The 93789-nt window shown below is 43.7% G+C and carries 72 protein-coding genes and 1 tRNA gene; 26 read left to right on the top strand and 47 right to left on the bottom strand.

Going from position 1 to position 93789, the window contains the following annotated elements; translation table 11 throughout:
* Positions 1–307: 307 nt before the first annotated feature.
* On the bottom strand, positions 308–1198 hold the full coding sequence (locus tag AC07NA_RS24530) for a helix-turn-helix domain-containing protein (protein WP_345210732.1): 891 nt from the start codon (positions 1196–1198) through the stop codon (positions 308–310).
* Between the two features lie 82 nt (positions 1199–1280).
* Positions 1281–2099 carry an SDR family NAD(P)-dependent oxidoreductase gene (locus tag AC07NA_RS24535; protein ID WP_494900546.1) on the bottom strand — a complete coding sequence of 273 codons (819 nt, stop codon included), beginning with the start codon at positions 2097–2099 and terminating at the stop codon, positions 1281–1283.
* Positions 2100–2400: 301 nt separating this feature from the next.
* Between AC07NA_RS24535 and AC07NA_RS24540 the strand changes: the two genes are divergently transcribed.
* The 3 genes from AC07NA_RS24540 to AC07NA_RS24550 all read left to right on the top strand — a co-directional run bounded on the left by AC07NA_RS24540 (position 2401) and on the right by AC07NA_RS24550 (position 7582).
* Positions 2401–4098, top strand: a complete 1698-nt coding sequence (locus tag AC07NA_RS24540; protein ID WP_494900548.1) for a GH39 family glycosyl hydrolase — start codon at positions 2401–2403, stop codon at positions 4096–4098.
* A gap of 23 nt (positions 4099–4121) precedes the next feature.
* Positions 4122–4967, top strand: coding sequence for a glycoside hydrolase family 16 protein (locus tag AC07NA_RS24545; protein ID WP_494900550.1), 846 nt, complete (start codon positions 4122–4124; stop codon positions 4965–4967).
* Between the two features lie 227 nt (positions 4968–5194).
* Positions 5195–7582, top strand: a complete 2388-nt coding sequence (locus tag AC07NA_RS24550; protein ID WP_494900552.1) for a TonB-dependent siderophore receptor — start codon at positions 5195–5197, stop codon at positions 7580–7582.
* A 115-nt stretch (positions 7583–7697) separates the two neighbouring features.
* Here AC07NA_RS24550 and AC07NA_RS24555 read toward each other — a convergent pair whose 3' ends face one another.
* From AC07NA_RS24555 to AC07NA_RS24565, 3 genes are all read right to left on the bottom strand, one after another.
* Entirely contained in the window at positions 7698–9185 is a 1488-nt protein-coding gene (locus AC07NA_RS24555; RefSeq protein WP_494900553.1) for a RagB/SusD family nutrient uptake outer membrane protein, read from the bottom strand.
* A gap of 16 nt (positions 9186–9201) precedes the next feature.
* The gene (locus tag AC07NA_RS24560) at positions 9202–12588 is read right to left on the bottom strand and encodes a TonB-dependent receptor (RefSeq protein ID WP_494900555.1); all 3387 of its coding nucleotides are present in this window, start codon (positions 12586–12588) and stop codon (positions 9202–9204) included.
* Positions 12589–12725: 137 nt separating this feature from the next.
* On the bottom strand, positions 12726–13880 hold the full coding sequence (locus AC07NA_RS24565) for a FecR family protein (RefSeq protein WP_494900557.1): 1155 nt from the start codon (positions 13878–13880) through the stop codon (positions 12726–12728).
* Between the two features lie 147 nt (positions 13881–14027).
* On the opposite strand from AC07NA_RS24565, the gene AC07NA_RS24570 reads away from it, so the two are divergent.
* On the top strand, positions 14028–14618 hold the full coding sequence (locus AC07NA_RS24570) for an RNA polymerase sigma factor (RefSeq protein ID WP_494900559.1): 591 nt from the start codon (positions 14028–14030) through the stop codon (positions 14616–14618).
* 60 nt (positions 14619–14678) lie between these two features.
* On the opposite strand, the gene AC07NA_RS24575 is transcribed toward AC07NA_RS24570, so the two are convergent.
* The 4 genes from AC07NA_RS24575 to AC07NA_RS24590 all read right to left on the bottom strand — a co-directional run bounded on the left by AC07NA_RS24575 (position 14679) and on the right by AC07NA_RS24590 (position 19492).
* A complete protein-coding gene (locus AC07NA_RS24575) occupies positions 14679–15746 on the bottom strand; it encodes a DNA polymerase beta superfamily protein (RefSeq protein WP_494900561.1) in 1068 nt (355 codons plus the stop codon).
* Positions 15743–16498: a nucleotidyltransferase domain-containing protein gene (locus AC07NA_RS24580; protein ID WP_494900563.1), complete on the bottom strand. Its 756-nt coding sequence runs from the start codon at positions 16496–16498 to the stop codon at positions 15743–15745. Before AC07NA_RS24580 ends, AC07NA_RS24575 begins: the two co-directional genes overlap by 4 nt.
* 728 nt (positions 16499–17226) lie before the next feature.
* Positions 17227–18810 carry a TROVE domain-containing protein gene (locus AC07NA_RS24585; RefSeq protein ID WP_494900565.1) on the bottom strand — a complete coding sequence of 528 codons (1584 nt, stop codon included), beginning with the start codon at positions 18808–18810 and terminating at the stop codon, positions 17227–17229.
* 496 nt (positions 18811–19306) lie between these two features.
* A complete protein-coding gene (locus AC07NA_RS24590) occupies positions 19307–19492 on the bottom strand; it encodes a hypothetical protein (protein WP_345210419.1) in 186 nt (61 codons plus the stop codon).
* 315 nt (positions 19493–19807) lie between these two features.
* On the opposite strand from AC07NA_RS24590, the gene AC07NA_RS24595 reads away from it, so the two are divergent.
* From AC07NA_RS24595 to AC07NA_RS24605, 3 genes are all read left to right on the top strand, one after another.
* Entirely contained in the window at positions 19808–20266 is a 459-nt protein-coding gene (locus AC07NA_RS24595) for a hypothetical protein (RefSeq protein WP_494900567.1), read from the top strand.
* 555 nt (positions 20267–20821) lie between these two features.
* Positions 20822–22708, top strand: coding sequence for a phospholipase D-like domain-containing protein (locus AC07NA_RS24600; protein ID WP_494900569.1), 1887 nt, complete (start codon positions 20822–20824; stop codon positions 22706–22708).
* A 9-nt stretch (positions 22709–22717) separates the two neighbouring features.
* A complete protein-coding gene (locus AC07NA_RS24605) occupies positions 22718–23602 on the top strand; it encodes a hypothetical protein (RefSeq protein WP_494900571.1) in 885 nt (294 codons plus the stop codon).
* 191 nt (positions 23603–23793) lie between these two features.
* On the opposite strand, the gene AC07NA_RS24610 is transcribed toward AC07NA_RS24605, so the two are convergent.
* Both AC07NA_RS24610 and AC07NA_RS24615 read right to left on the bottom strand, forming a co-directional pair.
* On the bottom strand, positions 23794–24240 hold the full coding sequence (locus AC07NA_RS24610) for a hypothetical protein (RefSeq protein WP_494900573.1): 447 nt from the start codon (positions 24238–24240) through the stop codon (positions 23794–23796).
* Between the two features lie 28 nt (positions 24241–24268).
* Positions 24269–25771 (bottom strand): RtcB family protein, encoded by a 1503-nt coding sequence (locus tag AC07NA_RS24615; RefSeq protein WP_494900575.1) that lies wholly within the window; start codon positions 25769–25771, stop codon positions 24269–24271.
* Positions 25772–26130: 359 nt separating this feature from the next.
* Between AC07NA_RS24615 and AC07NA_RS24620 the strand changes: the two genes are divergently transcribed.
* A complete protein-coding gene (locus tag AC07NA_RS24620) occupies positions 26131–27177 on the top strand; it encodes a helix-turn-helix transcriptional regulator (protein WP_494900577.1) in 1047 nt (348 codons plus the stop codon).
* A gap of 59 nt (positions 27178–27236) precedes the next feature.
* Here AC07NA_RS24620 and AC07NA_RS24625 read toward each other — a convergent pair.
* The 11 genes from AC07NA_RS24625 to AC07NA_RS24675 all read right to left on the bottom strand — a co-directional run bounded on the left by AC07NA_RS24625 (position 27237) and on the right by AC07NA_RS24675 (position 46252).
* Positions 27237–27310: transfer RNA gene (locus AC07NA_RS24625), tRNA-Ala, on the bottom strand.
* A gap of 122 nt (positions 27311–27432) precedes the next feature.
* On the bottom strand, positions 27433–28251 hold the full coding sequence (locus AC07NA_RS24630) for a tyrosine-protein phosphatase (RefSeq protein WP_494900579.1): 819 nt from the start codon (positions 28249–28251) through the stop codon (positions 27433–27435).
* Positions 28252–28312: 61 nt separating this feature from the next.
* The gene (locus tag AC07NA_RS24635) at positions 28313–29899 is read right to left on the bottom strand and encodes a SusD/RagB family nutrient-binding outer membrane lipoprotein (protein WP_494900581.1); all 1587 of its coding nucleotides are present in this window, start codon (positions 29897–29899) and stop codon (positions 28313–28315) included.
* 30 nt (positions 29900–29929) lie between these two features.
* Positions 29930–33301, bottom strand: coding sequence for a SusC/RagA family TonB-linked outer membrane protein (locus AC07NA_RS24640; protein WP_494900583.1), 3372 nt, complete (start codon positions 33299–33301; stop codon positions 29930–29932).
* Between the two features lie 698 nt (positions 33302–33999).
* On the bottom strand, positions 34000–35088 hold the full coding sequence (locus AC07NA_RS24645; RefSeq protein ID WP_494900585.1) for a hypothetical protein: 1089 nt from the start codon (positions 35086–35088) through the stop codon (positions 34000–34002).
* An 88-nt stretch (positions 35089–35176) separates the two neighbouring features.
* Positions 35177–36496: a beta-helix domain-containing protein gene (locus tag AC07NA_RS24650; protein WP_494900587.1), complete on the bottom strand. Its 1320-nt coding sequence runs from the start codon at positions 36494–36496 to the stop codon at positions 35177–35179.
* 338 nt (positions 36497–36834) lie between these two features.
* Positions 36835–40059 (bottom strand): TonB-dependent receptor, encoded by a 3225-nt coding sequence (locus AC07NA_RS24655; protein WP_494900589.1) that lies wholly within the window; start codon positions 40057–40059, stop codon positions 36835–36837.
* Between the two features lie 149 nt (positions 40060–40208).
* Positions 40209–41237 (bottom strand): FecR family protein, encoded by a 1029-nt coding sequence (locus AC07NA_RS24660; RefSeq protein ID WP_494900591.1) that lies wholly within the window; start codon positions 41235–41237, stop codon positions 40209–40211.
* A gap of 327 nt (positions 41238–41564) precedes the next feature.
* Positions 41565–42176, bottom strand: coding sequence for a sigma-70 family RNA polymerase sigma factor (locus AC07NA_RS24665; protein WP_494900593.1), 612 nt, complete (start codon positions 42174–42176; stop codon positions 41565–41567).
* 81 nt (positions 42177–42257) lie between these two features.
* The gene (locus tag AC07NA_RS24670) at positions 42258–43658 is read right to left on the bottom strand and encodes a S41 family peptidase (protein WP_494900595.1); all 1401 of its coding nucleotides are present in this window, start codon (positions 43656–43658) and stop codon (positions 42258–42260) included.
* A gap of 173 nt (positions 43659–43831) precedes the next feature.
* On the bottom strand, positions 43832–46252 hold the full coding sequence (locus AC07NA_RS24675; RefSeq protein WP_494900596.1) for an ABC transporter permease: 2421 nt from the start codon (positions 46250–46252) through the stop codon (positions 43832–43834).
* A 1014-nt stretch (positions 46253–47266) separates the two neighbouring features.
* Between AC07NA_RS24675 and AC07NA_RS24680 the strand changes: the two genes are divergently transcribed.
* Genes AC07NA_RS24680 through AC07NA_RS24690 form a run of 3 tightly spaced genes read left to right on the top strand, consistent with a single transcriptional unit; the run spans position 47267 to position 47823 of the window.
* On the top strand, positions 47267–47452 hold the full coding sequence (locus AC07NA_RS24680; RefSeq protein WP_494900597.1) for a hypothetical protein: 186 nt from the start codon (positions 47267–47269) through the stop codon (positions 47450–47452).
* Positions 47453–47476: 24 nt separating this feature from the next.
* Complete coding sequence (locus AC07NA_RS24685; RefSeq protein ID WP_345210722.1) at positions 47477–47629, top strand: hypothetical protein; 153 nt, start codon at positions 47477–47479, stop codon at positions 47627–47629.
* Positions 47630–47661: 32 nt separating this feature from the next.
* Positions 47662–47823: a hypothetical protein gene (locus AC07NA_RS24690; protein ID WP_345210721.1), complete on the top strand. Its 162-nt coding sequence runs from the start codon at positions 47662–47664 to the stop codon at positions 47821–47823.
* A 285-nt stretch (positions 47824–48108) separates the two neighbouring features.
* On the opposite strand, the gene AC07NA_RS24695 is transcribed toward AC07NA_RS24690, so the two are convergent.
* Positions 48109–51588: a glycosyl hydrolase gene (locus AC07NA_RS24695; protein WP_494900598.1), complete on the bottom strand. Its 3480-nt coding sequence runs from the start codon at positions 51586–51588 to the stop codon at positions 48109–48111.
* Positions 51589–51686: 98 nt separating this feature from the next.
* Complete coding sequence (gene lpxB, locus AC07NA_RS24700; RefSeq protein WP_494900600.1) at positions 51687–52820, bottom strand: lipid-A-disaccharide synthase; 1134 nt, start codon at positions 52818–52820, stop codon at positions 51687–51689.
* 101 nt (positions 52821–52921) lie between these two features.
* Between lpxB and AC07NA_RS24705 the strand changes: the two genes are divergently transcribed.
* A complete protein-coding gene (locus AC07NA_RS24705; RefSeq protein ID WP_494900601.1) occupies positions 52922–53380 on the top strand; it encodes a DUF7684 family protein in 459 nt (152 codons plus the stop codon).
* Here AC07NA_RS24705 and surE read toward each other — a convergent pair.
* Entirely contained in the window at positions 53377–54150 is a 774-nt protein-coding gene (gene surE / locus AC07NA_RS24710; RefSeq protein WP_494900602.1) for a 5'/3'-nucleotidase SurE, read from the bottom strand. The genes AC07NA_RS24705 and surE overlap by 4 nt on opposite strands.
* A gap of 89 nt (positions 54151–54239) precedes the next feature.
* On the bottom strand, positions 54240–54425 hold the full coding sequence (locus tag AC07NA_RS24715) for a CsbD family protein (protein ID WP_345210716.1): 186 nt from the start codon (positions 54423–54425) through the stop codon (positions 54240–54242).
* A gap of 232 nt (positions 54426–54657) precedes the next feature.
* Between AC07NA_RS24715 and AC07NA_RS24720 the strand changes: the two genes are divergently transcribed.
* Positions 54658–55023 carry a helix-turn-helix domain-containing protein gene (locus AC07NA_RS24720; protein WP_494900604.1) on the top strand — a complete coding sequence of 122 codons (366 nt, stop codon included), beginning with the start codon at positions 54658–54660 and terminating at the stop codon, positions 55021–55023.
* A gap of 583 nt (positions 55024–55606) precedes the next feature.
* Here the strand turns inward: AC07NA_RS24720 and acs are convergent.
* A complete protein-coding gene (gene acs, locus AC07NA_RS24725; protein ID WP_494900605.1) occupies positions 55607–57508 on the bottom strand; it encodes an acetate--CoA ligase in 1902 nt (633 codons plus the stop codon).
* Between the two features lie 222 nt (positions 57509–57730).
* Here acs and rpmB point away from each other — a divergent pair, with 222 nt between their 5' ends.
* From rpmB to AC07NA_RS24760, 7 genes are all read left to right on the top strand, one after another.
* Positions 57731–57964: a 50S ribosomal protein L28 gene (rpmB, locus tag AC07NA_RS24730; protein ID WP_345214331.1), complete on the top strand. Its 234-nt coding sequence runs from the start codon at positions 57731–57733 to the stop codon at positions 57962–57964.
* A gap of 84 nt (positions 57965–58048) precedes the next feature.
* Positions 58049–58231: a 50S ribosomal protein L33 gene (rpmG, locus tag AC07NA_RS24735; RefSeq protein WP_345214332.1), complete on the top strand. Its 183-nt coding sequence runs from the start codon at positions 58049–58051 to the stop codon at positions 58229–58231.
* Positions 58232–58303: 72 nt separating this feature from the next.
* Positions 58304–58465: a DUF4295 domain-containing protein gene (locus tag AC07NA_RS24740; RefSeq protein ID WP_345214333.1), complete on the top strand. Its 162-nt coding sequence runs from the start codon at positions 58304–58306 to the stop codon at positions 58463–58465.
* Positions 58466–58669: 204 nt separating this feature from the next.
* Entirely contained in the window at positions 58670–59635 is a 966-nt protein-coding gene (ftsY, locus tag AC07NA_RS24745; protein ID WP_494900606.1) for a signal recognition particle-docking protein FtsY, read from the top strand.
* A gap of 110 nt (positions 59636–59745) precedes the next feature.
* Entirely contained in the window at positions 59746–61080 is a 1335-nt protein-coding gene (rimO, locus tag AC07NA_RS24750; RefSeq protein ID WP_494900608.1) for a 30S ribosomal protein S12 methylthiotransferase RimO, read from the top strand.
* A 45-nt stretch (positions 61081–61125) separates the two neighbouring features.
* Positions 61126–62727, top strand: a complete 1602-nt coding sequence (gene bshC / locus AC07NA_RS24755; RefSeq protein ID WP_494900609.1) for a bacillithiol biosynthesis cysteine-adding enzyme BshC — start codon at positions 61126–61128, stop codon at positions 62725–62727.
* A 2-nt stretch (positions 62728–62729) separates the two neighbouring features.
* The gene (locus tag AC07NA_RS24760; protein WP_494900610.1) at positions 62730–63266 is read left to right on the top strand and encodes an RBBP9/YdeN family alpha/beta hydrolase; all 537 of its coding nucleotides are present in this window, start codon (positions 62730–62732) and stop codon (positions 63264–63266) included.
* Between the two features lie 33 nt (positions 63267–63299).
* On the opposite strand, the gene AC07NA_RS24765 is transcribed toward AC07NA_RS24760, so the two are convergent.
* The 6 genes from AC07NA_RS24765 to AC07NA_RS24790 form a co-directional block, all read right to left on the bottom strand.
* Positions 63300–63620, bottom strand: coding sequence for a DUF6686 family protein (locus tag AC07NA_RS24765; protein ID WP_494900612.1), 321 nt, complete (start codon positions 63618–63620; stop codon positions 63300–63302).
* 813 nt (positions 63621–64433) lie between these two features.
* Positions 64434–65528 (bottom strand): signal peptidase I, encoded by a 1095-nt coding sequence (gene lepB, locus AC07NA_RS24770; RefSeq protein WP_494900613.1) that lies wholly within the window; start codon positions 65526–65528, stop codon positions 64434–64436.
* Between the two features lie 23 nt (positions 65529–65551).
* Positions 65552–66298 carry a 4-hydroxy-tetrahydrodipicolinate reductase gene (gene dapB / locus AC07NA_RS24775; RefSeq protein WP_494900615.1) on the bottom strand — a complete coding sequence of 249 codons (747 nt, stop codon included), beginning with the start codon at positions 66296–66298 and terminating at the stop codon, positions 65552–65554.
* Positions 66299–66342: 44 nt separating this feature from the next.
* Positions 66343–67059: a DUF5683 domain-containing protein gene (locus AC07NA_RS24780; RefSeq protein WP_494900617.1), complete on the bottom strand. Its 717-nt coding sequence runs from the start codon at positions 67057–67059 to the stop codon at positions 66343–66345.
* A gap of 2 nt (positions 67060–67061) precedes the next feature.
* Entirely contained in the window at positions 67062–67970 is a 909-nt protein-coding gene (locus AC07NA_RS24785; RefSeq protein WP_494900619.1) for a ParB/RepB/Spo0J family partition protein, read from the bottom strand.
* A gap of 3 nt (positions 67971–67973) precedes the next feature.
* The gene (locus AC07NA_RS24790) at positions 67974–68777 is read right to left on the bottom strand and encodes a ParA family protein (RefSeq protein ID WP_494900621.1); all 804 of its coding nucleotides are present in this window, start codon (positions 68775–68777) and stop codon (positions 67974–67976) included.
* 285 nt (positions 68778–69062) lie between these two features.
* Here AC07NA_RS24790 and AC07NA_RS24795 point away from each other — a divergent pair, with 285 nt between their 5' ends.
* Entirely contained in the window at positions 69063–69584 is a 522-nt protein-coding gene (locus AC07NA_RS24795; RefSeq protein WP_494900623.1) for an NADPH-dependent FMN reductase, read from the top strand.
* Here the strand turns inward: AC07NA_RS24795 and AC07NA_RS24800 are convergent.
* From AC07NA_RS24800 to AC07NA_RS24810, 3 genes are all read right to left on the bottom strand, one after another.
* A complete protein-coding gene (locus AC07NA_RS24800; RefSeq protein WP_494900625.1) occupies positions 69581–71539 on the bottom strand; it encodes a T9SS type B sorting domain-containing protein in 1959 nt (652 codons plus the stop codon). The genes AC07NA_RS24795 and AC07NA_RS24800 overlap by 4 nt on opposite strands.
* Positions 71540–71635: 96 nt before the next feature.
* Entirely contained in the window at positions 71636–73558 is a 1923-nt protein-coding gene (locus AC07NA_RS24805) for a T9SS type B sorting domain-containing protein (RefSeq protein WP_494900627.1), read from the bottom strand.
* Between the two features lie 558 nt (positions 73559–74116).
* Positions 74117–76063: a T9SS type B sorting domain-containing protein gene (locus tag AC07NA_RS24810; protein WP_494900655.1), complete on the bottom strand. Its 1947-nt coding sequence runs from the start codon at positions 76061–76063 to the stop codon at positions 74117–74119.
* A gap of 151 nt (positions 76064–76214) precedes the next feature.
* On the opposite strand from AC07NA_RS24810, the gene AC07NA_RS24815 reads away from it, so the two are divergent.
* Both AC07NA_RS24815 and AC07NA_RS24820 read left to right on the top strand, forming a co-directional pair.
* Positions 76215–77537, top strand: a complete 1323-nt coding sequence (locus AC07NA_RS24815) for a PQQ-dependent sugar dehydrogenase (protein WP_494900629.1) — start codon at positions 76215–76217, stop codon at positions 77535–77537.
* Between the two features lie 71 nt (positions 77538–77608).
* Complete coding sequence (locus tag AC07NA_RS24820; protein ID WP_494900631.1) at positions 77609–79678, top strand: TonB-dependent receptor; 2070 nt, start codon at positions 77609–77611, stop codon at positions 79676–79678.
* Positions 79679–80232: 554 nt separating this feature from the next.
* On the opposite strand, the gene AC07NA_RS24825 is transcribed toward AC07NA_RS24820, so the two are convergent.
* A complete protein-coding gene (locus AC07NA_RS24825; RefSeq protein WP_494900633.1) occupies positions 80233–81159 on the bottom strand; it encodes a cobalamin-binding protein in 927 nt (308 codons plus the stop codon).
* A gap of 121 nt (positions 81160–81280) precedes the next feature.
* On the opposite strand from AC07NA_RS24825, the gene AC07NA_RS24830 reads away from it, so the two are divergent.
* Positions 81281–81904, top strand: coding sequence for a LysE family translocator (locus AC07NA_RS24830; protein WP_494900635.1), 624 nt, complete (start codon positions 81281–81283; stop codon positions 81902–81904).
* On the opposite strand, the gene AC07NA_RS24835 is transcribed toward AC07NA_RS24830, so the two are convergent.
* From AC07NA_RS24835 to AC07NA_RS24860, 6 genes are all read right to left on the bottom strand, one after another.
* On the bottom strand, positions 81894–82970 hold the full coding sequence (locus AC07NA_RS24835) for a DUF2157 domain-containing protein (RefSeq protein ID WP_494900637.1): 1077 nt from the start codon (positions 82968–82970) through the stop codon (positions 81894–81896). The two genes, AC07NA_RS24830 and AC07NA_RS24835, sit on opposite strands and share 11 nt — an antisense overlap.
* A 362-nt stretch (positions 82971–83332) precedes the next feature.
* Positions 83333–84262 (bottom strand): bifunctional riboflavin kinase/FAD synthetase, encoded by a 930-nt coding sequence (locus tag AC07NA_RS24840; protein WP_494900639.1) that lies wholly within the window; start codon positions 84260–84262, stop codon positions 83333–83335.
* 361 nt (positions 84263–84623) lie between these two features.
* Positions 84624–85337, bottom strand: coding sequence for a tRNA pseudouridine(55) synthase TruB (gene truB / locus AC07NA_RS24845; protein WP_494900641.1), 714 nt, complete (start codon positions 85335–85337; stop codon positions 84624–84626).
* A 75-nt stretch (positions 85338–85412) separates the two neighbouring features.
* On the bottom strand, positions 85413–86207 hold the full coding sequence (locus AC07NA_RS24850; protein ID WP_345214329.1) for an undecaprenyl-diphosphate phosphatase: 795 nt from the start codon (positions 86205–86207) through the stop codon (positions 85413–85415).
* Complete coding sequence (locus AC07NA_RS24855) at positions 86207–86482, bottom strand: DUF3098 domain-containing protein (RefSeq protein WP_345214307.1); 276 nt, start codon at positions 86480–86482, stop codon at positions 86207–86209. Before AC07NA_RS24855 ends, AC07NA_RS24850 begins: the two co-directional genes overlap by 1 nt.
* Before the next feature lie 94 nt (positions 86483–86576).
* Complete coding sequence (locus tag AC07NA_RS24860) at positions 86577–87455, bottom strand: cell division protein FtsX (RefSeq protein ID WP_494900643.1); 879 nt, start codon at positions 87453–87455, stop codon at positions 86577–86579.
* Positions 87456–87700: 245 nt separating this feature from the next.
* Between AC07NA_RS24860 and AC07NA_RS24865 the strand changes: the two genes are divergently transcribed.
* Positions 87701–87904 (top strand): hypothetical protein, encoded by a 204-nt coding sequence (locus AC07NA_RS24865; RefSeq protein ID WP_494900645.1) that lies wholly within the window; start codon positions 87701–87703, stop codon positions 87902–87904.
* Between the two features lie 618 nt (positions 87905–88522).
* Here the strand turns inward: AC07NA_RS24865 and AC07NA_RS24870 are convergent.
* Positions 88523–89389: an alpha/beta fold hydrolase gene (locus tag AC07NA_RS24870; protein WP_494900647.1), complete on the bottom strand. Its 867-nt coding sequence runs from the start codon at positions 89387–89389 to the stop codon at positions 88523–88525.
* Between the two features lie 164 nt (positions 89390–89553).
* Here AC07NA_RS24870 and AC07NA_RS24875 point away from each other — a divergent pair, with 164 nt between their 5' ends.
* On the top strand, positions 89554–91371 hold the full coding sequence (locus AC07NA_RS24875) for a DEAD/DEAH box helicase (protein ID WP_494900649.1): 1818 nt from the start codon (positions 89554–89556) through the stop codon (positions 91369–91371).
* A gap of 79 nt (positions 91372–91450) precedes the next feature.
* On the opposite strand, the gene AC07NA_RS24880 is transcribed toward AC07NA_RS24875, so the two are convergent.
* The 3 genes from AC07NA_RS24880 to AC07NA_RS24890 form a co-directional block, all read right to left on the bottom strand.
* Complete coding sequence (locus AC07NA_RS24880; RefSeq protein ID WP_494900651.1) at positions 91451–91768, bottom strand: hypothetical protein; 318 nt, start codon at positions 91766–91768, stop codon at positions 91451–91453.
* 131 nt (positions 91769–91899) lie between these two features.
* Entirely contained in the window at positions 91900–92190 is a 291-nt protein-coding gene (locus AC07NA_RS24885) for a hypothetical protein (RefSeq protein WP_345214313.1), read from the bottom strand.
* A 29-nt stretch (positions 92191–92219) separates the two neighbouring features.
* Positions 92220–93227, bottom strand: coding sequence for an NAD(P)H-dependent glycerol-3-phosphate dehydrogenase (locus tag AC07NA_RS24890; protein ID WP_494900653.1), 1008 nt, complete (start codon positions 93225–93227; stop codon positions 92220–92222).
* Between the last annotated feature and the right edge of the window lie 562 nt (positions 93228–93789).

Here is a 93789-nt window from a genome sequence, read left to right on the forward strand (position 1 = left end):
CATTTCAACAATAGTAATTAGCCTTAAAAGATATTAATAAGACCAAAGGCAGGGCAAAGGCCCCGTGCGGCAAAGAAGCCTTTTGCTGGACTTGCGTTTTTGCTACTTTTGGGGCACAGCCAAAAGTAGTAGCCCCTGCGGCAATGAGCAGACGAACGTTGATTACAGCACAAGCTTAGCCTACGTAGGGATTGCTTCGTTCCTCGCAATGACGCGATTTATACAGAAAGCTAAAACGCGACGGGATTGCTTCGTGCCTTGTAGCGATGACGATAGCGTTTAACACGAGCTTCTAAAACTATAAAAATCAGTTCAACTGCTGCTTCTTAAACTGCACAGGACTCACACCTACTTCCTGTTTAAACAGCCGCGAGAAGTACGACATATTTTCAAAACCAAGGTAATAAGCTATTTCCGCTACAGATTGATCGGCACTTCTTAGCAAGTTCTTGGCTTCGGAGATCAGGAAGATATGGATAAGCTCGATTGCTGTTTTGCCGGTTTCCTGCTTAAGTAAATCACTCAAATATCGCGGCGAAATGTTTAATTGATCGGCCATCATATTTACCGAGGGCAGGCCTTTAAGCTGTAATTGATCTTGCTTAAAGTATTTAGTAAGCACATCATTAAACCGCGATACAGTTTTGCCCGAAAGATCGGTACGGTTAATAAACTGCCTTTTGTAAAAGCGCTGCGCGTATTTAAGCATGGTGCCAATGTTGGTCAGCATCAGTTCGCGACTAAACTCGTCCTGGTTGTTTTCGTATTCGGTTTGCAGCGCGTTGTATATGCCCCAAACTATCTGTTCCTCTTTTGGCGACAGGTGCAGCGCCTCATTGGTTTCGTAATCAAAATAATGGTAATCCTTTATTTCGTTATGCAGCGTATGCCCGTTCAAAAAGTCTTCGTGAAAAAAGATCAGGAAGCCGTTCTCTTCAAAATGCAAGTCCTTCATCTCAATAACCTGGCGCGGTTTCACAAACAGCATGTAACCACTTTCGTGGTCGTACTTGGTACGGCCATATTTAATAATGCCCGATTTAAGCTTTTTAAAACCCACCATATAAAAATCGGTGGTAAACTCACGGTCGCCCAGCGAACAGGTATTGTTACAATGATACAGGCTGATCAGCGGGTGCTCCGGCGGCGTAAAACCGTTCTCACGGTGCAGCTCTATCAAACTTTTATAATGCTTCATCTGCTTAAAATTAAAATACATCGCACTCCTGCTAATGTAGGCAGGAATGCGATGCGAATTATTGTACTATTGTAATATTTACTTAGTGACCGTGGGCCGCGGCTGATACCTCTTTCCACTCATCCCACGATGCCAAACGGCTTTCATAAAGCGCCTTAACAGCCGGGTAAGCTATTTTACCCAATAGTAAACGCAATGGAGGATTAGGGCTGTCAACAATTTTCAGCACAGGCGCAATAGTAGCCTCGGGTTTACCCCAGGTATCTGGCGTAGCGCCTTCCATAAAGGCCTTTTTAATTGGCGCGTAAGTTTCGGTAGCCTCTGTTTGAAAAGCTGACGCACCCGACCAATCAGTTGAAAATCCGTTAGGCTCAATAAGCGTAATGTTGATCCCGAAATCTTTCACTTCTTGTGATAATGTTTCGCTCAAACCTTCTACCGCGAATTTTGAGGCGTTGTACAAGCCAAGCACCGGCAGTGTAGCCAAACCTAAAAAGCTTGATACCTGTATAATGTGACCGCTTTTTTGCGCACGCATAATTGGCAGCACCGCCTGCGTTAACCAAAGTAACCCGAAAAAGTTAGTTTCCATTTGGGCACGGGCCTGCTCCTCTGTTGTTTCTTCAATAGCTCCGAAAAGGCCATAACCCGCGTTGTTAATAAGCACATCTATGCGGCCAAAATGTTCGTTTACTTTGTTCACCGCGGCAAAGCCGGCTTCACGGTCGTTAACATCTAATTGAATAGGCAATACGGCATCGCCGTATTTTTCAACCAGGTCGTTCAGCGTATCTAAATTTCTGGCAGTGGCAGCTACTTTATCGCCGCGTTGTAATAAGGCCTCAGCCCATAGTTTACCGAAACCTCTGGAAGCACCGGTAATTAAAATTATTTTTGACATTTTTTTTGTGTTTTAATTTACATCACAAAATTATATCGCGGCGGGCTGCATAATTTATACAAAAGTGGGTATTACTGACACAAATTCACGTGAGCTATGCTATTCCGTCTACTCATTATCAATAGGATAACATCGTCATACTTTCTTTACACAATATATTAACCGGGGCTATTGCAGGGCGTTATTTAATTGTTATTTTTACAATTATAAACTTTCTAAGCGACCGTCATTTATCCGTTTTAAAAAGCAGATCAATAGCGGCTTAACATTCATCAGGGTATTTATTATTAATAGTATTACTATGCAGTTTTTGAAAGCGATTTCATTATCCATTGTGTTTGCATTGTTGTTCAGCTGCGCGCATGCACAGTCGGGCAGTGCACAACCGGCTACTATATCAGTCGACCTGAACAGTAAAACAGGTACCATGTACCCGTTTTGGGCATGGTTTGGGCATGATGAGCCTAATTACACCTACATGAAAGATGGCCGGAAACTGCTAACCGAACTATCAAAGCTTAGCCCTACCCCGGTGTATATGCGGGTGCATAACCTGCTCACCAGCGGAGATGGCAAAGCTGCGCTGAAATGGGGATCAACCAACGCTTATACCGAAGATGCCAATGGCAAGCCCATATACAACTGGCATATTGTGGATAGCATTTTTGATGCTTACATACAACGGGGCATGAAACCGTACGCGCAAATTGGATTTATGCCCGAGGCGCTGTCAACCCACCCTACCCCATACCGCCATTACTGGAAACCCGGCGACAACTATAACGATGTGTATACCGGCTGGACGTATCCGCCAAAAGATTATAATAAATGGGAAGAACTGGTTTACCAATGGGTGAAACACTCGGTGAGCCGTTATGGCAAAAAAGAGGTGGAAAGTTGGTATTGGGAAGTATGGAACGAGCCTAACATTGGCTACTGGAAAGGCACCATGCAGGAGTTTTTTAAACTGTATGATTATGCCGCCCATGGACTAAAACGCGCCTTGCCCACCGCCCGTATTGGCGGTCCCGAAATTGCAGGGGGCTCAAGTCCGGGCGGGATGAAGTTTTTGCGGGCATTTATTAAACATTGTATTGCAGATACCAATTACGCTACCGGCAAAGTGGGCACACCGCTGGAAGTAATATCATTTCATGCCAAGGGGCAGCCCCGTTTAAAAGACGCGCACGTGCGCATGAACATGGGCACGCAGCTGAAAGACATTGCCGAAGGCTTTAAAATTGTGGCTTCATACCCGCAAACTAAAAACCTGCCAATAGTAATTGGCGAATCGGACCCGGAAGGTTGCGCGGCCTGCGGTATGTTTACCAACCCCGAGAATGCTTACCGCAACGGCACCATGTATTCGAGCTATACAGCGGCATCCTTCGCACGTAAATATTTACTGGCTGATTCGTTGCAGGTCAATTTATTGGGAGCGGTATCATGGTCGTTCGAGTTTGAAGACCAGCCCTGGTTTTTCGGGTTCCGCGATTTGGCTACCAATGGTGTGGATAAACCAGTGCTCAACGTTTTCCGGATGCTGGGCATGATGACCGGCGACCGTATAAAGGCAGAAAGCAAACGCATGTACAGCGTAAACCAAATTATTGATTCGGGTGTGCGGGCTGTTAATACCGACATCGGGGCGTTAGCATCTAAAGACAAGAATTCGGCAGGTATAATGGTTTGGAACTACCACGACGATGATATACAAACGGATGGCGAACCTATAGAAATTACAGTAAAAGGCCTCCCCCAAAAAACGATAAAAATCACCCAGTACAGGATAGATCAAACACACAGCAACTCCTACGAAGCATGGAAAAAGATGGGGTCGCCCAAAGAACCATCTGCTGCCCAAATTATTGAATTGGAAAAGGCAGGTCAGTTACAAACCATCGGCGAAGTTGAAAACAGGAAAGCAACTAATGGCAACTTAGCTATCAAAATCACACTGCCACGGCAAGGCGTATCCTTAATAAAATTAAGCTGGTAAATCTGTTTTATATTATTACCAAAATGAAAACACCGACCTTTCTCATCTGCATACTGCTTACCCTTTACGTAGGATCAGCTCATGCACAAGCCGCTAAAGATACCTTTGCCCGCGATGGCTATAAACTGATATGGGCAGATGAATTTAACAAAACCGGCGCGCCCGACAGCGCCAACTGGCAATTTGAAAATGGCTTTGTACGCAATAACGAAACGCAATGGTACCAACCACAAAACGCTTTCTGTAAAAATGGCCTATTGGTTATAGAAGCCCGAAAAGAGAGCCGACCTAACCCCGATTATGTACCCAACAGCACCAACTGGAAAACCAACCGGCAGCTGATCACTTATACATCGGCCAGTTTAAATACTAATGGCAAGCACCATTGGCAATATGGCCGGTTTGTGATGCGCGCCAAAATAGAAACCGATGCAGGCTTGTGGCCCGCCTTTTGGACGCTGGGTATTGATAAGCCCTGGCCATCAAACGGCGAGATAGACATTATGGAATATTACCGCGATATGCTGCTGGCCAATATTGCCTGCGGCACCGGTACCCAATGGAAAGCGAAGTGGTATAGCAACAGCAAACCGCTTGAAAGCTTCGGCCCTAACTGGAACAAGAAATTCCATATTTGGCGTATGGACTGGGATGAAACCGCGATCAGTTTGTATGTTGACGATCAGCTATTAAACCGTGTACAACTCAAAGACCTTGTAAATACCGATGGAAGCAACTTTAACCCTTTCAAGCAGCCGCATTACATACTACTAAACCTCGCCATCGGCGGCGATAATGGCGGTGATCCGTCGGATACCACCTTCCCGCGGCGATATGAAATAGATTATGTGAGGGTTTATCAGAAGTAATTGTTCCTACGCTAACAGCACATGTTTTGCAAGAAATCAAGCATTTTCAGCTAAACACGAATTCACTCATACAACCTAAGGCTATATCAGCAAGTGCTTGCTTCTATAAAAAAGCCGCAAAACAATCCCATTTCATACATTTCACTATTTATACTAAATCTAAATAAAGTTTGGTGAGGATGTTTTTTTCGTGTTTCTTTGCATTATTTAGAATAATTCAAAATTGCATGAAAAAACTCCTTACTCTTATTATTTGCATCGTACTCGGCTATAGCACCTTTGCCCAACAGCAAAATGGTACTGTTAGTGGCGAGGTAACCACCCGCGAAGGTAGCGCGGCCCCTTATGTAACCGTTGGTGTAAAAGGCTCTGCCGATGGTACACTAACTAACGACAAAGGCCACTTCCGCTTAACAAGGTTAAAACCGGGTACTTACATTATTAGTGTAAGCGCGGTAAACCTAACGCCGCAAGAGCAGCAGGTTACTGTTACCGCAGGTAAAAACACCGAACTTAATTTCATTCTGGATATCAATACCTCGCAATTACAGGAAGTAATAGTTAACTCGCACAGCAACCGCATCAAAATGGATAACCCATCGCAATCATTACGCTTGCAGGAGCCATTGATAGAGATACCGCAAAACATACAGGTAGTATCTACCCAGGCGCTTAAAGAGCAGCAGATCATCAGCTTAAGCGATGGTCTTATCCGTAACGTGAGCGGCGCCGTACGTTTAGAGCACTGGGGCGATCTGTATACCAACATCAATATGCGCGGTTCGCAAATCCAGGCTTTCCGTAATGGCTTTAACGTAGTGAGCTCTTTTTGGGGACCACTTACCGAAGATATGAGCTTTGTTGACCATATCGAGTTTGTGAAAGGTCCATCGGGTTTCATGCTTTCAAATGGCGACCCGAGCGGTTTATACAATGTGGTTACCAAAAAACCTACAGGCGAAACTAAAGGTGAGGTTAGTTTTACAACAGGCAGCTTTAACCTTTACCGCGCTACTGCAGATCTTGATGGCAAGCTGAGCAAGAATGGTAAATTACTATATCGCTTAAATCTGGCAGCACAAAAAAAGAAATCTTTCCGTGCCAACGAGTTTAACGATCGTTACAGCGTTGCCCCGGTGCTATCATACCAGGTTGATGATAAAACCAAAATTACCGCCGAATACATTTATCAACGCGCCAATACTTCTGACGTTGGTTCATACTATGTGTTCAGCCCTAAAGGTTATGCTGCCTTACCGCGCAATTTTTCTCCCCTCCCTCCTGATTTACCCACTACTAAAATTAACGATCATAGCTTTACCCTTAATATGCAAAACCAGTTAAGCAGCAACTGGAAACTTACAACACAAGCTGCTTATTATAACTACCATCAGGATGGTACCTCAATGTGGGCCGATACTGTTGCACCTGATGGCCGGTATATACGCAATGCCGGTATATGGGAGGCTAAAAGCACCATGAAATTGGGTCAGATATTTGTTAACGGTAAGGTTACTACCGGTTTTATTACACACAAAATTTTGGCAGGTGTTGATGCTGCAAATAAAAAATACGCTGCCGACTATGCCCAAACTTTCGCTTTAGATACTGAGGATCAAATGTTCGATCCGCAAAACCCTAACAATGGTATACCATCAAACGGTTACCCGGTATATGATCGCAGTCAGGATCTAAACACCAGGGCCGCGGCTGGTTTTGGTATTATTGATTCGAAATATTCAAGTTTATATATACAGGATGAACTTGGCTTTTTGGATAATAAACTACGCCTTACACTTGCAGGCCGTTATACCTATGTTAAACAAGCCAGCTTTGGCTCAGAAGATGAGGCCAAACATTTTACCCCGCGTGTGGGCCTAAGCTATTCTATTAACGAGCAAACATCTGTTTACGGTTTGTACGATCAGGCATTTGTGCCTCAATCCGGCAAGTTAAGAACCGGTACCGTAAAACCGTTAACCGGTAGCAATATTGAGTTTGGTGTTAAGAAAGATTGGGCCGATGGTAAATGGAATACTACCGTATCGGTTTATAGCATCACCAAAAATAACGAACTTACCAGCGACCCTACCGCGGGCCCTAACGAAGGCCTGAGCATTGTTTTCGGTAAAAAAAGAGCAAAAGGTATAGAGTTTGACCTTCGCGGCGAATTATTGCCGGGCTTAGATCTTACCGCTAACTACGCCCTAACCGATTCAAGAATAATTGAAGTGGCACCGGGTGTAACAGAAAGCACCGGCATGAAAAAAGGCGATATCGTACCTGCTTATGCAAAACATGTTGCCAATGCATGGTTAACCTATAAACTGCGTAACGGTGTATTAAAAAATTCAGGAATCGCGGGTGGTTTTACTTATTATGGTGATCGTCATACTAATGATACTTTCATTGCAGGTCAGCAAAAATTGCCTACGTACTTTAAACTTGATGGTGGTTTATTTTGGGATAATGGCAAGATCAGGGTAGCAGGTAATGTTTTCAACATTTTGGATAAATACCTTTACAGCGGTTCGTACTATACCTACCTATCATCATACTACTATCAGGCAGAAGCCCCAAGAAACTTCCGCTTATCAGTTAATTACAGATTTTAGTACTTAGATATTAATACCAAAACAGCCCCGGCCTTACAAGGTTCGGGGCTGTTTTATTTATACGCGAATGGTATCTTGTTAGTCACGCAACCATCTGCATCAATTATACATGGTTTTAATATCCGTCGTTTTGTTTCAGTTCGGGTACATTACGGTCTATTTCCACTTGTGGCAATGGCCAAAAATCAAAGTTATCCTTGTAAATGGTTTTGATGGTTGGTGTTAAAGGGTTTTGCACAAAGCCATTAAGCTTTTGCTTAGCCAAACCCCAGCGGCGCAGGTCAAAATAACGCTGACCTTCCAGGGCAAATTCCACACGACGCTCATGCATTATGCGTTCGCGCATTTGCTGTTGCGACAAGCCGGCAGGTAAGGCCGGCATATTTACATCGGGCCTTGCGCGTACTTCGTTCACCTGCTGATAAACACTCGCATCAGGCCCAACGGCTTCGTTCTGTGCTTCGGCATACATCAGCTTAATATCCGCGTAGCGCAGCCAAACATAATCCTGATCATCCTGCATACCGGGCTGCGGGTTAACATTTTTAGGGTCGAGCCATTTCTTAGCCGGATAGAAACCCTGAGTCCAATTGTTTACACCGGGAGTGCCCACTGTATTCGGATATGGCCATCCATCCTGCGCAGGGGTATCGCCGGGGAAAAAGAAGGTCATCTTTTTGCGCGGATCGTTCGCCTCGTATTCGTTTACCATATCCTGCGTACCCTGCAAATCTTTATAACCATTGCCTATAATAGCTATAGTTATCGGGAAAGAATGCGCCGCGGCAGGCAGTTTAAACTGAATGGAGAACATGATCTCGGGACTGGTAGTTTGATCGGGCTTATAAAAATTGGCCGAATAAGTACTGTTTAACGAGAAAAGGCCCTTATCAATAATAGCCTTAGCTAATGCTGCCGCTTCGGCATACTTTTTCTCGAACAATAAAGCCCGCACCTTAATACCCTGCGCCGACGCCCTTACCGCGTGGCCGGTGTTGAACTTGGTATCGGGCAAGGCGGCAATAGCTTTATCCAGATCATCCTGTACCAGCTTTAACACATCGGCACGCGGCGATTTGGTTACATGCTGCTTAAAGTCGATAGTAGCCGGATCGGCTGTTATGATGGGCACATTGCCATAAGTTTGCGCCAGCATAAAGTAATAAAACGCGCGTAAAAAGTAGGCTTCGCCTTTATATTGAGCGAGTTTTTCCCCGGTCAGCACCTTATCTACATTAACTAAAAATGAGTTGGCGGCGGCGATGCCTATGTACGAGGTAAGGTACAGGCTCTGGTCACTTGAGGTTGGAAATCCGCCGATGGTAGATGTTAAACCCGCTATTAATGATTGCTGCGCGCTGCCCTGGTTATTTTGACTGTAGGAGTTATCGCTAAAATTATCGTACCACATTGGCGCGTAAGCGGTTATTTGTCCGTTTTGGGCGTAAAGGGTGGTATATAAGCCGGTAAGGGCAAAATCGGCATCGGCAGGTGTTTGCCAAAAAATGCTTGTGGGCAGCTTTGAGGGCGGCAATACATCTAATTTTTTGCACGATGTTAAGGCAACCAGCGCTACTAAAAATATTTTTATGCTTGTTTTCATTTTCTTTTAGTTTGAATTAGAATTGAACAGATGCGCCAAAAGTGAAAGTGCGGTTTTGCGGGTAGTTAGCAAAGCCATACCAGGCATCGGGCTTATTGTTTATATCCTGCCGCTCAGGGTCGGTACCTTGTTTAAGCGGGGTGAATAACAAGAGGTTATCAACCGAACTAAACACCCGCACGGCTTTAACACCTTTTATAGTACCTGCCGGGAAGGTATAACCAACCTGCAAATTTTTGATGCGCATAAAACTGGCATTATACAAATGGTAGGTTGATTGCGTGTTGGTAATTTTTGGATAGCCATAAAAACCCATATATATTTTAGGCATAGTGGCCGATGGATTTTCGGGCGTCCACCTGTTCAGCCAATCGGTAGTGGGCATGGCACCCTGCGCAAACGGATCTACACCCCACTTATACAGGTACAGTTTATTACCGTACGAGCCATACAGCTGCATACTGGCATCAAAATTACCCCAGGTAGCCCCCATGGTGTAAGAGTACTCGAACTTAGGGTACTGGCCTTCAACAATACTGCGGTCGTTAGCGTTTACTACGCCATCGCCGTTAACATCCTTATACCTGATATCGCCCGGAGTTGGCGCGCCACCCAGCGATGACTGATCGGGAGCGGAATCAATTTCGGCCTGGTTTTGAAAAATACCCTCCATGGTTTGCAGGTAGAACGAGTTGATAGGATAGCCGTTACGCATAATGGTTTGCCCATCGGGCCCGCCAACCTCATCGGCACCGAATGATACCAGTTTATTACGGTATGCCTGCACATTCAGCTGCGCGTAATAGCTGAATTTGGCGGTCGGCTTATCCTGCCAGCGCAGGCTAAACTCTAAACCCTTATTACTTACCGCGCCATTATTTACTATAGGGGCGGCAACACCCAGGGCCTGCGGCACTTGTGAACGCCGCAGAATATCGTAGGTGTATTTGTTAAACCAATCAAAAGTAAAGTTCAGTTTATTATTGAGGGCGGTAAAGTCTACACCAATATCCGTCATACGGGTGGTTTCCCAGGTAAGGTTAGGGTCAACCAGCGCGCCGGGTGTAAAGCCTGTTGCTATATTGCCCGCGAAGGCGTAGTTACCCTGGTTGTTAAAAGATTGGTAAGGATATGGCGAGCTGGCACCATCAATAGAGATATTGATATTTTGGTTACCCAGGCGGCCCCATGATCCGCGTAATTTAAGGTCGTTGATCCAGCTTACATCTTTTAAAAAGTTCTCTTTTGAAACGCGCCATCCTGCCGAAACCGACTGATACAAACCCCAACGGTTGCTGCTTGGCAGGCGCGATGTACCATCATACCGTAAGCTGGCGCCTAACAGGTATTTATCATCAAAAGCATAATTGGCACTGCCGTAGTATGAGCGTATTACCCACAGGGCGCTTGTGCCCGAGTTGGTTTGGCCATCGGTTGAGCCGGCATTAAGTTCTTGCAGTAAATTGGTTGGGTAGCCTCTGCGGTAAGCATTCACAAAATCGCTGTTATCAACCTCCTGCTGCGCGCCACCCAATACGGTGATATCGTGCTTGCCAAAAACCTTATGGTAATTTAACTGGCTATAAATGGTGGAGTGTGTAGCCTCATTCTGGTTAACATACATGCCGGGGTCGCCAACATCGCCATTGCGGGCAAACGACAGGTCGCTGTAAAAATATATAGGTATTACCGGCCTGAAGGTTTTGCTTTTATCGAGCTGAAAGCTCATACCGGCGCGGTTCTCCCATTTTAAGCCATCTAATATATCTACATCTAACGAAATGTTGCCCTGGCCGTAATAATTGGGATTGTGCGTACGTATGGTTGACGTTAATACCGGGTTCTTGTTACCCAGTTCCCTGTCGTAAGCCTTGTTGATCCACAAACCATCGGCTGTGCGGGCAGGGTAAAGCGGCGATTGTGAAAGTGTTGAAATATAAAGGTCGGTACTGTTCACGTACGGATAATACCTGTCGCCGTAACGCACCTGTATATTGGTACCCAGTGTAATACGCTTATGTACTTTGGAGCTTAAACCCAAGTCAACAGTATACTTTTTATAATCAAAACCCAGCATACTGCCCGGCTGGTTAACATAGCCTAAACCCAGGCTATAGGTAGTTTTATCGCTGCCACCGCTTAGGTTTAAATAGTGATTTTGTACTACGGCTGTTTTAAACATATCGTTCAGCCAATCGTGGTTAGGGTATTTTACCCTGTCGGTAGCATTACGGTAAAGCTCTATCTGGCTATCTTCATATACTTTGGCATTGCCCGAGTTTACCATGGCCTCGTTCAGCAATTCCATATAAGTGGCCGAGTTGGTAATGAGTTTTGGCAAACGGGTGGCCGAAGCAAAACCTACGCTGTAATTATAAGTAAGCGCAAAGCTGCCTGCCTTACCCTTTTTGGTTTTTATAACCAGCACACCATTTGCACCCCGCGAGCCATATATAGCAGCGGCGGCAGCATCTTTAAGTACCGTGGCCGACTCGATATCGTTAGGGTTAATAACTGCCAGGCTGCCCGGTAAACCATCAACAATTACCAGCGGATTATTGCCTGCATCGCTAAAGGTACCTATACCGCGTATGCGTAATTGCACGTTCTCGTTACCCGGTTCGCCGGAGTTTTGAATTACCGATACGCCGGGCAACTGGCCCTGTAATAGCGAGGTAGCATCAGTAGCCACACGTTTTGTAAGCTCCTCGCCTTTTACACTTACAATGGCGCTGGTTAGGGTATGCTTGCTTTGTGTGCTGTAACCGGTAACCACTACCTCGGTAAGCGCCTGCTTATCTTCTAAAAGGGTTACGTTAACTACCGTTTTGCCATCAATAGCGATCTCCTGTTTGGCATAACCCACAAAGCTGAACACCAGCACACCCGCGCCATCGGGCACGTTAAGGCTGAAAGATCCGTCGGCAAGGGTGGTAGTACCCGTGGTAGTGCCTTTAAGCGTAATATTTACGCCCGGCATAGGCTGGCCCTTATCATCCACCACCTTACCTTTTACCGTTACCGCAACTTGCTGGGCAACGGGTTTATATTTTATGGTGATCGTTTTTTTGTTGAGCACGTAGGTAAAAGGCTGCTCGGTAAAAATTTCTTCGAGAGCCTCTTTAATACTCACGTTTTTTAGTGACAACGATACAGGCCCGGCCATTTTTATGAGCTGCGCGCTGTACAAAAAATCGTACCCGCTTTGCTGCTGCAGCGTAAAAAGCACGTCTTCAAGCGGCGCTTTCTTTACGTCGAGGTTTATTTTTTGCGCGTACGAGGCGGCACTGACCTGGAGTATAGTTACCATGATCAGTATGCAGGTTAACTTCATAATACGGATAAATTTGATCCAGGCATGGTTATGCCACCTGAACGCAGGTTCAGTAAATATTTTATACATTTGAATGTTAGGTTTAATTTACAATTGGGTTCTCACAAAAAAATTCAATGTAGGTTACCTTACTCAGCCTCGGCTGAAAATCAGGGGCGGTGCAACGCTCCTGATTTGTTTTACAGATAACCGTTAAGTGCGTATCATCACGTCATAACAATTATCCTCCTTCCTTCAATTTTAAAGTGAATTAATCCGGTTAGTTCAAGGCCGTTCAACAACTCAATGATGTCTTTATTTTTTGAGTAGGTACCGCCAAAGGTTTTACCCTCCATGTTGCCGTGAAACTCCACCTCTACATCGTACCAGCGGCTCACCTGCTTCATTATATCTTTTATATTATCATTCCGGAAAACGAAATAGCCCAGTTTCCAGGCTATTACCTGGTTAATATTCACTTTCTTTTTACTAATGCCGTCTATACCCGCCGTTCCCTGTTCGCCCGGTATCAGCAACGCAGGTTCGCCCGCGCCGGTTAAGCGTACCGAGCCTTCCAGCAATGTGGTTTTCATATCACTCTCATAAGCGTTTACATTAAAATGCGTACCAAGTACATTTACATCGGCCTTATCGGTATGTACAATAAAGGGGTGCTTTTTATCTTTTGCAACTTCAAAATAGGCCTCACCCTTTAACGTTACTTTGCGCAAGGCACCGGTGAATGCCACCGGGTAGGTTAATGACGATTCGGAGTTGAGCCAAACATTGGTACCATCGGGTAATGTAACGGTATATTGCCCGCCGCGCGGGATGCTTATGGTATTTAAAGCATTAGGGTCAACCTGCGTATTTGCTTCGCCGGTCGAATAAGTTAACTGCCCGTTCTTTAATTTTTTAATAGATGTACCGCCTGCCTTCGCCACTAAACCGTTGGCTGTTTTATCGAGTATAATAGTGCGGCCATTGGCCAGGGTAAGTACCGCGGTATTGGTACCCGGTTTAATAGGTTTAAGGGCCGGTTTTGCTATGTTATTGGCAACCTGTTGCGCCTGCCGACTATTCTTTCTAACGATACCCAAACCTGCTGCCAGCAATACAACCGCCGCCGCTGCCCACCACCATTTTAGCTTAACCACACGTGCCGGTTTAACATCTGTCTTGTTTGGGTCGCTACCCGCGGTTTCAACTATGCGGTTATAAATGCGGCCTCGTGTTTCCTTATCGGCAGCTGATGGACGCGTTTCGGTTTCGTGCCGCATTTTAAACTTGTCCTGGTGCTGCATCAGGGCCTCTTCCTCTTGCGGCGTGCATTGGCCGGCAAGATATTTTTCATACAGTAATATGTATTGTTCGGGTGTCATAAAATAGGTTTTGGGGAGGCTTTAACTATAAAGTGTAGTATAATTACTCCCAACACACATATTTTTAAATATTTTTTTTCTGCTGAAACTATATGTACATTAGGCCATTGTTTTTGATAAACGTCCCTATTTTTATCAACCAATTATATGACCAATCATCTTACTGATAATGAATTATGGGAAGCCGTAATGGCCGATAATTCCAGGGCCTTTGTGGTGCTGTACAATAGGTATTGGAAAAAACTATATAAAACCACCGCGTACTATTTAAAAGACGAAGCTGCCGCCGAAGAAATAACCCATGATGTTTTTGTGGCCCTTTGGGAAAAGCGCGCCACCCGCCAAATAGATAACTTTGAAAAATATATACAGGCTACGGCCCGTTACCAGGTATACAAACATTTAAAGGCCGCCAAAATAAGAGTGGTTGAATATTTAGAGCAGTTTACCGAAACCGAAAACCTGACTACCTATAACACCGCCGACAATAAACTGGGCTATGAAGACCTGGAAACCGAACTGGCCCAGGTACTGAAAGAACTGCCGCGCCGCTGCCAGGAAATTTTTTGGCTAAGCCGGGTAAATAACCTCAGTAACCAGGAAATAGCCGAAAAGCTGAACATATCAAAACGCACGGTTGAAAACCAAATCACCTCGGCATTACGATTTTTGAGGGTATCGTATCCGCAACTGAGCGTACTCATTGTTATCGGGTATTTTACGCAGCATGGGTTTTAAGTAAAATTGGCATCCTATCGAGACTTTGTTGCAGTACAGATAAACAGTTAAGATTTAGCGTTAATCTATATAAAATCTTTCGCGTATGTCCACCAAAATGGTTTCTGCTATTTGAGCATCCGGTTTATCGGGCAAAGTACATTTTTCATACATCTCTTTTATCCGTTCCATTTTGTCTTCAACCATTTGCATCAGGTAATCAAACTCAAATTCGCCGTTACGTATTTTTAACAGAAAATCGCGATCCTCACGCTTTACTATTACCTGCCGGTACAATGCTATTTCTTCGGCCATATTTAACAGCCGAAAAGTGTGCATCATGTTTTTAGCATCGTAGCTTTTACCGTGCGATAGCGTATTCCGGTACCGCAGTTCATTCCTGTTATCCTCCCATTCGCGGTACTCTTTGTACTCGCGGCAGTAAACAGAATAGCTCTCCTTATTGAAATTCATTACGGCCATATGTTCCAAATTTTTAGGCACCGAACTTAACTGCACGTCATCGGCATCAGGGCCTGAAATAATGCCCTTAAACCGGCCTTCTGTTAATTGCTTTTGATGATATAACAGGTACACATTTCTGAAATGATCTAAGCTTACCAGCCCGCATTCTTCCTGGTTAAAGCCACATTCATTCAACCATTCGGTTAGCGGGATACTGCCATTGTTATGTACCACAAAACAGAAATCCAATACCGATTTACGTTCAGCATTCAGCGGCTTGTTGATCTTTTTGTTTAAGCCACGCGCTTTTTTTATTTGTGTTTGGGCATACCCGGCAAAAGTATCCAAGCATAGTTTTGATAAATAGTCTTCAGGCTTTATCAACTCCATTAATGGGTGCCGATATAATACATGCGCTTTAGGCGTACTCAACAACTCCAGTATGTTGGGGTTATTTTTGGTGAGTAATTCCAAAAAACGGCCTGTCTCAAAGTATACCTCATCATTGGTCGCATTCGCTATCTGATCTTGCCGCTCAAAACCGTATAGTTGTTTTTGAGGCATGATAAAGATCCCTTTCTTATCCACATCAGAACCGGTTATATTAAGATTATACGCTGTGCTGCCGCTGATGCAATCCAGTAATATCAAATCTTTTTGCTGCTTTAACTGCTCGTAAGTCATGGCCGGATGTATTTTCTGAAGATATTATTTAATTCATCGGGTTGCTTTCTTTCTGCCGGCAGTGTAGCTATACGCTCTTTGCATCCATTAAGTGTAGCCGTTAACCAATTGTTGAGTAGCTGCACAGGTGCTATCAATGCTTTTTCATCGGCTATTTTCTTCTTTTCCAGCAGCTCATCAATAGCTTGCTGAACGGTATTATCGCTTATCATAACCCTTAACTTTTCAAACTCCATTGACGGCACTGATTGTTTCTCCACTATCCACAGGCAGGCCAGTGCCGGGCGCAGGGCATAAAAGTAGCGTTTCAGCTTTACCTGTTCCGTTTGCAGATCATCCTTCAGCGTATTGTGCGCCATTGACAGATAATGGTTAGCACCGGAACGTAACGAAAAATATTCAGCCATCAGCTTACGCAGATCATCGGCAAAACCGTAATCATCGCGGTATATTATTGGCGATTGCAGCCATTCGTATAATGTACTGTTTGATTTCAGGAACAACTGTAACGTTTTTTTAAGATCCCAGCCGCCTATATCCAATACCTCGTTTACAGGCAGGCCAACATTGTCGGGCAGATCTGTTATGCCCAAATAATTGTTCATTGGGCGGGCATATATAAAGCGCACATCAAAATCACTATCGGGCGAGGCAAAGCCCCAGGCCCTGCTACCCGATTCGCAGGCGTACAGTATAGTTATATTTTCGGCCTGCTCCAGTTCGAGTAGTTTTTGTAATATTATTTCGTTCATAATAAATGGTATTATAACAAAATGAAAAAGCAATGATCGGCCTGTGTCTTTCAGGATTCGAACCTGCCCGCTTACGCGGTTTCACCAGCGAAGTATCACAAACCTACGGCATCTTTCATTAAGTATCTGTTAAAAAAGGGCAATAAACAACCGGTGATCTTTTTGCTAAACTACTAACGAAATTAATCGCCGGTTGGGGTTGAACCAACGTCTTTCTGCCTTGTGGCAGCATGTTCTAACCGATGTATCACACAGTTTACGGCACCTTTTTAAGGTTTAGGTATTTGTACGTTTAAAAGAAGAGCGACAGGCGCAAGAGGCTTTTGTTAAAAACGTGACGGGTTTCGAAGTAACTCCCGCTAACGGCATCTTCTTTATTCTTTAATATTTTAATTTAAAAAAGAAGGGTAAAAAGCAATAAGTCAATCTGCACTGTGCTCTATCCAGTTGAGCTACCCTTACGGGGACGGATTCGAACCGCCAACCCCAGTGTCCCTAATCGAAGTAAGACTTATTTACGACACCTTCTTTTATATTTTTACAAGGAGCAACAAGCGAACGCGGGATATTTGTGAGGAGTTGAACCCCATACAGTTACACTGTGCTGACCGCAGCGTTTTCAATTTGGTGCGAAGTAACCCGTTTCTACGGCATCCTTATATGCTTTAGTAAGCTGAAGGCAGAAAGCATAAAGCTTTTTGCTTTATGCTTTCCGCTTTCAGCTCAAATTATACTTCTATTTCATTAATAGCGTCCAGTGCCGAGTCGCCGTTTTCTATGGCGGCTAACACCTCAAAAACCTTATCGCTCCAGCCGGCTATCAGGTATACATCATTGCGCAATACTTGCAATGGCGCTTGCCCGTAGCCCTGCAAATCAAACAGGTAGAGTCTCGCGTTTGGCGATACCTCGGCCTTGTAGCGTAACCATAAGGTTTGTATATCGTCGGCAGTGTTGTTGCTGTTCCATAACTGGGCATCGGTAAACATAAATACCTTATCCATTTTTGCACGGCGCGTTAAAATATCCCTGATAACCAGGTAGCCATTGGTGCTGTAACCTACCTCGCCCTCGCGGCGATAAAACTCCTGTACGTTACCTAATATGTTGTTACGCGGTACAATTATGGTTTTCCATTTATCGCCAAACATACCTACCTCCACATTTTTGCAGCGGCTTTGCAACAGCATAGCCAGCATGAGGCCAACATCGTACAGCAAGATCTTGCTTTTGGCCGATACCGGTTTTTGCATCGATCCCGAAACATCGCACGCCAACAGCACACGGGTTTCGTGGTTAAAACCTTTAATATTGGCAGCACTGGCCTGCACAGCTTTTTCCAAAGCAGTCAGCATTTCGCCGGTGTAACCATTGCTGCTACCGTTTATTAAATTGGTTAGCTTGTTAACCAATTTTTGAGCAGACGTTTTAGCTGCCACAGGGTTTACCAGCTCGCGGTAAGCCGCCAGGTAACGAAACGGAAACTGCTTAGCCCTGGCCACCTCATCGGCATTAGCTATGCTGGCACATACCTTTTCAAAATGGGCATAGCTTACACCTGCCTGCTGTATGTTGCGCAGGTTACGCAGCAAGGCCATATAACCCAGCTTGCCGCTGTCTATCAACTCTTCCCACTTAGCGCGAAACGCTTCGGCCTTAGCCTCTTCGCTGTCAAAATTCAGCTGCCCCAATGCCGATAGTTCGGTTTCCCAGGTATAAGGCGTTTGCAGGTGGTTATTAGCTATTTTGTTAAACAGCACTTGCTGCAATTCGTCCTTTGCCTTTGGGTGCACCAAAAACAAGGCATCGCGCAGTTTAATGGCGCCATCGCGGTTATATTTACCAAACTGGTACTCATCAAAGCGGTTAAAGGCAGCCTGCAAACCCTTTTGCAATTGCTTGCTTAAGCGGTTCAGCTTTTTAGTGCCGGCACGCTTGTTCAGTAACTCGTAGCAGGCCAATAGCTCGGTAATTTCATCGGCACGACCGATTACGCCATCGGTAACCCGGGCAACCAGGTTATCGCCCGAGTGCAGCGCGGCCAATTCAGTAACCAACACCAGCGGTACCGAACGCATATACATCTTTGTACGGGCATACACCGCCAGCTTGCCCACAAAATCGGGCTTGCACTCATATATCAATTTGCGCAGACGGCTTAAACGCGCCTCGTCTTTTTCGTAAAAGGAATCGTTTAAGCTCCAGGTAACCACGGCGGTGTACAGCTCCATTTCGGGCGATAGCGTAAACGCTTTATCACCAGCGTGGTTGATTATCTGGCTTTTAAATTTGCTTAACAGGTTGAATTTCATTGTGAACCTCCTTTTTTCTTTATTGTTGATACAAAGATTACGAGGCACTGCGCAGTGTATTTGCGCAGATGAAATTATTTTGAATTATTTTTCCGGTTTTATAAAATGGATGGCATTTTCAGCTGTATATCTTTTGGCTGGCAATAGCGAATCGCATAGCTAACTCACCCGGTCTACGCTCCGCTGGACCACCCTCTCTACTTCGTAAAGAGGGCATAAGGAATAAAATATAAGGCTCTATTTTAAAGATTGCGTAAAAGCGATACCGAACGAAACAATGTCGAGAGGTGCGTAGAAATAATAGAAAATTTAGTAGTTAGCCTCTTGAGTTAGTGGCTATACGCCTTAACGTAGATGTTCATTAGCCAAAGCAATGAAACAGGCATATCAGGTCGGTACACAATTGTACGCAACAAAAAACCTTCTTTGCACAGCAGAGAAGGTGTTAGGGCGAAGCAAAGACCGGATGAGTTAAATTACAGCAGACACCTTGTAACTATTCAAACTGCAATTCCCATTTATTTTCGCCGCCGTCAACAACGCGAAAAATGCGCTTTTCGGCAGTAGCGTCACTGTCCGATGATTTTATAAGCACTACTTCATGATCGTGAAACTCCTCTGTTTGAGGTACCATTATGGCGGTTAAAGTATGAGGATCGCCGGGAACTGTTAAAGTTTTCATAGCATTTCAGGTTTAATTAATGTGTTAACAATGCAGGTGAAAATAAGTTTCGGTGGGTTTGGTTGATATTCGGCAGGTAAAGTTTAAATTAATTAAAAGACACACGCGGCACGCGTGCGCCGGCGATATTCAACAGGCAAGGCTTTTAAGCGGCGCGGTGATAACACCGACCGCAGGCTGAATTAATTAACATACACACGCGGCACGCGTGCGCCAGCCGGGAGATAATACTGTATGCAAGCTGAATATATAAACTTAAAGAAATGACTATTAGAACATTCATTGATTTCTATAACTTTAAAAAAGCAATCAAAGATGTTTGGTAAAAACAAGGAATTTATAAAAGTACCGGCATGGTATTATCCTACAGGAATAGTTTTAACAATCGTCATATTTATTGGCGCTATCATAATATCAAACCTGAGGTCGAGTGATTATAAGCCAATAATTGGTGATGAAATAATAAATCTGATCACCTTAACAGGAAATGAAGATTTTGGAGGTGGATTACGTGGAGCCGTTTTTTATAAGCCCAAAAGATTTATATATGAAGGTGTTCTGATAAGCATAGCTTGTCAGGATAAAAAAGATTTCGACAAGTTTGAAATTAATCCCGGCACTTTAACTTTTATCGATCACAACAACCTGAAATATAAGTTATCTGACCTGCGTTACCCCTTTCAAATTTTTAAAGGAAAAGATAGTATTATACATATTCAGAAAGGTAGCTGTAAGTTAAATTTCAAACTAACAGAATTTGAGGGCAATAAATGACCAACCTTAATTGCATTCATTTAAAATGAGTACTCGCTTCTAATTTTCAGGGCGTATCCCTACGGGCCGGGCTATACGTTCATACTGCGCAATGCCTTAGGCGCTTGGCCGGTATCCACTTCTATCCCTTACGCGAAAGTTTTAGATTGTGCAGGTGGCGAGACAGGGTGCCAATGATGCAGTGTGTTGATAAAAAAATGCAATTTTAAATGGTCACACTCGACACACGTGCGGCAAATAGAGGCTGAGTTTTTGCTTATTAATTTTTTTTTAATATTTTTAGTAAATCTAAATCTCACAATGCTCAACCTTAATATTAAGCAGTTAAATTTTTCTAAACGGTTATACCTAATTAAGAAGCCCCTCAAAGTATTTCGTTCATGCTTTATGAATATTCTTTGTTTTATGCCAGTGCTTTTATTTCCTTCACTTTTATCTAATTATTTTCTGACATAATTCTCATAATAAAACCGCTATATCATCAAGTTTGCCAAAAACGATGCTCGGTTGCAGTGAGCATCTCCGATATAAATAAAGATTGTAATATAAATAAACATGAATGACATCCTTACAAATGGCTCGGAAATTAAACAAAGAATTGTTTCTGAAGTAAATAATGCTAAACAATATATATACATTGCCATGGCTTGGTTTACTGATAGAGATATTGCGAATGCCATCATTACAGCGAAAAACAGGAATGTGATTGTCGACATTATCCTTTCTTCAAATGCTCAAAATGAAACTGTAAAGCAAATGTTCATTGATGCAAACATAAATGTTCACGCTTTTGAAACAGGCGATGAAAGGGGTCTAATGCATCATAAATTCTGTCTTATTGACAATAGAATAACAATCAATGGTTCTTACAATTATTCCTATAATGCAAGTAATAACAATGTTGAAAATATTCACGTATCAGATGATTCTACAACACATAGACAGTTTTTTGCTGAATTTGATCGATTAAAATATAATATTGATAACAACATACCTTTAAATACTACAACCCAGCCACCAAAAATCTTGGAACAAATTGAAACAGTAGACCCAGTTGATTCTTTTTCTCAGCAATTACATAACCTTGTTTATTTATCGGCACAAATTGACACTGAAGAATATAAAATTAAAGGCTATGAAAAGTCCAAGGAAAGTTTAGGAAGTGTCCCAATATTTAAAGCTGAATATAATAACATAAAGGAACAAATTGGGCTTTATGCCATAGACGATAGTTTAGGCAGTAAAAAAAACGTGTTAGCATCTAACATTAATATTGCTTTTGAAAGTAAAAAAGCCAATTTGGATATAGACAAGCAAAATCAAATCAATGAAATTAAAAGTTCCAATGAAATAGAAAAACGACATCTAAACGACAAGATTTCGGGATTTAAGTTAGAAAAATCTGTTTTTGAATCAGGCAATCAAAACACAGGTGTAAAAGGTTTGCTTCAAATCAATAAAGAAATTGAAATCAACAAGCTTGAAAAAAGAAATCTGGAGCAATCTTTTATCATACAACCATTTGCTACAATAGGAACAATTTTTCTCTCCATATTTTTAGCGGTATGTCTTTTTTACCTTTCAATCTTTTTTGCTTCCGCCTTGTACAAAGTATTCTTCGAGGGAGACATCATTCGTACATCGTTAGCTACAGGTGATACTCCAAAACTACCACAGCTTGTTGATGCAAACGCAATCATTAAGATTTTCAAACAGCAGGGTACTTTGTTTGGTGTTATTTCAGGTCTTATTTTTTTATTTCCGTTAGCATTAACCAATATGAAAGTGTTGACAAGCGACAAAAGGGTAATCAATGCATGTTTTTGGGTAGGATTGTTATTATTTGATATTTTAGTTTCCGCCATGGTTGCAATTAATACAAATAAAATTGAATCTCTGTTAAAAGGACAAGAACCAACAATGCAACTTTGGGAGGTTGTAAAACAAGGTGAATTTTACTTAATTTTCGTTTTTGGGATGTTACCTCTGTTTATAACTCATTACTTAGTCGATTATATAATAGATGCTTACCGAAAATCTCGAAAAGAAATAGTTGATGCTGAAAAGGCACGGAAATTACAAGTTCTCGAAGAGGATTCGATTGAATTAAATGCTAATAAGGATGCGCTCAATTCTCAGATAAATGCAACAGACGATAAAATAAACCAGGCTAATGATAAAATTCTAAACTTTGAGATAGAAATAAACAATCAACTTAATCAAATTGAAACTAAATATGCTGAACTAAATAGACGCACCAAAACTATATTTGATGAATATAATGCAAAAATAACAAGTGGTAAAATATTTACTGATGTAGTTCTTATTAGCATAATTTCTGCGTATAAAACTGGATTCATCGAATATCTGCCAAAATTTTACGCGGCAGAAGAAGTAGCTAATAGAGTTGTGGAAATTGAGTTAGCGATCATTAACAATTAAGACGAGTAAATGAAGAAAATCCTAATCGCTTTTTTAGCAGTAATTAGTATGGCTTCTTGCGGGCCGGAAATCCAAAATAAGCATTTGATTTATCAAAATATAATAATCATTTCCGATTTGTCTAATCGTATCGAAAATAAACGATTCCCTCAAAAAGACATTGCAGAAATCCATAAAATAGTTCAGTATTTCAAAAACGAATGTGTTAAACCGGGTGAAAAAATTGGAGATAAATCAAGCATTTCCTTTTCTACGTTTTCGGAAAAAAGCCTAATTAAAATTGATTTGGACACGATGAAAAATTTAGGAGACAAGCAAAGTTTTATAAATTCAACAGGGAAATATAAAACCCGCGGATTAGAGAATAAACTCGTAGATTTTGAGGATTCTGTAAAATCTGTTTATAATAAAATATCAAATCCTGGTTTAGATTTAATAAGCTTACTTACAGAGAAAATTGAAAATGAAGATATTCTAAAAGAAGACAAGGTTAAACCGGACGGAATTGACACGACTTACATTAATTTTGATAATCACATTTATATTTTCACAGATGGGTATTTAGAGTACAACTCTTTCGACAAACACCGAAATAGTCAATATTACTTTGGTCTTCCAGAGATAGATAAAGTTCGAAAATACTGTGTAACCAATAGCGTGAACATTGCTACTGCACTTGAAAAAGATAAGTCATTGGGTTTGCCAAATTCTAAAAACAAAAAAAATCAATACATAAATCTTCATATTTTGGAGACCCACGAACGAGACAAAGATACGAGGTTTCAAACCTACAAAAATCCTCAAGGTTTGAGAGACAACGAAATCATTGAAGCAGTTTGGACAAAATGGGCAAAGGAAAGCGGCTTTAAGAGTATTGAATGGAAAAAATATTGATATAATCTATTCCTACGCTGGCGCACGCCTGTGGCGTGTGTCTTCTCTCCCCATTCGCACCACCCGTTTATTCCAACAGCCCCCTGCGTTAAGGATTGAAGTGGATACCGGCCAATGCGCCCAAGGCCTGCGGGCGTATGAACGTAAAGCCTGACCCGAGGTACGAGGGGAACGCCCATGCATTCCCCTCATCAATCCTCCGGTTTCTCCATTGCATCGGCCCGGGTAAACCTGATATACTCGCGCTCCACCAGTTCAAAGTAGTTAGCTTCGAGGGTGCAGTGGCCAGGGTTTATGATACGGGCATGTTCGGGAGGATAGGCCCAGTCGCCATCCCAGCAGCAGTAATACTCTACATCGGCGGTAAGTGTTAACTCGTTCAGCAAATTGAGCAACGCTTGCGGCGAGGCCTTGCAATCCTGCCATTCGGGATCGTTAAACATATCGGAGTGAAACTCAAAATAGCACGAACAACCGGATGATGAACCTAAATAATACACATACGGCAAAGTGAATTTTTGTCGCAGATTAGTAAGTGCGTCGTCATCCGGCGTTTCTAAATTGAGCACCGTTACACCCGCAACGTACGCGGTAGTTGGTTGCGGAACGGCGGTAGCTATAAATACTGCATAACACATATTATTTACTTTATTGTTCAATACACCATCAATCCTCTGGTTTCTCCCTCGCGTCGGCCATGCGCACTATTCTTGGTTCAAATTTGGCCAGTACTTCTACCAGATCTGTTTGGGCGGCCATTACGGTATGGATGTCTTTGTAAGCCATTGGGGCTTCGTCCATATCGCTGCCCATGAGGGTGATGCGCTTATCAATAAGATTGGCGGCAATGGCGGCTTTGTCTAACGTTTTAAATGCAGCGCTTCGACTCATGGCCCTGCCCGCCCCGTGGCTTGCCGAATTAATTGACGCGGCATCGCCCTTACCGCGCACCAAAAAGCCGGGGGTACTCATGCTGCCGGGAATAATACCCAACACACCTTCGCCGGCCGGGGTGGCGCCCTTGCGGTGTACCATTACTTCGGTACCATCGGCCAGTTGCTCTTTCCAGGCAAAGTTGTGATGGTTCTCTATACGGGTGATCGGGTTAATGCCTAATGCACGGGCAATTTTGTTGTGTATTTCGTGGTGGTTGGCGCTGGCGTATTCACCGGCAAGGTTCATGGCTATCCAGTATTCCTGCCCTTCATCTTTATCCAAATCTAACCATGCCAAATGTTTGGCTTCGGCAGGGAGTTTGGTTTTGGAGATGGCAATTTTACTGTAATAGTCGGCCACGGCCCCGCCAAATCCGCGCGAACCCGAGTGTGAAAGCAATGCCAGGTACCTGCCTGCCGGGATGCCGGTTAAGGCACCTTCGGCAATGGTTAACTCGCCCCACTCCACAAAGTGGTTACCTGTGCCGCTGGTACCCAACTGCGCGTAAGCCCTGTCTTTCAACGTGCGGATCAGCTTGGTTTCGCCCCATGTTTTGCTATCAAACAATGAACTATCGAAGTATGATTTGGTAGTGCACCCTACCCCGAAATAGGTATTATCAACCAGTATTTCTTTCAATTTATCGGTTTCGGTATCTACGGCTTCGGCGGGTATATCAAACACGCTTAAACACATACGGCAGGCAATATCCACCCCAACAGCAAACGGAATTATCGTATTGGCCGTAGTAGCCAGCACCCCGCCAATAGGCAGACCATAACCCTGGTGCGCATCGGGCATCAGCGCCCCGGCAACGGCAATGGGTAACTGTATAGCGGTACGCATTTGCGCTAAAGCCCCTACCTCAATATGCTCCAATCCCCACACCGGGAAATCTACTATCTCTTCTTTCAGCTTAAAGTTGCTGCGTTGCTGCTTAACAAACTTGCCTTCTTTACGCAGGGCTATTACATCTTCGGCCAAGTTTTTAAACTTGCCACCTTTTTTAAGAGCGTAAGGTATAGGGTCGTTAATAAGGGCCTCTAAATTGGCCAGTATTTCGGCCTTGGGCATTACGCAGTGTTTTAGCAAACCATTGGCCACACGGCTAAAATTCACCAGTATATCAATTTCATTAATACCCAGCGCGTTTAATTCGCCGTTGCTTACTTTTTCTTTTTGCACCCCTGCTCCCTGAACGACGGCCGATGGGTTTGTATTTTGCTTTCTCATAAACGTGAGCTTGTAATTTAACAATTTAATAAGTCGCCGGGCCAAAACCCCTCGCCCGGTATTGAGCGAGGGGCGTTTGTGAACAGGTTTAGCCTTTCGACACTACAAAGAGAAACACCAACTACGCAGCGTATTTGCGCAGTTGAAAATAATTTGTAATCTTTAATCAGAATTTACTGGATTTTAGGATTTTCAGAATGTAATTTGTCTGGAACCGGAATTTATTGAATTTTAGAATTTACAGAATGCATGGTGATGATTAGCCTCTTTGTAATTCAGCAAATTCTTTAATCCTGTAAATTCTGATCATATGATTCAGGCAATTCTTTAATTCTATAAATTTTGGTTCAGACAACCTTATGCCCGTTAACCGCAACGCCCTTATCCGCTACCGCACTATAGACCAGTGCCTGCAAAACCGACACAAGAAATGGACGCTGGACGATCTTATTGATGCTTGCAGCGATGCTATCTACGAGTACCAGGGTATTGATACCGGCGTTAGCAGGCGAACCGTGCAGGCCGATATGGAGATGATGCGCAGCAACAAGCTGGGTTACGAAGCGCCTATTGTGGTGGTTGATAAAAAGTATTACACCTACAGCGATAAAAATTATAGTATAACCAATAGTCCGCTAAACCAGCAGGACATGCAGGTGCTGGGCGAAGTATCGGACTTACTGAAACAATTTAAGGGCTTCAGCCACTTTACCGACCTCAACGAGATGGTTAGTAAGCTGGAAGACAAGATATATACCCAAAAAACACAAAGCGCGCCGGTAATTGATTTTGAAAAGAACGATAACCTGAAAGGCCTGGAATGGATAGAGGTGATACGCAAGTATATTGTTGCCAGGAAAACCATGTGCGTAACCTACCAATCGTTCAGGGCACGCGAAGCCAGCACGTTTTGTTTTAGCGGATACCTGCTCAAAGAGTACCGTAACCGCTGGTTTGTATTGGGGGTATCGCACCAGCGCTATAAGCCCTTGCTTAATTTGGCGCTTGACAGGATACAAACCATCACCGCGCACGACGATGATTACATAGAAAATACCACTATAGATTTTTCAACCTACTATAACGATGTGATAGGCGTAACCAAATCACCCGGTCAGCGCGATGTAGAAGTAGTGTTTTGGATAGATGCCAAAAATGCCCCCTATGTAATAACCAAGCCCCTGCATCATACGCAAAAGCTGTTAAGTGAAAATGAAACAGGCAAAATATTCAGCATCCGTGTAATTATGAATTTTGAATTAGAGCGTGAGCTATTAGGCTTCGGCGCGAAGCTCCGTGTACTTGGCCCAAGGATATTGGTGAAACAAATTAAAAAGCAATTGCAAGAAACACTGGAAAGTTACAAAGCGCGGGAAGAGAAAGACGACATCAGCGCGGATAATTAATGATAAGCCGTAAAAAAAGGCTTTTAGATTTAACATCTAAAAGCCTGATTATTGGGGAGTGGAGAATATCGGAGTCGAACCGATGACCTCTTGCATGCCATGCAAGCGCTCTAGCCAGCTGAGCTAATCCCCCGTTCGGGTCGCAAATATATCATAAGTTCACAAATAATTAAAGCCGAATCTTAAATATTTTAAATAAGCGCTTATGTATATCAGGATCAGCTTTAGCGGCCGGCTACTTCTTTCCGTTTTATACTATTCTAAGTACTTGCTTTTTAAAACGGTTAGTTGTTTATCATCCAACTTTAATTGATTCTTCAAAAAGTTATCTACCGAACCATACTTTTTATTGATAGCCGCAAACGTTGCATCAAGGTATTCCTTTTTTGCACTTTGCATAGATACAGCAACACTCGGATCAATATGCATTGCCGACATGGCTTTTACACTACGTGCGTTATCTGCCTGGCGATAATAATCTGTAGCAACATAATCGGCAACAATAGTTTTGTAGGGTACACCAAGGCTGTATAAAAACAAAGCTGCTGCAATGCCTGTACGGTCTTTACCCGCCGTGCAATGAAACAGTAAACTTTGATCGTCCGGAACCAATAAAAGCTTATTAAAGAACGGCGTGTATCTATCTGCAAGGTAATTGGTGTTGCTATAAAAATTGATCATTACCGAGTCGCCGTTTACATTAGGCGCCATCATTATTTTACGCATCTTAATATTGATGCTATCGCTACCGGCAGGGCACAAAACATAATCAACCCCCGGGTTAAGCTTATCGGGCGCATCCTGTGCTTCTTCGTGTCCGCGCAGATCAACATCATAAGTAATTTTCCTGGCAGTCAGCACAGCAAGGTCGGCTTCGCTTAGTTTGCTTATATCGGCACTGCGGTAAACCTTACCCCACTTAACCGTTTTGCCGCTTTTTGTTTTGTAGCCGCCCAGGTCTCTGAAGTTGGCAGCTCCATTAAGTATTACGTGGCGTTTGGCGCTGTCTGCCACCTGTGCAAATACGGTTGTAGCACAGGCTACTATCACTAATAATAAAAAGGCCTTTTTCATACTGTATCAATTAAAAAACAGGGCTTGTTTTGGCAAGCCCTGTTTACATTTATAAAATAAATTATTTTGTTAACCAGGTATCCTGAGTTACGCTTTCGGTACCACCAAATTGGCTTTTAACCGAGGTTTGGTAGTTGGCGCTGTTGTTATTGATCTCGTCTAAAGGATACAACCAGCGTCTTGGCAATTTAGCGCCGGTATTTATACCTACACCACCTTCGCTAAATGCAGGTAAACCTGTTCTGCGATGATTCATAAAAGCTTCCCAGCCAGAGTTCATGAAGAAGGCTATGTATTTTTGCTGAAGTATTTGTGCAAGCGCTGTAGTTGAGTTTCCAACATTATAGGCCACGTTATTAAGAAACGCCGCGTTATCTGTGTTAACCGTGCCCAAGATTTTACCACCTACGTCAGAAACGCTTACGGTAGCAGTTGCATTACTTGTGTTAAGGCCAAAGTTAGCGAATGATGCGCTAATACCTTTATCATACCATGATTTGGCATCAGTTGCAGTAAGTGAAGGTACCCAGCCCCTGTTAACAGCTTCAGCAATGTTAAAGCACATTTCAGGATAACCAATAAATATAAAAGGCTCGGCAGTTGCACCAACGTTACTACCAAAATAACGGGCACCGTTAAAACCGGAGTAATTACCGCCTGTATTTAGCAGGGTTGCTAATGCTGTACCAGGATCTGCACCAACATAACTACTAAATGAAGCGATGTTACCACCGGTGACAGGTGTTGCTATTAAATAAGTACGGGGGTCTTGTGTTGATGTTGTAATATCCAACACGGTTTTGCTCACGTTCTGGAAATTATTATAAGAGTTGTTACCTGATGCAAACGGCGGGTATAGGTTAGAAGCAACAAACTTGTAAACCATATTATCGCTATTCGCTGTCATGATAGGATAAGTTGTTGAGTTACCAACAATTGACGCAAACTGGGTTTTAACATTAAGATCGGCATTGTCATCAGCTCTTTTGCTTAGGCTGATTAAAACCCTTAAACGATACGTATTTATTAGTTTTCTCCATTGCAGGTTGGTAAAGCCAAAAATGTCGCCTTTATCAAATACCACACCCGGTTGGGCATTGGTGGTTGCATTCATAATGGAATTGGCATCTTCAAGCAGAGCCAGGGAGTTTTTGTAAACATCCTTTTGCGAGTCAAACACCGGTAAAGGGAATTTAATAAAGTCACCGGCCTGGCTCATTGGGATATCACCCACACGCTGAGAAAGCCATATAGCAGAATATGCACGAAAGAATTTTGCTACAGCAAGATACTTACTGTTAGCGCCAAATTGCGCCTGCGCCTGTACCTCTAACTGAATGGCATATTTCAATATCTCGTAGCTATGGCCACTGTAACTCCAGCTATCTTCGTTGTTACCCCAATATTTATCATAGTTTGAAACCTGCATCTGGCCTGCTTTGTAAGCAATGAAATTGCTGCTGTTAAACGGCATCTCATCGGGCCTTATAAGGTTGGCAGTAATGTGGTTAAGGATAAGAGAAACCGGCACAACAGAGTTAGCGTTACCTGCGTTTGGGTTATCCGTAATATTGCCCTTTTGGCAGCCCGATACAAAAAGTACGAGCAGCAAACAAGCAGCATATATTTTAAAGGTTATATTTTTCATTTGAATACTATTAATCGTTACACACATTTTTTAGAAAGTCAGGTTAAGGTTAAAGCCGAACCTGCGGAAGGTTGAACTTTGCAGCGCGCCGGTTGAAGCTGTTCCTGAAACACTATTGTCAGAAGAGTTATAACCTGAAGCATATTGGTCAATATCAAAATCCTTACGTTTTGCAAAGTATAGCAGGTTACGCCCCACTAATGATATTGTAGCTGCTTTGATACCCGCTTTTTGCAGGAACGTTTTATTGAACGTGTAACCAATAGTTGCTTCGCGTAGCTTAGCGTATGATCTGCTGATCATGAAAGACTCGTCAATGGCTTTAATATTTCCGTTTAAATAACCCTGAACTGTGATCGCTTTAGTGTTTGGTGCAAACGTTAATTCATCTAAGTTTGCAATAACGCCGTTCTCATATCTCGGGGTTCCGCTTACTATAACCACACCTTGCCCAAGCTCATTACCTATTAAAGCCGGAGTAGGTGCCTGCGTTCCGGTTTTGGTTGATTGCCACTCAGCTAAACGTGCAGCACCGATAACACCTTGTACGGTTGACAGATCAGTACCACCCTGGCGCGCAGCGTAATAATTATAATCATAAATTACACCACCAATACGGCCGTCAAACTGGAAACTTAAGCTCCAGTTTTTGTATGAGAAACGGTTATTGATACCAAAAGAAAAATCAGGATTTAAGTGACCTAATAAACCTGTAGTTTGGGTATTGCTACCGGTTGCCTTTAACAAAGCACCAGATGCATCATATACAACATTACCGCTACCATCTCTCAGGTATTTTGTACCGTATATTTCATCAGTCCTGTCACCAACTTTAAAGTTGTGGTTTTGGATAGACAGGTATTCTCTGTCAACCACAAGGTCAGTTAAGGTTTCTTTGTAGGTTGAATAGTTTAGGTTGATATCCCATGAAAATCCATTAGGATTTCTGAACGGAGAACCGTTTAAGGCAATTTCATAACCTGCACGCTTGGTTTTAATGGCGTTATAATTAGCAGCAGTACTTGCAGTTGACGGGGCAACAGGTAACGCAAATATTTGCGGACCATTATCAGTAGTGAAATAAGTTGCATCTAACCCTAAGCGGTTATTAAGGAACTTAATGTCAAAACCAGTTTCGTAAGATATACGTTTTTCCGCTTTCAGGTTTGGATTTGCAAGCGTATTTGAGTAAGCAACAGATGGTGTATTGTTATAGTAAGTAACTGAGCTTACTGTATTTTGGTTAGTATAACTTGGACCATCATAAGAAGTATATAACTCGGTACCATAACCTAATAAAGCATTTGATCCGATAGTGTTACCGGTATTTTGCAAATAAGCCGAACCTATATTTGCTTGTGTTAAGCCTGCTTCTACCATTGCTGCAGAACCTCTTACTTTTAAGAAGCTGATCGCTTTAGGCAACTCAACATAATCTGAAATTGCCGAAGCAATTGCTACCGATGGGTAAAAATAGCCTCTGTTGCCTTTTGTAAAAGTTGACAGGTTATCGTAACGGCCGGTTGTATTGATATTAAAATACTTGTCATAACCAATATCAAACGAGTAAAAAGCACTGTATATCTGCATTTTTGAAGTCCAGGTATAGGTTTGTGCCGGTTGCGTAGAATTTGATAATGTGTAAACGTTAGGTAATGCCAACGCGCGGGTAGTACCATAGAACGAATCATACTTAAATAAGCGCTGATTGGCACCCAATAAGCCCGATAAAGACCATTTACCAAACGTTTTGTTGTAGTTTAACTGCAAATCGGTATTGTTTTCAAATAACTTGCGGTCATCCTGGCGATAGTCACCATACCAACCAAAGTAATACCATGAGGTGTAGGCATTTAAGTTAGCTGATGAAGGCACCTTCTCTGTACGTTGCTGGTTCCAGGTAGTAATTTGTGAACGCAATGAAACACTAAGGTCATCAGTTATTTTATAGTTCAATTTTAAATAACCGTAAATGTCGGTTTTATCATGGCCGCGTAACCATTTGTCGGCCATAAAGTATGGGTTATTTAAACGGCCATACTCTTGCGCATACTGTACAAGGCCGGGTACACCCTGCGGGCCTTTATAATAATCTTTAAGATCACGAACATCATAATCAGCAGAACCATATACTTTAAACATATATATGTAGCTGTTAGGGCCGTAGCTAACATCGGGGATGTTTGGCGTATATTGCTTATTATAGTTTAAATTACCCTCTACAGTTAATTTTGGTGTAATGTTATAGCTTGCACCAAGGTTAAAGTTATCAGAGTGCAGTTGCGTGTTTGGCATAACACCTTTTTGGTACATGTGCGTGTAAGACATCCTTAACGCGTAATTTTGACCAGAAGCAGCAACCGCGATGTTATTAGTTGATATTAAACCGGTTTGTATAAAGTTATCCCAGTTATTTTTACCGCGTGCTAACCATGGGGTTGGCGTTCTAACACCTGTAACAGGATCATACGGGCTATCATACTGGCGTAATAACTGGCCTTCAAAACGAGGGCCGTACTCACCTAAACGGTTAGCATTATCATATAATACATCGCCTGTAGGTATATAAGGGTTGCTATTGTCTTTAGCCTGGTACTCGTAGTGGTAACCGTTACCGCGGCCATACTCTGTTTGAGGTTGCGGGGCAGCAATTAAACCACGCTCAAATAGGGTACTGCTGTTAAAGTTAACTTCCCAGCCTTTTGCATCTTTTGTGCCTTTTTTAGTGGTGATAACAATAGCACCGTTTATACCGCGTGTACCGTAAAGTGCCGCAGCGTTAGGGCCTTTCAAAATAGTGTAGCTATCAATATCATCAGGGCTGATGTTCCAGGTATCGGAGTTTACCGGTGAACCGTCAACCACGAAAAGTAAATCTTTACTACCGCGTAAAACCAGCGTTGGGCGGCCCAGCATTTCAGCATTAGAACCAACTGATAAACCCGCAACTTTACCTGCAAGGCTGTTGATCGGGTTAGGGTCGCGGGCTTTAACAAGGTCTGATCCTTTAATTTCCTGAACCGAATAACCTAACTTACGTACTTCCTTTTTAATTCCGTAAGCAGTAACAACAACCTCTGATAACGCTTTGGAGTCATTTTTCATTTGGATAGAGATATTGGTTTCGGTACCAATTACCACTTCCTGGGTTACAAGCCCAACTGATTTGAAAACCAAAACCTGCCCACGTGCTGCCGAAAGCGTAAAGCGGCCTTCATTACCGGTGGTGGTTCCAAATGTTGTACCTTTTATCTGTACGGTTACAGCCGGGAGGGGCTGATTTTGCTCATCGATAATGATACCTCTGATGGGTACATTCTGAGCATACAAAAGCTGTGGAATAACAAGCGTTATTACAGCTAATATTGCCACGTATCGCAATTTTAGTAAAAATATTTTCATGTATTTAAATTTTTACACGAAAGTATTTTAGCGATGTTAAGGATTTGCGTACAAGAGATATCCTGTATTTTAATTGATTGTTATCTTTACACTAAATGTTTATTTAATAAAATTTAAACCTTTAAAAATTGTTAATATTTCAATTATTTGAAAAAAGCCGTTGTTAAATTTAAGAGCAGATCTAATCAAATTCTAATATCAGCCGGTAGCAAATTATGGTGGCATTTTTAAAACATTGCCAAATTATACTTGTCTCCGCGGTATTATTAAAATTCTCACAAAAACATCATTGCTAACGGTTCATAATATCAATATGGCTCTAATCCGGTTTTAATGAAAATTTGATGCATTTAGGATAACAATTTCTTAATGAGAACCAAAAACTTAACATTCGATTTTAGGTTTTACAGGTATTTATCGAACATCCTATACGTTATGCATGGCAACAATGTATGGGTGTTGAAAGATTAAATTTTGCCACTTCGAACGAGGTACGAGGAGAAACCTTCTGCTTTGGGCAAGTAGCAGGCATGCCCTTATGAAGAAGATCTCTCACTGCGTTTCGAGATGACAAACAGTCTTTCCAACACCTGTAGGCTACAATGCGCATCCAGCCGTCGTTTGGTTGTGATATACACCATCAAAAATTCTCTTATCTAATATATTTTCACTACAAAATCATTTTCAAAGCCAAATTATCAGTCAAAATATTGAGACAGATCATTTATACCTGCGCCAAAAGCGTTAACAAAATTATAATCTGGAGGAAAAGAGTCTAAGGTCCAAAAATCGTCAATGAGCCAAATCTTTGATTTTCCCGCTTCAAATGTAATTTGTCCGCTATATCGCCCATCGTTTGGCTGTATCTCCGACCCAAAACCGCCGCTGCTGGCATCATAGGGTTGAATATTGGTTCCTTTTTTATAAATCACAATTCGATAATCATAATCGGTGGCATTGGGTAATGGTGGTAATTCGAAGGAAGTGAACGAGCCATCAGCCGGCATGGTAAACCTGATCTCCGGATTGGGTTTCGAATAAACATCAGTTCTGAAATTGTATGTATAAAAAACGATATCTACCTGCCCTCCCAAAAACATATCCGGAACTGCAGTTTTAAATTGCGCGGTTACCGCCATGTTGGCCGTGTTAACGGGCGGGTTAAGCTGTACATTATCGGCAATGCCGGTACCATCATAAAAAAACCTTAATGATTGTTCGGCAGGTAAAGCATTGATGTCCTTGGCAAGCAAAATAGCTGTTTCACCTTTTCTGCGTACCGTTATTTCACGGGCTGTACCTTCATCTATACCAAATGTAATGATATTGTTTATTTTGGCCTCTCCTGTAGCTATCACTTTCCCGTCAAGCAAAAATTCCAGTTCGCCGCTGGCCGCGTAGCCCTTTATAAGGTAGCTTACCGATTTATTGTAAACTTTGCTGCCGTCATAAAATACATAAGCGGCCTGGTTAAAGGGAGCCTCATGTATAGTACGGGTTTCCAAAATTTCGCCCGATACCTTTTTCCTGATCCTGAGCTCGGCATTTTGGCCTGCAACATTAAGTTTTGCGCTAAAATTAAACTGCTTGCCGTTGTCAGCAACACCGGTAGCGATCACGCTATCCTTGTAAACAAATTCCAGATCTTCGGTAGTGCTTCCAATAATTGCTAATGAAACAACCTTAGGCTGTTCGGCATTTGGCGTAAGGGGTTCTTGCTTCTTACAGGAACTGATGATCACTGATAAAAAGAGAATGGTAAAAAAAGTATATAATTTATAATTCATATATAGTTCGGTTTCATTTTAAAAACCATGATACCAGCCGGGGCCGGTATCATGGTTCATTAATATTTTACGTTTTTAAACAGAAGGATTAATAAGCAAATCTTGCCCAGTTATCAGTCCATTTTGGCGTAGCAGTAACTGCACCACGCAATGGAGATCCTGTACCTAAGAAATCAAAGCCTGGAGTGTTAAAGAATGGCTGAGTTATAGTAAAAGGATTAGCAGGTGAACCTGTTGCTGTTGTATTACCGGCAATTGCAGGTGATGTAGCAGCAGTAAAACCATGAATGCTGTTAGCACCAATAGATGAAGTTCCGGCAAGCGGGTCAATAACGATACCTGTAGGATAGCCGGTGATAATAGAATTTGATAATTGTATTTCACCACCTCTGCGAACAAAAATACCGTATTTGTAATCGGCAGGAGAGCCTGTAATACGGCCGCCGCTAATAGTAAAATTACTAAGAACAGGGCGTGTTTTTGGAGTTAACGTATATGGAGAAGTTGCGTTGTTATCAACTTCCATACCGTTTGAATCGCTATTACCACCGCTTTGGCTGTGTGTAGAAAGGGTATCACCAATAGCAAGTGCCCTGGTGATAGTACCAGTGTAACCGGCATCAAAATCGTACTGATCATCATCGTTACCAAGAGCTACAAGGAAAGACGCGTTTACTTTACCACCGAAGATCTCGAAACCGTCATCAAGACCATAAGATGTTTGTACGTGATCCACAGCGGTACCTGAACCAACACCACCTAAAGTAAGGCCATTTACTTCGATATTTTCGGCTAATTTATAACCGGCATACTCAATACGTACATATTTAAAGCTTTGGGTACGGCCTACATTACCGGCAGTAGTTGAACTACCGTAATGGAATTTTGGATCATTAGGCAAGCCTTCAATTAATGCGTCGCCACCGGCAGTATTGATCTGGGCATCACCCAGGATGATAACACCACCAAAATCACCAGGATGACCAACAGTAGCATTATTACCATCTAACAGGTAACGGCTTGTAAATATAATAGGTTTGTTAGGAGTACCAACAGCGCTGATAGTGCCATCTTTAGCAATTACCAATACACCGTTCGCTGAACCGGCAACGTTTACGGTTGATTTGATATAAGTACCTGAATCAATGGTTAACGTAGCGTTATTTCTAACAGTAATAATGCCGCTCAGTTCATAAATGTTGTTAGCTGTCCAGTGCGCGTTAGCAGTAATATCTGCGGTTACAGGCACTACGGTTAACCCTGTAGTTGAATAATCTGCTGCAGCTGTGCTACGATTTTTGAAACTATCGGCACCACTGTTTAAGTCTTTTTTGCAGGAAGAAAGAGAAACTGCTGCAATTGCGATCACTGCAACGGCGTTCATTGAAAATTTTATTGTTTTTAACATAGTATTAGAGTTTGCGGCAGGAAAATTGGTAGTCCCTACCTATGTAAAATAATTTTTTCCACAATTTTTTATATCTTTGCAAGTAGTCAAAAAATGCTGACTAAGAGCGATCTGTGTTATGCCCTGGGCACAACACGGCGTTATCTATATAATATTCGGGTTAGTTCCTGATCACCGGTGAGTTCACTCAAATCGGTTTTTATTTAAACGAAGGGTGCGCTTCAAACAGCCCTTCGTTTTTTTATTTCCGCTGGTTCAGGAAACCATCTTTAAGGTTTCCTCCTTTCTCTCTTTAAAAATGATTTAACTTCTATTTCTACATTCATGATGTATTCTTTTTAAAAATTCCAGGTTAATGAAGTACTGAAGGTGCGTCCGAACTTTTGTTTGAAAGTTTCCCTGTCTCCATCTTCGTATTTATTACTAAAGCCGGGTTTAAGCCTGTACGAATTGCTTATATCACCTGTGCCACCCTCATAATCCGGATTGCTTTCGTAGCTACCCGTATTCAGGTAAAAAGCAGAGGCCGAGTTTAGCAGGTTTCCCGCATTAAGCTTAATCTCCAACCGTTTCTTCATCAACCTGTAGCTGATTTGCGCATCCAATAGCTCACGGGGTTTTTCAAACTCCACATCTATTGGCAATGCGCCTACTATGTATGTTTTGTAACCGGTTTTATTATATGCCAGATTTAATCCTAACTGTTCGCCGGTGTATTGAATTCCAAAATTGATGAGGTAAGGTGTTTGCCCGTACATAGGGCGGGTTTGGTTACTTGGTGCTAATAAAGGGGGGCTGTCCGGATCGGGGTTCTTTACAAGGTAAGTGCTTCGTACTTTAGATTTTTGCAGGGTGAGATTGCCATAAATAACTAAACTCTTTAAAATTGAGTTATCATAAATGAAACTTAAGTTTTTGCGCAGCTCCAATTCGAGCCCATATACTTTGGCCCACTCAGAACTTCTCAGGTAATATGAGGGTGAGCCATTTGCTTGTGTATTAATGGAAAGCTCGGCCGGTTTATCAAATTTTTTGTAAAACCCGCCAATTGATATAATCTCTCCCAAATCAGGAAACCATTCGGTTTTAAAATCCCAGCTGTTAATTCTCGTACTGAACAAACCTTCGTTTCCGTACTGCGCGCCGAGATAGGGGCTGTAACGCCAAAATTGACTGTTATCCATAAGTTCCGGACGAACAACACTGCTGGAAAAAGCCGCGCGCACGTTAACACGATCAGTTGGGATAAAGGTTAAGTTAGCTGAGGGCAGCCATTGCCAGCGAGGGTCGGGCTTAATGCTGAAAACGGTCAGTCGCTCGTTAACACCATTCTGAATCTCGGTATACTTGTAATACTCACCACGAATACCCCAAACCAAGCGCAAGTTCTCTAACAAACGGCTATCAAACATAACATAGCCGGCATGTGTACGGCTTTTGCCTCTATAAGCATCAAGCCAATAAGGAGATACAGTGTACTGAAAACGGTTAGCACCTATATTTTCAGGTTTTATCATATCACCGATAGGGATATAATTAAGAGAATCAGGCAACTCCGGCCCTGCCGTTAAAGCAGCGATCTGCCAATCGAATGATGCGTTTTTCCGATTGCCAAAATAGCCGGTTTTTACAGTGCTGCGAATGCCAGCAAGCGTAAAAGGTACGGTAGCCGATAAATTCCATGAATAATGCTGTTCCTTATTATGGTAATGGTGCCGGGATATAGGCTCTATCCTTGGTTCTGTATTGCTGCCTGCGCGATAAAAATAGGTATATTCTTTTCCTAATAACCTAACGGTTTGTTCAGCAATGCCTAAATCCTTCTCTTCGCGGTTAACGCTGGTTCGTGCCGCATCCCATTCTATTTTCACCTTCCCTAACTGGTGTTGGCCGCTCAATTTATTTTGCAGCAGATCTGTAAATGTAGGATCATCCACTTCCTGAATACGGGTAGGAGGAACTCCAACATTGCTACCCTGAGGCGCATCATCAGTATACCCAATCATCCTCACGAAAGTATTATCGAACATGCGTGTATAGGTATTTCGAAAACTGAACCTGTTCTTACCCAATTGGAAACCCGCGTTCAGCAATCCGCCAAAGGTGGTATTAAAGCCATAGGTTTTACCTGTGTTATTGGTAGAGCCTTCATCCCAGCTGCTAAGTCTTCTCTGGCCGTCTATAATATTAATATTTTGTGTGTTACGATAGCTAAGGGAGCCGGTGAAGCCAAATTTATTATTGCTGGATGTATCTAACCGTAACAGGCGGCCAATAGTAAACTGATAATTTTGTGATGGCGCTGTTTTGGTACGGTATACCGTAAAATTATCATTGGTAAACCTCCTGCTTTGCGCGTCGATCACCTCACGTGTCGCGCCTTCGGTATGTACCAAACCTTTAGGATAGTCGCGCCTGCCATCATCAAAACCGAGGTAATCATATTTGCCCCGTTTGCGGCTTAAAAATTCTTTCCCGGTACTTTGGTCGTTATAGGATGCCCCGGCAGTAAAACTCATAAAGTTTTCATTGGGTATATCTTTGGTATTGATTTGAACGAGGCCGCCACCGAAACTGGCATTCATATCCGGGGTAACGGTTTTACTTACCACCACATTATCCACCAGATTAGAGGGAATAAGGTCGAATGAGAAATTCCGGCTTTGCGCCTCGGTGCTTGGCAATACCGTACCATCAAGCATAGCCGAATTATAACGTTCGCCAATACCGCGAACCAGTATAAACTTGTTATCAACAGAGCTTACCCCGCTGATGCGCTTCAGGCTCTCCCCAATATTCTTATCCGGTGTTCTTGCAATCTGTTCGGCACTTATTCCGTTGCTTACTTCAGCGGCATTTTTTTGGCGAGCCAGCAGGCCCTCTGTAGATGCTTTCCGGTAACTTGCGGTAACAACTACTTCACTCAGTCCCCTGGTATCCGGTTTCATAGCAACATCTAACGGGGTGCTTTTGCCTTCCAGCACAACTACGCCGGTTATGCGCTGGGTTTGAAATGAAATGTAGCTGATTTCTAAAGTATAGGTTCCGGGCTCTATGCTTAAAATGTAGCCCCCATCGGCACCCGATTGGGTACCGGCACCGTTCTCCACAACTTTTATGGTAGCTCCCGGCAGTGTTTCCCCTTTTTCATCCAGTATCCTTCCGGCAATTTTACCGGGTTTTACAGCATCGGGCAGTTTATATAATATAACGGTGTTCGCATCTGCAAACCTGAAACCTACGCGTGTGTTCAGCAAAAGTTTCTTTAACACATCCTGCAGCGATGCGTCTTTAACATCGAGGCTAACTTTTTGCCTGGAATTAAATATGGTTTTATCGTAGTTGATAACGCAGGCGGCTTTATCCTGCAAAACGGTGATACCTTCGGGTATAGTTACAGCATTTAATTTAAGGCTGATCTTCTTTTCGTTGTTCTGGTTAACGGCCGAATACGAATACAGCGACTGTAATAAGATAAGGGGCAACAGGCAAAACATCAGGACAGCCTTGCGGCTTTCAGGAAAAAAATATTTGGGTATAGTTAAGTAAAAACCTATTTTCATAGATTTATTATGTTTTTTAATTTTCACGAGTTAAAAACAATTTTTATTGGCCGCCTTGTTGACGCAGGGCGGTTTTTTTGTGACCGATTCATATGTATGTTTCCTATGCCAATTGAAATATCATTGACACGCTTTTAGTAATTAACTAATCATTTACTTGCCTCCCCCCATACCGTAATTAGTGTATCCCTGTTTATATTGTAGTGAATTTGCCCGCCGCTCATCATTTTCACCTGCTCCATTACCTCTTTTATATTTTTCTGATTAAATGTAGCGTTGAACAGGCGTTTATTGGTAAGTCCCGACGGCTTAATATCAAATCGCACGTTGTAATACCTTTCCAGTTTACTGAGCATGGTAAGCAAGCCGGCATCCCTGAAAACGAAACGGTTGGCTGTCCAGCTATTGATATCATCCTTTCTTGTTTCATTAACTATGTAGTGCCGGCTTCGAAGTGTATAATCCAGTTTCATGCCTGGTGTAAGCAGCGAGAGGCTTTTTAGAACGCCTTTATTAATTTCAGAAACGCGCACCTTTCCGGTACGAACCGCTACACTGAATGTTCTGTCGGACGAGTACGCGCTTATATTAAATGATGTACCTAACACCCTCGTTTGCATGTTTCCTGAATGCACAATAAAAGGGCTGAGGGTATCGCGTTTCACTTCAAAAAAGCCTTCCCCCTCCAGGTTGATATTACGGTTGTGCCCCTTTACAAAAAGAGAAGGCCAGGTAATTTTAGAGGAAGGGCCAAGATAAACGACAGTACCATCAGAAAGAACAACCTTCAATTTCTCGCCCTGCCCGGTACTCCTGCTAAATACCTCAATAGTTTGTACTGGCTTGATCTGATTTTTTTGATAACTATACCAGCTGAGCGCAGCCGTACAAACAACAATTATGGAAGCCGCGTATTTCCATAAGCGAAAACGACGGGTTTTGGTTTGCTCCCGCTCTTCCGACCGGGCTATAATTTCTTCGAACTCCCTATCAATTTCAAATGAATCTTCGCGAATGGCTGGCTCATTGGCCCAGGCTTCTTCAATCAAATCAGAAAACTGTTCATCATCGTTATCGTGGCTGCTTAAATAACGTAATACTTCCTCTTCCTGTTGGCGGCTCGCTTTGCCCTCCAGGTAGAGTTTAAACAGTTTTTTTAATTCGTCGTTATTATTCACTATCTCTTTATCTATTAATATATCGCGTATATATGTAGTAAGATTGAAACCGCCGATATACCCATCCTATATTTTTAATAATCTACAACTACCTGTATTACAATACAATAATTTAAAAATATATGATTAGCCATAGCACAGGTTACATTAACGATACAGGATTGTTAAACACGGATATTACAGAGGGTCCACTGAAAGGACGTTTGGGGTAGTTAAGAAAACAGCGGTCATATCCCGGGGGGTAAATGACTTTTACTAAAAATCGCCATTAAACAAAAATTGTCCTTACGGACAATAGCTTTTACTCAGGATAATCAGAAAGGGAACCTATACAAAGTCGGGGAGAAACAGATGCAACAACAGCATTGCCGACAATGCGGTTTCAGGGGATAAGTGCATAAAATAACGGCGGATATGGCGGGTAGATTTTGTGATTTGATTGTTAACCGTTTTTTTGGAAAGGTGCATGTGTTGTGAGATCTGCCTGTGCGACCATCCGTTATCACGGCTCAGGAGATAAATAATTCTGGCTTGTTTAGGCAATGTTTCAATTGCCTGGGTAAATATCTCACTGCATTCTTTAAAATTCATATAATTATCCGTCGAGCACCAATCAGCCTCTTCCTGAAACTCCTTTTCTATGTAAGAAAGCAGCCTGGCCTTACGTTTTAATGAATCAAGAAACCGGCTCCGTACCATTACGAAAAGTAAAACTTCGGGCGCTTTTTCTGGATTTATCTTAGCCCTGTTTTCCCATAAATTAACGAATACTTCCTGAGCAAGCTCCTTAGCTTCCTGCTGATCCCGAAGAAACCGGTAAGCAAAACCAGTTACTTTATTTCTTGTACGGTAATAAAGTTCATGAAAGGCAGCACTATTCCCGGAACGGACCAAATCCAGGATCTGTTCGTTGGTATAAGTTTTAAATTCGTGTTTCATGGGTGATGAAGGTTATACGCCGGAAAGTTACCAGCCCAATATTAACTATCTGTTAAATATTCAAGATTATTAAGATACCGGTTACCTGTGTGTGGTTACTGTACTACGCTCTGCAACATGTTTCCGGGTATCGGCTAATACGGCACTTATAGCCAGTTTCTTCATTCCGGTTCTTGACATATCCGGGTTAATTACCTTGCCAACGCCCGTAATGCGGGCCAGAGCCGCTTTTAACAAAGGGTCTTCTATATCTCCGAACGGCAGCAATGGCAATACACTCAGTTCGTCTACGCTGATATCGGGCTTAATGCCCGCACTATACCCCCCGTTACCGGAAGCATTGTATAATTTGTATACGATGGGGTGCATCTCCCAATCTACCACTTTTGGTTTACGCTCGTCAAATATCCTGAATGATGCTTCATCTTTACCCCTTGTGGTTTCGCCAACTAACACAACCTCTATATAAGGCTTCAGGTTATTAATGATCACTTCTGCCGCAGATGCCGTAGCCCCGGTTCCGAGAATGTACACTTTATTTAACCCAAGGCTATTCTGCAGCATGGCGTTGAAGTTAACAGTACCGTCAAAAGTAGCGGCACTGCCTATAGATTCTGTTCTTGTACCTCCGTTTTTATTGCCTTTATAAATTATAAATGGCTTATCATACGGCAGCCCGGCAACCAGGGCGCAAAGCCCCGCCGATTCGGCAACCTGCCCGCCGTAATTATAGCGCAGATCCAGCACCAGTTCAGAAACGCCTGCACCTTTAAACCCGGCAAATATGTTGCTTAAAACGCCGGCGAGGCCCGTATTAAAATCCTGAAAGTACAGATAACCTACTTTTTTTCCGTGGGTTTCAATGATCTTACTCAATACCCGCTGATCCAGTATAGCTCCCCGGCTGATCTCCACAGCGCGCGTCTCTTTCCATGTGTTGTTACTTATTTCGGCAAGCCCTAATGTGAAATGATCGTTATTTAAAATATCCTGCTGCAAGTCTGCCGCGTTTGTCGCCGTCAAAAGCTGTCCGTTAATTCTACGAATATAATCGCCCCGCTTCAGGCCTGCTCTTGATGCGGGAGATTCATCGAGGATCATCTTAATTATCCCGATCACTTCTCCGGTAGTTTGTTCAATAACGGTACTGTAGTCAAATCCGAAGTTTTTGTTATTGGGCGCGGAGGTTGACTGATCATTCGGAATATTGATAAAAGAGAACCGGTCGGCCGGGTTGCGTACAGCATTAAAAAAAGCCTGTGGTTTAACACTTATATCCGGTTTGGACGGGAGCGATTCGTTCCAGTAATAATAACGCTTCAAACTATCCAGTATCCAGGTATTGATATTTTCATTTGTCCCCGATGGGTATTCGGGCCTGTTATTTTCATCTTTTTTACAGGATGATTGACCCCAAATAAAAATGACCGATCCTGTTACTGCTAAGAAAAGCTTTTTGAAATTATTTGAACTGTGCCACATAATAAGTTTCGATTAGGTAAAGGCGCAATCAAAACTATGTTACTATTATTAAGATACAGTTAATTTTCCGTACAATAATCAATTAAGTTTCCCAACGAGAAAACAAGACTGGTTAGCGTACCATCAGCAAGTGTGAGTAACTCAATTAATAGCTGTAGTTATTATATAGCTAACTACTCGCTTCTTAAACTTTTAACCGGGTTGGCCAGCGCCGCTTTTATGGATTGATAGCTTATGGTTGCAAAAGCTATAATTACAGCCGTAACCCCGGCCATTGCTAACACCCACCATTGTATATTAATACGGAAAGCGAAATCGAGCAGCCACTTGTTCATGGCATACCAGGCAATTGGCAGCGCAATTAAGGCGGCGATAAAAACGAGTTTCAAAAAATCTTTAGATAGTTCGGTTACTATTTGCTGTATACTCGCGCCAAGCACTTTACGCACGCCTATTTCTTTAACCCTTTGCGAAATGGTAAATGCCGACAAGCCAAATAAGCCCAAACAGGCGATAAATATGGCGATGCACGAAAATATGGTGAACAGGTTGCCCTGCTGCTGCTCGGTATGGTAAAGTTTTTGAAAGCGTTCATCCAAAAAAGTATACTCAAAAGGTTTTTCGGGTTGGTACTTTCTCCACATTGTTTCAATAGCATTTAAACCGCCTTTTACATTATGACCGTCAATTTTTATAGAAAGCCGACTGTAGTTATTTTTGGCAAAAACAGGCATACGCATTAAAAGCGGTACAATATCCTGGTGCAGCGATTCGAAATGGAAATCAGCCGTTACACCGATCACCTTTCCGGTTACGCCACCATAAATAATATCGCGGCCAATAGCATTTTCGGGTGTTTTCCATCCTAATACCTTAACAGCAGCCGTATTGATCACGTAATTATTACTATCAGTGCCGAAGGTGTGGTTGAAGTTGCGCCCCGCGGCCATTTTTATGCCGTAGGCAGGTATAAAGCCATCATCGGCATTAAGATATTTGATAGATGCTTTAACCGGCAGTTCTTTACCACCTGCCGAAACAGACACACCCTGATCGTCAAGCAACCTTCCCGATGGCAGGCGCGACGACCGCCCGAGTTCTTTCACCGATGGATTTTTTAGCAGATCGGCCTTAAACGCGTCGTAATCATTCGCCGGGATTTCGCCAATGGTAACAATATGATCTTTGTTTATCCCGAGCGATTTACTTTGCATATACCGCAGTTGCTGAAAAACAATAGTGGTAGCTACTATTAATATAATAGAGATGGAAAATTGTGTAACCACTAATACCTTGCGGAAAGAGATACCGCCGCCGCCAATTTTCAAGATCCCCTTTAAAACCTTTAAAGGATTAAACGACGACATGAAGATGGCCGGATATATGCCGCTCACTATACCTATTATAAAAGGCATTATCAAAATGGGTATCAATATAACAGGTTGAGCTAAGGCATTGATGGATAAACCCAGCTCCGATGCCTTATTAATTACGGGCAACAACAAAGCTGTTAAAACCAGGGCAAGTATTAAGGATACATAGGTAATCAACACTGATTCACCCAGAAACTGCATGATGATCTCTTTTTGCTGCGCGCCGATAACTTTCCTGATGCCTATTTCTTTAGCCCTTAAGGCAGAGCGCGCGGTAGAAAGGTTCATGTAGTTAATACAGGCGATCAGCAGGATAAACAGCGCGATGGCCGAAAAGATGTAAACCCTGGTAATATCGCCATTGTCTTCCACTTCAGTATCCAGGTGCGAGCGGAGGTGAATATCCAGGAATGGCTGCAAACTTATTTTGGTCCAGCTTGAGGGCTTGTTGGCATCGCCTTGCGACGACATGTATTTGTCTAAAAAAGCGGGGAATTGTGCCTGCACATGGGCTACATTATAATCAGGCGGAAACAGCAGGTAAGTAAAAAAAGAGTTGTTCCCCCAGTTGGTTTCTAACCCCTTTCTGCCATAAACTGTACTATCGTTAAGCGTATTGAATGACATGAGCATCTGCGGGTGCATTTGCGAATTGGCCGGGAAGGCTTTGTAAACACCGGTAACTTTAAAGTTAAACTGGTTTTCAAAACGGATCTCTTTATTGATCGGGTCTTCATTGCCAAAGTATTTGCGGGCAAGGTCTTCGGTTAGCATTACGCAAAACGGATCGGCAAGTGCCGTTTTGGGGTTGCCTTTTACAGTTTTCAACGTAAAAAAGTCGAAAAAGTTCTCTTCGGCAAAGCAAGCACCCCTTTCGGTAAACAATTTATCCTTATAACGCAGGGTAACGCCGCTATTAGAGTATACACGCGTTGTTTTTTGAATATCCGGAAATTCATTTTTAAGCAGCGGCCCAAATGGCGGCGCTACCGACCCCAGGTTTAAGTTTACAACACCGTTTGCACTGTTAAAGCTGCGCGTTACACGATATATATTGGGCGCGTTGACATTGAACTTATCATAGCTTACCTCATTTATAATATAGGTGAGTATCAGCAAACAGCAGGTAAGCCCTACCGTTAGGCCAAAAATGTTTATAAACGAAATAAACTTATGCCTGCTGATATTGCGTATAGCACTGCGTAAATAATTCTTTATCATAACGATAGCTGGTTCATTGAAAAATTAAAACTCCGGGGCTATTAACAACACTAAAAGGCATGCCACCTACTTAAATATATGTAAATCAATAAATTAATTCAATTTATTAAGATGTGGGTGTCCGCAGATGTAACAGCAGGTGTTCGGTTATGATACAGTTGCACAATGAATTGCGATTAGCCCGGATGTAACAGTTATAAAAAAAGTTGATGTGTTTCGTGTTTATTTGGCCTGAAATTAAGCGGTTACAAAAACCCTATAAATAAGTAAAGCCCCTGATGGGCAGGGGCCTTTACTAACCAATTATAAACCTAAATTATGAGAAGACTACTTTATGTGGTTGATTCGATGTTTTTGTTTCATCATTTTCAACAGTGTAAAGGTAACACTAAGATGAACAGTTTGCAAATGTTTTTTCAAATATTTTTAAATTATTTTATCGAAGCTTATTTTAATGACAATCATATTATCAATATGTTACGAATATCACAATTTTGATACCTTTTTAGCTAAATCAATTAATTAAACGCCTGTTTTTGTTAAAAATTATAAATTAATAAAAATTAGCCTCAAAATTCTATTTGCCACAGTTAGTTTTAACAGAAAACACTAAAAAATTTAACAAAACAGATATTTTCTATAAAAATTCGCTTCAATTTTACTTCAAAATCGCTTCAAGTTGTACCGGGCGGCTTTATTAACAAAAACATCACTTAACATTTACTTAACATTTCAAATCCGTCACTCTCGGGTGTTAAAAGCACTCATCCCGCTATTTTCTTCCTGATTTGGATACAATAGGCCGATTGTCATCCGAAAAACATCAATTTGACTACTACAGCGAACAGGTGTATCACAATTTTGTACATCGCTTGTCCTAAAAAGAATTTACATTTCAACCAATGCGGCTTTTTGAAGCTTAATTTTCAGATAAATTAAGTTTACGAGCATCTATTTTATCAAACTTTAAATTTTTGGCATTGAATTGGAATAGTACTTATCAAATGCAACGTTATGGTTATCGCGAAAAAAGAAGCAGCAGACGAGGGTGAACAAACATGGGAGAATCCTCAAAATCCGGAGAAGCCATCAGATGCCCGGGACGAAGAACAGATACTGAGGCAATATAAAGAGGCTAAACGAAGGAAAGACAACCTGACTGACGAAGAAGACAACAACGAACAAGAAACTAACAACTGACAAAAACATAAAAATATTTATACTATGAAAACCTACAAAAAACCATCAGTAAGCAAATTAGTTGCACGTTTTGATAACGAACTGAAAAACATTTTAATGAACGATCTGAAAGCTATTAAAGCCGCGAAAGATCAACTTTTAAATAAAATTTCGGCTGATCGTTTGTCGGCTGCTTAGTAACATATTTTCAACCATCACAACATCTACCTATGAAAAGCAATAAAATACCTGCAACAAGCAAATTAGTTGCAAAGTTCGACCAGCAATTAATGGATATTTTAAGAGAAGATCTGAGGTCTTTTAAAGCTAAAAATCAGTTTTTAGGCATCAACAAACAGGAAGCTGCCAAGCACCGCTTATCAGCCGCCTGACCATCATATACATCTACCTACTATAAAGCATCTACCTACAAAGCTTTACATCAACACCTATGAAAACGCAGAGAAGCTGTCTCAAAAGTAAAATCGCAAGCGAAAGCACAATATAAAATTTGGCGATCGTACTAAAAGCACTTCTTACAAACACAAAACGGGTGATTTTCAAATCGAAAATCACCCGTTTTGATTTATAAAACGACTCAAAATTTAATCTGGCCACGTTTGTCAAAAAACGAATTTTGATACAGCCTCGTTTTAATTATTGATCATGTGAAATAACTACAGTTTTACCCGCTGATAGCTTCTTATCATTACAGGGCCTAATAACCCTGATAATTGTAATTTTGACTTAGCATCCCAATGTCTGTAGGCGGCAAAAGTGACCCGCTTAGAATCGCGGGCTACGGTACTATCGGTTAACCAGGCAGGCCAGGCCGATGGCGGGCCATCTCCCCAACTGATATCATCAGGCAGTTGGGCATCGCCTATTAAGCGATTTATCCAAAGGTTGGTAACGCGTATCTCCAATTCGTTATCGCCTGCTTTTACGGCGTGGGTGATATCTACTCTGAAAGGAGCTTTCCAAAGTACGCCCAGGTTCCGGCCGTTCAGGGTAACTTCGGCCATTACGCGCACACTACCCAAATCGAGTTCTAACATGTTGCCTTTACCTATCATCGCATCAGAAAGGTTCACATGCTTTTTATAGACCGCTGTACCTGAATAGTACTTGATGCCATCTATGTCAGACTTTGTCCACGACATCAGACCGGGAAACATAACCGATGCCGGGGCTCCCATCTTTTTGTCAAAGCCAACCTCCCAAGGGCCAGTCAGAACAAAAGGCTCAGGGATGTTTTTTACATTAACGTTTTTAGAGATACCTGTCGCCGACTTATAAGTTACCGTACCGGCATAAGGTGTGATCAGCAGGGGTATCTTATTTTCGCTCAGCATTTTGGGCTGCGGGATATCCTGTTCCAGGTGCGCGATGTTGCCCTGCGGAATGGCAACATCGCGCGGGTCTTCTTCTGTAGTGTAGCTCAGTCTCAATTCCCTGTCGATACCGGGTGTTGGCGCAGCATCAAATAATACATCCGTCACTTTAAATATCAACTGGCCGGAATTGATCAGCGCGTTCACTTTATCTGCCACATCGTAAACCGGATATTTAGGTGGTACTCCTTTAAACTCTTTAGTAAACTTACCATACAAAGCCCTGATGAGCTTGAACGTCTTACCCTCGAATTTAAGATCGTGCTGCTGACCTTCTACTAAGCTAAGCGTGTGCCGCCGTCCATCCAACTCATAATCCATGCGCAACTCCTTTACCGATCCGGGTGCAGGATCGGCAGGAAGCAAATTATTAACCGCCGCTATATATACTCCCTCTGGCTTCACCGCTTTGTTGATAACATCGGTCACATCGCCCATACCATCAGGCAGGAAAGTGCCATACTCAGCCCTAACAATCTTCAGATCAGCAAGTGGTTGGGCTTTGGGATATTGCAGGTCGCTTTTCACCCGGCTGATTTGTGGCAACGCGCTGCCTTTACTGAATATTACGAACACACTGCCATTAGGATCCAGTGATACAGGCACATCGATAGTTCCATTGGCCCCTTTATTCCAAACCAACACATCCTCCACTTTGCCTGTGGATGAATCCCATAGCGATGGTTGCCTGCCCGATACTCTGAAGCTTAAAGTAACAGCACGCTGCTCGGTTTTTGGGTTCGATACAAAGTAGATATCCTCTGTAGCGGTACGCCGATGGATGTATTTGATATCGGCACCTGCTCGTCCGGCCGAAAAGTCGGGAGCAAGGCGCAGCCTTGATAAGGCTTTACCTACTGATAGATCGGCAGATATTTTGGCCGGCCAAAGCTGACCTATGAGTTGCTTTACCTGAGCATCGTTATTGGGATAACCTACCAAACCTGGTGAGCGCAATGGTTTAGCGCCAATAATGGTAGCACCACCCAAAGCCAGTTCCTTTAGCTTACGCAGCAATTCGGGCGTGGCCCATTTGCTTTCAGGTAGTACCAGCATGCTGTAGGTATGGCCGTACGCGTCGTATATCTTGCCGTTCCCGGCTTTTAATTTAGCTAACTGATCCGGGCCGATCTGATCATAATCGTAGCCCAGGGCTTTGATATCCGGACGCAACATGGCATCATTGGGCGAGGCTTCACCGGTGAATACCAATACATCGGCAAAGCTCTTACCGGCCTGCAACAAGTATTGCGAACGGGCAAGGTAATCCATGTAGGTCTTGCTCTGCTCCCACCAGGTATTATGCCGATTCATATCCAAACCGTATTGGTGGAAGGTCATACCCGGAGCGAATTCCCAGGGTTGATGCGTGTAGGTGTGAAAGATGAAGCGATTAACCCCCTCTGTCCAAACCCGATCACCCGAGGGTTTAAGCGTGGCCGGATGATTTACCCAGCCGCCTAAGCTGGTGAACGATTCGGTACCAACGATATTAAGGCCGCTTACGTGGGCTATAGATGCTGCCAATTTAGGCGACTCAATATACTCATTCCTGCCGATCCAAAACTCACCCATCACGATATCGCTTTTGGCACCAACTTTTAGTGCCTCGAACGGACCGCCATAAGGCTCGGTAGAGAATTTCATCCCCACCTTATGGCACAGATCAGCAAAATGGCCCCAATAGTTTTTGGCCATCAGATCGCTGATGGTTTTACGGTAATCATACAGGAAACGCTCGGACACCTCGCCGCTTTGCACGTAAAAGCCGGCAAGAGTTGGCAGGTAAGGTATAAGGTCATAAGCATTTCTCTTACGAAATTCGGCAGCAAAACCCGGCGTCCAGTTGCCGCAGCCAACTTCATAGCTATCTATCAAACAGTTGTTTACTGTAGTGCCAACCAGCGGACCAAGCTTATCAATGATCGGTTTAATGCCATCTGTCCAGTACGCATCCATGGCCACGCTGCTCATTTTATCTACCTCTAAACCAAGGCCGCCTTTTGGCGCAGGGCGGTTTTGCGCCCCGGTGCTGGTATGTCCAAATCTGAGAACCGTCCAATCACCGGCAGGCGCATCCCAATCCAGCGTGCCATCAGTAGCCATTTTGGCGCTCAGATCTAAAACCTTTGTTTTATCTATTACCGATGCACGATCGATCACTTTATCATCAGGATACAAATGCGTAAGAAATTGATCGCCCGACAGCGTTTTTAATCCTAATTTATCTATCAGCACATTACCCTTTGGGGTAGGGAAGGCGATCAACGCTATATCCTTATAGTAATTGAACCTGGCTGTTGGCTGCGTTAGTTTAAAGTGAAAGTGGCTCCCTCCCTTTATGCGCGACTGCGAGTAAACCACCGTTTGCATAGACTGCTCCGGTTTAACCCATGGCCCACCGCTTGATGACCAGCCGGGACCGTTATGAAAGGCCAACTCCATACCCAGGCGCTTGGCTTCATCGCCTGCAAACTTTATCATGTCCAGCCATTCAGGGCTAAGATATGTGTATGGCCCGTCGGGATAACCCTGACCAACGTTAAAGATCTGCGCCTCTTGAATACCTACACGCTTCATGGCCTCCAGATCGGCGGTGATACCCTTTTTAGATATATTGCCATCTATCCAATGCCACCAGGTGCGGGCCTTAGCGGCCGACGGCGGGTTATTGAAGCCATTTTTTAAAATAGTTTGCGCTTGCGATGCGGCAGATAATAACAAGAGCAGGTATAGAAGAGATGATCTAAGGATACGCGTCATAATTGGTTATTGGTTTGGCCAATTTAGCCAAAATACCATAGTCAACCATCCCCGACTGTCTTGTGATAACAGGGGATACTCCACGCAAAGGGGCTGCCTCAAAGGGACTGCCTCTTGTTATTTTTAATGGTGCTATATTTTACAATTAAGGCGGCTGTTTTATCCGAAGCTCCGGGCGTACCCATCTTTTCATCAAGCACGTCATAATCGGCCAGCATATTTTGCCGGTATGTGGCATCGTTTATCATTCGGCTCAACTCTTCGCCTATCTTTTGGGGTGTACAGTCTTGCTGAATGAGTTCTTTTACCACCAGCTTATCCATAATAAGGTTCACCAGCGATATGTATTTTATTTTGATTACCATACGGCCTATGCCAATGGTAATGGCATTGCCCTTATATACCACCACCTGGGGTACATCAAACAAAGCGGTTTCTAAAGTTGCCGTGCCCGATGCTACAACAGCTGCCTCAGCATGGCTCAGCAGATCATAAGTAGCGCCAAAAACTACCGGGATATCATTGCCATTCAGGTATGGTTGATAATAATCAACCGTGAATGATGGGGCACCTGCAATAACTAACTGATGATGAGGAAATTTATCTTTCAGGGCTATCATATCCGGCAACAGGTAATTGATCTCCTGCTTACGGCTGCCCGGTAACAAGGCTATTATTTTTTTCCCGTTAAGGTGATGCCGGGTTAAAAAGTCGGCAGCAGGGTTAAATGCCGATACGGCATCTAATAATGGGTTGCCCACATAATCAACCTCCATGCCCCAGCTTTTATAAAAATCGACCTCGAAAGGCAGTATGCAAAACAGATGATCTACTACGCGTTTGATCTTCAATACCCGTTTTTGGTTCCAGGCCCAAACCTTGGGCGATATGTAGTAGCACACTAAAAGATTATTCTTTTTTGCAAACCCGGCTATTTTGAGGTTAAAGCCCGGGAAATCTATCAGCACCAAAACATCCGGCTGGTAAGCCAAAATATCCTGCTTGCACTGCTTCATGTTTTTGAGGATGGAACGCAAATTCATCACCACCTCTACAAAACCCATATAGGCCATTTCGGCATAATGCTTTACCAGTGTACCGCCTTCGGCCTGCATCAGGTCGCCGCCAAAATAGCGAAACTCTGCTTGCGGGTCGCGCTGTTTAAGCGACTTCATGAGGTTAGCCCCGTGAAGGTCGCCCGATGCTTCACCGACTACAAGGTAATATTTCATACAGATGGATTAATTAGCATGCCCTCAAAAGTACAAGCTTAGCGTTATTATAAAATAAATTAATATCAATTAACCGCCGTTTAACTATTTTAGCCTTTAGCATGATTGAATTAGGAAACCTAAACAACCGTCAAATAATTTATCAACCGTATAGCATAAACGGCGATTGGATAAACGCCCTGCCACTTAACGATTGGCTGATGTTTATTATTACAGATAACCTGAGCAATGAAGAACTCTTTGAAATTGCCGATCAGTTAATAGACAAAAAAGCCTGCTACCTGTGCTGCACCGGCATGCAGGGCGAAGATTTCCATGATATTGTTGACAATAACCTCGTTCTGCGAAACATAGAGAACAACCAGTCGGCTTTTGACGTGGTGACCACCTGGCACGAGAATATCGAGAACGGCTTTTGGTATTCCATATTCGCTGCCATACCCGACCATCCGGTGAGTACCGTTTTCTGTTTAGATGCCAGCCTCACCAATTTTCAATCGGCGTTGCAACACCTCGTAACACAATTTGGCGAGGGTTATTTACCTGCCGACGAATCTTAGTCGTTAAACTTCCAGCCGTTCAATATGGGTATGGCGTGATGCGCCGTCATATCAAACTGAACAGGCACTACCGAAACGTAATTATTATCGAGCGCCCAAACATCGGTATCCTCACCATTATCATTGGTTTGGAACACCCCGGTTAACCAATAATAAGGGCGGTTATGCGGGTCCATTCTACGGTCGAACTCTTCGGCCCATTTGGCATTAGCCTGGCGGCAAATCTTTATTCCTTTCAAATCATTCCCTGCCGGGAAGTTTACATTCAGTAACGTAGCTACCGGCAAACCGTGCTCCAGTACCTGCAAAGCAATTTCCTTTACGTATTTAATGCAGGGTTTAAAGTTGGCTTCCTGTGTAAAATCATCTAACGAATAACCTATTGAAGGGATGCTCTCGATAGCACCCTCCACCGCTGCCGACATAGTGCCGGAATACAATACGTTGATGGAATTATTTAGCCCGTGATTGATACCCGAAACACACAGATCGGGCTTTTGGCCTTTAAAAACCAAGTTAACGGCAAGTTTCACACAGTCGACCGGGGTACCCGAGCACTTGTACATTTCAATGCCTTCGTACAAATCTACCTTATCAAACCTTAGCGGCTTGCCAATAGTAATGGCATGCCCCATCCCCGATTGCGGACTATCCGGCGCTACTACCACTACCCTGCCGATATCGGCCATGGCTTCTATCAGTGCTTTTATGCCGGGGGCGGTTATTCCGTCGTCGTTTACAACAAGTATGGTGGGTTTTGCTTTGCTCATGCGGCAAAATTACTAATAATAGGGCTTGGTGTAGCCCTTAAAAAGTAAAGCCCCGGTAAAAAACCGGGGCTTTACTTTTATGATATTGATTATAAGCTATTGATCCAGTTTACCAGATCTTCGCGGCTTTTGCCCAGCTTTTGCTGTAAGCGGCCAAGCGTTTCGTCGTCTTTACCTTCTTCGTGTTTCAAATCGTCATCGGTTAAATCACCGTATGCCTGTTTAATTTTTCCTTTCAGCTCATTCCAGCCGCCTTTTATTTCTAACTTATCCATGATGTTTTTTTATTTAGATGTATATAGATAACAGACGGCGATAAGTTTGGTTTGAGAAAGTAGCATAAACACAGGATCATAATTTTATTACCGCTCCCGCTATAATCTACGCTCTTACCCTCCTACAGCTTCAAAACTTTAAATGTCGGGGTAATGTCGGCTATAATACAGCTTCATTTTTTGTACATTGGTTATGTTAATTATAACATTGCTCCAGAATTTTTACATAGCCATGCAACAACCAACCTTAGGCAAAAAGATTGTGAAACTTAGAAAAGCTAAGGGCTTAACACAGGAAGAACTTGTAGAAAAATGCAACTTAAGCGTACGTACCCTGCAACGGATAGAAGCCGGGGAAGTAACGCCAAGGAGCTATACGATAAAGTTGATCTTTACAGCTCTTGGTCATGATGTTTACAATACATCGCCGGGATGGACAATTGGTGAAACAAGGGATACGATTCGCGATAGTATCTTAAAATTCTATCATTTCATAACCGATCTGTTTAATCTAAAAACCAACGCAATGAAAAAATTAACAATCTTGTCTGTCTTCTTTTCAATCCTTTGTGCCATTGTATTTTCGGCATGCCTTTGAAGCCGTTGGAGGGCCGGGCTACGCGCAGTACATGGATGGAAAAATAGGAACCTTTAAATATAAACTTACAGATTCGCTATTGTACCTAAAAGGAAATGGTTATGATGAAGTTTGGAAGAAGGTGAAATAAAACATTTTTAAAGCATTGACAACTTTTAAAAAGTTGTCAATGCTTATCATGTTTATGTATATCTCTTATTGTCATGCTGAGCGTAGCGAAGGATCTATCACTTACTGATTTCTTCGTTAGGAATGTTTCTGCTATTATTATCGTCAGTGGATCTTCTTTTTTCTTTTCTCTCAAAAGAAAAAAGAACCAAAAAAGATACTGAGCGTAGCGACCTCATGAACGCTTTAAAAAAACAAACAACAGTGAATAACGTCGCGGCTGCGCAAGGAACTTTGAATGTTTGTGTGTGGGCAGGGCTTGTGCTACCCGTTCCTTACGATGCCGCATTTTTTCGGTTATTAAGAGGCAGTGCGTTTGCATGGCGTTGAATAGGCAAGCATTGACAACTTTTTAAAAGTTGTCAATGCTAAAACGAAACTATCTTGTCTCCTGATTCTCTATTCTTGACTCTACTTACAGAGCTCCTGCCTTAATTTCATCTACCACAGCAGGGTCAAGTAAAGTTGAGGTATCGCCCAGGTTGGTGGTATCGCCTTCGGCAATCTTCCTTAATATGCGGCGCATAATTTTGCCCGAACGTGTTTTTGGCAAGCCTGTTACAAACTGAATTTTATCCGGTTTGGCTATCGGGCCTATAATACGCGATACCGTCATGATGATATCCTTGCGGGTAAGTTCTTCGTCGCCATGTTTATCCGGACTAACTACGTAAGCATATACGCCCTGACCTTTAATATCATGCGGGTAACCAACCACTGCCGATTCAACCACACTGCTGTGCATATTAATGGCATTTTCTACCTCGGCAGTACCAATACGGTGACCGGATACGTTCAGCACGTCATCCACACGGCCGGTAATGCGGTAATAACCGTCGTTGTCGCGCAGGCAGCCGTCGCCGGTAAAATATTGGTTTTCGTAAGTAGCAAAATAAGTAGTTCGGCAGCGCTCGTGATCGCCGTAAGTGGTGCGTAGCATACCCGGCCACGGGAACTTGATACACAGGTTTCCGCTTACGCCATTACCTTCAATTTCAATGCCGTTCTCGTCAACCAATACAGGTTGCACGCCCGGCAGCGGCAAGGTAGCGTAGCCCGGTTTGGTTGGGGTAACGCCCGCTATAGGCGATATCATAATACCGCCGGTTTCAGTTTGCCACCAGGTATCAACAATAGGGCATTTATTTTTGCCTATGTTATCATCAAACCAGTGCCAGGCTTCTTCATTAATAGGCTCGCCTACCGAACCTAATTTTTTAAGCGTGCTCAAATCCTTATTATTCACCTGATCGAGCCCGAAGCTCATTAGCGAACGAATAGCGGTTGGCGCGGTGTACAGGATATTTACTTTATGCTTATCAACAATCTCCCAGAAACGACCGCAATCCGGCCAGGTAGGGATGCCCTCAAACATCACCGTGGTTGCCCCTTGCGATAGCGGACCGTAAACTATGTAAGAATGACCGGTGATCCAGCCGATATCAGCCGTACAAAAATAAACCTCGCCGCGCTCGTATTGAAAAACGTTGGCAAAGGTATAGCCCGCGTAAACCATATAACCACCGCAGGTATGTACCACCCCCTTAGGCTTACCGGTTGAGCCCGATGTATACAAAATGAACAGCATATCTTCAGCGTCCATTTCTTCGGCAGGGCAATCGGGGTTGCCTTGAGTTTCTACCTTTTTAATTTCGTCTTCCCACCAAACATCGCGGCCTTTTATCATCGATACCGGCGTATGGCTGCGGGTAAGTACAATTACTTTTTTAACAGTTGGGCATTGTACCAGGGCATCATCTATTACACTCTTCAGCGGAATTTCTTTCGGCCCACGCTGGCTGCCGTCGGTAGTAATTACCAGGGCGCAGGTGGCATCATTTATCCTATCGGCAATTGACTGGGCCGAAAACCCGCCGAATACCACCGAATGGATGGCGCCGATACGGGCGCAGGCCAATACGGCAATAGCCAGCTCGGGTACCATCGGCATATAAATACAAATACGGTCGCCTTTTTTAGCGCCGTTGTTTTTAAGCACATTGGCAAACTGGCAAACTTTATCGTGCAGTTGTTTATAGGTAAGCACGCGGTGATCCTCATGCGGATCATTAGGCTCCCATACAATGGCAGGCACATCGCCATGTTTTTCGAGGTGGCGGTCGAGGCAGTTTTCGGTAATGTTCAGCTTGGCGCCATCAAACCATTTAATACTTGGCTCTCTGAAATTCCACTGCAAAACATTGTCCCATTTCTTTTTCCATTGAAAATTATCGGCAATGCCGGCCCAAAATTCTTCGGGTTTTTCAACGCTTTGTTTATAAACTTGCTGGTACTGTTCAAATGATGTTATCTTCATCAAAGTAATTTTTGTTAGTATAATTGGTAAAATACAGGCTGTGATAAATAAAAATTGGCCTCAAATAATCAGTTTATGCCTCCTAAAATACAGTTTTTAACCACTGTGGTTTTACATAATGAAAAGATTTTCAATTTTTTTGCTCATGGTATTGTCTATTTCACTAAAAAACCTGATATTTGCACTCCTCATTAAATCGAGGAAGTAATAAATAGATTTGTCATGTCAAGAATTTGTGATTTAACAGGAAAAGGATACATGAACGGTAATAGTGTTTCAAACTCAAACGCTAAGACTAAACGTAAATTTTATCCTAACTTAAAACTAAAGAAGTTTTATATCCCTGAAGAAGATAAATGGATAACCTTAAAGGTATCTACTTCAGCAGTTAAAACTATCAGCAAGAACGGTATAACTGCTTGTATCAATAAATTTGTAAAAAAGGGATACATTTAATAGATAGTTGAAATATACGGATTATAAGATGCATGTAATTGCGCCTTGTAGTTTGTAATATACAACTTACAACATAAAAAAATTATGGCTAAGAAAGGTAACAGAGTTCAGGTTATACTTGAGTGTACTGAACATAAAGGAAGCGGCCTGCCAGGCATGTCTCGCTACATTACTACCAAGAACAAGAAAAACACAACTGAAAGGTTAGAGTTAAAGAAATTTAACCCTGTACTTAGAAAAGTAACTGTTCATAAAGAAATTAAATAATAACTGTTGCTATTGCAGTTTGCGGTTTTAATTAACTGTATAATCACAATCACAACTTTACAATATTAGATTATGGCAAAGAAAGTAGTTGCAACCCTGAAAACAGGTAAAGGCAAAGAATATTCAAAAGTGATCACCGCTGTTAAATCACCAAAAACAGGTGCTTACACTTTCAAAGAACTGATTGTGCACAACGATCACGTTAAGGACGCTATTAACGACGCTAAAGCTTAATAATAGTTCGTTCCGTTACAAAAATACCGAAGCCGTCTTGTATCACAACGAGAGGGCTTTTTTTGTTGAGCCCGATCTTGCATGGTATACAAACAAGCAGCTATGCGGCCACGTTGTTTATTTTATGACGTGTACAAGCATATTACCTGTTTGCATATCGGTACATTTGCATTAAGCACATTATACATCTGCATATTATAGTTTATGGGATTATTTGATTTCTTTAAGAAAAAAGAGAACACCGAGCAGGAGCAGCAAGCACTTGATACCGGTCTTGAAAAAACGAAAGACAGTTTTTTTTCGAAGATAACCAAAGCCATTGCCGGTAAATCAACCGTTGATGACGATGTGCTTGATGAACTGGAAGAGGTACTGGTAACATCAGACGTTGGCGTAACCACTACCCTCAAAATTATTGAGCGTATACAAGAGCGTGTTGCCCGCGATAAATATGTAAGCACTACCGAGCTTAACGGTTTGCTGCGCGATGAAATTCAAAAGCTGCTTGCCGAAAACAACAGCAACGATTTCAACAATTTTGAATACGGCAGCCACAAGCCTTATGTAATAATGGTAGTGGGTGTAAATGGTGTGGGTAAAACCACCACCATTGGTAAACTGGCGCATAAGCTTAAGCAAGCAGGCAACAAGGTAGTGTTAGGCGCGGCCGATACCTTCCGCGCGGCGGCGGTTGACCAGATACAGCTTTGGGGCGAACGTGTGGGTGTAAAAGTGGTAGCACAGCCCATGGGCAGCGACCCGGCATCGGTAGCTTTTGATACCCTGCGTTCGGCAGTGGCCAATGGCGATGATGTGGCTATTATTGATACCGCAGGCCGTTTACACAATAAAGTAGGCCTGATGAACGAGCTTACCAAAATTAAAAATGTGATGCAAAAGGTAGTACCCGGCGCACCGCACGAAATTTTGCTGGTGCTTGACGCTTCAACCGGCCAAAACGCCATTGAGCAATGCAAGCAGTTTACCGAAGCTACAGCGGTTAATGCCCTGGCGCTAACCAAGCTCGATGGCACAGCCAAAGGCGGTGTGGTAATAGGTATATCAGATCAGTTTAAGATCCCGGTAAAATACATAGGTGTAGGCGAAGGTGTGGATCATTTACAGCTTTTCGACAGGAAAGCGTTTGTGGATTCGTTATTTAAAGACTAAATTAAGATAACAATATAAAGAGCGTCATTGCGAGGAACGAAGCAATCTTTACGAGTGTTTATAACATAGTTTAGAGATTGCTTCGTTCCTCGCAATGACGGGGTTGAGGTATGAGGACAAAAGAAATTAACCAGGTAAAAAAGATTGCAAAACCGCGTGTGAACGTGGTTACTTTGGGCTGCTCAAAAAACATCTACGATTCGGAGATTTTGATGGGCCAGCTGAAGGGCAATAGCTTTGATGTTGTGCACGAGGCTGATAAAGTGGGTAAGGATGATATCATCGTAATTAACACCTGTGGTTTTATTGATAATGCCAAGCAGGAATCTATCGATACGATTTTACAATACAGCCAGCTGAAAGAAGAGGGCAAGGTAGGTAAGGTTATCGTAACAGGTTGCTTGTCTGAAAGGTACAAACCCGAACTGGAAGCCGAAATTACCAATGTTGATGCCTACTTCGGCACTAACGATCTGCAAAATATATTACACAGCGTTGGCGCTAATTACCGCCACGAACTGATCGGCGAGCGTTTGCTCACTACACCTTCGCACTTTGCTTACTTTAAAATTGCCGAAGGCTGTAACCGTCCGTGTTCGTTTTGCGCTATTCCGTTAATGCGGGGCAAGCACCTTTCGCAACCTATTGATCAATTGGTAAACAATGCCAAAAACCTGGTTAAGAACGGCACTAAAGAACTGATACTGATAGCGCAGGACCTTACCTATTACGGACTGGACCTGTACGGTAAACGTAACCTGGATGAATTGATTCGCCGCTTGAGCGATGTGAATGGCGTGGAATGGATCAGGTTGCAATACGCTTATCCTTCCGGGTTCCCGATGGAGGTGCTGGATGTGATGAACGAGCGCGAGAACGTTTGCAAATACCTGGATATGCCATTGCAGCACATCAGCGATGACATGCTGAAATCAATGCGCCGTGGTATCACCAAACAAAAAACAATCGACCTGGTAGATGCTATCCGCGATAAAGTGCCAAACATCGCTTTGCGTACTACGCTGATCACCGGTTACCCGGGCGAAACCGAGCAGGATTTTGAAGAGATGCAGCAATGGGTAGAAGATACCCGTTTTGATCGATTAGGCTGCTTCACTTACTCTCACGAAGAAAAAACGCATGCCCATTCACTGGTGGATGATGTACCTGAAGAGGTAAAACAAGAACGCGCCGATGCCATAATGGAAATACAACAGGGTATCTCTTTTGATAAGAACCAGGAGAAAATTGGCAATACTTATAAAGTACTGGTTGATAAAAAAGATGGCGATTACTTTGTTGGCCGTACCGAATATGATTCGCCCGAGGTAGATAACGAGGTGCTGATTAATGCCGCACTTGACTATGCAACTGTTGGCAGCTTTGTAAACGTGAAAATTGACAAAGCAGAGGACTTTGATCTTTATGGACGGATTGTAAAATAATTTTAAGTTGCTGAACTTTTGGCCTAATGCTTTACATTTGGGGCAATGGATGCTAACTGTATCAGCTATAAGGATACCGGGTATTTTTCCCAAACCGTTATTGATTACCTGGATGACGCACCGGAACTGAGGGCTTTTTACAGCCACAGGCCGGACATGAAAGGCTTTGAGGCTTTGCTGCAAAACAAAAAAGTAGCAGCAAATCGCGATGTTTTGGCACAGGTACTGCACGATCAATATTTTAAAGGTGCCGAGCCTACTACCCAATATTCGGGTTTGGTGCAGCAAAATATTGAACTGCTAAAACAAGCCGACACTTACACTATTACAACCGGTCACCAGCTTAATATTTTCGCGGGGCCGTTGTATTTCCTTTATAAAATAGTTACCGCCATTAAACTGGCGCGTCAGCTAAAAACCCAGTTCCCCGATAAAGATTTTGTACCGGTATACTGGATGGCCTCTGAAGACCATGACTTTGCCGAAATAAATTACACCAACATCGGCGGTAAAAAGGTACACTGGTGGTACGAGGCATCGGGTGCTACAGGGCGTATTAATCCCGATACTATTCGCCAGGCGCTTAACCAGTACAAAGGCGTTTTAGGCATGGAGGGCAATGCTCCGGAACTCGCCGAGATTGTAGAAACTACCTATACCAAGTTTGATAAACTGGCAGATGCTACCCGCTATTTGGTAGACGCCTTGTTTGGTCAGTATGGCTTGGTGATCATCGATGCCGACGATCATCGTTTTAAAGAGCACTTCGCCCCTATCATCGAGCGTGATATTATCGAGCAAAACAGCTTTAAAAACATTACCGAAACCAATGCCAAACTGCATCAGTTAGGTGTGCATATACAGGTTAATCCGCGGGAGATCAATTTCTTTTACCTGCTGGATGGCTTGCGCGAGCGTATCGTATTTGAGAACGACAGCTACAATGTGCTCAATACCGAGATCAGCTTTACCGAAGCAGAACTGAAACAGGAAATCGGCACTTATCCCGAAAGGTTTAGCCCGAACGTGGTGATACGCCCACTGTACCAGGAATGTATTTTACCAAACATTGCCTACGTAGGCGGTGGCGCCGAAGTGGTGTACTGGCTGGAGTTGAAATCGAATTTCGACCTGTATAATGTTGATTTCCCTATCCTGATCTTGCGCAACTCCGGCCTGGTGATCCCTAAAGATTACGCGGCCAAAATAAAACGCATGGAGATCAAACCGGCCGATCTGTTTAAAACTACCGACGAGATCAAAAACCTGTGGGTAAAAAAGAACAGTCAGCATAACCTTACCTTAAAAGAAGAATGGCGCGAACTGCAAGCCGTTTTCGAAAAGATAAAGTTAAGGGCTTATAAAATAGACAGCACCCTTGCCCCCTCTGCCGAGGCGGTGAAAGCTCGTTTAGAGCACGCCATCGGCAACCTCGAAAAGAAACTGGTACGGGCTGAAAAGAAGAACTATCCAACCCGGTTAGAGCAAATTGAGCAGATAAAAGCTGCCCTGTTCCCTAAAGATAGCTTGCAGGAACGCAGTGAGAACTTCGGTTTGTTCTATGTAAAATGGGGACAATCATTCATTGATGAACTGATAGATAATTTTGAACCACTCGATTTTAAGTTCACCGTGTTATCCGAATAACGATGGCGTTTAAATCAAGCATCCTCATTGTACCCGGCTTAGGCAATTCAGGTCCGCAGCATTGGCAAAGCATCTGGCAACAGCAATATAATTTCGCCCGTGTAGAACAGCAGGATTGGGAAACACCCGTTCGCACCGATTGGGTAGAAACGCTTAACAATGCCGTAAGCCAGCACAATCCTCAAGATGTGATACTGGTAGGCCATAGCTTAGCCTGCACCACCATAGCCTATTGGGCACAAAAGTTCAACATTAAAATAAAGGGCGCTTTACTGGTAGCTCCAAGCGATACAGAAGCAGATACCTACCCTGTCGGTACCACAGGTTTTTCGCCTGTCCCCCTAATTAAGCTGCCATTCAAATCAATAGTAGTAACCAGCACCGATGATTATTATGTAAATTTTGAACGGGCTATGCTCTTCGCCGATGCCTGGGGAAGCGAGCTGATAAACATTGGCGAAGCCGGCCACATCAACGTAAGCTCCGGGTTTGGCGATTGGGAATATGGAATAGAACTATTAAAGCGATTGGATCAATAAGCAGATCAGCCTATTGTTAAAATAATACCTGATTTACTTATCAATCAGCATATAAACCTCGCGCATGTAGAGGGCTTCATCCATGGCATGCCTGAAGCTGTGCCACTCATCAACACTAAAGGTAAAATTGATATCGCGGTTGGGTGTGCGTAATATAATGCGTTCGGTACCGTCGGGGAAAGGATAGGTTAGTTCTTCATAATCTACCTCTTCGGTAAAATTACGGAAGGCCTCAAACTGGTCGTACTCAAAGCTTAGCATCAGGTTATGATGCCATATATAAATCACCGAGCAACATTTGCAATAACTTATTACCGCCGAAGCTTTTTTAGTTAAAACTATCGTTTCGCACATAATATTTATTTAGACCAATTATAAATAACAAAGATATTATCTATTTTTATAATTCAAAGGGATTTGTAAGAAATTGTTGCTCTTTAGGATCAAGGTTCGGGGTTTCAGGTTCCGGTATGGGTGGATGCTGTCGCGGGTTTAGTGTAGCGTAACTCGTGATTTATGCATGGCGTAGTGAGCTTTCAGATTACTAAAAAGATATTGTACAGCGGCGGGACGCCGCGTAATAGCGGTCGCTCGGCCAGAGCCGGAGCGACTGAGAGGGGGGGCAAAAGTCTTTTCTCCGTCAGCAAACAGCTTCGGGCGAAAACGGGCAGAACGCTGGAGGCCAAAAGCGTAAAGGCGGGCATAGTGAACTTGTTGCATGTGGTAGGCAATGAGCGGCAGGGCAAAAGTTCCAGCCCGAAGTTCTGATCGTTTTGCGGGGCATGGCCAAGTGCGGCAAAGAAGCCTCTTGCTGGACAAGGGTTTTGTTACTTTTGCCCTCAAAAGTAATGGGGCACTGCGCCCAAGAGCAGACTAAGGTTGATCAAAGCACAAGCCAAACCTAAGTAGAGATTGCTTCGTTCCTACCCATTACGTGTTTAAAAAATTCTTATAAAATGGGTCATCCTGAGCTTGTCAAAGGATCGTGCGCAGAGCCTTTACCCACGCACCCTTCGACAAGCTCAGGGTGACAGGCTATACGCGTCGTTTCACCTTTATAGTTCCCGGATTTTAAAACGCAATGACGCGAGTTTAAGCACTTAGTTTACAAAACAAAAAAAAGCCTGCCAATCGGCAAGCTTTTCAAATACTATATATGAGGTAAAATTACTTTACCCCTCTGAACAACCTGCTCCAGCGAATTTTGCTGAAGAAGCTGCCGTTATCATCCCAGCTCATCCATATAAACAGGGCTTTACCCACAATATGATCTTCCGGAACAAAGCCCCAATAGCGTGAATCGGCAGAATCATGGCGGTTATCGCCCATCATCCAGTAATAATTCATTTTGAAGGTGTAGCTATCGGTCTTTTTACCATTGATGGTGATCTCGTTGCCGTTCACCTCCACCTTATTGCCTTCGTATACCTCTATAGCGCGTTTGTAAACCGGGATAGTCAGACTATCCAGTTTTACAGTCCAGCCCGTTTTAGGGATGATGATAGGACCGTAATTGTCTGCATTCCAACCCCAGTGAGCATCCTGTGGAAAAACCGGGTAATTTTCCGGTATACCCTTAGGGCGTATTGATGGCACAACGCTTTTAATTCCCGCTGTTGCCTTCACTCCCTGCGCCGATGCAGGTGTCATGGTGGTAGTACCATCACCGTTATAGTCGGATATGTTAAATTGCCTGTTCAGTAAGGGGTTGTAGCTTGTACCGTCGGTGGTTGATATTACATAATCAATTTGCCCTTCCGGTGGGTTTGGCGCTGCTTTACCATTTACATATACCTGCGCGTCAACCACACTTAAAGTATCGCCGGGCGCACCCTGGCAACGTTTAATATAGTTCTCGCGTTTATCAACCGGGCGGGATAACGGTGCATCGGCATCCATAGGGTAATTGAATACCACTACGTCGCCTTTTTTAACATCGCTAAAACCCGGTAAACGGTAATATGGCAATTTAATACCATCCCAGTAAGCTTTGGTGCCTGTTATAGGCATGGTATGGTGCGCAAACGGGAATGCTACAGGCGTCATCGGTAAGCGCGCGCCATAGTTAACCTTGCTCACAAATAAGAAGTCGCCTACTAATAACGAGCGCTCCATTGATGGGGTTGGTATGGTGTAAGCCTCAATAAACAGGGTGCGTATCAGCGTAGCGGCAATAACCGCGAAGATGATGGCATCGGTCCACTCACGGGCGGCACTCTTTTTCTTGGCAGGATTTTTTTTTCTCCAGAATCTCCAGTTCATTATAAATGTATGTTGGCAGCAAATTAAATGCTGAAGTTAAACATATCGGCAACGGTATAAAACCCTTTCTTATCTTTTAACCACTCGGCGGCAAGCACGGCGCCCAAAGCAAAACCATTACGGTTATGCGCGGTATGCTTAAACTCTATGGTATCAATCTCCGAATCGTAAATAACGGTATGCGTACCCGGTACGCTCTCAATACGGTGCGATTCTATCAGCAGTTGATCGGCGCGCAGGTTGTCTTCCGCAGGAGTATCAGCTATTAAAATATTGGCCCATTCTTTCTTAGTATCAATGTTATCAATTATCCCTTCGGCAATGGTAATAGCGGTACCGCTCGGCGAATCGAGCTTTTGGGTGTGGTGTATCTCTTCTACCTGCACATCATAGTACGGGTAATTGTTCATTATTTTGGCAAGCACTTCGTTCACCTTAAAAAAGATGTTTACGCCTACGCTATAGTTAGAGGCATACATCAACGTGTTGTTGCCGGCCTCGCATTGCGCCTTCAATTCGGGAATGTGCTCGTACCACCCTGTAGTACCTATAACGATAGGTACACCCGCGTTAAAGCAATGCTGAATATTAGTTAATACTGATGATGGGGTTGAAAATTCAATAACGGCATCTGCCTTTTGCAGGTTTTCGGTAGTAAGCTCGTGCTGGTTGTTGTAATCTATTTTAAGTACAATTTCATGCTTACGGTCAAGGGCTATCTTTTCAATGATCTTACCCATTTTACCGTAACCTAATAATGCAATTTTCATCAGAATATATTTTTGTGCAAGTTATTGATAATACTGAGATATTATCAAAACGTAAAGGTAAGTTTTATGCCCGGGATATAAGTACTGTTAATATTACTGGCATACATGGGCTGGTTTATCAAACCGGGTGTTATACGTATGGACAAATCTTCATCCATCGTATACGAGTGCATAAACTTGGCATCAATATAGGCATCAACCATTTGTATACCCCAGGCACCTAAAATACCCAGTATACTTAAATCGCGGTTACGCCGGTAGCCATCTACATAGCTCTCAATATTTGTTTGGGTGATAGATGAGTAATCCTGATAGGCCTGGTAGTATTTATCACCCGGATTAGGTGCTTCTCCCCTACGCCTGTATTTGGCCACGGCCAAAAACTCCGAATAGTACTTTTGATTGAATATCACTGCCGAACCTAACAACCCCAGGCCGGTATATACGATAGGCACTTTCCACCATTTACGGTTATAGGCCTGCCCCCAGCCGGGTACCATTAGCGAACGCATTACCGCCTTGTGTGGGCTGTGCGTGCTATCCGGGTGATATTTGCTTTTAGTGGTTTCCTGCGGTTTAAACGCTACTGATGGTTTGGTTTCCTTTTTTGGCTTTTCGCTTTTCTCACCGGTATCTGCCTTTTTTGCGGGCACGGTATCGACAGCTGCCTTTTCCGAAACAGCGGTGCTATCGGTAGTTTGCGCTTTCGCGGCAAAACCGGCTACGGTTAATAAAAAAATTATCAGCAGGTGTTTAAGCATTTTTACCAATCCAGCATTTCAAGTATCCGGTTCAGGTCATCTTCTGATAAAAATGGTATCTCGATGCTTCCTTTACCTTGTGGGTTTACCTTAAGTTTAACTTGTGTGCTAAACTTTGAGGCCAGTTCGTCCTGTATTTTTTGTACCTGGAAGGATAATGGCTCGGGTTGTTTACCCTCTTTTTTCACGGTGTTTCGCTGCATATCCCTCACCATTTCTTCCGCTTTACGAACGGATAAATCGTGCTGGATAATATACTGATGAAAAAATATTTGTTTTGTCGGATCGTCAACGCCAATTAATGCCTTCGCATGCCCCATGGTAATTACCCCATCGCGCAGCGATGCCTGTATAGCAGGCGGCAACTTTAACAAACGCAGGTAGTTGGTAACGGTAGAGCGGTTTTTGCTCACACGTTCGCCCAGTTCTTCCTGCTTCAGGCTGCACTCGTCAATCATCCGCTGAAAGCTCAGGGCTACCTCAATAGCATTCAGGTTTTCGCGCTGAATGTTTTCAATAAGCGCCATCTCCAGCATTTGCTGGTCGTTAGCGGTACGTATGTAAGCCGGTATATCTTTTAAACCAGCCATTTTTGAAGCGCGCAAACGGCGCTCGCCCGATATAAGCTGGTAATGATTATTATTTACCTTACGTACGGTAATGGGCTGTATCAGCCCCTGTTTCTTTATCGAATCTGATAATTCGGCCAGTGCCTGCTCATCAAACTCGGTGCGTGGCTGAAAGGGATTAACCTCAATCTGCTCTATCTTTATCTCGTTAACCGAACCCAGGTCGTTTACCTCGGGCTGCTGCGAAGCTTGTGTATTCTTATTATAAGGCAGTACATCAACAGAATCGTTTAACAGTGCACCTAATCCTTTACCCAGGGCTTTTCTTTTCTCTGCACTCATTTATTATACTGTTGCTGTAGTTTGCGCTAATTCGCTTTTTACTAATCCGTTCTTACTGATGATTTCGCGTGCCAGGTTCAAATAATTGATAGCGCCTTTACAATTAGCATCGTGCATAATTACCGATACGCCAAAGCTTGGCGCTTCGCTTAAACGGGTGTTACGCTGTATAATGGTATCAAAAACCATATCCTCAAAATGCGTGCGCACCTCTTCAACCACCTGGTTTGACAGGCGAAGCCTTACATCATACATCGTTAACAATATACCCTCAATTGCCAGCGTGGTGTTCAGGCGCGATTGTACAATTTTTATGGTGTTCAGCAATTTACCTAAACCCTCTAACGCGAAATACTCGCACTGTACCGGTATAATTACCGAATCGGCAGCGGTAAGGGCGTTAATGGTGATCAAACCTAATGATGGCGAGCAATCAATGATGATAAAATCGTACTCATCTTTAACGCTCTCCAATACCTGCTTCATTTTATACTCGCGGCCGCTCAGGTTGATCATCTCAATTTCGGCACCCACCAGGTCGATATGCGCCGGTAAAAGATCTAAATTAGGGGTATCGGTTTTCTGGATAGCCTCATGCGGGTCTATCTGGTTAATGATACACTCGTATATGCTATTCTTTATATTACGCGGATCAAAACCTATACCCGAGGTTGAATTTGCCTGGGGATCGGCATCAACCAATAATGTTTTATATTCTAATACGGCTAAACTTGCAGCCAAATTAATTGATGATGTAGTTTTACCCACGCCACCCTTTTGATTGGCCAGTGCAATAATTTTACTCATTCTATATATTTATTTTATCACAGACTTATAATAACGAAGAATAGGCTCAGAAATTTCTACCTTCGTACGGTTTTTTACCGGACGCTAAGATACGCAATAAAATTGTACCGAAATCCACAGTAAATGCCAACTTACAAACAATAATTACCTGCTTGGGTTAGCTATTGATTTGCTGAATGAATGAATTACCCGGATGTGAGTTCCACACTTACGATAACCATATCAACGTTTAAATTTATTCAGTCACGTTATCAATGCGGCAGTAATTCAATAATTTAAAAGCAAATGGTTACCATCATATCATCAACCAACCGGCCGGGCAGCTCAACGCTTAAAGTGGCAAAATACCTGCAAAAAAGGTTAAGCGCCAAAGGTACCGAAGCCGGGATCTTATCACTGGCCGATCTGCCTTGTTCTATCTCCGTTACCGACCTTTACGGGCAGCGCAGCGAAGAGTTTAAACCGATACAGGAAATGATCACCAAAACCGATAAATTTTTGTTTGTGATACCTGAATATAACGGCAGTTTTCCCGGTATATTGAAGATATTTATTGATGCCTGCGATTTTCCGGATAGCTTTTACGAAAAAAAGGCAGCGCTGGTAGGCATATCATCGGGTAAGTACGGCAACATTCGCGGTATCGACCATTTTACGGGCGTATGCCACTACCTGCACCTGAATGTGATGCCGCTGAAAATTCATATTTCAGCCATTAAAAAAGAGCTAAATGCCGACGGTGATTTCTTTGAGGCCGATACCGTTCGCTTTACCGAAGAACAACTGGATAAATTCATTAAATTTTAACGTACAATCAGCACCCAGCCTGTACGTTTGGGCATTTTATTGTTAAGGTCGATCATATAATAATAGCTGCCTGCGGGTAATGGCGTGCCGTTGTAAGTACCATTCCAGGGTTTGCTGTAGCCAACGCTGCGATATACCTGCTGCCCGTAACGGTTAAATACCGTAGTTACACTTTGCGGCAAGGTGACCAATGCATCAATACTCCAAAAATCATTAACTCCATCGCCATTGGGCGAGAAGGTATTGGGGATATCCACCCTATGAAAAACCCTTACCAGCACACTCGCGGTATCAGTACCGCAGGGGCCGCTTAGCGTAAGTGTATACTTTATATTTTCGCGCGGACTGGCCGTGGGCGTTAACGAATACGGATCATCCAAATCCATCGGGGTAGACCAGCTAAAGCCCGTCACATCTCCCGATACAACAGCACCATCCAGTTTCACGGATTGCCCCTCATAAATAGCCTGGTACGATGTGAGACTTACAACCGGTTTGTTCAGCACATTTATAGTAACAGTGGAAATACTGCTGCATGCTCCTTTATCGGCTACTACCCTATAGGTGGTAGTTTCGGTGGGGGTAACTGTAGGGTTGGCAATATTAACATCGCTGATGCCGCCCCCGCTTGTGGATGCCGACCAATGATAATTCGCGCCGCCTGTAGCTGTTAATTGTGTAGATTCACCCAAGCAGATCTCCATGTTTGCTGCTATGGCCGATACTGTAATTTTAGGATCTACCTGCACCGTAACCGGTACTTTGGGGCCAATGCAGCCCGCCGTCATGGCTTCGGCATAATAAGTTCCGGCCTGGTTAAGTGCTATATCTGTAAATGTAAGGTTTGCATCGGTACTAAATATAGGATTGGCAATTCCCGGCCCAGTCCATCGGTATTGCTCACCTCCGCTGGCTGTAAGGGTTAAGGCGCTGCCCTCACAAACTGCCGCGGGTGTGGTTACTACAGCCACAGGCAGAGGACGTACGGTAAGTGTATTTACTCCCGAATACACCCTGCAATTAAGTGAGCCGATATTGCCAGTACGCGCCAATGCTACACGGTATTGGTATATCCCGGCAGATAAATTTGTAGGCGTTTGATAAATGGCCGTATTGGTATTTGGTATATCAACCCAGGCATTGTTCTCAAGCCTTTGCCATTGCCTTTCGGTATACCCGGCAGAAACGCCACCTACGGTTAAAGGCACCTGCGTATTGCAAACGCTCCGGGTAATGTTCTGGTCGCTGCCGTCAAAACCGGTAACTATATTGGGCCCGCACGCTCTGAAGGTAATATCATCCAGTAAAAAATCGTTACCGGCACCGCCCGGCGCTTTGTTGGTGATCCTTAATATTACTGTAACTTCATTTGCACCTGTGGTAAAAGTTTTTGAAAAAGGCAGCCACTGCGGTGTGGGTGTGGGCATAATACTACCGGTAGATAATCCATCTGTTAACAAAGCGCCATCTGTTGTTTCGATAGAAAACAACAGATCAGGTTGATTGTTCCCCGCTGCAGTAGTGATGAGATTTAATACATAGGCCTGAAACTGGTAAGTGGTATTCGGGCAAAGTGGGCCTATCTTCTTAACAAAAAAAGTACTTTCGTCATAAGATGCATTAATGATCATCATGCGCCCATCCGGCCGCGAAGGTATAGTATGATCTTGTGTTACATTATGCCATGCGCCGGGATGACACGTTGGATCAACGCTATTTACGATACTGTATTCGCCATGTCTGTTAAATCTATCTTCTGGACAAGAATTGGAAGTATAAGAAATTTCCAACACCTCTCCATCGGGCAGCGCCCCGCCAGGCTGGGGGCCATAGCCAAAGTCTTCCGTTACTACCGGGTCGCCAAAACTGCCTGTACAATCGCTCTGCGCGGATGCATCAATAGTGCAAAACGCAAACAGCGCAAACAATAACAGTTTGGTAATTAGTACACGCATTAAATAGGGGGAGGTTAAGCGCTGAAAGATAATTACATTATCAGCAATATCAAAATGGCAGTTAAGCAATTACAGCTATATTCAATCTGCCTGAAACTACCTCACGATCAATACCCAACCCGTTTGCCTTGGCGATTTACTATGCGGGTCGATAATATAATAATAAGTTCCGCCCGGTAACTGGTAACCGTTATATGAGCCGCTCCACGGGCGGGCGTAGCCTGTGCTGCGAAATACCTCCTGCCCGTAACGGTTATATACCGTGGTAACACTATTGGGGTAGGTAGCCAGGCCGGGGATATTCCAGTAATCGTTAATGCCATCGCCATTGGGCGAAAAACTATTGGGTACCTTTATTTTGTTATACACTTTAATAAACACACCCGCGGTATCGGGCTCACAACGGCCGCTTACGTGCAGCACATAGCGGGTATCAGTAAGCGGACTGGCAATAGGTGTAAGCGAGTTGGGATTATCCAGATAGAGCGCCGGTGTCCAGTAAAACCTATTCACATCGCCGGCGGTGCCGCCGGTTAGGGTTATGAACTGTCCTTCGTTCATCTCAATGGTGCCGGGTACTATGGCCTTCGCGTTTTTAATTATCTTAATGGTTACCGTTCTTGTTTCGGTACAGGCACCGTTGTCTATAGTAACTGTGTAAGGGGTAGTCTCATTTAATACCGCCACCGGATTAGGAATATTATCGGCACTTAACCCTGTTGATGGCGTCCATTTATAATTAATACCCCCTGTTGCCTCCAGCGCTACAGGCACACCCTCGCAAACTTCCACATCACTGGTAATAGTCGCTATAATTTTAGGCTTTACATCTATTTCAACGGTGGTTTCGTCACCGGGGCAGCCATCCGTCATGGCTTGTACGGAATAAGTACCACCCTGCGCAAAGGTAATGTTGGGGATGGTCAGGTTAGGATCGGCCTTAAATACCGGCGATGTTATCCCCGGCCCCGACCACTTATATTGTGTACCGCCCGATGCCGTAAGGGTTACATTACTGCCTTCGCACACAGGCGGCTGATTAAAGGGCGGAACCACCGGCCGGGCCTTTACATTCAGTGTAATAATATCCGAGTAAATGCGGCATTGCAGCGCATCGAGGTTGTTGGTTTTTGCTACAGCAACCCGGTATTGGTACATCCCGGCAGGTAAATTATCGGGGGTGAAATACTTATCACTGTTTTCGCCTCGGTTCTCGCCTTTTATATCAACCCAGGTTTCACCTTCTAAACGTTGCCATTGGCGGTCGGGATAATTAGCAGTAGTGCTTACTATTAAGGGGAATACAGAATTTTCACCCACACAAATGTTTTTCTGGCTGGGTGTAGCGGCCTCATCAAAAACTGAATTTATCTCCGGTCCGCAGGCTCGAAAAGTAATATCATCTAAAATAAGATCATTTCCACCTCCTCCCGGGGCATCATTATACATTTCAACTATCACATTACTCACGTTCCCCGGCACCAAAAATGTTGTAGAAATTTCCTGAAACTCCGCGGTGGCAGTAGGGCCAATAACTTGAGATACCCTCTTTATAAGTGTACCATCAGTTGACTTTATATCTAATCTTATAATTGGATGGAGACCTCCTCTACCAAGGGGTATAAGATCTAATACAAAAAAAGAAAATTTATAGGTAGTACCCGAACAAAGGTTGGGAGCTGCCTGGGTAAAAAAAATATCTTCATGCTCCGCAGCATTAATTTGCATCATGTTTCCGCCCGGTATATGAACTCCATTTCTATCTGTAGAGTGATCCTGAAAAACAGCGTGCCAGCTTCCTTCTTTACAAGTGGTTGATTTCACAATGGCATACTCCCCATCTTCAGGACAGCTTGCAACATACCTCATGTTTGTTTGCTGCGTACTTAGTGGCGCGGATGAACCGTTGCCAAATGTTTCTTCAATTACCGGATCGCCAAAGTTGCCTGTACAAACCTGTGCCGATACTTTGCCGGTACAAATAACAAAAAACAAACAAAATAGTAACCGTATGATCAATAAGCGCATTTAAATTCAGGAAAGCAGGTTTATTACTTTGCAGCGGCGGTTAAGGTAATCACATTTAAGGCAAAATCAAAATGCTAAACCATACTGTTTTAACAATTTAGCAGGGGATGAAAATAACGTTTAGCCTCACCCAACCCTCTCCTTTGGAGAGGGCTTTAGGAAACCTCCTTCCCGTCAGCAAACAGCTTCGGGCGAAAGCGGGCAGAACTTTGGTGGCCAAGAGCGTAAGGGCGGGCATAGGAACTTGTTGCATGTGGGTGGGAAATGAGCGACGGGGCAAAAGTTCCAGCCCCAAGTTCTGTTCGTTTTGCAGGGTAAGGCTTTGTGCGGCAAAGAAGCCTTTTGCTGGACAAGGGTTTTGTTACTTTTGCCCTCAAAAGTAATGGGGCACTGCGCCCAAGAGCAGACGGACGGTGATACTTGCACAAGCGAAACCTAAGTAAAGATTGCTTCGTACCTCGCAATGACGATTGTAATAGAAACGAGCTAAAACGCGATGTGATTGCCTCATGTCTCGCAATGACAAAATCCTGATTATCTAATAAAAAACTACCGCAAAACCATCACCCAACCCGTTATTTTAGGCTTATTGCTTTTCAAATCGATAATGTAGAAATACGCGCCGGGCATAAGTGTGGTGCCATTGTAGGTGCCGTTCCATGGGCGACTGTAACCTACGCTTCTGAATACCTCCTGCCCGTAACGGTTATACACCGTGGTTACTCCCTGTGGAAAGGTAAATAAGCCGTCAATCTTCCATTCGTCGTTAATGCCATCGCCATTGGGCGAAAACGCGTTGGGTGGTACTATCTTTTTAAATACATGCACAAACGTACTTAGCGGTGCTTCGTTACCGGTGCAGGGGCCAACAAGATTTAGCGTGTAGATAATATTATCGGGCGGAGTAGCTACCGGGTGCAATGCGCGTGGATTATCGAGATAGGTTGATGGTGTCCAGTAATATTCAGTAATATCGCCCGATATGGTTGCATCCAGCGTTACCGATTGCCCTTCCGATATTTCCTTTATCGGTGTAACCACACCCCTCGGTATCTTGAGCACATTTACTGTCACCTCGTAACTTGCCGAACAGGCATCGTTACTAATGGTTACCGTGTAGGTGGTGGTATCGGTTGGCGATGCTACCGGGTTTTGCGCATGCGGGTTGTTCAAACCCACCACCGGCGACCAGCTATAGGTATAATTATCACTAACATCCCCACCTGTTTGCGTGGCCGATAAGGCTACCGATTCGCCTTCGCAAATAGGGTCGACCGCGGCAACGCTCGCGCTGAACTGCCGCTTAACCTTTATTGGCAGCAGCACAGCTTCGCCTAAACAACCCGACGCGGTTTTTGCCTGTACCTTGTAAATCCCGCTATTTTGTACGGTGGCATTTTCAATGGTAAAAACCGGATCGGTTTGCTCCACTGTTTGTCCGTTAGGTTTGGTAAACACATAAGCCGGGGCGCCCGATGCAGTAATGATGATGCCGCTGCCCTCACAATACACAGGTACAGAGGAGGCATTTATCCTGGGTGGCAAGGTTAAAATATTGGGGCTCGAATACGTTCGGCAATATACCGAACCTATATTGGCATCGTTGGTAACCGCTACACGGTATTGATATTCTCCTGCTGCCATACCGTTGCCGGTATTTATGGTGAGCTTGTCGTTTGTTTCGCCTGCAATATCTATCCAGGTATTATTAACCAGGCGCTGCCACTGGTAATTGCGGTAACCCACCGGGGCCGATGCCGACATGTAATAGGTTTTATCATAATCAGCACAAATGGGCTGCCCCTCTACCGATGGGATATCGAACCCCGTTGAAACCGCCGGGCTGCAGGCTCTGAAGCTGATATCATCCAACGCCAGATCATTACCGGCATCGCCATTAGCATTGTTAGATATTTTTACCACCACGCTGGTAGTTAAAACGCGGGTGGTAAAAAGTGCCCTTATCGGGTGCCATTTACCATCTACGGGTATATCACCGGCAGCATAAGGAACCATGAGGTCTTGCCCGTCGGGAGTTTGTACCTGTAAAAGAAGATTAGGCTTAACGAGATTGGTAAAGCCCGGTTTTACCAGGTTAATTACCCAAACCTCAAACTGATAAGTTGTGCCGGGGCAAAGTTGTTGATCTTTAGTGGGCTGCATGTAAAATACGCCCGGTGCCGCGTTTGCCGCTACCATCAGCATATTGCTGTTTGATGCAGGATCCATTTCATAGGTATGGTCGTGATCAAGCGTTAGCCAAACACCCTCATAACAATTGCTGGTACGTTTGGCCAGGCGATACGCGCCGTTATAAAGGCATTCCTCCTGGGTGTATTCATAAGTGGTAACATCAGCGCCGAGAGGTTTATCTACATCGAACGACTCTTGCAGCACCGCGTCGCCGAGGTTGCCGGTACAGCTTTGGGCATAACTGTTCACCGCCGCAACAGCCATTATCACGCACATCATCAACCGGGTGACCAATACTCGCATCAAGACCAAAAAAAATGTGGTTTAAACTTCAATTAAGCAAGTTAGACACATTTGATACAATAACAAAGCTGGTCACATAATGAACAATGATACATTGTTGCAAACAAATATTTTATCATACAGTTAAACTATCTACAAAACATATACTAATATGAAAACGCGATATATTGCATGCCTGTTTGCTGCCGGTTTATTGGCTGCCGGTTGTGGCGGTAAAAAGAAAAACGCCAACTACAACAAAAGCGATACGGTTGAAAATAAAAGTAACCAACAGGTAAAACTGCCTGCGCCTTATGCTACCAAATCGGTAACCAACTACAGTAATGTAATTGGCTGGCCTGCGGGTAAAATGCCCACAGCACCTGAAGGTTTTACAGTTAGCTTGTTTGCCGATAGCCTGCGCAATCCACGTAATATATATGTTGCCCCTAACGGGGATATTTTTGTATCAGAAGCCAATACCGAAGCCAAGGGTGTTAAAAAAGTCGGCGCGGCAATAACAGGGGTTAATAAATCGCAAAACCTGGGCAAAAGCGCCAATGATATATTATTGTTCAGAGATACCAGCGGCGATGGAAAGCCCGACCTGAAAACGGTTTTCCTGAGTGGCTTAAACCAGCCTTACGGTATTTTAGTTGTGGGCGATTGGTTTTATATAGCTAATACCGATGGCTTGTGGCGCTATCCGTATAAAACAGGCCAAACCAAAATAGCGGGCATAGGTAAACGGATATTAAAACTGCCTGCCGGGGGCTACAATAACCACTGGACCCGCAACTTGTTGGCCGCTAAAGATGGCAGCAAGATCTATATATCGGTAGGTTCGGGCAGTAACGTGGGCGAGCATGGCATGGCCAATGAGAAACGCCGCGCCAATATATTAGTGATCAACCCCGATGGTACCGGCGAAAAGATATATGCCGCCGGTTTACGCAACCCGGTTGGTACCGATTTTGAACCGACCACAGGTAAATTATATACCGTAGTGAACGAGCGCGACAAACTGGGCGATGACCTGGTGCCCGACTACTTGACAGGTGTAAAAGAAGGTGGCTTTTATGGCTGGCCTTATGCTTATTTCGGCAAACATGCCGACCCTGTACTTAAGGGTGCTAATAACGATATGGTAAACAAAACCCTGGTGCCCGATTTGGCGCTTGGCCCGCATACCGCTTCGTTAGGTTTGGCCTTTTATACCGGCGATAAATTCCCGGCGAAGTATAAGGGCGGTGCGTTTATCGGTCAGCATGGTTCGTGGAACAGATCGAAACTGGTAGGATATAAAGTGATATACGCCCCATTTGCCAATGGCAAACCAACCGGTAAAACAGAAGATTTCCTGGCCGGCTTTATCGCTAACCTGGAGAAGAACGAAGTATACGGCCGCCCGGTTGATGTAGCAGTGCTTAAAGATGGCTCGATACTGGTATCTGACGATGCCTCGAACCGCCTGTGGCGCGTGGCAGCCAATTAATTACATTCTTACAAAATGAAGATAGTCCTTTAATTTTTAAAGGACTATTTTTGTTGATATCCCCATCACAAGTGCAAAAAATCTACCTTACCATTTTCCTGTTATCAGCCTGCTTAACAACATCGGCACAAACCAACAAAACTTTGAAAGCCGACACGGGCGCTTTAAAGGGAGTAACCATTCGTGGTTATCTATCGTCCGAGCAGCCTGTAATTACCGCGCCTGCATCGGTAGGGGTTATCGGCGCAAGCCAGCTGCAAAGGCAGCCTGATAATTCTTTCATCCCGGCACTGAACACCTTACCGGGCATACGTGCCGAAGAGCGTACACCGGGCAGTTACCGCCTATCGATAAGGGGGAGCTTGCTCCGCTCGCCGTTTGGGGTGCGTAATATTAAAATGTATTATGATGAAATGCCGCTTACCGATGCCGGGGGCAACACCTACCTCAACGCCATTGATGTAAGCAGTATACAAAATATAGAGGTACTGAAAGGGCCCGATGGTAGTTTGTTCGGCGCTAATTCGGGAGGTGTGGTATTGTTAAACCCGTTGAGCCAAAGCAGTGAAGATTACCTATCGGCCGGGATAAACGCGGGTTCGTATGGCTTGTTTCACCAAAAGGCAGGCTTGCAAAAAACGGTGGGCAATTACACGCTCAATCTTAACCAGGCTTATCAAAGCTACGGCGGTTACCGCGATCACAGCTATATGTACCGCCACTTTGTAAATATGGCCAACCGGTTTAAGTACGCGGGCAATAATGAGCTGCGTGCCTTGCTCTTTTACTCCGACCTTAACTACCAAACTCCCGGCGGCCTCACCGAAGCACAGCGCGATGCCAACCCGAAAGCCGCACGCCCGTCAACTGCCGTAGTGCCGGGTGCATTGGCGCAAAAGATAGGCATTCAGCAAAAAATGTATTATGGCGGCCTGGTGAATGAATGGCATTTGAACAATCGGATCCGCAATGTGGCTACCGTTTTTGGTAACCATGTTGATTTTGCCAATCCCTTCATCACCAATTACGAGCAGCGCAGCGAAAATACTTATGGTCTGCGTACTTACTTTGAGCTGAACGGCATCCCGAAGCAAAACCTCGACTGGAAGCTGAACCTCGGCGTGGAGTGGCAGCAAACCAACGCGCATATTCGCAACTATGATAACAACGGTGGCGAACGCGGTAAAGAGCAGGCGCTCGACCAGATCAATACCAACCAGCATTTTATATTTACCCGCTGTGCCGCCACGTTTTATAAACGCTGGCAACTGGAAGCGGCCCTTAGCTTAAATTACTATCAGTATAAATTCAAAAACGAATTTCCGCTTAACCAAACCGGGTTTAACAAGCAAAGCTTTGATCCGCAGTTGATGCCGCGGGTGGCGTTGTCGTACAGCGTTACCAACAATTTCGTGTGGAGGGCATCGGTAAGTCGCGGGTACTCTACCCCCACCATTGCCGAAGTGCGCCCTACCAACAACATAGTAAACACCGACCTTACCGCTGAATATGGCTGGAATTACGAAACCGGTTTCAGGCTGCGCAATAAGGATGAAAGTACGTTTTTGGATGCTTCTGTTTTTTACTACCGTCTGCAAAATGCCATTGTGGTACGCAAACTGGCCAACGAAACCGAATATTACACCAATGCGGGCGGCACCAATCAGCCGGGTTTTGAATTGTATTTCAGCAGCAGGCTGTACAGGCAAACTACCGGTTTTGTACGCGGTGTGCAATTCAATACTTCATATACATTCAGCAAATTTACATTCAGAGATTACTCCGATGCCACAACAAATTACTCGGGCAAGCAGCTAACGGGGGTACCCCGTAACGTAGTGGTAAGTAGTATACAGTTAAGAATGCCGCAAAATGTATCGCTGTTTGTACAGCATAATTTTACCGACAGACTGCCCCTTAACTATGGCAACACCGCCTTTGCCCCTCATTATCATTTGCTACAGGCAAAAGCCAGCTGGCAGATACTAACAGGCAAAACTCGTTTAGAAATATTCGCCGGAGCCGACAACCTGCTGAACCAAAAATACAGCCTCGGCAATGATTTAAACGCCGTAGGCAACCGCTACTATAACCCTGCGCCTATGCGTAATTTTAATACGGGAGTAGGGGTTGTGTTGTAGGTTGTGGGTTGTAAGTTGTGAGGTTTCAGGGGTGAGGTTCGGGGGGGGTATTGAGGCTCTTTAAACTTTGTTGGTATGCGGCGGGACGCCGTGTAATAGTTGCCACTTGGCCGGAGCCAAGCGGCTGCGGTGTGGGCGGTAGGCCTTCCATTATTCAAAATCACAGACCTGAATAACCGACAAAAATGCGACATCGTAAATCATATTTTCAATTCTCCGTCAGCAAAGAAGCTTCGGGCGAAAGCGGGCAGAACGTTGCGGGCCACGAGCGCGAAGGCGGGCATAGTGAACTTGTTGCATGTGGGGGAGGGATAGAGCGGCGGGGCAAAAGTTCCAGCCCAAGTTCTGTCCGCTTTGCAGGGCAATGGCCTCGTGCGGCAGAGAAGCCTTTTGCTGGACAAGGGTTTTGTTACTTTTGCCCTCAAAAGTAATGGGCAACTGCGGCCAAGAGCAGACCAACGTTAATCACAGCACAGGCATAGCCTAAGTAGAGATTGCTTCGTACCTCGCAATGACGAGAATATGTAAAGCAAGATAAAAGAGTGCGTAAATACTTACAAAGCAAACTTGATCCACCCATTACCCTCATACCCAAAAATAAACTGTTTCGGGTTGATGATCTCGGCCAGTATCTCGATAGAATCAACTATGCGAGGGCCGGGGCGGTTGAAGTATTGGTTACCGTCGGCTATATAGAAGCGGTTGTTCTTTACCGCTTTCAATTCGTTGAAGCCGGGTTGTTCAAATAGCAAGCCTATTTCGCGCATGGTGCGCTCAATAGCAAAACCACAGGGCATTACCACAATAATATCCGGGTCTTGCAGGCGGATGTCCGTCCAATCTATATAAGGCGAATGTTTACCGGCTTCGGCAATGATGCTTTGTCCGCCTGCTATGCTTACCAGTTCGGGGATCCAGTTGCCCGATACCATCATCGGGTCGAGCCATTCGATGCAGGCTACGGTAGGCTTGTTCTCAATAAATTTCAGCTTATGCCTGATGAGGTCTACACGTTCCTGCAAATCTTCTACCAATGTTTCGCCGGTGGCGGCAACGCCTAAAGCGGCGGCAACGGTTTTAATATCGTTAAATATATCATCCAGGCTGTTTGGCTGTAACGATATGATACGCGCCTGTTTATCCAGGTAATTTTCTAATGCCTGCTCTACCTCGGGTAACGATACCGCACAAACTTCGCATTGCGCCTGGGTAATTACCACATCGGGTTGCAGCGCTTTTATCTGCTCACGCTTTACGGTGTAAACAGACAAGGCCTCGCTTAATATCTCCTTTACCTTAACATCAATAGCTGCGCTGCTCAGGTTATCCGGAATGTTAGCTTCCGAACATACCGGCAGGTGCTGTATGCTTTCGGGGTAATCACACTCGTGCGAGCGGCCAACAAGGTTGTTTTCCAGTCCTAAAGCGCAAACTATTTCGGTAGCGGCGGGTAATAACGATATTATTCTATCAGCAGGCATCTTTTTTAACGTACGGTAATAATTTGCAAAGGTGCGGATTTTAGCGCATTCATTTTTTATTAATTATCGGGCATATTATTTACATACTGTCATATATGAGGTTTTATATTATTTTTGGGCGATGATATTTCTAACCTTCTTTATTGGCTTGATAGCCAATTTTATTGGCTACATACCGCCGGGAAATATAAACCTAACCTTAGTACAGCTTACCATAAACCGTGGCATAAAACAGGCATTGCAGTTTATTGCCGCTTTTTCGGTGGTGGAGCTTTTCTTTACCTACTTCATCATGAACGCCGCCCGCTGGCTGTCAGAACAAGCCCGGCTGGATACTATTATCGATTGGGTAATGGTTGTGCTTTTCGGTACTATGGGCGTAATTACCTGGCTGCACCGCAATAAACCGCCAAAAGCAAAATATTCCGACCATGCCAGCATCAAATACGGCATATTGTTAGGCTTTTTAAATCCCATGCAGATTCCGTTTTGGATGATTACCGGCACTTATGTAATTACACATGAGTGGATACAAGACGGAACGGTTGCCCTGATCATATTCAGTTTTGGTTCGGCAGTGGGTTCGTTCTTGTGCCTGTACATTTATGCCAAATTCGCGCAGTATATACAAAGCAAGTTCGCGCTTAGTACCAGGGTAATTAATATCAGCATCGCGGTATTATTTTTCGCGCTGGCTGCCTATCATATTATTAAGCAGGTTTATATCGCATTTTTTAAACATTAGCGGTATCGTTGTCGGCATTCTTCTTTTTATCCGCTGTATTTAAGTTCCATATTTTTTCGGCCTTGCGCCCTATGAGCCAAAACGAAGCTGCCAGAATTGAAAAGAAGATGGCATGGTTCACGTGATCCCACAGGTATTCGAAATACTTGGTGTATAAAGCTATCAGCAAAAAGGTAATACCAAATTCGCGGGCTATAACATCCTTGCTTTTTAAGCCATAAAATAGGAATCCTCCTGCAACCGCGGCAGATATGATGCCCCAATAAAAAAGACTGATCTGTTTTATTTGCCACCACAGGTCTAAACTGCCCAGGTTGCCGAATATGCTCAGCATCCACAACGATATAAACAGGTACAACAAACCCGACACATACGTTAGTTCCCAAAACTGCGCGAACCATTTTTTGCCTTTAAGCAGGTAACAAGCCGAAACCAATACTATACCGAACAGCACAAAGCGCAAGGGGTAATTCATGCCTAAAAAGTAATTGCTCCAGCGGGTTTGATAACCGGTTTCGGTACCGAACCAACTGCCCAATGATATTAGGGCGAACAGCCAGATCATCCCGGAGTTCATGCGCCAGGCCAGCACGCCATATACCACTACTGATAGCAGGAACAATAAGGAATAATGCCCGGTGCCATTATCAAGCGCTTTACCTATATAAGCAATGCAGCAGGCGGTAAAAAGCACGCCGGTAAAAATGAGCGCCTCGTTACTGAAAAACTTTTCAGGGTACAGGCGCTTGTGTTTGTGGCCGAAATAGTAAAAGCCGGTAGCCACAATACCCGCCAGCAAACTGATCAGGATATCCGGCGTATCATACAGCTTTTTGAGCCAGTTGATCACATCGTCATCAATAATAAGCGAACCAACGGCTATAATGCCGCAAACCAGGGCTATCCAAAACGAATACTTAGCCAGCCGCATCCAATCGAAACCCTTTACCTCGTACGAATCGCGAAGCTTTTGCGCCTGCTCGGCAGCAACCAAACCCTCCTTTTCCCAGTGGGTGATGGTTTCGTCTAAGAATTCGCTTTCTTGTTTATCGAGGTTTAATTTCATTGGCGGTGTTGTTATTTATATATGGCTTAATTACGAGGGACGAAGCAATCTCTGCTTAGGTTATGTTTGTGCTGTAGTTTATGTCAGTCTGCTCTTGGGCGCAGGGCCCCATTACTTTTGAGCCCAAAAGTAACAAAAGGCTTGTCCAGCAAAAGGCTTCTTTGCCGCACATGGCCATACCCTGCAAAACGGTCAGAACTTAGGGCTGGAACTTTTGCCCCACCACTCATTTCCGCCCCACGTGCAACAAGTTCACTATGCCCGCCTTTGCGCTCCTACCTACCACAGTTCTGACCGCTTTCGCCCGAAGCTTCTTTGCTGACGGAGAATGAGAAGCAATGACGCTGGAGATTTGGCATGCGTCACTCTGCCAGCAAATTCGTTACCGCGATTTTATCCAGCGCCAGCTGAGCTGTCAGTTCATCCAGTGAGCCGAATTTGATATCGCCGCGTACGTAGTGGATAAACTCCATCCGTACCTGCTGGTTATATATTTCTTTATTAAAATCAAAAATATTCACCTCAATATTACGGGTTATGCCATTTACCGTAGGGCGCTGACCAATGTAGGCCATCCCCTTCAGGTCAAACCCTTCTACCCGGATCTTTACCGCGAAGATGCCGTCATCCGGAATAAGCTTGTAACGTTCTTCAATAAGAATATTGGCGGTTGGATAACCTATTTTACGGCCAATCTGGTCGCCGCGGATAACGGTGCCGGTAATAAAGAACGGATAGCCCAAAAATGAATTGGCCTGTTCAATATCGTTGTTGAGCAAAGCGCCGCGGATACGGGTAGAGCTAACCGCGATGTCGTTAATATCCTGCTCGGGTATCTCTACCACGTCAAACCCATAAACCGGACTAAGGCGCAGAAAATCGGCCAGGCTGCCCTGCCTGTCTTTACCGAAACGGTGATCGTAACCGATAACTATCTTCCTGGTACCTATCTTATTCACCAGCACATCCCGAATGTAATCTTCGGCAGTTTGGTTTGAGAAATCGCGAGAGAAAGGGGTGATGATCAGGTGATCTACTCCTAACTCAGCCAGTAGTTCGGCTTTTTCGTTGATGGTATTGATCAGTTTGAGGCTTTCATCTTCCGGATGGAGTATCATACGGGGATGCGGAAAAAACGTAAGTATCACCGTTTCGCCGCCCGATTCGGCAGCCAGTTCTTTAAGGTCGGCTATTATTTTACGGTGACCGATGTGCACACCGTCAAAAGTGCCAATGGTAACCACCGCGTTCGCTACTGCAGTAAAATCATCAATGTGGTGGTAGATCTTCATAGTCAGCTAAAAGCACAAATGTAGCGTTTTTGAGTTTTGATTTTTAAAAGGATAACAGGGGAATTACAATCAGATTAGATAAGGGTAATCGGCACTGCATTCTGCAAGCTAAAAGGCGAACTGTTTTTATTGAAGAACCCTTGCTATTTAAACCTGATTGAAGTGGATACCGGCCGGTGTTGAAGGCCTGCAGGTGTATGAACGTAAAGCAGGAACAGACCGGAAATAAGAACTACGGGTGGCGCTTTTCGAGTAACTCGCCGGGGGACTCACCCTGTCATCGCTGCGCTCGACATCCCTCTCTGCTGCGCAAAGAGGGAGTTAAAACATTTTCCACTATCTACTCACCATTCACTACTTTCTACTCACTACTAACCACTTTCAGTTCTCTTATAATATCTACCATTTCCAAAACCTCGCGGGCATCTTCAATTTTGAAATCGCCGCTGCGGGTACGCCTTAGTGCCGATAGGTAAGCGCCGTTGTTTAGTGCCTTGCCAAAATCGTTCACCAGCGAACGGATATAGGTGCCTTTGCTGCACACTACCCTGAAATCTATTTCGGGTAATTCGATACGGGTAATTTCAAATTCGGTGATGGTTACGCTGCGAAGTTTGAGCTCTACATCTTCGCCGCGGCGGGCTTTTTCGTACAGTCGCTCGCCATCTACCTTTATGGCCGAATGCGCGGGCGGGTATTGTTGGATATCACCTGTGAATTGCGCGGTAGCAACGTTGATCTGCTCGTTGGTAATGTTCGATATATCAAAGGTGGCATCAACCTCCGTTTCCAAATCGTACGATGGTGTGGTTGCTCCCAGTATCATGGTCCCGGTATACTCCTTCTCCTGTGCCTGAAAGGTATCTATCTGCTTGGTCATTTTACCGGTGCAGATGATGAGCAGCCCGGTAGCCAGCGGATCGAGCGTACCGGCATGGCCTACCTTTAGTTTAAGCGGTTTAAAAGAGTTGCGCAGCTTGCCCACTACATCAAAACTGGTCCACTGCAATGGCTTGTTGATGAGCAGCAGTTGTCCGTCGGCAAACTCTTGTATGTTGGTATATTCTTTAAGCACTGGTATGTATCTAATAAAAAAAGTAGCGACAGGATAGTGATCCCGCCGCTACTTAAATGCAAAATTAATATTTTATTATATAACTTCCAGGTTGTGGCCTGTAAGGTATAAACCGATGATGATGGCGCCTACTATAATGCGGTACCAGCCAAACAGCCTGAAGCCTTTTTTCTCTAAAAAAGTAATAAAAGTACGGATAGCCAGCAACGCTACTATAAAAGCGATAACGTTACCTACTATCATAAATTTAATTTCTTCGCCGGTAAATACGTGACCTGCTTTGTAAAAATCGAGCAGTTTTTTAGCGGTAGCGGCAAACATGGTTGGCACGGCTAAAAAGAAAGAAAATTCGGCAGCGGCCTTGCGGCTTAGTTTCTGCGTCATACCACCTACAATGGTAGCGGCCGAGCGTGATACGCCCGGTATCATGGCGATACACTGGAACAGGCCGATCTTTAAAGCGGTTGGATAACTTACATCTTTATCCTCCTTAGCATCGGGATTGTTAAACCATTTATCAACAAATAACAGGATGATACCACCTATAAACAGGGTAATACCTACGGTAAGCGCGCTTTCCAGCAGGGCATCTATCCTGTCGCTCAATAATACCCCGAAAACTGCTGCCGGTATAAAGGCAACCAAAAGTTTCAGGTAAAAATTGAATGACTGGAAGAAACGTTTGTAATATAATACCACTACCGATAATATGGCCCCCAGCTGGATAGCGATGGTGAACAGCTTAATAAAATCGTTTGAGGCAATACCCATTGCCGATGAAGCAATGATCATGTGCCCGGTTGACGACACAGGCAAAAACTCTGTCAACCCTTCGATGATTGCCAGGATAATAACGTGTATAATATTTATCATGCTTTGCTTGCCGGCTTTTTAAGTATTGCTACAAAGCCCAATGCAAACCCTGCTAACACAACAATTGGCGCTATTACTATTTTGGTGGTGCTGTAAATATCGGTAGTGCCGGCCATTAATATAAAGCCTAAAGCTACCACAACAATACTGATGATAAGCATTTTGTAATTCGCTTTATCAAATATGAATTGTACCGGGGTATCCGGTGCCGACGTTTTCGACGCTGTTGCCGATGCCCTTGAAGCTACCGGTTTTGCGGGTTGTTGTGCCATTTATGTTTTAATTATTTAAATTACTTATTCTTGAATTATTGACTTGTAAGGGTAGTTGGTTTCGACATTGAACATTCGAATTTCGAAATCGCTGTTACCTGTACAGATCGTATATTTTTAAACGTAAAAACTTGTTAACCGCCAGGTAAGTGCTAAAGCCCGATATAAATATACCGATGCCAATTACCACTGCAAACACCAAACCGAACTCGGTATAGCTTTGCAGTATCACCAGGTCGGGGATTTGTTTGATGGCTAAAAACAGGGTGCCCATCAGTATGATCACCGCTATTAAACCACCCAGCAGGCCATGCCATATACCGTATAATAAAAACGGCTTGCGAATAAAGCCCTTTGTAGCGCCAACCAATTGCATTGATTTTATTAAAAACCGTTGCGAGTAAATAGCCAGCCTGATAGTATTGTTAATTAACGCTACCGATACCACAATGAATATACCTGCGAAAGCCAGTATCACCACACTAATGGAGGTAAGGTTTTGATTCATTTGATCAACCAATGATTGTTGATACTTTACCTCTTTAACCAGCGGGTTTTTAAGCAAAGCGGCTTTAAACTTATCAATATCGGCATTGTTGGCGTGTTCGGCTTTCAGGTAAACATCCAGCGATTGCGATAACGGGTTGTAGCCTAAAAACTTTACAAAGTCTTCGCCAAGATCTTTTTGCAGGTTGTGCGCCGCAATTTCTTTCGATACGTACTGCGCTTGTTTCACCATCGGATCGGCCTCCAGTTGCTTTTGCAGCTGCATTACATCCGGTTCGTGCGCGGCATCGTCAACAAATATGTTGAGCACAATATTTTCTTTTACATAGCGCGACAGGTTATTGGCATGTACCAGTATTAAGCCCAGCAAACCAATCATTAACAATACCATTGCAATACCAAAAACGGTAGATATATATATCGTTTTGGTTTTTTTTGCCGACGCGCTTACTTCAAATTCTTCCATGCTTTATTAATAATTGCAGATGCTTATTAACAGGCGAGCCATTTATATAACAGTCGCGCAAAACGCATCTAACCTTGCGAAATTAACAAACCTGCCCTAAAGGTAAAAGTTTATATGTTATAAATACGTTTTTTACGTGTAGCGAACTGCAAGGTTTAACAAAAATTAACGAATTGGTCAGGCTGATAGCTTTACTTATCCCCGCATCAAAATAAACAATATCAAACCTCCCCTGTTTATTTAGCATGACAAAGCCAGCAAACGAACACGACAAACCATCGCCATCTGACACCCCAACCAAACGCCCGGCTGATGAAGGCGGTGAAAGCAAAGTAAAACCCGAAGACAAGCAATACAACGCCGATGAACCCCACGGCGGCGACATCGCCAAAAAGCGCGAAAAAGAAGAGCAGCCGGTAACGCCGGTTAAAAATGCACCGAAAGAATAAAGTGAGGTTCGGGTTGCCAGGTTCGAGTGGCCTGTGAGTAAGGTTTGAGAATTTTAAAACACCCAGCAGTCGCTCCGGCTCAGGCCGAGTGACGACTATTACGCGGCGTCCCGCCGCCGTCACAAATATTAATTAGGTATGTAAGCTGAAAGCTTACGCCATGCCATGTCACGAGTTACGCTCTGCTAAACTCGCGACAGCGTGGAAATGTATTTCAACTCTTCCGTCAGCAAAGCAGCTTCGGGCGAAAACGGGCAGAACTGTGGCGGCCAAGAGCGCAATGGCGGGCATAGGAACTTGTTGCATGTGGGGAGGATAGCGGCCGGGGGCAAAAGTTCCAGCCCAAGTTCTGCACGGTTTGCAGGGAAGGCCAAGTGCGGCAAAGAAGCCTTTTGCTGGACAAGGGTTTTGTTACTTTTGCCCTCAAAAGTAATGGGCACCTGCGGCCAAGAGCAGACTAACGTTAATCACAGCACAAGCCTAAAAAAAGAATGCGAAGTAATTGCTTCATTCTTCGCAATGACAGAATGAAGAATAACAGCGTCACAGATTCTTCGCTACACTCAGGATGACAGTTAAATATTAGGCTCCCACAAGCTGCAACACACAACTTACAACTTAATTAAAAGTATCAAACCCTTCAATCTTCCTGTAAGGTTCGCTAAAAAAGTCCCCTACTATTTTATTGAACTGTTCTTTTTTGCTGATAGGTGTGGCATGGCCCGAGTTGGGAATGATCCACAGGTATGATTGCGGGATAGATTTGGCAATATCCAGCAGGTGTTGGGTAACGATCACGTCATGGTCGCCGCCTATTACAAGCGTAGGGGCAGTTATTTTATGTAGCTGCACCAATTTAATGTTGGGCTGAACAGCCATCATGTGCATTAATTTATAAGAAGTTTTCGTTTCGGCTTTAGCTCCCGGCTTGGCTACCACTTTGGCCAGACTATCCGTTGTAGTCTGAATCCAATTATAGGTGAATGGTGCAAGGGCGGTGCTGTCAGTCCATAAGTTGGGGCCGGTGATGGCCAGTTTCTTTACTTTGTCGGGATGGCGCATAGCCAGCAGCAGTCCGTCTATACCGCCATCGCTCCAGCCTACTACATAAGCCTGCTTAACGTGCAGGGTATCCATCAGGGCATTCAGGTCATCGGCCATCATTTCGTAGCTTAACGAATCTTTAGCGTCGGCAGATTTTCCCTGGGCGCGGCTGTCGGCAGCTATCACTTTATATTTTTCGGCGAACACGGGTATCTGGTTACTAAAATTACTGATCGAGCCCCCGTTTCCGTGAATGAACAATAGCGGTTCGCCACTGCCATAAACTTCATAATACATTTTAAACCCGCGGATGCTGGTGTATTTTCCGGCAGCCGGGTTATCGCCGTATTTAATATCTGCCCGCTTGTTAACCTTTTGTTTACACGCAGTAAAAGATATGATTACAGCAATTGCTGCCAATTTTATATACCTGATAATCATTATTATAAAGTTTTGAGGCCTAAATATAGGCAGTTTATAGTCAATTGTCGGGATGCAAATTTTGTCATTAAAAAATCAGCTTGCAAAGGCTATTTGAAATTACAAATTTTATTCCTACCTTTGCACCCGATTTGGCGATGTTGCCAAATTCGTTATTTTAATTCATGAACCCATTTATTCAACTGGGAATCCGTCATGATATTGTTAATGCCATCTCTGAGTTAGGATTTGAAAATCCTACGCCAATCCAGGAACAGTCAATTCCGGTATTGTTAACAGGCAGCAACGATTTTGTCGGATTAGCCCAAACCGGGACCGGTAAGACTGCTGCTTTTGGCCTGCCTTTACTGGAACTGCTGGACTTCGACGAAAATCACCCGCAAGCGCTTATTTTATGCCCAACGCGGGAGCTTTGTTTACAAATTACAAACGACCTAAAAAATTACTCTAAAAACGTTAAAAACGTTAACGTAGTAGCAGTTTATGGTGGTGCAAGCATTTCTGACCAATTACGTCAGATAAAACGCGGTGTGCAAATAGTTGTTGCCACGCCGGGCCGTATGCTTGACATTATTAACCGTAAAGCTATAGATTTTTCGCAGGTTAAATATGTAGTGCTTGACGAGGCTGATGAAATGCTCAACATGGGCTTTCAGGAAGACATTGACAGTATTCTATCTACCACTCCCGACGAGAAAAAAACCTGGCTGTTTTCGGCCACTATGCCTTCAGAAGTTAGAAGGATAGCAAAAAAATACATGAACGATCCGTTTGAACTTACCATGGGTGAAAAAAACACCGGTAACGTAAACATCGATCATGAGTACTACACAGTGCGTGCACGTGATAAATACGCTGCATTTAAACGTATTGTTGATTTTAATCCTGAAATTTTCGGTATCGTATTTTGCCGTACCAAAATTGAAACTCAGGAAATTGCCGAATCTTTAATTAAAGACGGTTACAATGCCGACTCATTACACGGCGACCTTTCACAACAACAACGTGATAAGGTTATGAAACGCTACCGCGAGCGCAGCCTGCAATTGTTAATTGCTACTGACGTTGCCGCACGTGGTATCGACGTAAATGATGTTACGCACGTAATTAACTACTCATTGCCTGATGAAATTGAGAACTACACCCACCGTAGCGGCCGTACAGCCCGTGCAGGTAAAACAGGTGTATCTATCGCTATCATCAACAGCAAAGAGATGGGTAAAATACGCCAGATTGAGCGTGTAATTGGTAAAAAATTCGTTAAGGCTGAAATACCTTCAGGTTTTGATGTTTGCGAAAAACAATTATTTGCACTGGTACATAAAGTACATAACGTACAGGTTAACGAGCAGCAAATTGAACAATACATCCCTCGTATTATGGATGAGTTCAAAGACCTGACCAAAGAAGATGTGATCAAACGTTTCGCATCGCTTGAGTTTAACCGTTTCTTAGATTATTACAAAAACGCACCTGATTTGAACGCGACCTACGAAGAAGGACGCACCAGAGATGGTTTAGGCGAACGTGCTCCTCGTGAAAGAGGCTCATCAGAATATACCCGCCTGTTTATCAATTTAGGTTCTGTTGATGATTTTAACCGCGGCGATTTGCTGGGTTACATTTGCAACACTACAAAAATTAGCGGTCGTACAGTTGGTAAAATTGATGTTAAGGGTGTTTACTCTTTCTTCGAGGTTGGTAACGGCGATGTAAACCAGGTGATGGAAGCATTTAAAACCATTGAATTTAATGGTCGTGAAGTGCGTATCGAAATCTCTGGCGAAGGCGTTAGCAGCAGCGAAAGACGCAGCGGCGGCGGCGGTGGCTACAAGAAACGCGAAGGCGGTGGTTATCGTGGTGGTGAAAGACGTGAAGGTGGCGGCGAAAGACGCGAAAGAAGCGGTAACACCGGTGGTGGTTTCCGTGATTTCTCTGGCAAACGCCGTGAAGATCGTCCGGAACGTCGCAAACGTTATTAATGAGTTTAGTGCTTTAGGGCACAGTTTTTAGTTGGTTTAGTTTACAAGGCCTTCCTGCAACCGCGGGGAGGCTTTTGTTTTATCGCTCAAACTCAACAACTACCGAATCGGGGAATAACAAATGCAGGTTATGCTCGTCAATCTGTTTAATAATAAATTCGGTATAGGGTTGGTTACCCTCGAACGAGGTAAGCAGCGTATCGCCTTTTACGATATAGTCTTCCTTAATAGGCGCGCCGTCGTCCAAAATAAACTCTTTACCGGTTATTTTGAGTTTGGTTTTACCGTCTTTTGATTTCCAGTCGCCTTTTAACTGTTTATTGCCCGATGAGGCCGGCGAACAGGCCGAGGCAAACACTATGGCGCAAAGCATTAACAGCAGGGTATATTTTTTCATAATGATGATGTTTTGCGCCATTATAATTATGTATTAATGCTTTCAGGAGAAAGAGTTGATCTCCCTGAAAGCATCTCTCATTTTATTGCAGCGTACTTTTATACGAAACAAGCGATAAAACGTTCAATATATTATGGTTTAGCCACCAGGTCGGCTTCTTTTACATATATATGACGGCCTTTTTTGTTTACGTAATAGTAGTACGAATTTTTATCGATGTAAATAGTTTGCCCCTGCGGACCAACCTTGCCATCATATTTCTTATCAACCACTGCCGATTTTCCCTTTGATGCAATCTCCGCAGTTTTATTCCCCACTTTTTTGGCGGTTTTTTTTACATCCTGACCAACCGATTGTGCATGCGTATCAAACGCTATGAACATACCTGCCGCAAGTATAGCGGCCTTAAACATATTTTTCATGGTAGCTTTAAATTAAGTTATTTTAAATACTAACTCAATTTTTCGGCCAAATGTTTCATTTCAATAGCGGGCGATCTTTTTTGGTATAAAATACCGTAAACTGCCTCACAGATAGGTATGTTAACCATGTATTGTTTATTGATCTCGTGCAGGCATTTTACCGCGTAATAGCCCTCGGCAATCATGTTCATCTCTAACTGGGCCGACTTTACCGTGTACCCCTTACCAACCATATTACCAAAAGTACGGTTGCGGCTAAACTGCGAATAGGCGGTCACCAATAAGTCGCCTAAATAGGCCGATTCTTTGATATCCCGATCTATAGGGTGTACAGCATCAACAAAACGCTTCAGCTCGCGTATGGCATTTGATATTAATACCGACTGGAAGTTATCGCCATACCCTACCCCATGGCAAATACCGCTGGCTATGGCATATATATTCTTTAATACGGCGGCGTACTCGGTACCATATATATCATCGGACACGTTGGTTTTGATGTAGCGGGTACTGATCATCCCGGCAAATTCGGCGGCAAGCTCTTTATCCAGCGACGCGATGGTTAAGTAGGATAATTTTTCCAACGCTACTTCTTCGGCGTGACATGGACCGCTGATCACTACAATGTTATTTAGCGGCACTTTGTAATGATGGTGCAAAAACTCACCGATGATCTGGTTTTCATCGGGCACTATACCTTTTATGGCAGATATGATCCTTTTACCTGCAAGATCTTCCGGGGATATGCCTGTAAGGGCGTCCTTTAAAAACGCGGCAGGGATATTAAGCAAAACAAAATCTACATTGGCCAGTATCTCTTTTATATCTGTAGATATGTTCTCTGCAGGCAGCCTCACCTCTACCGAACTTAAATAGTTGGGGTTATGGTGAAATTTATGGATATGCTCAACAGTCTCCACGCTCCGCATCCACCAGAAAATTTCTTTATCCGTAGTATTATCGGTAAGCATTTTAATATTGGCTGTTGCCCAGCTCCCTCCGCCCAGTACGGCTATCCTTTTCTTTTGCGTATCCATTAAAGCTAAAATGTGCAACCGCGCATAATGTTTTATTGGCGGCCCCACAAAGTAATGAAATATTATGCAAGCAGAGAAATAGGATAGTGAGTGGGGAGTAGTGAATTGTGAGTGGTTATTTGTCAACAGTGAGATTAGTTTTACAGTCCCCTCCTCGGAGGGGCGAGCGTGGGGAATGCGCGTCTGCGGGGTGGGTTCACCGCTTTGCTATAACCCAATCGCCGCATTCTACCTATGGTAGATGTCATCAGCTATCTTTAAATGCTGTATAAACACCTCCCTGCCACCGCAGTCCCCAACACACCCCTCCTCAAGGAGGGAAGTAAAAAATCTTCCGACTACTCATGACTATCAAGCAAAAGCCGACATTCTCCAATCCCCTCCTCGGAGGGGCGAGCGCAGGCCTGTGAAGTGGCGGGGTGGGTTTATACGCAATACCATAAAGCATTGGCAACAACTCACCCCGACTTCACTTCGTTCGTCACCCCTCTCATATCTTTGTACTATAATAGATCAGAAGAAAAGGAGAAACATAGAGGGCCCTCATGACACGTATTTAAAA

Source organism: Mucilaginibacter sp. GW821-FHT07G05, from assembly GCF_059418565.1.

Coding starts and splice junctions, on each gene's coding strand:
- AC07NA_RS24530 (WP_345210732.1), bottom strand. CDS start 1,198: ATGAAGCATTATAAAAGTTTGATAGAGCTGCACCGTGAGAACGGTTTT.
- AC07NA_RS24535 (WP_494900546.1), bottom strand. CDS start 2,099: ATGTCAAAAATAATTTTAATTACCGGTGCTTCCAGAGGTTTCGGTAAA.
- AC07NA_RS24540 (WP_494900548.1), top strand. CDS start 2,401: ATGCAGTTTTTGAAAGCGATTTCATTATCCATTGTGTTTGCATTGTTG.
- AC07NA_RS24545 (WP_494900550.1), top strand. CDS start 4,122: ATGAAAACACCGACCTTTCTCATCTGCATACTGCTTACCCTTTACGTA.
- AC07NA_RS24550 (WP_494900552.1), top strand. CDS start 5,195: ATGAAAAAACTCCTTACTCTTATTATTTGCATCGTACTCGGCTATAGC.
- AC07NA_RS24555 (WP_494900553.1), bottom strand. CDS start 9,185: ATGAAAACAAGCATAAAAATATTTTTAGTAGCGCTGGTTGCCTTAACA.
- AC07NA_RS24560 (WP_494900555.1), bottom strand. CDS start 12,588: ATGTATAAAATATTTACTGAACCTGCGTTCAGGTGGCATAACCATGCC.
- AC07NA_RS24565 (WP_494900557.1), bottom strand. CDS start 13,880: ATGACACCCGAACAATACATATTACTGTATGAAAAATATCTTGCCGGC.
- AC07NA_RS24570 (WP_494900559.1), top strand. CDS start 14,028: ATGACCAATCATCTTACTGATAATGAATTATGGGAAGCCGTAATGGCC.
- AC07NA_RS24575 (WP_494900561.1), bottom strand. CDS start 15,746: ATGACTTACGAGCAGTTAAAGCAGCAAAAAGATTTGATATTACTGGAT.
- AC07NA_RS24580 (WP_494900563.1), bottom strand. CDS start 16,498: ATGAACGAAATAATATTACAAAAACTACTCGAACTGGAGCAGGCCGAA.
- AC07NA_RS24585 (WP_494900565.1), bottom strand. CDS start 18,810: ATGAAATTCAACCTGTTAAGCAAATTTAAAAGCCAGATAATCAACCAC.
- AC07NA_RS24590 (WP_345210419.1), bottom strand. CDS start 19,492: ATGAAAACTTTAACAGTTCCCGGCGATCCTCATACTTTAACCGCCATA.
- AC07NA_RS24595 (WP_494900567.1), top strand. CDS start 19,808: ATGTTTGGTAAAAACAAGGAATTTATAAAAGTACCGGCATGGTATTAT.
- AC07NA_RS24600 (WP_494900569.1), top strand. CDS start 20,822: ATGAATGACATCCTTACAAATGGCTCGGAAATTAAACAAAGAATTGTT.
- AC07NA_RS24605 (WP_494900571.1), top strand. CDS start 22,718: ATGAAGAAAATCCTAATCGCTTTTTTAGCAGTAATTAGTATGGCTTCT.
- AC07NA_RS24610 (WP_494900573.1), bottom strand. CDS start 24,240: ATGTGTTATGCAGTATTTATAGCTACCGCCGTTCCGCAACCAACTACC.
- AC07NA_RS24615 (WP_494900575.1), bottom strand. CDS start 25,771: ATGAGAAAGCAAAATACAAACCCATCGGCCGTCGTTCAGGGAGCAGGG.
- AC07NA_RS24620 (WP_494900577.1), top strand. CDS start 26,131: ATGCCCGTTAACCGCAACGCCCTTATCCGCTACCGCACTATAGACCAG.
- AC07NA_RS24630 (WP_494900579.1), bottom strand. CDS start 28,251: ATGAAAAAGGCCTTTTTATTATTAGTGATAGTAGCCTGTGCTACAACC.
- AC07NA_RS24635 (WP_494900581.1), bottom strand. CDS start 29,899: ATGAAAAATATAACCTTTAAAATATATGCTGCTTGTTTGCTGCTCGTA.
- AC07NA_RS24640 (WP_494900583.1), bottom strand. CDS start 33,301: ATGAAAATATTTTTACTAAAATTGCGATACGTGGCAATATTAGCTGTA.
- AC07NA_RS24645 (WP_494900585.1), bottom strand. CDS start 35,088: ATGAATTATAAATTATATACTTTTTTTACCATTCTCTTTTTATCAGTG.
- AC07NA_RS24650 (WP_494900587.1), bottom strand. CDS start 36,496: ATGTTAAAAACAATAAAATTTTCAATGAACGCCGTTGCAGTGATCGCA.
- AC07NA_RS24655 (WP_494900589.1), bottom strand. CDS start 40,059: ATGAAAATAGGTTTTTACTTAACTATACCCAAATATTTTTTTCCTGAA.
- AC07NA_RS24665 (WP_494900593.1), bottom strand. CDS start 42,176: ATGAAACACGAATTTAAAACTTATACCAACGAACAGATCCTGGATTTG.
- AC07NA_RS24670 (WP_494900595.1), bottom strand. CDS start 43,658: ATGTGGCACAGTTCAAATAATTTCAAAAAGCTTTTCTTAGCAGTAACA.
- AC07NA_RS24675 (WP_494900596.1), bottom strand. CDS start 46,252: ATGATAAAGAATTATTTACGCAGTGCTATACGCAATATCAGCAGGCAT.
- AC07NA_RS24680 (WP_494900597.1), top strand. CDS start 47,267: ATGGTTATCGCGAAAAAAGAAGCAGCAGACGAGGGTGAACAAACATGG.
- AC07NA_RS24685 (WP_345210722.1), top strand. CDS start 47,477: ATGAAAACCTACAAAAAACCATCAGTAAGCAAATTAGTTGCACGTTTT.
- AC07NA_RS24690 (WP_345210721.1), top strand. CDS start 47,662: ATGAAAAGCAATAAAATACCTGCAACAAGCAAATTAGTTGCAAAGTTC.
- AC07NA_RS24695 (WP_494900598.1), bottom strand. CDS start 51,588: ATGACGCGTATCCTTAGATCATCTCTTCTATACCTGCTCTTGTTATTA.
- lpxB (WP_494900600.1), bottom strand. CDS start 52,820: ATGAAATATTACCTTGTAGTCGGTGAAGCATCGGGCGACCTTCACGGG.
- AC07NA_RS24705 (WP_494900601.1), top strand. CDS start 52,922: ATGATTGAATTAGGAAACCTAAACAACCGTCAAATAATTTATCAACCG.
- surE (WP_494900602.1), bottom strand. CDS start 54,150: ATGAGCAAAGCAAAACCCACCATACTTGTTGTAAACGACGACGGAATA.
- AC07NA_RS24715 (WP_345210716.1), bottom strand. CDS start 54,425: ATGGATAAGTTAGAAATAAAAGGCGGCTGGAATGAGCTGAAAGGAAAA.
- AC07NA_RS24720 (WP_494900604.1), top strand. CDS start 54,658: ATGCAACAACCAACCTTAGGCAAAAAGATTGTGAAACTTAGAAAAGCT.
- acs (WP_494900605.1), bottom strand. CDS start 57,508: ATGAAGATAACATCATTTGAACAGTACCAGCAAGTTTATAAACAAAGC.
- rpmB (WP_345214331.1), top strand. CDS start 57,731: ATGTCAAGAATTTGTGATTTAACAGGAAAAGGATACATGAACGGTAAT.
- rpmG (WP_345214332.1), top strand. CDS start 58,049: ATGGCTAAGAAAGGTAACAGAGTTCAGGTTATACTTGAGTGTACTGAA.
- AC07NA_RS24740 (WP_345214333.1), top strand. CDS start 58,304: ATGGCAAAGAAAGTAGTTGCAACCCTGAAAACAGGTAAAGGCAAAGAA.
- ftsY (WP_494900606.1), top strand. CDS start 58,670: ATGGGATTATTTGATTTCTTTAAGAAAAAAGAGAACACCGAGCAGGAG.
- rimO (WP_494900608.1), top strand. CDS start 59,746: ATGAGGACAAAAGAAATTAACCAGGTAAAAAAGATTGCAAAACCGCGT.
- bshC (WP_494900609.1), top strand. CDS start 61,126: ATGGATGCTAACTGTATCAGCTATAAGGATACCGGGTATTTTTCCCAA.
- AC07NA_RS24760 (WP_494900610.1), top strand. CDS start 62,730: ATGGCGTTTAAATCAAGCATCCTCATTGTACCCGGCTTAGGCAATTCA.
- AC07NA_RS24765 (WP_494900612.1), bottom strand. CDS start 63,620: ATGTGCGAAACGATAGTTTTAACTAAAAAAGCTTCGGCGGTAATAAGT.
- lepB (WP_494900613.1), bottom strand. CDS start 65,528: ATGAACTGGAGATTCTGGAGAAAAAAAAATCCTGCCAAGAAAAAGAGT.
- dapB (WP_494900615.1), bottom strand. CDS start 66,298: ATGAAAATTGCATTATTAGGTTACGGTAAAATGGGTAAGATCATTGAA.
- AC07NA_RS24780 (WP_494900617.1), bottom strand. CDS start 67,059: ATGCTTAAACACCTGCTGATAATTTTTTTATTAACCGTAGCCGGTTTT.
- AC07NA_RS24785 (WP_494900619.1), bottom strand. CDS start 67,970: ATGAGTGCAGAGAAAAGAAAAGCCCTGGGTAAAGGATTAGGTGCACTG.
- AC07NA_RS24790 (WP_494900621.1), bottom strand. CDS start 68,777: ATGAGTAAAATTATTGCACTGGCCAATCAAAAGGGTGGCGTGGGTAAA.
- AC07NA_RS24795 (WP_494900623.1), top strand. CDS start 69,063: ATGGTTACCATCATATCATCAACCAACCGGCCGGGCAGCTCAACGCTT.
- AC07NA_RS24800 (WP_494900625.1), bottom strand. CDS start 71,539: ATGCGTGTACTAATTACCAAACTGTTATTGTTTGCGCTGTTTGCGTTT.
- AC07NA_RS24810 (WP_494900655.1), bottom strand. CDS start 76,063: ATGCGAGTATTGGTCACCCGGTTGATGATGTGCGTGATAATGGCTGTT.
- AC07NA_RS24815 (WP_494900629.1), top strand. CDS start 76,215: ATGAAAACGCGATATATTGCATGCCTGTTTGCTGCCGGTTTATTGGCT.
- AC07NA_RS24825 (WP_494900633.1), bottom strand. CDS start 81,159: ATGCCTGCTGATAGAATAATATCGTTATTACCCGCCGCTACCGAAATA.
- AC07NA_RS24830 (WP_494900635.1), top strand. CDS start 81,281: ATGATATTTCTAACCTTCTTTATTGGCTTGATAGCCAATTTTATTGGC.
- AC07NA_RS24835 (WP_494900637.1), bottom strand. CDS start 82,970: ATGAAATTAAACCTCGATAAACAAGAAAGCGAATTCTTAGACGAAACC.
- AC07NA_RS24840 (WP_494900639.1), bottom strand. CDS start 84,262: ATGAAGATCTACCACCACATTGATGATTTTACTGCAGTAGCGAACGCG.
- AC07NA_RS24855 (WP_345214307.1), bottom strand. CDS start 86,482: ATGGCACAACAACCCGCAAAACCGGTAGCTTCAAGGGCATCGGCAACA.
- AC07NA_RS24860 (WP_494900643.1), bottom strand. CDS start 87,455: ATGGAAGAATTTGAAGTAAGCGCGTCGGCAAAAAAAACCAAAACGATA.
- AC07NA_RS24865 (WP_494900645.1), top strand. CDS start 87,701: ATGACAAAGCCAGCAAACGAACACGACAAACCATCGCCATCTGACACC.
- AC07NA_RS24870 (WP_494900647.1), bottom strand. CDS start 89,389: ATGATTATCAGGTATATAAAATTGGCAGCAATTGCTGTAATCATATCT.
- AC07NA_RS24875 (WP_494900649.1), top strand. CDS start 89,554: ATGAACCCATTTATTCAACTGGGAATCCGTCATGATATTGTTAATGCC.
- AC07NA_RS24880 (WP_494900651.1), bottom strand. CDS start 91,768: ATGAAAAAATATACCCTGCTGTTAATGCTTTGCGCCATAGTGTTTGCC.
- AC07NA_RS24885 (WP_345214313.1), bottom strand. CDS start 92,190: ATGAAAAATATGTTTAAGGCCGCTATACTTGCGGCAGGTATGTTCATA.
- AC07NA_RS24890 (WP_494900653.1), bottom strand. CDS start 93,227: ATGGATACGCAAAAGAAAAGGATAGCCGTACTGGGCGGAGGGAGCTGG.